The organism is Kaistella gelatinilytica (assembly GCF_015679325.1).
Lineage (GTDB): Bacteria > Bacteroidota > Bacteroidia > Flavobacteriales > Weeksellaceae > Kaistella > Kaistella gelatinilytica.
On the sequence record NZ_JADPVI010000001.1, the window covers coordinates 230687 to 346029 of the forward strand.

General features: G+C 35.8%; 102 protein-coding genes and 2 tRNA genes (2 of these 104 running past the window's edge). 69 read left to right on the forward strand and 35 right to left on the reverse strand.

Annotated features, from left to right (window positions below; genetic code table 11):
- From IV494_RS00930 to pnuC, 4 genes are all read right to left on the reverse strand, one after another.
- Positions 1 to 2489, reverse strand: the 5' portion of a protein-coding gene (locus IV494_RS00930; protein ID WP_196078297.1) for a TonB-dependent receptor. Its footprint begins 103 nt before the window's first position; only the first 2489 of its 2592 coding nucleotides appear in the window; its start codon is at positions 2487 to 2489; its stop codon lies beyond the left edge, outside the window.
- A 126-nt stretch (positions 2490 to 2615) separates the two neighbouring features.
- Positions 2616 to 3653, reverse strand: a complete 1038-nt coding sequence (gene mltG / locus IV494_RS00935) for an endolytic transglycosylase MltG (protein WP_196078298.1) — start codon at positions 3651 to 3653, stop codon at positions 2616 to 2618.
- Between the two features lie 19 nt (positions 3654 to 3672).
- A complete protein-coding gene (dapF, locus tag IV494_RS00940) occupies positions 3673 to 4449 on the reverse strand; it encodes a diaminopimelate epimerase (protein WP_196078299.1) in 777 nt (258 codons plus the stop codon).
- 87 nt (positions 4450 to 4536) lie between these two features.
- On the reverse strand, positions 4537 to 5208 hold the full coding sequence (gene pnuC, locus IV494_RS00945) for a nicotinamide riboside transporter PnuC (RefSeq protein WP_196078300.1): 672 nt from the start codon (positions 5206 to 5208) through the stop codon (positions 4537 to 4539).
- A 205-nt stretch (positions 5209 to 5413) separates the two neighbouring features.
- Here pnuC and IV494_RS00950 point away from each other — a divergent pair, with 205 nt between their 5' ends.
- Positions 5414 to 6007, forward strand: coding sequence for a hypothetical protein (locus tag IV494_RS00950; protein ID WP_196078301.1), 594 nt, complete (start codon positions 5414 to 5416; stop codon positions 6005 to 6007).
- A 261-nt stretch (positions 6008 to 6268) separates the two neighbouring features.
- Here IV494_RS00950 and IV494_RS00955 read toward each other — a convergent pair whose 3' ends face one another.
- The 7 genes from IV494_RS00955 to IV494_RS00985 form a co-directional block, all read right to left on the reverse strand.
- Positions 6269 to 6475, reverse strand: coding sequence for a YgaP family membrane protein (locus IV494_RS00955; protein ID WP_196078302.1), 207 nt, complete (start codon positions 6473 to 6475; stop codon positions 6269 to 6271).
- Between the two features lie 25 nt (positions 6476 to 6500).
- Positions 6501 to 6806, reverse strand: coding sequence for a hypothetical protein (locus tag IV494_RS00960; protein ID WP_196078303.1), 306 nt, complete (start codon positions 6804 to 6806; stop codon positions 6501 to 6503).
- A gap of 57 nt (positions 6807 to 6863) precedes the next feature.
- Positions 6864 to 10109 (reverse strand): efflux RND transporter permease subunit, encoded by a 3246-nt coding sequence (locus IV494_RS00965; protein WP_196078304.1) that lies wholly within the window; start codon positions 10107 to 10109, stop codon positions 6864 to 6866.
- Between the two features lie 94 nt (positions 10110 to 10203).
- Positions 10204 to 11283: an efflux RND transporter periplasmic adaptor subunit gene (locus IV494_RS00970; protein ID WP_196078305.1), complete on the reverse strand. Its 1080-nt coding sequence runs from the start codon at positions 11281 to 11283 to the stop codon at positions 10204 to 10206.
- A gap of 105 nt (positions 11284 to 11388) precedes the next feature.
- On the reverse strand, positions 11389 to 12684 hold the full coding sequence (locus IV494_RS00975) for a TolC family protein (protein WP_196078306.1): 1296 nt from the start codon (positions 12682 to 12684) through the stop codon (positions 11389 to 11391).
- Positions 12685 to 12960: 276 nt separating this feature from the next.
- The gene (locus IV494_RS00980; RefSeq protein ID WP_196078307.1) at positions 12961 to 13272 is read right to left on the reverse strand and encodes a rhodanese-like domain-containing protein; all 312 of its coding nucleotides are present in this window, start codon (positions 13270 to 13272) and stop codon (positions 12961 to 12963) included.
- Positions 13273 to 13342: 70 nt separating this feature from the next.
- Positions 13343 to 13951 (reverse strand): Crp/Fnr family transcriptional regulator, encoded by a 609-nt coding sequence (locus IV494_RS00985; protein ID WP_196078308.1) that lies wholly within the window; start codon positions 13949 to 13951, stop codon positions 13343 to 13345.
- Positions 13952 to 14181: 230 nt separating this feature from the next.
- On the opposite strand from IV494_RS00985, the gene IV494_RS00990 reads away from it, so the two are divergent.
- From IV494_RS00990 to IV494_RS01095, 22 genes are all read left to right on the forward strand, one after another.
- Positions 14182 to 15687, forward strand: a complete 1506-nt coding sequence (locus tag IV494_RS00990) for an amino acid permease (RefSeq protein WP_196078309.1) — start codon at positions 14182 to 14184, stop codon at positions 15685 to 15687.
- A 175-nt stretch (positions 15688 to 15862) separates the two neighbouring features.
- Positions 15863 to 16807 carry a WD40/YVTN/BNR-like repeat-containing protein gene (locus IV494_RS00995; protein ID WP_230379805.1) on the forward strand — a complete coding sequence of 315 codons (945 nt, stop codon included), beginning with the start codon at positions 15863 to 15865 and terminating at the stop codon, positions 16805 to 16807.
- Between the two features lie 169 nt (positions 16808 to 16976).
- The gene (hemN, locus tag IV494_RS01000; protein ID WP_196078311.1) at positions 16977 to 18335 is read left to right on the forward strand and encodes an oxygen-independent coproporphyrinogen III oxidase; all 1359 of its coding nucleotides are present in this window, start codon (positions 16977 to 16979) and stop codon (positions 18333 to 18335) included.
- A gap of 128 nt (positions 18336 to 18463) precedes the next feature.
- Positions 18464 to 18976 carry a GNAT family N-acetyltransferase gene (locus tag IV494_RS01005; protein WP_196078312.1) on the forward strand — a complete coding sequence of 171 codons (513 nt, stop codon included), beginning with the start codon at positions 18464 to 18466 and terminating at the stop codon, positions 18974 to 18976.
- Between the two features lie 107 nt (positions 18977 to 19083).
- Positions 19084 to 19650: a hypothetical protein gene (locus tag IV494_RS01010; RefSeq protein WP_196078313.1), complete on the forward strand. Its 567-nt coding sequence runs from the start codon at positions 19084 to 19086 to the stop codon at positions 19648 to 19650.
- 278 nt (positions 19651 to 19928) lie between these two features.
- A complete protein-coding gene (locus IV494_RS01015) occupies positions 19929 to 20267 on the forward strand; it encodes a hypothetical protein (RefSeq protein ID WP_196078314.1) in 339 nt (112 codons plus the stop codon).
- A 77-nt stretch (positions 20268 to 20344) separates the two neighbouring features.
- Positions 20345 to 21001, forward strand: a complete 657-nt coding sequence (locus tag IV494_RS01020; protein ID WP_196078315.1) for a hypothetical protein — start codon at positions 20345 to 20347, stop codon at positions 20999 to 21001.
- 45 nt (positions 21002 to 21046) lie between these two features.
- On the forward strand, positions 21047 to 22018 hold the full coding sequence (locus tag IV494_RS01025) for a metallophosphoesterase (RefSeq protein ID WP_196078316.1): 972 nt from the start codon (positions 21047 to 21049) through the stop codon (positions 22016 to 22018).
- Between the two features lie 15 nt (positions 22019 to 22033).
- The gene (locus tag IV494_RS01030) at positions 22034 to 22693 is read left to right on the forward strand and encodes an endonuclease/exonuclease/phosphatase family protein (RefSeq protein WP_196078317.1); all 660 of its coding nucleotides are present in this window, start codon (positions 22034 to 22036) and stop codon (positions 22691 to 22693) included.
- A 174-nt stretch (positions 22694 to 22867) separates the two neighbouring features.
- Positions 22868 to 23569, forward strand: a complete 702-nt coding sequence (locus IV494_RS01035) for a VIT1/CCC1 transporter family protein (protein WP_196078318.1) — start codon at positions 22868 to 22870, stop codon at positions 23567 to 23569.
- A 105-nt stretch (positions 23570 to 23674) separates the two neighbouring features.
- The gene (locus tag IV494_RS01040) at positions 23675 to 24169 is read left to right on the forward strand and encodes a hypothetical protein (RefSeq protein WP_196078319.1); all 495 of its coding nucleotides are present in this window, start codon (positions 23675 to 23677) and stop codon (positions 24167 to 24169) included.
- Between the two features lie 27 nt (positions 24170 to 24196).
- The gene (gene chrA / locus IV494_RS01045) at positions 24197 to 25327 is read left to right on the forward strand and encodes a chromate efflux transporter (RefSeq protein ID WP_196078320.1); all 1131 of its coding nucleotides are present in this window, start codon (positions 24197 to 24199) and stop codon (positions 25325 to 25327) included.
- Between the two features lie 265 nt (positions 25328 to 25592).
- Positions 25593 to 28517 (forward strand): protein translocase subunit SecD, encoded by a 2925-nt coding sequence (gene secD, locus IV494_RS01050; RefSeq protein WP_196078321.1) that lies wholly within the window; start codon positions 25593 to 25595, stop codon positions 28515 to 28517.
- A gap of 1120 nt (positions 28518 to 29637) precedes the next feature.
- Positions 29638 to 30891, forward strand: a complete 1254-nt coding sequence (locus IV494_RS01055) for a TCR/Tet family MFS transporter (RefSeq protein ID WP_317192992.1) — start codon at positions 29638 to 29640, stop codon at positions 30889 to 30891.
- A gap of 166 nt (positions 30892 to 31057) precedes the next feature.
- Positions 31058 to 31381 (forward strand): Sec-independent protein translocase subunit TatA/TatB, encoded by a 324-nt coding sequence (locus IV494_RS01060; protein WP_196078323.1) that lies wholly within the window; start codon positions 31058 to 31060, stop codon positions 31379 to 31381.
- A 1-nt stretch (position 31382) separates the two neighbouring features.
- Complete coding sequence (locus IV494_RS01065) at positions 31383 to 31961, forward strand: phosphatase PAP2 family protein (protein WP_196078324.1); 579 nt, start codon at positions 31383 to 31385, stop codon at positions 31959 to 31961.
- A 177-nt stretch (positions 31962 to 32138) separates the two neighbouring features.
- Positions 32139 to 34970, forward strand: a complete 2832-nt coding sequence (gene polA / locus IV494_RS01070; RefSeq protein WP_196078325.1) for a DNA polymerase I — start codon at positions 32139 to 32141, stop codon at positions 34968 to 34970.
- 204 nt (positions 34971 to 35174) lie between these two features.
- Positions 35175 to 35639, forward strand: coding sequence for a transposase (locus tag IV494_RS01075; RefSeq protein WP_196078326.1), 465 nt, complete (start codon positions 35175 to 35177; stop codon positions 35637 to 35639).
- Between the two features lie 96 nt (positions 35640 to 35735).
- The gene (locus IV494_RS01080) at positions 35736 to 36617 is read left to right on the forward strand and encodes a glycosyltransferase family 2 protein (RefSeq protein WP_196078327.1); all 882 of its coding nucleotides are present in this window, start codon (positions 35736 to 35738) and stop codon (positions 36615 to 36617) included.
- Positions 36618 to 36731: 114 nt separating this feature from the next.
- A complete protein-coding gene (locus IV494_RS01085) occupies positions 36732 to 37208 on the forward strand; it encodes a transposase (RefSeq protein ID WP_196078328.1) in 477 nt (158 codons plus the stop codon).
- Positions 37209 to 37326: 118 nt separating this feature from the next.
- The gene (locus tag IV494_RS01090; RefSeq protein ID WP_196078329.1) at positions 37327 to 38925 is read left to right on the forward strand and encodes an amidohydrolase; all 1599 of its coding nucleotides are present in this window, start codon (positions 37327 to 37329) and stop codon (positions 38923 to 38925) included.
- A gap of 19 nt (positions 38926 to 38944) precedes the next feature.
- Positions 38945 to 39997, forward strand: a complete 1053-nt coding sequence (locus IV494_RS01095) for a hypothetical protein (RefSeq protein WP_196078330.1) — start codon at positions 38945 to 38947, stop codon at positions 39995 to 39997.
- Positions 39998 to 40001: 4 nt separating this feature from the next.
- Here the strand turns inward: IV494_RS01095 and IV494_RS01100 are convergent, their stop codons facing one another.
- Together IV494_RS01100 and IV494_RS01105 are read right to left on the reverse strand one after the other, a co-directional pair.
- Positions 40002 to 41480: a lipopolysaccharide biosynthesis protein gene (locus IV494_RS01100; protein ID WP_196078331.1), complete on the reverse strand. Its 1479-nt coding sequence runs from the start codon at positions 41478 to 41480 to the stop codon at positions 40002 to 40004.
- Positions 41477 to 42289 (reverse strand): FkbM family methyltransferase, encoded by an 813-nt coding sequence (locus IV494_RS01105; protein WP_196078332.1) that lies wholly within the window; start codon positions 42287 to 42289, stop codon positions 41477 to 41479. Before IV494_RS01105 ends, IV494_RS01100 begins: the two co-directional genes overlap by 4 nt.
- A 122-nt stretch (positions 42290 to 42411) precedes the next feature.
- Between IV494_RS01105 and IV494_RS01110 the strand changes: the two genes are divergently transcribed.
- Positions 42412 to 44037, forward strand: coding sequence for an alpha-amylase family glycosyl hydrolase (locus IV494_RS01110; protein ID WP_196078333.1), 1626 nt, complete (start codon positions 42412 to 42414; stop codon positions 44035 to 44037).
- 10 nt (positions 44038 to 44047) lie between these two features.
- Entirely contained in the window at positions 44048 to 44572 is a 525-nt protein-coding gene (locus tag IV494_RS01115) for a TlpA family protein disulfide reductase (protein ID WP_196078334.1), read from the forward strand.
- Here IV494_RS01115 and IV494_RS01120 read toward each other — a convergent pair.
- The gene (locus IV494_RS01120) at positions 44569 to 45222 is read right to left on the reverse strand and encodes a DUF2461 domain-containing protein (RefSeq protein ID WP_196078335.1); all 654 of its coding nucleotides are present in this window, start codon (positions 45220 to 45222) and stop codon (positions 44569 to 44571) included. The two genes, IV494_RS01115 and IV494_RS01120, sit on opposite strands and share 4 nt — an antisense overlap.
- A 185-nt stretch (positions 45223 to 45407) precedes the next feature.
- Here IV494_RS01120 and IV494_RS01125 point away from each other — a divergent pair, with 185 nt between their 5' ends.
- The 8 genes from IV494_RS01125 to IV494_RS01160 all read left to right on the forward strand — a co-directional run bounded on the left by IV494_RS01125 (position 45408) and on the right by IV494_RS01160 (position 54512).
- Positions 45408 to 45995, forward strand: a complete 588-nt coding sequence (locus tag IV494_RS01125) for a helix-turn-helix domain-containing protein (RefSeq protein WP_196078336.1) — start codon at positions 45408 to 45410, stop codon at positions 45993 to 45995.
- A gap of 86 nt (positions 45996 to 46081) precedes the next feature.
- A complete protein-coding gene (locus IV494_RS01130) occupies positions 46082 to 47545 on the forward strand; it encodes a serine hydrolase (protein ID WP_196078337.1) in 1464 nt (487 codons plus the stop codon).
- Positions 47546 to 47749: 204 nt separating this feature from the next.
- On the forward strand, positions 47750 to 49531 hold the full coding sequence (locus tag IV494_RS01135; protein WP_196078338.1) for a DEAD/DEAH box helicase: 1782 nt from the start codon (positions 47750 to 47752) through the stop codon (positions 49529 to 49531).
- 162 nt (positions 49532 to 49693) lie between these two features.
- Positions 49694 to 50332, forward strand: coding sequence for a DUF47 domain-containing protein (locus tag IV494_RS01140; RefSeq protein ID WP_196078339.1), 639 nt, complete (start codon positions 49694 to 49696; stop codon positions 50330 to 50332).
- Between the two features lie 31 nt (positions 50333 to 50363).
- Positions 50364 to 51506, forward strand: a complete 1143-nt coding sequence (locus IV494_RS01145) for an inorganic phosphate transporter (protein WP_196078340.1) — start codon at positions 50364 to 50366, stop codon at positions 51504 to 51506.
- A gap of 109 nt (positions 51507 to 51615) precedes the next feature.
- On the forward strand, positions 51616 to 52587 hold the full coding sequence (locus IV494_RS01150; RefSeq protein ID WP_196078341.1) for a polyprenyl synthetase family protein: 972 nt from the start codon (positions 51616 to 51618) through the stop codon (positions 52585 to 52587).
- Between the two features lie 61 nt (positions 52588 to 52648).
- Entirely contained in the window at positions 52649 to 53599 is a 951-nt protein-coding gene (locus IV494_RS01155) for a GSCFA domain-containing protein (protein ID WP_196078342.1), read from the forward strand.
- A 148-nt stretch (positions 53600 to 53747) separates the two neighbouring features.
- Positions 53748 to 54512 (forward strand): TatD family hydrolase, encoded by a 765-nt coding sequence (locus IV494_RS01160; RefSeq protein ID WP_196078343.1) that lies wholly within the window; start codon positions 53748 to 53750, stop codon positions 54510 to 54512.
- Positions 54513 to 54673: 161 nt separating this feature from the next.
- Here the strand turns inward: IV494_RS01160 and IV494_RS01165 are convergent, their stop codons facing one another.
- From IV494_RS01165 to IV494_RS01215, 11 genes are all read right to left on the reverse strand, one after another.
- Positions 54674 to 55927: a DEAD/DEAH box helicase gene (locus IV494_RS01165; RefSeq protein ID WP_196078344.1), complete on the reverse strand. Its 1254-nt coding sequence runs from the start codon at positions 55925 to 55927 to the stop codon at positions 54674 to 54676.
- Between the two features lie 214 nt (positions 55928 to 56141).
- Positions 56142 to 57380 carry a cation:proton antiporter gene (locus IV494_RS01170; RefSeq protein ID WP_196078345.1) on the reverse strand — a complete coding sequence of 413 codons (1239 nt, stop codon included), beginning with the start codon at positions 57378 to 57380 and terminating at the stop codon, positions 56142 to 56144.
- Positions 57381 to 57383: 3 nt separating this feature from the next.
- The gene (locus IV494_RS01175; RefSeq protein ID WP_196078346.1) at positions 57384 to 58667 is read right to left on the reverse strand and encodes a DUF389 domain-containing protein; all 1284 of its coding nucleotides are present in this window, start codon (positions 58665 to 58667) and stop codon (positions 57384 to 57386) included.
- Positions 58668 to 58730: 63 nt separating this feature from the next.
- Positions 58731 to 59576 carry a mechanosensitive ion channel family protein gene (locus IV494_RS01180; RefSeq protein WP_196078347.1) on the reverse strand — a complete coding sequence of 282 codons (846 nt, stop codon included), beginning with the start codon at positions 59574 to 59576 and terminating at the stop codon, positions 58731 to 58733.
- 6 nt (positions 59577 to 59582) lie between these two features.
- A complete protein-coding gene (locus IV494_RS01185) occupies positions 59583 to 60407 on the reverse strand; it encodes a mechanosensitive ion channel family protein (RefSeq protein WP_196078348.1) in 825 nt (274 codons plus the stop codon).
- A 7-nt stretch (positions 60408 to 60414) separates the two neighbouring features.
- The gene (locus tag IV494_RS01190) at positions 60415 to 62172 is read right to left on the reverse strand and encodes an APC family permease (RefSeq protein WP_196078349.1); all 1758 of its coding nucleotides are present in this window, start codon (positions 62170 to 62172) and stop codon (positions 60415 to 60417) included.
- Between the two features lie 128 nt (positions 62173 to 62300).
- Entirely contained in the window at positions 62301 to 62786 is a 486-nt protein-coding gene (locus IV494_RS01195; protein WP_196078350.1) for a DUF6438 domain-containing protein, read from the reverse strand.
- A gap of 41 nt (positions 62787 to 62827) precedes the next feature.
- Entirely contained in the window at positions 62828 to 63460 is a 633-nt protein-coding gene (locus IV494_RS01200) for a porin family protein (protein ID WP_196078351.1), read from the reverse strand.
- A gap of 23 nt (positions 63461 to 63483) precedes the next feature.
- Positions 63484 to 64482: a GTPase ObgE gene (gene obgE / locus IV494_RS01205; protein WP_196078352.1), complete on the reverse strand. Its 999-nt coding sequence runs from the start codon at positions 64480 to 64482 to the stop codon at positions 63484 to 63486.
- A gap of 65 nt (positions 64483 to 64547) precedes the next feature.
- Positions 64548 to 65126, reverse strand: a complete 579-nt coding sequence (locus IV494_RS01210; RefSeq protein ID WP_196078353.1) for an adenylate kinase — start codon at positions 65124 to 65126, stop codon at positions 64548 to 64550.
- A gap of 58 nt (positions 65127 to 65184) precedes the next feature.
- Positions 65185 to 65739: a phosphoribosyltransferase gene (locus IV494_RS01215; protein ID WP_196078354.1), complete on the reverse strand. Its 555-nt coding sequence runs from the start codon at positions 65737 to 65739 to the stop codon at positions 65185 to 65187.
- Between the two features lie 173 nt (positions 65740 to 65912).
- On the opposite strand from IV494_RS01215, the gene IV494_RS01220 reads away from it, so the two are divergent.
- Positions 65913 to 67199 carry an adenylosuccinate synthase gene (locus tag IV494_RS01220; RefSeq protein ID WP_196078355.1) on the forward strand — a complete coding sequence of 429 codons (1287 nt, stop codon included), beginning with the start codon at positions 65913 to 65915 and terminating at the stop codon, positions 67197 to 67199.
- 51 nt (positions 67200 to 67250) lie between these two features.
- On the opposite strand, the gene IV494_RS01225 is transcribed toward IV494_RS01220, so the two are convergent.
- Positions 67251 to 68072, reverse strand: coding sequence for an N-acetylmuramidase family protein (locus IV494_RS01225; protein ID WP_196078356.1), 822 nt, complete (start codon positions 68070 to 68072; stop codon positions 67251 to 67253).
- A 517-nt stretch (positions 68073 to 68589) separates the two neighbouring features.
- Between IV494_RS01225 and IV494_RS01230 the strand changes: the two genes are divergently transcribed.
- The 26 genes from IV494_RS01230 to apaG all read left to right on the forward strand — a co-directional run bounded on the left by IV494_RS01230 (position 68590) and on the right by apaG (position 92571).
- Entirely contained in the window at positions 68590 to 69402 is an 813-nt protein-coding gene (locus IV494_RS01230) for an energy transducer TonB (RefSeq protein ID WP_196078357.1), read from the forward strand.
- Positions 69403 to 69573: 171 nt separating this feature from the next.
- Positions 69574 to 70347, forward strand: coding sequence for a ParA family protein (locus IV494_RS01235; RefSeq protein WP_196078358.1), 774 nt, complete (start codon positions 69574 to 69576; stop codon positions 70345 to 70347).
- 61 nt (positions 70348 to 70408) lie between these two features.
- A complete protein-coding gene (locus IV494_RS01240; RefSeq protein ID WP_196078359.1) occupies positions 70409 to 71296 on the forward strand; it encodes a ParB/RepB/Spo0J family partition protein in 888 nt (295 codons plus the stop codon).
- Entirely contained in the window at positions 71297 to 71926 is a 630-nt protein-coding gene (locus IV494_RS01245) for a DUF5683 domain-containing protein (RefSeq protein ID WP_196078360.1), read from the forward strand.
- Between the two features lie 30 nt (positions 71927 to 71956).
- Complete coding sequence (dapB, locus tag IV494_RS01250) at positions 71957 to 72661, forward strand: 4-hydroxy-tetrahydrodipicolinate reductase (RefSeq protein ID WP_196078361.1); 705 nt, start codon at positions 71957 to 71959, stop codon at positions 72659 to 72661.
- A 124-nt stretch (positions 72662 to 72785) separates the two neighbouring features.
- A complete protein-coding gene (gene lepB / locus IV494_RS01255) occupies positions 72786 to 74438 on the forward strand; it encodes a signal peptidase I (RefSeq protein ID WP_196078362.1) in 1653 nt (550 codons plus the stop codon).
- Positions 74439 to 74629: 191 nt separating this feature from the next.
- Entirely contained in the window at positions 74630 to 75241 is a 612-nt protein-coding gene (locus IV494_RS01260; protein ID WP_196078363.1) for a WbqC family protein, read from the forward strand.
- Between the two features lie 10 nt (positions 75242 to 75251).
- The gene (locus tag IV494_RS01265; RefSeq protein ID WP_196078364.1) at positions 75252 to 76964 is read left to right on the forward strand and encodes a S8 family serine peptidase; all 1713 of its coding nucleotides are present in this window, start codon (positions 75252 to 75254) and stop codon (positions 76962 to 76964) included.
- A gap of 110 nt (positions 76965 to 77074) precedes the next feature.
- Entirely contained in the window at positions 77075 to 77563 is a 489-nt protein-coding gene (locus tag IV494_RS01270) for a lipocalin family protein (RefSeq protein WP_196078365.1), read from the forward strand.
- A 19-nt stretch (positions 77564 to 77582) separates the two neighbouring features.
- Positions 77583 to 78275 (forward strand): OmpA family protein, encoded by a 693-nt coding sequence (locus tag IV494_RS01275; protein ID WP_196078366.1) that lies wholly within the window; start codon positions 77583 to 77585, stop codon positions 78273 to 78275.
- 87 nt (positions 78276 to 78362) lie between these two features.
- Positions 78363 to 79250 (forward strand): decaprenyl-phosphate phosphoribosyltransferase, encoded by an 888-nt coding sequence (locus IV494_RS01280; protein ID WP_196078367.1) that lies wholly within the window; start codon positions 78363 to 78365, stop codon positions 79248 to 79250.
- Positions 79247 to 80563 (forward strand): FAD-binding oxidoreductase, encoded by a 1317-nt coding sequence (locus tag IV494_RS01285; RefSeq protein WP_196078368.1) that lies wholly within the window; start codon positions 79247 to 79249, stop codon positions 80561 to 80563. Before IV494_RS01280 ends, IV494_RS01285 begins: the two co-directional genes overlap by 4 nt.
- Before the next feature lie 20 nt (positions 80564 to 80583).
- The gene (locus IV494_RS01290; RefSeq protein WP_196078369.1) at positions 80584 to 81309 is read left to right on the forward strand and encodes an SDR family NAD(P)-dependent oxidoreductase; all 726 of its coding nucleotides are present in this window, start codon (positions 80584 to 80586) and stop codon (positions 81307 to 81309) included.
- A gap of 40 nt (positions 81310 to 81349) precedes the next feature.
- Positions 81350 to 81937, forward strand: coding sequence for an HAD family hydrolase (locus IV494_RS01295; RefSeq protein ID WP_196078370.1), 588 nt, complete (start codon positions 81350 to 81352; stop codon positions 81935 to 81937).
- 38 nt (positions 81938 to 81975) lie between these two features.
- On the forward strand, positions 81976 to 83151 hold the full coding sequence (locus IV494_RS01300) for a cysteine desulfurase family protein (RefSeq protein ID WP_196078371.1): 1176 nt from the start codon (positions 81976 to 81978) through the stop codon (positions 83149 to 83151).
- Between the two features lie 68 nt (positions 83152 to 83219).
- A complete protein-coding gene (trxA, locus tag IV494_RS01305) occupies positions 83220 to 83537 on the forward strand; it encodes a thioredoxin (RefSeq protein WP_076387352.1) in 318 nt (105 codons plus the stop codon).
- A 127-nt stretch (positions 83538 to 83664) separates the two neighbouring features.
- Positions 83665 to 83738: transfer RNA gene (locus IV494_RS01310), tRNA-Asp, on the forward strand.
- A gap of 54 nt (positions 83739 to 83792) precedes the next feature.
- On the forward strand, positions 83793 to 83984 hold the full coding sequence (locus IV494_RS01315; RefSeq protein WP_196078372.1) for a hypothetical protein: 192 nt from the start codon (positions 83793 to 83795) through the stop codon (positions 83982 to 83984).
- Positions 83983 to 84056: transfer RNA gene (locus IV494_RS01320), tRNA-Asp, on the forward strand. The genes IV494_RS01315 and IV494_RS01320 overlap by 2 nt, the downstream gene beginning before the upstream one ends.
- 207 nt (positions 84057 to 84263) lie before the next feature.
- Positions 84264 to 84503, forward strand: coding sequence for a GIY-YIG nuclease family protein (locus IV494_RS14925; protein WP_196078373.1), 240 nt, complete (start codon positions 84264 to 84266; stop codon positions 84501 to 84503).
- Positions 84504 to 84962: 459 nt separating this feature from the next.
- Positions 84963 to 86231 carry a glucose-1-phosphate adenylyltransferase gene (locus IV494_RS01330; RefSeq protein ID WP_196078374.1) on the forward strand — a complete coding sequence of 423 codons (1269 nt, stop codon included), beginning with the start codon at positions 84963 to 84965 and terminating at the stop codon, positions 86229 to 86231.
- A 78-nt stretch (positions 86232 to 86309) separates the two neighbouring features.
- Positions 86310 to 87347, forward strand: a complete 1038-nt coding sequence (locus tag IV494_RS01335; protein WP_196078375.1) for an SRPBCC family protein — start codon at positions 86310 to 86312, stop codon at positions 87345 to 87347.
- A gap of 96 nt (positions 87348 to 87443) precedes the next feature.
- Positions 87444 to 90251, forward strand: coding sequence for a 2-oxoglutarate dehydrogenase E1 component (locus tag IV494_RS01340; protein WP_196078376.1), 2808 nt, complete (start codon positions 87444 to 87446; stop codon positions 90249 to 90251).
- A gap of 6 nt (positions 90252 to 90257) precedes the next feature.
- The gene (locus IV494_RS01345; RefSeq protein ID WP_196078377.1) at positions 90258 to 90824 is read left to right on the forward strand and encodes a hypothetical protein; all 567 of its coding nucleotides are present in this window, start codon (positions 90258 to 90260) and stop codon (positions 90822 to 90824) included.
- An 18-nt stretch (positions 90825 to 90842) separates the two neighbouring features.
- Positions 90843 to 92099, forward strand: a complete 1257-nt coding sequence (gene odhB / locus IV494_RS01350) for a 2-oxoglutarate dehydrogenase complex dihydrolipoyllysine-residue succinyltransferase (RefSeq protein WP_196078378.1) — start codon at positions 90843 to 90845, stop codon at positions 92097 to 92099.
- A gap of 85 nt (positions 92100 to 92184) precedes the next feature.
- Positions 92185 to 92571 (forward strand): Co2+/Mg2+ efflux protein ApaG, encoded by a 387-nt coding sequence (gene apaG, locus IV494_RS01355; RefSeq protein ID WP_196078379.1) that lies wholly within the window; start codon positions 92185 to 92187, stop codon positions 92569 to 92571.
- A gap of 9 nt (positions 92572 to 92580) precedes the next feature.
- Here the strand turns inward: apaG and IV494_RS01360 are convergent, their stop codons facing one another.
- The 5 genes from IV494_RS01360 to IV494_RS01380 all read right to left on the reverse strand — a co-directional run bounded on the left by IV494_RS01360 (position 92581) and on the right by IV494_RS01380 (position 96778).
- A complete protein-coding gene (locus IV494_RS01360) occupies positions 92581 to 93138 on the reverse strand; it encodes a 3'-5' exonuclease (protein ID WP_230379806.1) in 558 nt (185 codons plus the stop codon).
- 49 nt (positions 93139 to 93187) lie between these two features.
- Positions 93188 to 93955: an alpha/beta hydrolase gene (locus IV494_RS01365; RefSeq protein WP_196078380.1), complete on the reverse strand. Its 768-nt coding sequence runs from the start codon at positions 93953 to 93955 to the stop codon at positions 93188 to 93190.
- Between the two features lie 18 nt (positions 93956 to 93973).
- Complete coding sequence (locus IV494_RS01370) at positions 93974 to 94834, reverse strand: alpha/beta hydrolase (protein ID WP_196078381.1); 861 nt, start codon at positions 94832 to 94834, stop codon at positions 93974 to 93976.
- Positions 94835 to 94900: 66 nt separating this feature from the next.
- On the reverse strand, positions 94901 to 95863 hold the full coding sequence (locus tag IV494_RS01375) for a glycosyltransferase family 2 protein (protein WP_196078382.1): 963 nt from the start codon (positions 95861 to 95863) through the stop codon (positions 94901 to 94903).
- Between the two features lie 39 nt (positions 95864 to 95902).
- Entirely contained in the window at positions 95903 to 96778 is an 876-nt protein-coding gene (locus IV494_RS01380; RefSeq protein ID WP_196078383.1) for a lysophospholipid acyltransferase family protein, read from the reverse strand.
- An 84-nt stretch (positions 96779 to 96862) separates the two neighbouring features.
- On the opposite strand from IV494_RS01380, the gene IV494_RS01385 reads away from it, so the two are divergent.
- The gene (locus IV494_RS01385) at positions 96863 to 97453 is read left to right on the forward strand and encodes a thioredoxin family protein (protein ID WP_394368390.1); all 591 of its coding nucleotides are present in this window, start codon (positions 96863 to 96865) and stop codon (positions 97451 to 97453) included.
- A 40-nt stretch (positions 97454 to 97493) separates the two neighbouring features.
- Here IV494_RS01385 and IV494_RS01390 read toward each other — a convergent pair whose 3' ends face one another.
- Together IV494_RS01390 and IV494_RS01395 are read right to left on the reverse strand one after the other, a co-directional pair.
- Positions 97494 to 98855: an aldehyde dehydrogenase gene (locus IV494_RS01390; protein ID WP_196078385.1), complete on the reverse strand. Its 1362-nt coding sequence runs from the start codon at positions 98853 to 98855 to the stop codon at positions 97494 to 97496.
- Between the two features lie 59 nt (positions 98856 to 98914).
- Positions 98915 to 100516, reverse strand: coding sequence for a GMC family oxidoreductase (locus IV494_RS01395; protein ID WP_196078386.1), 1602 nt, complete (start codon positions 100514 to 100516; stop codon positions 98915 to 98917).
- Positions 100517 to 100686: 170 nt separating this feature from the next.
- Between IV494_RS01395 and purB the strand changes: the two genes are divergently transcribed.
- The 6 genes from purB (at position 100687) to purF (ending at position 109655) form a co-directional block, all read left to right on the forward strand.
- Positions 100687 to 102114, forward strand: coding sequence for an adenylosuccinate lyase (gene purB, locus IV494_RS01400; protein ID WP_196078387.1), 1428 nt, complete (start codon positions 100687 to 100689; stop codon positions 102112 to 102114).
- Positions 102115 to 102238: 124 nt separating this feature from the next.
- Positions 102239 to 105928, forward strand: coding sequence for a phosphoribosylformylglycinamidine synthase (locus IV494_RS01405; RefSeq protein ID WP_196078388.1), 3690 nt, complete (start codon positions 102239 to 102241; stop codon positions 105926 to 105928).
- A gap of 157 nt (positions 105929 to 106085) precedes the next feature.
- The gene (locus IV494_RS01410; RefSeq protein ID WP_196078389.1) at positions 106086 to 106691 is read left to right on the forward strand and encodes a SatD family protein; all 606 of its coding nucleotides are present in this window, start codon (positions 106086 to 106088) and stop codon (positions 106689 to 106691) included.
- Positions 106692 to 107393: a DUF3307 domain-containing protein gene (locus IV494_RS01415; RefSeq protein WP_196078390.1), complete on the forward strand. Its 702-nt coding sequence runs from the start codon at positions 106692 to 106694 to the stop codon at positions 107391 to 107393.
- A 28-nt stretch (positions 107394 to 107421) separates the two neighbouring features.
- A complete protein-coding gene (gene purC / locus IV494_RS01420) occupies positions 107422 to 108141 on the forward strand; it encodes a phosphoribosylaminoimidazolesuccinocarboxamide synthase (protein ID WP_196078391.1) in 720 nt (239 codons plus the stop codon).
- Between the two features lie 23 nt (positions 108142 to 108164).
- Positions 108165 to 109655 (forward strand): amidophosphoribosyltransferase, encoded by a 1491-nt coding sequence (gene purF / locus IV494_RS01425; RefSeq protein WP_196078392.1) that lies wholly within the window; start codon positions 108165 to 108167, stop codon positions 109653 to 109655.
- A 63-nt stretch (positions 109656 to 109718) separates the two neighbouring features.
- On the opposite strand, the gene IV494_RS01430 is transcribed toward purF, so the two are convergent.
- A complete protein-coding gene (locus IV494_RS01430) occupies positions 109719 to 110348 on the reverse strand; it encodes a porin family protein (RefSeq protein WP_196078393.1) in 630 nt (209 codons plus the stop codon).
- A gap of 296 nt (positions 110349 to 110644) precedes the next feature.
- The gene (aroB, locus tag IV494_RS01435) at positions 110645 to 111685 is read right to left on the reverse strand and encodes a 3-dehydroquinate synthase (RefSeq protein ID WP_196078394.1); all 1041 of its coding nucleotides are present in this window, start codon (positions 111683 to 111685) and stop codon (positions 110645 to 110647) included.
- 89 nt (positions 111686 to 111774) lie between these two features.
- On the opposite strand from aroB, the gene IV494_RS01440 reads away from it, so the two are divergent.
- Entirely contained in the window at positions 111775 to 112944 is a 1170-nt protein-coding gene (locus IV494_RS01440; RefSeq protein WP_196078395.1) for a proline dehydrogenase family protein, read from the forward strand.
- Positions 112945 to 113103: 159 nt separating this feature from the next.
- Positions 113104 to 115343, forward strand: partial view of a replication restart helicase PriA gene (gene priA / locus IV494_RS01445; RefSeq protein ID WP_196079469.1) — the 5' portion only. It continues 214 nt past the right edge of the window; only the first 2240 of its 2454 coding nucleotides appear in the window; the start codon lies at positions 113104 to 113106; its stop codon lies beyond the right edge, outside the window.

Consider the following 115343-nt stretch of genomic DNA (forward strand, 5'->3'; position numbering starts at 1 on the left):
AAAGAAATACTCATTTGTCGCGGTTGCCATTGCTGATAACTGTACTGAGAATAACTTGAATTGGTTACTGTATTTTCTCTTGCCCGAGTATTGAAAATATCCTGAATATTAAAAGCGATCGTTCCGTTTCCTTTCCAAATTGTCTGGCTTGCTCCTAAATTTACAGCATACATTGGTTTTCTTTGGTTAGAAACTGTATTTTCTGCACCTCGGTAAAATCCTTGTATCTGAAAACTTGTAGTTTTAGTAGGTTTAAACGTATTGGTCAAACGTAATCTTGTAGAAAATCCATTTCCAGAAAAATCTCTATCAGTTAAAGGATTGTTTGGGAAAAGATTGAAACTACCTTCGTTTTTGTAACCGTATAAATCTGCACTTCCCATGATTTTCCACCATTTGAAAGGGTCGTAAGTTGCATTAATATCTAAACCATATTGTGTTTCACTTCCTGCATTTACAGGCATGGTGTAGATCACCGTGTTTCCGTCTCCATTTAAACCAGAATATTGGTAAAAATTAACTTCGTCTTCCGATTTTTTATAATACAAAGTTGGGTTAAAAGTAACTTTGCTCTTCGTTAAATTATATCCTAATTCAAAAGAGTTTTCATAGGTTGGGTTCAAATCAGGGTTTCCGCTGAAGAGGTTTCTGTTGTTGTTATAGGACATGAACGGGATAAGGAAAAATGAACGGGGTCTGTTAATTCTTCTGGAATAATTCAGCAATAACTGATTGTTTTTATTCAGATCATAACTTAAAAATACACTTGGGAAAAATTTCAAATAATTTTTATCAACGCTGGTCTGAGTCGCATCATTCATTTTTTTAAAATTGACACTGATGTCTGTATTTTCAGCTCTTAAACCCAATTGATAACCAAAACTTTTGATCTTGCTTTTGAATTGTGCGTAACCTGCAAGAACATTTTCTTTGTAAGAAGTGTCGCTCGTGAAATCAGGTAAAATACTTGCTGGACCATTATTTTTACTTTCATCGACATAGTAATTGTACCTGTTTTCATTTCCGTCAAACCTTACACCTGCTTCAAATTTAGAAGCTTCACCAATTGGCAATTCGTAATCTCCTTTTCCTAAAATTTTGGTGTTATCAGATTGCGTCAGGATATTATTTAGAGTCAAGGTCGGAACATCTAAAAGATTGTCGAATCCGTTTTCTGTCGTTACTGAATTTCCGTCGCTTTTACTATTCTGATAACTTGTAGCCAAAGAAAGCAACTGTCCTTTGTCGCCAATTTTTTGGTCAAAACCTAAATCTGCCTGAAAAGAATTATTTTTATTCGTGCCTTCATTCAATCGGTTTGTGAACTGATCTTTTAAAGTAAACGGAACATTAGGATAACCAGCTGCTGTTCTGTCTTTCACAATAACATTATCGAAATAGTTGGTTTCTCCCGTCGATTGATTATTGAAATTTCTGAACATTACAGAAGCGTTCAAAGTCGACTTATCAGTAACATCTAAAAGAATTCCGGTCGTCACATTGTAGTTTTGGTTTTCACTTTTATTGGTTCCATCCTGAATAGATTTCATGGAAAAACCGTCTGTTAGATTTTGTGGATTTAAAAATGAATTAAATTCAGAGTTATTGGTAGAATTACTTCTGTTGTAACCACCACCACCATTGATGTAATAAGTTAAAGAACCTTTTTTCCAGCTTAAATTGGTGTTTAATCTGGTAGTTGGTAAATAGCCCAAAGTTCCTTCAACACTTCCGTTGAAACCTACTTTCTTAGATTTCTTGAGGATAATATTTAGAATTCCTGCTGTTCCACTTGCTTCATATTTAGAAGATGGATTGGTAATTACCTCAATTCTTTCAATTTGATCAGCCGGAATAGATTGCAGCGCATTTGCACCATCATCAATTCCAAGCATAGAGGAAGGTTTTCCGTTGATCAAAAATTTTACATTGGTATTTCCACGCATAGAAACAGTTCCATCTGTATCTACATCTACGGAAGGAACATTCGCTAAAACATCCTGCAGATTTCCGCCTTTTGCTACAATATCCAAAGACGGATCGTACACTTTTTTGTCAATTTCTACGCGATAAGCTTTCACCGCTTGACCTGTAATTACAACACCTTGAATATCTGAAGTTTTCGTGCCGGTAACTGAACTTTCAGCTTCTATGGTAAAATTACCGAGGTTTGCAGCTTCGGAAATTTGTTTGTTTAAAGTTGTCTTTTTAAAGTCGATCGCTTCAACGGTTATATCATAATTTCCCGGAGTTAAAGGCAGTTGATAAGCGCCTTTGTCGTCTGTTAAAGTCGCATCACTAAAAAGTTTGTTGGCTTTATTGCTAAAGGTTACAGAAGCATAAGGAACTGCGTTATTTTGCTTGTTTACAATTTTTCCCGTAACATTTACTTTCTGTTGAGCAAAGGCTAAACTTGCCGCTCCCAAAACGAAAGTTAGTGCCAAAGTTCTTTTCCTGATAATTGATGAGATCTCAATTCTGTTCGTCATATTCTTAGTTTAAACTATACTGATTGTTATTTTTAACAAAAGTTAAATTAAATGTTTGTTTGATAATTACGTAATTCCAAAAAAAGTCCTCAGAATTTTCTGATATTCGCTTTTTAAATTTTACAATTATCTGATATTTTTAGAGTTCAGCCATTGCTGATATTCTTTTGCGTTAACTTCATGTTCGGCTGCATTCGCTGTGAATTTGTGAAAACCAAATCTTTTCGGATCAGCGCACATATAAATAAAGTCACTTTTCTGCGCGTTTAAAACGGCATCAACCGAGTTTTTATCAACCATACAAATTGGTCCGGGCGGAATTCCTGCCGTGTAATAAGTATTGTAGGGAGACGGTTCGCGCAAATGTTTGAAGAAAACTCTTTTCAATGTTTCTCCCTGAAAATTATTGGCTTTACTCACTGCGTAAATTACAGTTGGATCGCTTTGCAATTTCATGCCTTTTCTATATCGGTTCAGATACAAACCTGCAACGGTCTTCATTTCGTCAGGTTTTCCACCGGTTTCTTTGTAAACTAAAGATGCCAAAGCATAGATCTGATCACGGCTTAAACCGGAATTTTGCTCCTTCGCTTTTCTTTCGGCAGTCCAGAAATTGTTATATTCTCCTTCAAATTTTTTAAAGAAATCTTTTGGAGTTACCGTCCAGAAGAAGTTGTAGGAATCGATGAAGAAATATTTTTTCAGATCTTCGGCGTTGGTAAGACCTTTATCGGCTGCAATTTTATTTAGATCGGTGGCAAATTTCAAAGAGTCTAACTCTGTTTTTTTAGCAACTTTTCCTATCATCTGATAAACAGAGAAAAAATCACCAATTCGGAACGTATTTCCGGTTTGGTTACCAGCTTTGATCATGTTGACCAGATCGGTGTTATTGGTTCCAGATTTTATGTGGTATCGACCGGCATTAAAAAATTGAGTAAGGTTTTTGCTTTTTGCGACCTCTGCAAATGTTTCCTTATTTTTGATATACGGCGCAATCGAATCCAGGATCGAATTGAAATTGGCGGAATGAGGAATTAAGACATAGCCTTCTTTTTCCACATTATTGCCATAATACTTTTTGTAATATCGGTATCCAAAAAAACTTCCGACTGCAAAAAGTAGAAAGACAATGACCAAAACTATACCCGAAGATTTTTTCATTAATATGATCTGAAATATGCTATAAATTAATTTTACCTTTAAAAACCTGTTTTGCGGGACCTTCTAACCAAATGTTTCTGAAGCTTTCTCCGTCCTGTTCTGCGTAAACTTTCAGATTTCCACCCAAAACTTTTACATTGACAGAAGTTTGATTTTTATCTTTTAGAAAAACCAGGGCCGAAGCGGTTGCTCCGGTTCCACAACTGAAAGTTTCATCTTCAACTCCTCTTTCGTAAGTTCTGATGAAAATTTCGTTTTCCGAGAGTTCTTCCACAAAATTCACATTGATTCCTTCTTCGCAATAAGACGAAGAATTTCTAATATTGTTACCGTTTTCGAAAACTTTATAATTCTTTAACATTTCCACAAAAGTCACATAATGCGGGGAACCGGTATTGAGTTCAAAACCGTTTTCAACGTTTTTAATAACGCCAACATCGATCATTTTTAATTTAATGATGCCGTTGTGGATTTCCGCTTCGTGTAAACCGTCGATTGCGGTAAAGGTTGTTTGATCTTCAAAAACATCAAGAAAATGGGCAAAAGCAACAAGACATCTTCCACCATTTCCGCACATTGTACTCTCGTTCCCATCGGAATTGTAGTAAACCATTTTGAAATCAGAGGTCGAATCATTTTCCAGTAGAATCAGGCCGTCACCACCAATTCCGAATCGGCGGTCGCAGAGTTTTTCTATGATCTCTTTCTCTTTTGGGAATTGCAGATCACGGTTATCGATCATTACGAAATCGTTTCCCGTTCCTTGATACTTAAAAAATTCTATGGTATTTTGCATAAAACTTGGCGGTTTTTACCCGGATATTTTTGGGAGTGCAAAGATACTGAAAACTTTATCACCGCATAATGAACCTTATCGTTTAAATCACTTGCTGTGATAGGTTTGATGGTCTTTTCGCCATTCGATGTATCCAATAATTGCCATAATCGTGAAGATAAAATATTGAATCGATGTGATGCCTAAACCTTTGTAAATCATCATTGGTACGCAAATTAAATCACCCACGATCCAAAAGATCCAGTTTTCAATTTTACGTTTCGCCATTAACCACATTCCGACAAGGAAAATCGCAGTGGTAAAAACATCCAACCAGTTTGCCCAATCCAGATGATATAATCCAAGCTTTACGTTGGTCATTGAAAATTGATTGTCGATAAAAGGTTTGTAATAATAAACGATGGTGACTAAAATTAGACTTATAAAAAATAATATTCCGGAGAAAAGCCATTCTTTTTTGGTCGCCCAGGAAACTTCTACGTGAATATGATCTTTCGAACTTTTTGACCATAAGATCCAGCCATAAACACTCATCACGCTGTAGTAAAAATTGATCATCATGTCGCCAAGAAGTCCGAATTTATAAAGGATATAAACGTAAAGTACAGTAGAAATAATTCCTGTGGGATAAACCCAGATGTTCTTTTTGATCGAAAAGAAAACGCTTAGCAAACCGAAAATGGTGGCAATTGCTTCCAGAAAAATTTGATAAGTTTGGTAAGATTCGTAAGGCTTCAGAAAAAGATCGTGGAAATTCATGAGCTCAAAGATAGTAATTCTGTGAAATAAAAGAGGTCGTTCTTTAGTAGAGAAATTGTATAAAGCAATCGATTTTTCATCTCTAAGTCGACCAATTCGTGGTAGTGTTTACAACTTAGACATTTCAATTTTTATGCTTAATGAGGAAACGAGGTTTTAATTTTTCTCTTAAATTTTAATATATATTTGTTAAAAATAAATAGATATGACTAAAAATTTCTTAATGATGATCGCATTCTTAACATTTGCAAACGTTTATTCGCAGGAAGAAGGTAAATTCAGAGTCGGTTTAGATTTCGGGGTCGCCATTCCTACCGCGGGAGGAGTCGGAGCCTTGAGCGCAATAGAGCCCAAATATAATCTGAAAGATAATATGAATATAGGTTTGCGAATGGGAATCGCAGGAATGGTTCGAGACATTCAGGGTTCGACGAATTACGAAAGCGCTAAAGTTTCTGCAAATACCTCTTATCTGGCGACTTACGATTATTATTTCAATAATTCCGGCGGCTCATTCGTTCCATTTGTCGGGGCCGGAGCCGGATATTATTCCTTCGCGAGCGTTGTGATTGATAATAATTCCAATTCAAACGGAGTGTCGTTAGACATTGCAGGAAAATTTGCGGGAATGGCAAGAGCGGGATTTGAATGGCATAAATTCAGAATGGGCGCAGAATATAATTTTGTTCCAGAATCAGATCTACAGAACACGGCAGGTGAAAAGGTAGGAACTACGGCAAATTCTTATTTTGGAGTTTCCTTAGGATTTTTCGTAGGTGGTGGAAAGTGGGGTCAATAAACTCCCTTTGGTTTAAAGCCGAATTCTAACAGAAAGAAAACATTTTAGGACTTTTCCTGCTCCGATGAGGTTCCGAACCCATAATTATACGTTGGTCGACGTGTAATATGTGGTTACGAACGTATAATTTGGTGTTTGCGACGTATAATTATACGTTGGTTGACGTATAATTACTCGTTGTCAACGTATTGGATGAGGCCGGGAACGTATAATTATGGGCAAACAACCGCAAATGGTAAATGATCATTGTATACATAAAGCTTAAACTCCACAAGATTCTCCCTCATTACTCACTCCAGTTTTCGTTAAAATTTTATCTAGCAAACACCAATTCGTCATCGATGATTGCAGTAAATTAATACCTACAAATCCAGTTAACCACAACCAATTTTGGCTCACGTAAATTGATAAAAGGATACTTGTCAAAATCATGGTTCCGGCGAAAGCGTGTATTATTCTAGTTTTCATTTTATTTATTTTAATATTTATATTTTCAAAATTGCTGTTCCAAAGCGATCAAAGCAATGTGAACTTTGGATAATGTTTCTTGTCCTAAATTGAACTCTTCAATTTTTTTAAGAATTAAAGGCGTATTTTCCTCAGGTACAAAAACCGTAAATAATAGAGAGTCTGTTTCTGCATATGAAGAAGCAAACCAATTATCGACGACGTTGCTTTGAGCGTCATTTTTAAAACCTTTTACAGTACTGTAAGTAAAAGATTTTACTCCTGATTTTACCAAAATATTTTTGATTTCACTTTCAAATTCCTTGATCGCGGTGATGAGTAATAATTTCATAATTTGATGTTTTGAAAATTCTCTGTCGAAATATTATCCGACAGAGAAATAGGTTAATTAATCCTGAAGATCTCCTTCAATGGAAACGGATTCTGCTTCGATAACTGCAGGTTCGTTGTGAAGCCATTTTTTCTTTTCAGACATATAATAAATCAATGGAATAACAATCAAAGTCAAAAGCGTAGAAACGATCGCTCCAAATACCAATGAGATTGCCAATCCCTGGAAAATCGGGTCGAATAAAATCACGATTGCGCCAATTACCACTGCTCCGGTTGTTAATAAAATCGGTGTCGTTCTCACTGCTCCTGCTTCAATGATTGCGCGTTTTATTGGCGCTCCTTCTTTCAAACGAATTTCAATAAAGTCAATCAAAAGAATCGAATTTCTCACCATAATTCCTGCTAAAGCAATCATTCCGATAAAGGAAGTTGCCGTAAAGAAAGCGCCTAATAACCAGTGTCCGAGTACAATCCCAACCAGCGAAAGTGGAATAGGGATCATCATCATAATTGGGGTTTTAAAGTTTTGGAACCAACCTACGATCAACATATAAATAATGAGAATTACCACTAAAAATGCAACACCCAAATCCCGGAAAACTTCCAAAGTAATTTGCCATTCTCCATCCCATTTCACAGTATAATCAGATTCGTCTTTTGGCGCATTCATGTACAATTCGTTCAAGGAATATCCCGCTGGAAGTTTGATGTTTTTCAATTTTTCATCCATTCCGAGAATTGCATACGCCGGACTTTCTAATCCTCCTGCCATATCTGCAAGAATATAAACCACGCGTTTTTGGTCTTTTCTGTAAATTGATTTTTCCAAAGTTTCGCGCTGAACTTTTACAATATCACTTACCGGAACCATTCCTGCCTGACCTTTCACTTTTAAGTCCGTTATGTCGGAAATGCTGGTTTTGTCGCCATCATTTAATTTCATTACAATATCAATCGCGTCATTTGATTTAGGGTCAAATAAATTTCCGACAGAATGTTCGCTAATTAGATAAGTAAGATTTCCAACAATTTGTTGAGGTGCGACACCGTTCAACATTGCTTTTTCTTTATCGGCTACGATTTTAAATTCAGTTTGTGGCGATTCTACCATCCAATCTACATCAACAACATCATCGGTATTGATGAGGATTTTCTGAACTTCATCTGCAATTCGAACTTGCTCGTCATAATCTGGTCCGTAAACTTCGGCAACAATGGTTGATAAAACTGGCGGTCCAGGTGGAACTTCTACGATTTTTACATTCGCTCCATATTTTTTCGCAATCTTGTGAATCTCTGGACGAATCACTTTTGCCACATCATGACTTTGTAAATCGCGATCTTCTTTATGTAAAAGATTCACCTGAATATCTGCAGTATTGCTACTTCCGCGCATATCGTAATGACGAACCAATCCATTAAACGTAATTGGCGACGCCGACCCAATATAAGATTGATAATTCACCACTTCTGGAACGGTTTTCAAATATTGAGCAATGTCTTGCGTAACTGCAGCAGTTCTTTCTAAAGTCGTCCCTTCTGGTAAATCGATGACTACTTGAACTTCATTTTTATTATCAAAAGGAAGCATTTTCACCGCCACCCATTTTGCCGCAAAAGCAAACATGGAAATCATCAACAAAACACCCGTAATTCCGAGCATGGTCCATCTTTTCTTTTTGTTATCAAGCAAAGGTTGCTCAATCTTTTTGTATATTTTATAGATGAATCCGGTTTCTAAACCTTGCTCTTCTTTATGTTCCTCACTGTCTTTTACTTTTAATAAATGGAAACCTAAATAAGGCGTAATCGTTAAAGCCACAAAAAGGGAAAGTAACATCGCAATCGAAGCGCCAATCGGCATCGGCGACATATAAGGTCCCATCATTCCAGATACAAATGCCATGGGTAAAATCGCTGCAATCACTGTAAATGTTGCTAAAATCGTTGGATTTCCAACTTCATTAATGGCGAAAATTGCGGCTTGCTTAAACGGTAATTTCTTCATGTGGAAATGCCGGTGCATATTTTCCGCGATAATAATACTGTCATCAACGACGATTCCCACAACGAAAACTAGGGCGAAAAGCGTAATCCTGTTCAGCGTATAACCCAACATATAATACGCGAAAAGCGTTAATGCAAAGGTTAAGGGAACTGAGAAGAACACGACTAAACCGCCTCTCCAACCCATTGCGAGCATCACCAAAAGCGTCACTGCGACAATCGCAATTCCCAAGTGGCTCATTAATTCAGATACTTTGTGAGAAGCCGTTTCCCCGTAATTTCGGGTTACTTCAACATGGACATCATCGGGAATTAAAGTTTTCTTTAAAGTTTCCACCTGATCCAAAATCTCTGCAGAAATATGCATCGCATCGGCACCTTTTACTTTAGAAATAGAAAGGGTTACCGCAGGATATTCTGATAAAAAACTCTTGCCTTTTTCAGTCGCGTTTCCGTAACCGAAATTCACATAATTCTTTGTGGAGGAAGGTCCATCTTCAATTTTTGCAACTTGTTTTAGATAAACCGGCATATTTTGAGAAGTTCCAATGACCAGGTTTCCAACATCTTCAGCAGAATTTAAAAACTCACCAGTTGTTACCAAATATTCCTGATCGTTGCTCGCAAAACTTCCAGATTGTGAACTGCCATTATTGGCCTGAATCATTTGCATAATTCCCAACGCATCAACATTGGATTCTGCCATTTTATCTTTGTCAACTACCACTTGCAACTGTCGGCTTCTTCCGCCAATCACGTTCGTTAGGGAAACATCTTTAATTTTTTTGACTTCTGAAGCAAGTTCTTCGGTCATTTGTCTTAACTGAAAATCGCTGTATTTTTCACTCCAAAGCGTCAATCCCAGCATCGGAACATCATCGATGGAACGGGTTTTAATTAAGGGTTCGTAAACTCCTTTTGGAAAGATGTTTTTGTTTTTCATCATCTCATCGTAGAGTTTCACGTAAGAACGTTCGGTATCTTCACCCACGTAAAACTGCACGATAATCATGGCTTTGCCGTTCATCGCCATACTGTGAACGTGCTCTACACCTTTGATGTTGGAGATTATTTTTTCCAAAGGTTTCACCACGCGATTTTCTACTTCCGTAGGATTTGCGCCGGGATAACCAACCATTACGTCGGCCATTGGTACAATAATCTGTGGTTCCTCTTCTCTCGGTATTAATGTCGAACTGTACATCCCAATCGCCATCAACGCGACCATCAACAGAATTGATAGTTTTGAATTGATGAAGACTTCGGCAATACGTCCTGCTATTCCTTGTTGCATAATTATTAGTTTAATTTAACAATGAATCAATTTACCAGTGTAACAAATTTTATTTGAATTGATTGGTAGACTGTTACATTATTTTATTGTTACATTATTTAGTTACTTTTGCTCCGTTATAAAGTTTTCCTTGCGCCGAAACGATGTAAGGTTCTTTTGCTGTAAGTCCAGATAAAACTTCGACTTGATCGCCAAAATCTTTTCCTACTTTCACCCAACGAAGCACTGCCGTATTATTTGAACTGATGGTATAAACTCCCGTCAACTGGCCTTTTTCGACCAAAGCAGATTTCGGAATCATCACGCCTTCCTGAAAATCCTGATTCACTTTCCCAGAATTTTTAAAAGGAAACTGGATGTTCACAAACATCCCCGGCAATAAATTTTGACTTCCCGAAACATTAACTTTCACCATATATTGTCCACCAGTATTTGTCGATGATTTGCTTATTTCTGCTACGGTTCCGCCAACTTCTTGGTTTGTTGATTTCAAAGTAATTTTCACCGGCATTCCTTGAGTGATTTGGGTAATGTTTTGCTCCGAAACCAAAACTTGCGCTTGCAAAGCAGATGGAGATTCGATGGTTAACAGAGGCATTCCCGGACTTGCCATATCTCCTTGTTCTGCAAATTTAGCCGTGATTACTCCGGAAATTGGTGCGGTAATATTCGTGTAGCGATATTGAGAATTCACTTCACTTTTCATGGCTTGTGCGGCTTGTAAACCGGCTTGAGCCATTTCGTAGCGCGCTCTCATATCATCAAGTTCTTTTTGAGAAGCACTTTGATTTTTATATAAATTCGAGAAACGCTCGTAATCTTTTTTAGCTATATGATAACTTGCCTGTGCTTGAGAAATTTGCGCATTGGCTTGTCCACCTTTTGCCTGAATATCTGTGGAATTGATGCTTACCAATAATTGTCCCGCACTCACGTTTTGTCCAACTTCGGCTTTCATTCCCGTGATGTAACCCATCATTCTGGTACTTACATTCACGGTGTTTTTCGCGACTAATTTTCCACTTGCGCTTGCATAAGCCCCTTCAGAATTATTTCCGGACTGATTTACGGTTACTTGAATTGGCGTCTGCTTTAGTGCTGCATCCTTCCCGTCTGCCGAGCAACTGCTCATGGTTAATCCTAAAAGTAGGACGGAGTAAACTAATATTTTCATGTTGATTTATTTTGAGATTTGAGATTTGAGATTTGAAGATTTAAGATTTGAGATTTGAGATTTGAAAGATGTCTCTTGTCTCATATCTAATAATCTCTTGTCTAATTATTTTAAAAATTTAAAGTATTCCAGCGCCGAATTATATTCGAAAATCGCCTGTTGATATTCCAGTTCTTTTTGGGACATTTGAGTTTCTGCGGAAAGCAAATCAGAAGATTTATCTAAACCTTTATCGTATCTGTTTTTTCGGATTCTGTAGGCTTCTGCACTTTGATCCCAGGATAATTTGGTTAAAGAAACTTTGTTGTCCGCATCTAAAACCTGACGATACGATTTGTTGAGTTCTAACTGATTTTGTTTTTGATATTGCTGAATTTCAGTTTGTGCTTTTGAGAGATCTGCTTTGTAAACTTCTTTTTCGCTTTTGGCTTTGTAACCATCGAAGACATTCCAGGATAATTGCAATCCGAGTAAATAACCATTGCCATTGAATTTATAAACTTTATTGTCATTTAATTCAAAACTTCCAAAGGCATTTAATTTTGGTAAAAACTTCGCATCGGCTGATTTCATCATAAAATCGTAGGCTTCCAAAGATTTTTCATACGCCTGCAAATCTTTTCTGTTTTCATTGAGTTTTGGATTTTGCTCCAAAATATTTTCCTGATAAGAAAACTCATCCATCGGCTTGAAAACTTTATTTTCCGAATCTTCATTCAATAAAAAATAAACATAATCCGAAGCATTTCTCACATTAGATTTCGCATATTGAATCTGACTTTCAATTTCAGAAACTCTAACATTCATATACAACACTTCAGATTTCTGAATCATTCCGTTTTTGTAATAATTATCGATGACTTTTTTGTTGGCCAATGTTGTGTTTTTTGCTTCTTCTAAAACTTTCACCACTTTATACGCCATTTGCAATTGGAGATAGGCTTTATTCAAATCAAACTGAAGATATTCTTTGGTACGTTCTGCTTTTATTTTCAAAACGTCCACTTTTACTTCTCCCGCTTTTTTCTGATAAACCGCATCTTTATTAAAAATGGGTTGCTGCACTTCTAATTTCGTAGCGAAATTGAAAATATTATCGGGATTATTTAATTGAGTTGGATCGAAATCCATCATCGTAATTCTGGATTGGTTGAGTTTTGTTCCGAAAGCCATCAACGGACTGTTAGTCGCAGTTCCTGTGTAAGAAGCGGTTACGTTGGGCAAATACATTGCGCGAGTTTGCAACAAACCGGCTTGTGCAGAATTTACTTCATCATTCGCCAATTTCAAGGAAAGGTTTTGACCTTCAATTCTGGATTCTAAATCTTTTTTAGAAATTTGAATGGTATCCTGCGCGAAAATTTGTGTTGATATAAATAGTAGGAATAATACTTTCTTCATGTCTTAATAATTTGATGACAAAAGTATTGCAGTAAAAAATCCTGCACAGTGACAAATGTTACAGAGTCTATTAACATTGAAAGTTAGCAGTGTTTTTTTCGCACGGATTTCACAGATTTAAACGGATGAATGTATTAGTTTGAAATTATTAATTGATGTCAAAAAAAAATCTGTGAAAATCCGTGTGATCTGTGCGCTGAAAATAATTAAGATGTGGTGCAAAATGAAAAACCCCGAAATTAATCGAGGTTTTATCTGCAGAATATAGTGATGTATTTAAATTTTACCATTCAAACTTCCCCAACCGCCACCGTTGTGAACGTCGGTATAGCCATTATTCAAAAGAATTGTTTTCGCAGAACCACTTCTCATTCCAGAAGCGCAACATGTAATAATCGTTTTGTTTTTGTCCTTTAATTTGCCAAGATTATTTTGAAGTTGGTCCACCGGAATATTGATGGAACCTTTAATATGTCCACTTGAATATTCTCCTTTGCTGCGAACATCAAGGATAATTGCGCCTTTTTTTACAAGGTCTGCGTAATCTGTTTTTGTGAAGCCGAATAATTGATTAATAGTATCTAACATAATTTTGAGTATTTGATTGATTTAATACTGCAAATTTAGGTCAGCCAAATTGGGACTACAGTAATCTATATCACAGAAGTTCAATTTTATTTCGGGAAAGAATTAAAAGATGATCTTTTTCCATTTGTTTGAGAACTCTGCTCGTTGCTTCCCGTGTAATTCCAAGTTCATCCGCCAATTGCTGATGTGTTACTGAAATTTCTTTAGAATTATACAGTTGAGTTTTCTGTTTGATGAGGTGTAAAAGTCTCGTATCAATTTTTTGGAAAGCCACCGAATTCACAACATCCAGTAATTCCTCAAATCGTTTTTGATAGAGATCAAAAATAAATTCCGTCCAGTCTGGATATTTCTTCACCCATTCTTTGGCTTTATCTGCCGGGATCAGCATGATATCTGCATCTTCTTCTACAATGGCTTTGATTTTCGATGTTTCATTTTTCATTCCGGCCAGAATTGAAACGATGCAGCTTTCACCCGGCGTTAAATAGTAGAGTAGGATTTCGCGACCATCTTCTTCAGTCCGGATAACTTTAATACTTCCGGAAATAACCACGGGAATATGTTTGATATAAGAATCCATGTTCACGATAGTTTCACCTGCTTTAAAATGTTTCAGGTTACCGGAATCTTCAATTTCTTTCACTAAATCGGACTGGAAAATATCTTTTAAAATCATAGTTCAAAGTTAATCATTAATATTATTCTACAATTTCCGTCCAGATAACAGAGGAACATTAAACAATGCACAATTCCAGGCACAATGTTGATGTATTTTTCGGTTTTACATTTTTAGTATGAATGTCAGGTTTTTACCGCTTGCAAAAGTGTTTAAGAAAAATATTTTATCGAATTATAGTTAATAATTATTAAATTTTTATATTTTTGGGAATCTTAAACAAAAATCAAATGTCAAATCTTTGGAAAACAAAATCCCTCAGTTCACTTCTTGCAAGCGCAGAAGATTCGGAAAAGGGACTAAAAAGAACTCTTAGTGCAGCTTCACTGGTCGCCCTGGGAATTGGAGCTATTATTGGCGCAGGATTATTTTCTTTAACCGGAATTGCTGCTGCAGATAATGCAGGTCCAGCCGTGGTTTACTCCTTTATATTAGCTGCTTTAGGATGTGCATTTGCCGGACTTTGTTATGCTGAATTTGCCTCCATGATCCCAGTTGCAGGGAGTGCCTATACTTATTCTTATGCAACAATGGGTGAATTTATGGCCTGGATCATCGGCTGGGATTTAGTTCTTGAATACGCACTTGGAGCTGCCACGGTTGCCGCTTCATGGTCACAATATGTCGCAAAATTTATGCTGAGTTTCGGCATTACTTTACCCGTTTCCCTTTTGCATGGTCCATGGGACGTTATCGTAGATGCGAACGGCGTTTCTTCGACACCCGGAATTTTAAATCTACCTGCGATCCTGATCATTTGTTTGCTGTCTTTACTATTAATTAAAGGAACGAAGGAATCAGCGTTGATCAACAATATATTAGTAATTCTAAAAGTAACCGTAGTTTTAGTATTCATCGCACTTGGTTGGGGTTTCATCAATCCAGCGAATCATACTCCTTTTATTCCTATCAATCAAGGTGAAGTCTTGATGGATCAGGGGAAAATGGGTTTCTTTGAATTTTTCCAGAGTGATTATTTCGGACATTATGGTTGGAGCGGAATTTTACGTGGAGCCGGAGTTGTTTTCTTCGCATTCATCGGTTTTGACGCCGTAAGTACTGCAGCACAGGAAGCAAAAAATCCTCAAAAAGGAATGCCGATCGGAATTATCGGATCATTGATCATCTGTACCATATTATATGTGCTATTTTCTTACGTTTTGACAGGTTTAGAAAATTATGTCAACTTCAAAGGAGATGCAAGTCCGGTGACAACAGCTTTTGCGAAAACTGGATATACCTTTTTAAATTCAGCCTTGACCATTGCAATTATTGCAGGTTACACTTCCGTAATGTTGGTGATGTTGATGGGTCAGAGTCGTGTATTTTACAGCATGAGTGTTGATGGTTTGTTGCCTAAATTCTTCAGTGATCTTCACAAAACAAGTCAAACTCCCTGGAAAACCAACGTAGCGTTCATGATCTTCGTGAGTTTATTTGCAGGATTTGTACCCGTTTCAGATTTAGGACACATGGTAAGTATCGGAACTTTATTTGCCTTCTCTCTCGTTTGTATCGGCGTGATCGTAATGAGAAAAACAAATCCAGATGCAGTTCGTGGTTTCCGCGTTCCATTTGTACCGGTTTTACCAATTTTAGGAGTGATCATTTGTGTGGCGTTAATGGCCGGTTTACCGAAAGAAAGTTGGGAACGACTTGCGATTTGGTTGGCGCTCGGTTTAGTCGTTTACTTTGTTTACAGTAAGAAACATTCTAAGCTTAATAATGATAATTAAGCGATATTAATTATACTGATCCCGCCAATTTTTGGCGGGATTTTTTTTTACACTTCTATTTTTAAATTTTCTATTTTTGGGTAAATTATTTTTTATGAAAAATGCTTTTAGGATTCTAATTTTTCTTTTTTGTCTGAATTTTTCTTTTGCGCAAAAAGTTGAATTTGAAACCCTATTGAAAGATCAAATTTCGATTCGTGCCTTACAGATCTACGATGGGAAAGTTTGGTATTCCGGAACTGATTCTAAATTTGGCTATGTCAGTTTAAAAGATTCTGCGGACAAAATGCAGATGAGACTTTCTGAGGAAAAACTCGAGTTTCGGACTTTGGCGCAGGATTCTAAACAATTTTATGCTATTAATATTTTGAGTCCAGCGTACCTATTTGCTATAAATAAGAAATCGTTAAAATATAAGATAACCAAAGTTGACACTGCTAAAACTGCTTTTTTTGATGCTTTTATTTTTGATAAATTCGACAGAGGAATAGCAATCAGCGATCCGATGGAAAGTGGAAATGCTAATCCGCTCCTATTTTTTAAATCTGTGTTAAATCCAAAAGAAACAGTTAGACCGACTTTCCCAAAATATTTTCCGGGTGAAGCCCATTTCGCTGCAAGCAATACCAATATTGCGATGAATGGCGATAAAGTCTGGATCGCAACAGGTGGAACACACTCAAGAATATTTAAATTTTCCTGGAGTGATCCAATGAAGTGGGAAGCGTTTGAAACACCATTCGTCCAGGGAACTTCTTCCACAGGAATTTATTCCATCGATTTTTACGATAAAAATTTCGGTATCGCAGTTGGTGGTGATTATACAAAACAAGCCGAAAATATCGACAATATTGCAACCACGAACGATGGTGGAAAAACCTGGCAAATTCAAGCTTCCGGGAAAAATACTGGTTATAAAACCTGCGTAAAGTTTCGTCCTAAATCTAAAGGAAAAGACATTATCGCAGTCGGTGATCAAAACATAGAATTCTCTTCTGATTACGGCAAAACATGGAAAACCATTTCTGAAGAAAAGGGATTGTATGTTTGTCAATGGATCGATCAGAATACGGTAGTTTTCGCCGGGAAAAACAGAATTGTGAAAATGAAAATTGAGTGATGCTTTTAAACATTGCTACGTTTTTTATTTGCATTAGAAACTGTCAAAACTCATTTTGACTGGTAAGAACTTTTAAGTCATAATTCGACAACTCCTAACAAATTTCGTATTTTTGCACAACGAAATTTCAAACTGAATTTCAGAATTACAACTTAAACCAGAGTTAAAAATGAATTCTTTAATCGATAAATATAATATTCCCGGACCTCGATATACGTCTTATCCGACCGTTCCTTTTTGGGATGATGCTAGTTTCAGCAGCGATTTATGGCAACAATCTGTCCTTAAAACATTTAATGAAACCAATGATTCCGAAGGGATCTCCGTTTATATACACCTTCCTTTTTGTGAGCAGTTATGCACTTTTTGTGCGTGTCATAAGAGAATTACAAAGCAACATTCTGTAGAAACTCCTTATCTGGAATCTGTTTTGAAAGAGTGGGATCTGTATGTGAAACTTTTTGGCAGAACTCCAAAAATTAAAGAACTTCATTTAGGCGGCGGAACACCAACTTTTTTCTCGCCAGATAACTTGAGAATATTACTGGAAGGTATTTTTTCAAAAGCAGAAATCGCGGACAAACCACAATTTTCTTTTGAAGGACATCCCAATAATACGACAAGAGAACATTTACAGACTTTATATGATTTAGGGTTCCGACGCGCCAGTTTTGGTGTTCAGGATTATGATCCTAAAGTTCAGAAAGCCATTAACCGAATTCAGCCTTTTGAAAACGTGAAAAACGTTACGGAAATGGCGCGTGAAATTGGTTACGAAGGTGTTTCTCACGATTTAGTGTTCGGACTACCTTTCCATACGTGGGAAAAAATGGAATTTACAATTCGCAAAACGTTGGAATTAAAACCAGACCGTTTGGCTTTTTATTCTTACGCACACGTTCCCTGGATCAAAGGCGTCGGACAAAGAGGTTTCGATGAAAATGATTTGCCAAGTGGGGAAGAAAAAAGAAAGCTTTACACCAACGGAAAAAAATTACTGGAAGAGTTAGGATATATCGAAGTAGGAATGGATCACTTTGCTTTGCCACACGATGATCTTTATCAATCGATGGTTTCCGGAGATATTCACCGGAATTTTATGGGATACTCTTCCAGCAAAACCAAATTAATGGTTGGTTTGGGAATGTCTGCAATTTCAGATTCCTGGTATTCTTTTGCCCAAAGCAACAAAAGCGTTGAAGAGTATCAAAAGCTTGTAGAACAAGGGATAATTCCTGTTGTTAAAGGTCATGTTTTGAATGAGGAAGACCTCATTATCAGACAGCATATTCTGAATTTGATGTGTCGTTTGGAAACTTCCTGGGATCTGCAAACCAGTTTCCCGGAAATCGAAAATGCTTTAGAATCTTTAAAGGAAATGGAAGCCGATGGTTTGGTAGAAATTTCTGACAACTCCATAAAGATCACCGATAAAGGTCGAGCCTTCACCAGAAATGTGGCGATGACTTTTGATTTAAGAATGATGCGAAACAAACCCGAAACCCGGATTTTTTCGATGACGATATAAAAAGAAAGCGGCTTGAGAAAGTCGCTTTTTTTTTTGGATGTTTTTGAAGTTCAGTAAAAGTTTGATTCAAAACTGTCGGCAGATTTGATTATCTTAGGGAAATAAAATATTGAAAAAAATTCCTTTCTATGACCATTTCAAATAGTTCAATTAAAGATATTCCCGAGATATTCAGACTTTACAAACTCGCGACTGACTATCAAAAAATAAAATTTCCCGGAAATGTCTGGCCCGATTTCGATCTCGAATTTATCACCACAGAAGTTCTTGAAAATAGACAGTTCAAAATTACCATCGATGACAAAATTGCCTGCATTTGGGCAATGACTTATAATGATTTAGCTATTTGGGAAGAGAAAGAAAACAATGATGCCATCTACATTCATCGCATTGCGACAAACCCAGATTTTAGAGGGAATAATTTTGTCCAAATGATTGCGGATTGGTCCAAAGATTTTGCGAAAAAAGAAGATAAGAAGTTTGTCCGAATGGATACTTGTGGCCAGAACGATCGTCTAATTAATCATTATAAAAACTGTGGCTTTGAATTTTTAGGAATGAAAAGACTTCAAGCTTCTTCCGAATTACAGGCACATTATCAAGATGCAGATGTTTGTTATTTTGAGATTGAAGTGAATTAAATTTTCTTTAAAACGTGATGACTAAATACTTTAGCCTAATATTACTATTCATTTTTGCGTTTTTTTTCAGTCAGAAAAAGCAGTGTTACTGCGCAGAAGATTCGGAGATGAATAACGCCACAACTTCCTGTGAAACCAAAGTTCTGCAAAATGGCGGAAAATTGTACTGGCAATATAACTGTAATAAAATTTGGCTCACTTTAGAAAATAAAAAGAAGAAAATAGAAATTGATCAAATAGATGTTTCTGATTTCGGGCTCACTTATCGTTTAGGATTTCACTTCATCAAAGAATATAAGAATAGTCTCTTGTTCCGAACTGGTTGTGGTGCGAACGGACCTTGTTCTTATATTTTGATCGATAAAAATTCGGGTAAAAAATTGAAAGAATTTAACCAGTTGATTTGCATTGATACCGATATTAAAACGGAGAATGCACATCCATACTCATTTCCGTTTGTTGTTTATTTATCGCCAGAAACTGATCATCTTATCATCTATTTCATCGACATTCAAAAAATAATTAAAGTTCCTTTCAGAGAAAAGTTGGTTTATGCCATACCGGAAAATCAATTCACAAAAATGGAAGTTAGAAATAACACATTAATCATTACTTACGATACGAGTACCGATATTTTGAAATCATTAAAAATTGACTTGAAAGACCAGTATTAATAATATTTTCAGCCGCTGATGAAAACAGGTATTTTTTAAATGCATATATTAGTTACCTTAAATCAGATGGTGTAAAAGCAATATTAACTCAAAATTAAAAACGAATATGACCTTAAAACAAGCCACTTTACTGGCAATCTTCGCAATTGTAATACAAGTACTTATTTCGATTAGCTATATCTTACAACTTCAGTATTACATGGTTCTCAGCGCGTTGGGAATATTATCAAATCTCGGCTTACTGCCTTTTTTTGTATTAATTTATCAGAAACAAAAAGATGGAAATTAACGAACTTTTCAATTTAATAGACTCGAATGATCCTGTTAATAAACTGGTGGAAGAGGAGAATGTTTTCAAACATCTTACGAAGCGGTTAGGAATTTTTTTTGGTATCCTCGCTGTTCTTTTCATTGGTGCTGCGATTATTGATGACGATTATGTCATGTTAGGAGCCGCGATAGTTAGCGCAGGTTTAACAGTAATTTTGTTGCTTTTTTTACTCATCGAAAGTTTTACTTTATTTTCTAAAAAGAAAAAGCAATTAGGTAAAGGGAATTTAATTGTTATTGCCATCGCTGTTTTTATATTCGGAGTCTTTGTTTTAAGTAATTTGTAGATGTATCTGTAATGCAGTGCGGGGAAATAGGTGAAAAATGATTTCCAGATAAAAGGATATTAAAACAAAAATTATTGATGAAGAATATTTCTCTTTTTCTATTGCTGGTTTGTTCAGCACTTTTAAATGCGCAAAGATTTCAACTTCCAAAAAACTGCACCATTGTTAAAACAATCAAAGGTGATCTGGACAAAGATGGAATTGATGAAACGGTTTTGGTTTGCAATATTAATCAAACCAGCGATTTGAAAGAAAGCTTTGGGAGGAAACTTTTTATCTTAAAGCAGAACGGTAAAGATTTGATTTTATGGAAAGAAAATTCGACAATTTTACGCGATACAAAGGATTGTGGATTTTGTTTTAATGATGGTGAAACGCCTTTAACAAATATAGAGATCAAAAATAATTCTTTGACTATTGTTCAGGAAACGTACAATAACAGTCGCAGAACAGAACGTAATAAACTCATCTTTCGATATCAGAATAACGACTGGTTTTTGATCGGGTCCACCTACAGATATTGGGATACCTGCGATTTTGATCACCGTTGTGATATTAATTTTTCTACTAATCAGGTGATCATTACAGATATTGAGGGAGATTGTGACGATGTAGAATATAAAAAGAAAGGAACCTCATTCAAAAAATTTGATCATAGCTTTAAGAAAATCACCCTAGATTCCTACAAACCGACCGAAATTAAATTGAATAAAGATGTTTACTTTATCTATTGAAAGTGAACTTTCTCAAATCTAACCTTAGCAAAATTCTTAAAATAAATGATCGATTTTATTGGAGATATTCACGGACATGCAGATAAACTGAAAGAATTACTTTTGAAGCTGGGTTATTCTAAGCCAGATAATTTCTACGTTCATTCAAATCCAAACCGGAAAGTTTTATTTGTTGGTGATTATATTGATCGAGGTCCAAAAATCAGAAAGACTTTGGAAATTGTAAAATCAATGGTTGATAATGGAAGTGCGATTGCATTAATGGGAAATCACGAATACAACGCGCTTTGCTTTCATTTTCAGGAAACTGCTGGTGGACATTTAAGAAAGCATTTGATTAAAAATATTATTCAGCATTACGAAACATTGAAGCAATTTCAAAACAGGCAGGAAGAATACGAAGGTTATTTGGAGTGGTTTAAAACCTTACCGCTAGTTTATGAGACAGAACAATTCAGAGCTGTTCACGCTTGTTGGGACGATAAAATAATTAATTTTTTAAAGACAAAACTTATCAATAACCGGCTTACTGATGAATTAATATATGAATCTGTAAAAAAAGAAACTCAACTTCATGAAGCCATTGAAGAAACTTTAAAAGGAAAAGAAATTAAAATGCCTGAATGCTTGAATTTCAAAGACAAAGACGGCACGGTAAGAACTGAAATCAGAATTAAATGGTGGGAAAATCCTGCCCAAATTACTTATAAAGACATCAGCGTTGAACCTTTGGATAATTTACCTGCAACTAAAATTGATTTGACCCTTTTAAAAAGTACAGACTTTTACAAAGAAGATGAAAAGCCCGTTTTCTTTGGACATTACTGGTTGAAAGGGAAACCGTTATTAAATAAAGAAAATGTTTGCTGTTTGGATTACAGTGTTGCAAAATGTGGATATTTAGTTGCTTACACTTTTGATGGAGAAAGTACACTCGATCCTCAGATGTTGACTTTTGTCGAAAATTTTTGTGACGACAAGGAAACTTTAGAGGAGAAATCTTCGGTTTCAATGTAATTTTACACATTAACCATGAAGATTCTCACCTGGAATTTAGAGAGACCGAAAGATGGAAATCCATTAATTCTTAACAAGCTTAAGGAAGTGAATGCAGATGTTTTAATTCTGACGGAAACGAATATTGCCATTCATCCCGGAAGTGAATATTCATGTGTTTCTACCGAAATTTTACCTCCAGATTTTGACGGAATAAAATATGCTTCAGGCGAAAATAGAACAACGGTTTGGTCGAAATATAATATTAAAGAAAAATATGAAACGTATGATGACTTTACTTCAGTAAGCGCAGCGATTAAGGTTGAAGAAACTATTTTAAATGTCTACGGAACAATCATTGGCGTTTTCGGTGGAAAAGGGGAGCGTTTTAAAACTGATTTGGAAAGTCAATTATTAGATTTTGACAAATTTTCTTCTGGAAATTTTACTTGTATTGCCGGTGATTTCAATGTTATGTTTTCAGGTTTTGCTTATCCAAGCCACGATGCAAGAAATAAATTGAATTCGATATTTCAAAAACTTAATTTAATTAATTTGACGTCACAGATTGAAAACAATGTAGATCATATTGTGATCAGTAAAGATTTTATTGCTGGAAAAGAAATTAAAATTGAAACTTGGAATGAGGATAAAACTTTGAGCGATCACATTGGAATTTGTATAGAAATTCGATAAAATTCTTCCTATAAATATCAGTTATTTAATAAATTATTCTTTCCAAATTTATTCTACCTTAGCTAAAGAAAAGCTTGCTTAAATAATGAGTGGTGAACTTTCTAAATTGCATATCGCTTCAATGTGCTCGCTCAATCTACTTTCCGTAAAATTTAAAATTCAAAAATAAAAATAATGGCAAACCTCGATACCTACCTCGATTCCCACTACATTCACCGAAGCAACTGGTTAAGAGCCGCAGTTTTGGGTGCCAATGACGGCATCATTTCAGTTTCCAGTTTAGCAATTGGTGTAACTGCTGCAAGTTCAACCACCGAACCTATTATTTTAGCGACGGTTGCTGCGTTGGTTGCGGGAGCTTTGTCAATGGCTGCAGGAGAATATGTTTCTGTAAGTTCACAAACAGATATTGAAAAATCGGATATCGAAAGAGAGAAATTAGAACTGGCAGAAATGCCGGAAGAAGAATTGAAAATGCTGGCGCAGATCTATGAAAAAAGAGGTCTCAAAAAAGAAACTGCGATGACCGTTGCGCTCGAATTAACGGAACATGATGTTCTGGGAGCGCATGTTCGCGATGAATTGGGCATCAATGAGATTAGTCAGGCAAATCCGATTCAGGCTGCATTGGCTTCCGGAAGTTCTTTTATTGCAGGTGGAGTTTTACCGCTTTTGGTTGTTCTTTTTGCACCACTTTCTGGAATGGAGTATTGGCTTTATGGTTTTACGATTATTTCTCTGATGATATTGGGTGCTCTAGCCGCAAAAACAGGTGGGTCAAGTGTTACGAAAGCGATTTTACGAGTAACGATCTGGGGAACAATTGCGATGGGATTATCCGCATTTGTCGGTCATTTGTTCGGCGTGAATGTTTAATGTTTTGAATGGTTAAGGTAAAACCCGGTGGATTTTTTAGTCTTTAAAAAATTAGGTATTTACTAAAAGTTTCGGTACGATTTTCTTTCATTAAAAACTCAGATCATGAAACAGATTTTTCCAGTTCTACTTGCTTTCGGACTCATTTCCTGCAACCAGAAAGCAGATGAAACTCAGGCTTTACAAAAGCGTGTTGACATTTTGGAACATAAAGTTGCAGATACTTACAAACCCGGTTTCGGTGAATTTATGAGCAGCATTCAGGTTCATCATAATAAATTGTGGTTTGCAGGTCAAAATCAAAACTGGAAACTGGCTGATTTTGAAATTCACGAAATCATGGAAGCGATTGATAATATTAAAAAATATCAAAAAGAAAGAAAGGAAAGCGAAGTGATCGATATGATTGATTCCGCCATTGACAGCATGAATATTGCCATTAAACTCAAAAATCCAGCGCTTTTTAAACACAGTTATATTTCATTGACGAATACGTGCAATCAATGTCATCGTGATGTTAATTTTGAATTTAATGTCGTGAAAATTCCCGATCAACCGCCATTTAGCAATCAGGATTTTAAACATCAACTGGAAAAATAATTAGGACAAAAACTGAATTTTTATCAAATGAAAGTTGAGGGAAACTTAAAAGAAATTGCAAAACTTTTTTTGAAACTCGGGATTATCGGTTTCGGTGGTCCGGCTGCGCATATTGCCATGATGCAGGACGAAGTCGTTGTGAAAAGAAAGTGGTTAACCGAACAGCATTTCCTCGATTTAATCGGGGCTACTAATTTAATTCCCGGTCCGAATAGTACCGAAATGGCCATTCATATCGGTCACGAAAAAGGCGGCTGGAAAGGTTTGATCATCGCCGGACTGTGTTTTATTTTGCCTGCCGTTTTCATCACTGGAATTTTTGCCTGGCTTTACAAAAAGTTCGGACAACTTCCGGAAGTTCAACCTTTTATTTATGGAATAAAACCTGCTATTATCGCGATAATTTTAAGTGCGGTTTATCCCTTAGCAAAAAGATCTTTAAAATCAGTTGAATTAGGAATAATAGGACTCGTAGTTTTAATCGGTTCCCTATTTAATTTTTATGAAATTTATCTCATGTTCGGCGCCGGATTTCTGGCTTTGATTTTAGCCTACTTTAGAAATAATAAGTTAAAAAGCACGCACAGTTTTCTTCCAATTACCTTTTTAGAAATTGTCAACACTGGTTTTCTGTCGGCTACCAATTCAAAACTCTTCTGGATTTTTCTGAAGATTGGCGCCATTCTTTACGGCAGCGGTTATGTGCTTTTTGCGTTCATCGATACCGAAATGGTTTCAACCGGAATTATTACAAGGCAACAACTCATCGATGCCATCGCAGTAGGACAGTTTACTCCGGGTCCGGTTTTTTCTTCCGTAACATTTATCGGTTATCAGATCAACGGAATATCTGGAGCCGTAATTTCTACGATCGCAATTTTTCTGCCTTCCTTTATTTTTGTGGCTTTCCTGAATCCATTAGTTAAAAAAATGCGAAGCTCAATATTGTTTTCAGCTTTTCTTGATGCCGTAAATATTGCTTCAGTTGCCATTATTATTTCAGTCTGTTTTTCAATGGGCAAAGATTCTGTGACCGACTGGCGCACGATTTTGATTGCAGTTTTAAGTATTGCGATTACCTTTAAGTATAGAAAAATAAACAGTGCTTTCATTGTTTTAGGTGGTTCAGTCATTGGTTATTTACTGACTTTAATATAAAAAATTAAAGCTTAAATTGTTTAGAAAAAACCGAAGTTGCAAGAAAAATCATGCTTCAAATTCTAGGAAAGATGACTTGTAAAATTTCGATTTCTTCATGAAATTTAGAGATAATGCATCGATTTATCTCAGTTTTTGATAAAACATAAATGCTTTCCGCAACACGACTGAATTAAATTTTAAAATCAATTGTTAAATAATTCTTAATTGTAGTGAAAATCATTATATTTGCCGACTATAATTTTAATGTTGTAAACTATTAACAATGCAAGGAAAAGGACTTATTACGCTGGTTGCGGTTATTCTGGGACTTATTTGTCTTAACGAATTGTTACCAACTTGGTACGCTAGTAAAATTGAAAAACAAGCCACCGAGTTTGCTGGGAACAATCCCGAAAAGTATAAAAAAGAATTGGCAAGACTTTCTAAAGACACTCTGAATCTAGGTTTTACAAAATTGTATTATTCCAGAGCGAAAGAGAGAGAAATGAAGTTGGGTCTGGATTTGAAAGGCGGTATCAACGTTCTTTTGGAAATCAACCACAGAGATTTGGTTAATGATTTGACCAACTATTCTACCAATCCAATACTGCTCGAAACGCTGGACAGAACTGATAAAGATCAGAAAAATTCAACCAAAGCTTACATCGAGAATTTCTTCACAGAATTCGAGGCCGTAAATGCGGAAAAGAAAACTAACCTTAAACTGGCAGATCCGGAAATTTTCGGAAACACCAACCTTAGCGAAATAAAATATAATACGACTGATGCAGAGGTAAAAAATATCATCCGTAGAAAAATTGATGCTTCTGAAGGCGCTGCATATGAAGTGATCAGAACCCGTATCGATAAAATGGGGGTTACTCAACCAAACGTGCAAAAAGTACCGGGAACAGGAAGAATTTCTGTAGAAATGCCGGGAAGTAAAGATATTGACCGCGTAAAGAAAATGCTTCAGACTTCTGCTAAATTACAATTCTGGGAAGTTCAGCAACCACAGGAAATTTTGCCTTATTTCGAGCAGTTAAATGCTCTGATCTCTGCGAAAGGAGATTCTATAGGTGTTCCAAAAACTACCAATTTGGTAAGTTTGATGCAGTTGAATACTTTAAGAGCAAATGGAGTAGGAAACATTAAACTTTCTGATACGGCTATTGTAAATAAAGTTTTAAACTCCGATCTGGCTAAAAAACTTCGTCCGACCAACATTAAATATTCACAATTTGTTTGGGGTTACAAACCTGAAGCGAATGACGAAAATAATTTAGTTCTATACGCACTTCGTGGAAATATCAATCAGAAAGCTCCGGTTGACGGTGCTGTAGAATCTGCGAGAGTGAATTACGACGAAATGGGAAGAGTAGTTGTTGACATGCAGATGGATTCTAAAGGTTCCAAAGACTGGAAAACCATGACGGCGAAAAATGTGAACAAACCTGTTGCTGTAACTTTAGATAATATCGTTTACACCGCACCAAATGTTGTTAATGAAATTCCAAACGGAAGAACGCAGATCTCCGGAAATTTCTCTCAGCAGGAAGCACAGGATCTTGTAGATGTTTTAGGAGCTGGTAAACTTCCGGCGAGTGCTAAAATTGTTCAGGCAGATGTTGTAGGACCTTCATTGGGAGCCGAATCAATTAATGCAGGGATGCTTTCATTTATGATCGCATTCTTAGTAATTGTTGCATATATTATTTTCTACTACGGTGGAGCTGGTGTTTTTGCAGTAATTGCAATGGTCATCAACTTGTTCTACATTTTCGGAATTATGGATTCCGTTGATGCGACTTTAACTTTACCTGGAATCGCAGGTATCGTACTCTCGATGGCGATGGCGGTCGATACGAACGTTATCATCTATGAAAGAACCAAAGAAGAACTCTTCGCCGGTAAAAATATTCTCGAAGCCTACAAAGACGGTTTCAAACACGCACTTTCGGCGATTATCGATGGTCACTCGACTACGATTCTAACCGCATTGGTATTGTACATTTTCGGAACAGGACCAATTAAAGGATTTGCCGTAACCTTGATCATCGGTATCTTAATGACATTCTTTACTTCTGTATTATTATCCAGAGTAATGATTTTTGCAAGATTAAATAAAGGAAAAGGACTTTCAGTTTGGACGCCTTTAACCAAAAATCTTTTCAGAAATGTTTGGATCGATTTTATTGGAAAAAGAAAATATGCATACATCATTTCAGCAGTTCTTACGATTGCGAGTTTGATCTCAATGAAAGTAAACGGTTTCAAATACGGGATCGATTTTACTGGAGGTCGTAATTACGTAGTGAGATTTGATAAGCCTGTAGATGCAGATAATATTGAAAAATCCTTGATCAAACAATTCCAGACCGCAGATGGTAAAAACTCTGCTGTAGAAGCAAAAACTTTTGGAAGTGGAAATCAGTTAAAAATTTCTACCGATTATTTAATTGATGATGAATCGTTGAAAGCCGATCAAACCATTGAACAGAAATTATTTGATGGACTGAAACAAAATCTTCCAGGAAACTTAACCTTAGCAGAATTCAAATCTGCAGATGTTAATCATGCGGGAATCGTTTCTTCTACGAAAGTAGGACCAACCGTTGCCGATGATATCAAAACCGGTGGAATGTATGCTGTAATTGCAGCTTTAGCAGGGATTTTCCTTTATATTTTGATAAGATTTAGAAAATGGCAGTTCTCTTTAGGAGCCGTTGCAGGTCTTGCTCACGATGCGATCATCATTTTGGGAGCTTATTCATTGCTTCATAAGTACATGCCGTTCAACATGGAGATTAATCAGGATTTCATTGCGGCAATTCTAACCGTTTTGGGTTATTCAATTAATGATACTGTAATCGTATTCGATAGGATCCGGGAGTATTTGAGAGAGAAAAAATCCCTTACATTGGCAGGATTGTTCGATGATTCAATTTCCAGTACATTGGGTAGAACGTTCAATACTTCATTTACCACGATTTTGGTTATTTTGGCCATCTTCATTTTCGGTGGAGATAACTTGAGAGGATTTATGTTCGCCTTACTTTTGGGTATTGCGTTTGGAACCTACTCTTCGATCTTCGTCTCTTCAGCGATCGCTTATGATTTCTTGAAAGGAAAAGGAGGAAAAGAAGAAAAATTGCATGGCAGAACAACAGAAGATGTTGAGATCATTGACAAAAGAACGAAGAAATAATTTTCTTTAATAAATACAAATAGTCCTTCGAAAGAGGGACTATTTTTTTGTGCAATATTTTTTATTTGGGTCTCGTCATTCAATGACGAGATCTTCCGTTCCCGCTTTTTTCCTTCACTTCGTTCCGCAAAAAGAGCTCCACTCAAGCCGGGTCGCAGATTTCGCTTCTTAAATAAAAACCTATCAACTCATAAAATTCTGAATTTAAAACCGGCATCGGAAGCGTAGGCGTTAAGAAAAATTGATAGAAAACCGTTAAAAAATTTCTTTGTCCGACGCGCGCAATAATTTTAATACTCATGAAAAAATCTTCTGTCGCGCTAGTTCAGAAATTTTAGGTTTTCTATCAATTTTTTAGCCGCAGTTTCCAAGCCTTGAATTTTTGGTTATTTTGTTTCAAGACAAAAGAATACGAAAAAAAATAATTATAACATTCTTCCTTCTGCAAAATTAAAAAAATGAAAAGGCTAGATATGAAATCATTAAAATCCGAATCTAAAACCGGCATCGGAAGCGTAGGCGTTAAGAAAAATTGATAGAAAACCGTTAAAAAATTCCTTTGTCCGACGCGCGCAATAATTTTAATACTCATGAAAAAATCTTCTATCGCGCTAGTTCAGAAATTTTAGGTTTTGTATCAATTTTTTGGCCGCAGGTTCCAAGCCTTGAATTTTTGGTTATTTTGTTTCAAGACAAAAGAACATAGAAAAAACGCGAATAAATAATTAAAAGACTATTCCCTCCACAAAATTACACAACTGAAAAAGGATAGATTTGAAATCATTTAAATCGGAATTTAAAACCAGCATCGGAAGCGAAGGCGTTAAGAAAAATTGATAGAAAACCGTTAAAAAATTTCTTTGTCCGACGCGCGCAATAATTTTAATACTCATGAAATAATTTTCTATCGCGCTAGTTCAGAAATTTTAGGTTTTCTATCAATTTTTTAGCCGCAGTTTCCAAGCCTTGAATTTTTGGTTATTTTGTTTCAAGCCAAAAGAACAAAAAAAAAAGGAAATAAATAACTGAAAAATTCTTCGGTCGTCAGAATTACAAAAGAATATTTTTAAAACTCTTCCAAATACGACTCATAAAAAACAAATATAAATTTTCAAAAAAAATCCAAAAAAAACTATCTTTACACCCGCAAATGAAAAAAAATCCAAAATCCGCCGCTGTAGGTTTTATCTTCATCACTTTACTCATCGATATTACCGGTTGGGGAATTGTAATACCCGTCGTTCCGAAATTAATTCAGGAACTTACGCACAACGCAGATTTAAGCATTGCCTCGCAATACGGAGGATGGCTCAGTTTCGCTTATGCCGGAATGCAATTTATTTTCGCTTCCGTTTTAGGTGGATTAAGCGATAAATTCGGCAGAAGACCGATCATTCTTTTTTCTTTGTTAGGATTCTCAGTCAACTTTTTTATTCAGGCAATTGCACCTTCTATATTTTGGCTTTTTGTCGGTAGAATACTCTCCGGAGTTACAGGCGCTAGTATTACCACCGCAAGTGCCTATATCGCAGATGTTTCTACAGAAGAAAATCGGGCAAAGAATTTCGGAATGATCGGTGCCGCTTTTGGGGTCGGTTTTATTATTGGACCGGTAATTGGTGGTTTGCTCGGACAATACGGAGCCCGAGTTCCCTTCTACGCCGCTGCGGGTTTATGTCTGGTTAATTTTCTATACGGATTATTTGTTCTGCCGGAAAGTTTAGACAAAGAACACCGCCGAGATTTCAACTGGAGGCGTGCAAATCCCGTTGGTTCATTGTTGCAGCTTCGAAAATATCCTCAAATTCTCGGCCTAATTGCCGCTTTAATATTTGTCTATATTGCAGGTCATGCTGTGCAAACCAACTGGACATTCTTCACCATGTACAAATTCAGCTGGTCCGAAAAAATGGTCGGACTTTCTCTCGGAGTTGCTGGTTTAATGGCAGCTTTGGTGCAAGGATATTTGATCCGTTTTATTCAGCCCAGATTAGGCAATGAAAGAAGTATTTTCTATGGCTTACTTTTATATGCATTGGGAATGATTTTATTCGCTTTTGCCACCGAAAGCTGGATGATGTTTGCATTTCTGATTCCGTATGGTTTGGGTGGAATTGCAGGTCCGGCTTTGCAATCCGTGATTTCTGCTCAGGTTCCAAAGAATCAACAGGGTGAATTGCAAGGAGCTTTGGCGAGTTTAGTAAGCTTAACTGCGATTGTTGGTCCGCCTTTAATGACCAATACATTCTTTTATTTTACCCATGATAACGCACCGTTTAAATTTGCAGGAGCACCATTTTTTCTCGGATTTATATTAATGATGATCAGTGCGGTTATTGTATTTTTTGTTTATAAAAAGAAACCAATTTCTTAGATTTATCGTATAGTTTAGAATCAAATTTATTTTTTAAATAATCGGTGTTGATATTGTCTAATTTGCCTTAAATGAAAGAAAATATAGTAATTTCGCATTGTATTTTGTGATTAATTTAACTCGAATCAATGAAAATCGATACCATAAACTTTTGTAATTTTACCCCATGGAATTAAGCATAGGAGAAATGATGTTAATCGCCGTCGCAATCGTAGTGTTGTTCGGTCCCGATAAGTTACCCAAAATCGCACGCGACTTAGGTCAGGGAGTGCGAAAAATGCGCAGTGCAATGGAAGATGTAAAATCTGAAATTTTAAAGGAAACCGATAATCCGGTTTCTGAAATTAAAAAAGAAATTGAAAAAGTAAAGCAAGCTGCGCAAGATTACAATCCCATGAGTAATTTAGAAAAAGAAGCAATTGCAGAAAGAGAGATTCCCAAAGTAAATCTTGCGGAAAACGACCAGCACGAAGGACCTGTAAGCCGTTAATATGTACGAAATTATTCAGGAAGACCGGCATCTTTTTCTTTTCCTAAATAATTTAGGGAGTCAGCCTTTCGACCAGTTTTGGATTCTTATTTCCGAAACCTGGATCTGGGTCCCGCTCTACGGCATTTTTCTTTATTTACTCTACAAAACTTTCAAACTTAAAAGTTTGGTTTTCATTTTAATATTTATCGCTTTAGGCGTTACCGTTTCCGATCAGCTTGCCGGCATTTTTAAAACTGGGATTGCACGATTAAGACCTTGTCACGATCCAACTTTAAATAATTTGATGCGAAGTGTAAAATGTGGCGGTCGTCTCGGATTTTATTCCAGTCACGCTTCCAATACTTTTTTTATTGTTACATATTTGAGTATGCTTCTTTACAGGAAGTATAAATTCTTACCTTATTTTATGTTCGTTTGGGCGATCGTCGTTTCTTACAGCCGAATTTATTTGGGCGTTCATTTTCCTATGGATGTTTTAATGGGTTCAGCAATGGGATTTTTACTGGGCGGACTTTTTGCCACCATTTCATTGAATGTAATTCAAAAACAAAAGAGGAACGCGGTTTCAAACCATTAATTTGCTCCATCAAATTTTAAATTTGATCATAAAAAATTTAAAATAAATTCCTGAATTTGAAGGGAAAAAAAATATTTACTTTGATTATTGCGTGAAAATTTTAGTTCTTCAGATCCTTTTTCCAAAACTTCCTTCAACCATCTTTTTTCTACGGTCAAAAATATTATCTTTGCTTCTATGTCAGAAAACAACGATAAACGCCTTTTCCTCATCGATGCTTATGCGATGATTTTCCGTGGATATTATGCACTCATCAGAAGTCCCAGAATTACAAGTACCGGAATCGATACTTCGGCAATTTTTGGTTTTACGAATTCCTTAATTGAACTCATTCGCAGAGAAAGACCAACGCATTTAGCCGTCGTTTTTGATGTGGGTCAGGCAAGTGTAAGAACTGCAGATTATGCAGAGTACAAAGCCAACAGAAGCGAAACACCGGAAGCAATAAAACTCGCCATACCTTATATTCACCGGATTTTGAAAGCCATGCATGTTCCTATTTTAGGACTGGAAGGTTACGAAGCGGATGATCTTATCGGAACCATCGCCTGCAAAGCCGAAAAAGAAGGTTATACCGTTTTTATGGTGACGCCCGATAAAGATTTTGCACAACTAGTCACTCCAAATATTAAAATGTATAAACCCGGCTTGAAAGGAGCTGAGTTTGAGATTTTAGGCGTTGAAGAAGTCAAAGCGAAATACGAAATTGAAGATCCAAAACAGGTAATCGATTTCCTCGCAATGATGGGCGACGCGGTTGATAATATTCCAGGTTTGGAAGGAGTTGGAGAGAAAACGGCGAAGAAATTTCTGAAAGAATATGGCAGCATCGAAAAGTTGTTAGAAAATACTGCCGATCTTAAAGGAAAACTCAAAGAAAAAGTAGAGAATTCTGCGGAACGTGGAATTTTATCGAAGAAGTTAGCAACAATTATTTGTGATGCTCCGATTGAATTTCATCAGGAACAATACGATTTAGATGATCCCGACTTCGAAAAGGTAAAAGAAGTTTTCGACGAAATCGAATTCAGACGATTGTATGAAAATTTGTATCGTGCTTTTGCTCCTTCTGCCACAGTTGCTACAATTCCTAATAAAAATGCTGCGGAAGAAAAAGTTCAAAAACCAGTTATTGTCAATCAAACGATGCAGCTTGATCTGTTCGCCAATTTTGAAGATTTAGATCAGGCAACGACAACGAAAGAAACTGTTTCAGACAGCGATCATTTATACCAATTTATCGATTCTCCAAAAGCACAGAAAGTTTTAGTTCATAACCTTCTGCAGCAAAAGGCAGTGAGTTTCGATACCGAAATTACGTCATTAGATGAAATGGAAGCTGATCTGATCGGAATGAGTTTCAGCTATAAAAAAGGTTTGGCGTACTATATTCCTTTTTCTGAAAAGAAAGAAGAAGTTTTGGAAACACTGGAAATTTTCCGTCCGTTTTTTGAGAAAAAAGAGATTATAAAAATTGCTCATAATCTAAAAGCAGATTATAAAATTTTAAAACAATACGGAATCGAAGTTGAAGGTGCGATTTTCGATACCATGATCGCGCATTACCTTTTGAATCCAGATGGTCGTCATGCGATGGAATATCTTTCTGAAATGTATCTGGGTTACAAACCTGTCGCTATCGAATCGTTAATTGGAAAAGGAAAAAATCAGATCAGTTTCAAGGAATTGTCTGTGGAAGAACAAACGAAATTTGCCGCTGAAGATGCTGATATTTCCTGGAGATTGTACGAAGTTTTTGCACCACAATTGAAAATAGAAAACCTTGAAGACCTGTTTTATAATGTAGAAATGCCTTTAATGAAAGTTCTGGCAAAAATGGAACTCGAAGGAATTTCCCTTGATAAAAAATGGCTCGAACAGGAAAGTAAAGATCTTGAAAACGATCTGCGTCAACTGGAGAAAACGATTTTTGAATTGTCAGGCGAAGAATTTAATATGAATTCTCCGAAACAATTGGGCGAAGTTTTATTTGAAAAAATGCAGCTTGATCCGAAAGCTAAAAAGACAAAATCCGGTCAGTACGCAACTTCTGAGGATATTTTGCAGAAATTATCTTCCAAGCATGAAATCATTAAACATATTTTAGAATACAGAACCTATCAGAAATTAAAATCAACGTACGTCGATGCTTTGCCTTTGCAAATTGATAAAGATGACAATCGCGTCCATACCAATTTCTCTCAAACTACTGCTGCGACTGGACGATTAGCAAGTGTAAATCCGAATTTACAGAATATCCCGATCCGTACTTTGCGCGGTCAACAAATCCGTGGTGCTTTTGTGGCAAATGCCGGAAATAAATTGATTGCAGCGGATTATTCTCAAATTGAATTGCGCTTAATTGCAGCCATTTCTGAGGAAGATAATATGATCAAAGCTTTTCAGGATGGCGAAGATATTCACGCTTCTACGGCTTCAAAATTATTTAATATTCCTTTGGAAGAAGTTACGAAAACGCAGCGTTCACAGGCAAAAACCGTCAACTTTGGAATCCTTTACGGACAAGGTGCTTTTGGTTTGGCGGAACAAACCGGGCTTTCCAGAAAAGAAGCGAAGGAAATGATCGAGTCTTACTTCGAAACTTATCCAAAGTTGAAAAAATATATGGCAGATCAGGTTATCAAAGCGCAGGAAATGGGATATGTGGAAACTATTTTGAAAAGAAAAAGACATTTAAAAGATATCAATTCAGCCAACTTCGTAGTTAAAGCTCACGCGGAAAGAAATGCGGTGAATGCACCAATTCAGGGAAGTGCAGCCGATGTCATTAAATTGGCAATGATCAAAATTGATGAACAATTCACCGAACAAAATTTAAAAACAAAAATGCTTTTGCAGGTTCATGATGAACTTGTTTTTGAGGCGCCGGAAGAAGAACTGGAAACCGTAACAGCTTTAATTAAAAAAGAAATGGAATCTGCATATAAAACAACCGTTCCTTTGCTGGTCGAAGTTGGAGTAGGAGATAACTGGTTGGAGGCGCATTAAATTTAATGAAGAGGAAATCAAAAGAATGTCTTGATATTATAAAGTTGCTATTTTGTTTTAAATAAACTCCAGAGGAGTTTAATCTCTGTAGAAAATATGAAATGAAAATATCCAGCGTTCCGTAGGAACGCCATCTAAAAAACTAGAATAAATGTAAAATCTTGTTTATTAAATCCATATCGTAAAATCAAATTTTTTAGAAAAATGGCGAATACCTACACACAAATTTATATTCAACTTATTTTTGCAGTAAAATTTAGGGAAAATAAAATTTCAGAAGAAATTAGAGATGACGTAGAAAAATATATTTGTGGAATTTTCAATCATAAAAAACAGCGTGTTTTAGCCATTTATGCAAATCCGGACCATATTCATATTTTCTTTTGTTATAGAAATCTTCAAATTTCAATACCAGATTTAGTAAAAGTGGTTAAGGTTGAATCAACTAATTTTGTAAATGAAAAGAAATATTTATCCAATCATTTTTCTTGGCAAGAAGGATATGGTGCTTTTTCTTATTCGAAAAGCCAGAAAGAAAACGTCATTAATTATGTTTTAAATCAAAAAGAGCATCATGAAAAACAGAGTTTTAAAAATGAATATATCGATTTTTTGAAGAAGTTTGAAATAGAATTTAAAAATGAATATTTATTTGATTTTTTTGAATAATCACGAGATAGCGTTCCTGCGGAACGCACCTTTAAACTTGTAAATTATTAACTACAGAGATAAGATTCCTCTGGAATCTGTCGTAACAAATATTTAATGAAATTCCTACTCATCATTCCGACGCACAACGAAGAGAAAAATATTCTTTTTACGCTTAAATCTCTGTATGAACAGACGTTTAAAGATTTTTTCTGTGTTATTGTTAATGATGGTTCTAAGGACAACACGCAAAAAGTAGTAGAAGAATTTATTGGAGATCATAAAAAATTTAAAATGTTAAATTTAGAAGCTTCAACGCATGAACCCGGCGCAAAAGTCGTGCGCACTTTTAATAAAGGTTTAGAATCTGTAGATTTAAAAGATTTTGATATCATTTGTAAATTCGATGCAGATATTATTTTCCCGCCGAATTACCTGGCGAAAATCAATCAAGTTTATGAATCTAATTCAAAAGCAGGAATGGTTTCAGGGATTGTTAAAATACAAAAATCTATTTTTGAGAAATCATTGGCGCTTGATTTTAAAGATGAAAAACACCAGTGGCAATTTGAAAATTTGTCCTCAAAAAATCATGTTCGTGGACCGATAAAATCCTATCGTAGAGAATGTTTTTTAGATATGAATGGTTTACGAGCGGTTTTAGGCTGGGATAATATTGATGTGATGTTGGCGAAGAAAAATGACTGGGAAGTTATAACCATTAAAGATTTGTGGGTGAAACATTTACGTCCAACTGCGTTTCAATATAAAAATCAAAAAGCTGAGAAACTGGGAGAATATTTTTATAATATTGGTCTCAATCTACCATTGACAATCATTTCGTCGGGAAAATCTGCCTTCAAGAATAAATCATTTGCAGAATTTTATACAACAATGAAATCTTTTTTAAAACAAAAAGGAGAGAAGTCATTGTCAAAAGAGGAGATCAAGTTCATCAGAAAATTAAGGTGGTCAGAGATGCGAAAAAATTGGATGTAGGGACAGGTCGCGACCTGTCCAAAATCCGAAGGATTTTAAATTGCCGCCCATCAATTTTTATTTTTATTAATTCGTTAATTACCCTAAATTTAAAGTTTTTCAAAACGTAAAAAGATGGAAGGAAGAAAAAGAAATAGAAAGCAAGACTTTGATTATTCAAATGATGCGGTCTATTTCATAACCATCTGCACGAAAGATAAACTACATCATTTTGGGAAAATTCAAAATGGAAAAATAAATTTAAGCGAAATGGGAAAAATTGCTGAGAATCAAATCTTCTGGTTGAAAAAGCAATATCCTTATTTTGAATTGCATAATTTTGTGGTGATGCCGAATCATGTTCACTTTTTGTTTGGAATTAATCGGGATTTTTCTACTAAGGATTTTGTTGAAATTCCTGTGGGATTTCGGACAAGTCACGACTTGTCCCTACGGAATGATGAACAGATTAAAATAAAATCTGTCTCTTCTCTAATGGGTGCTTATAAAACTACTGTTTCGAAACAAATTCATCAAACAGGTCATTCAGATTTCCTTTGGCAGCGGTCATTTCATGATCACATTGTGAGAAATAAAGAACGTTACGATTAAATAAATAATTATATTACAACAAATCCTGAAAATTGGAATAAAGATAAATTTTATGAATAATTACGCTATTATAAATCTTCGATTTTTGGACAAGTCGCGACTTGTCCCTACGATTATAATGATACTTTTTTTCGGGATGTTTAGTGCGCAAAAAAACGCCGATCTCATCATCACTAATGCGAAAATCTATACCGTCAATCAAAGTTTTGATACCGCCGAATCAATGGCAGTTTTGAACGGAAAAATTATTGGTGTGGGAAAAACTGCGGATATTCTCAAAAACTTTAAATCTAAAAATATCCAGAATTTGGAGGGAAAAACAGTTTTTCCAGGTTTGATCGATGCCCATTGTCACTTCACCGGTTTTGCAACAGATAAATGGAAATGTCAACTTTGGGGAACAAAATCCTGGGACGAAATCATTGCAAGAATTTCAGATTATGCGAAAACAGCTCCGAAAGAATGGATTTACGGCCGTGGTTGGGATCAAAACGATTGGGCAATTAAAGAATTTCCAAACAAAGAAAAACTGGATCAATTATTTCCAAACCGTCCTGTTTACTTAAAAAGAATTGATGGTCACGCCGCAGTTGCCAATCAGAAAGCTTTAGACATCGCCGGAATTACAAAAGATTCTAAAATTTTAGGAGGTGAAATTGAATTGAAGGATGGAAAATTAACTGGAATGTTAGTCGACAACGCCATGACTTTGGTGGAAAAATATATTCCGGATATTGAAGATAAAATGGCGATCCAATATTTTTCGGAATTGCAGAAAGAATGTTTTTCATACGGCTTGACTTCCCTTCATGATTGCGGTATTACGGAAAAAACTTTAGGACTTTTAGAAAAAGCACAGGCCCAGAATTCTTTACAGATGAAGATCTTTGCTTTGATGGAAGACAATCCGGCTTATTATGACCGTTGGATCAAAAAAGGAAGATACACCAATAAAAACATTACAGTCGGAGGATTCAAGGTGTATTCAGATGGAGCTTTAGGTTCGAGAGGTGCTTGTTTAAATCACGATTATTCCGACAAAAAAGGTTGGAGAGGTTTTCTTTTGAGCGATAGAAAACATTTCGAAAATTTAGCAAAAAGATTAAAAAACAGCGATTTGCAAATGGCGACGCACGCCATCGGAGATTCTGCAAACCGAACGATTCTTCAGATTTATGACGAAGTTTTATGCGGAAAAAATGACAGAAGATGGAGAATCGAACACGCTCAGATTATTGATAAAAATGATTTTGATCTGTTTGGAAAATATTCGATTATTCCTTCTGTACAACCGACTCATGCGACTTCAGATATGTATTGGGCGGAAGATCGATTAGGAAAAGATCGCTTGAAATATGCGTACGCGTACGAAGATTTATTGAAACAAAACGGTTGGCTTCCGTTGGGAACAGATTTTCCAGTGGAAGAAATAAGTCCTTTGAAAACTTTTTATTCGGCAGTTGCGAGAAAAGATTCCAAACATTTTCCTGCGAATGGATTTCAAAAAGAAAATGCTTTAACCAGAGAACAGGCAATTCGCGGAATGACGATTTGGGCAGCGAAAGCAGCGTTTCAGGAAAAAGAAATTGGCAGTTTGGAGCCTGGGAAATCAGCAGATTTTATTATTGTTGATCAGGATTTAATGACGGTTTCAGAAGATCAAATTTTAGACACCAAAGTTTTGGAAACATTCAGCAATGGAAAAAAAGTTTTTTAATTAAATTTTAACTGATCCCTTGAAACAGATTGCTTACATAGAACTCGATACCCACGCAGAAATTGCGCGTAATTTTATGGAATTAATGAAAGATTCCAAAGAGTTTGTGATCGATTACTATTTTTCTGACAAAATATTCAAACAGATCAAGAAAAATGAATCCAATGTTTTTTTAAGTGAAAATACGGAGATTTTAAATCAATTGAGTCAAAAGAAATATGATGTAGTGATCATTGGAACAGTGCATCGTTATTTTAATTTATTCAAGGAAATCACTCAGGAATATAATACTGCGGTGATTGTTCACAATCTTAATTTTACGAATATTTCCCGGTTTCAATTGTTTAAAAATATTTTTAAAAAGGACTTCGTTTACCGTTTAAAATTGTGGTTAAAAGAAGATCTACTCGCTGCCCCCGATGTTTTTAAAGGAGCGAGAAATATTTTGGTGTTAGACAAAAGCTTAGTTGCTGGGAAACTCAAGTATTTACCGGTTTTCTTTAATGAGTTTCAGGAAAAGATTGATTCTAAAGTTTTTACGATTGTAATTCCAGGTGCAGTTTCGCAAGCAAGAAGAGATTACAAAAAGGTGATCGGTCAGTTGAGTGATTTGAAAATTAAAACTTTTGAGAAACCACTTGAAATCGTTTTTCTTGGTAAAGCTCATGGAAAAGAACTAGATTGGATCCGGGATTTTGACAAAAAGAAACCGGAGAACATTTCGATTAAATATTTTGACAAAAAAGTTCCACAAACTACTTTTAATGAGTGGATGAACAAAGCCGATTTCCTTTGGTGTCCGATTCAAAGTGAAACAGAATTCTTTAGTAACAAAGAAATTTATGGAGAAACAAAAATGAGCGGTAATATTGGAGATGCAATTAAATTCGGAAAAATTGCTATTTTTCCGACAGATTACCAATCAAATTTTGATTTTATTATTAACGAAAAAATAGACTCAACTGAGGAGATTTTTAATTTTAAATCTGAGAATTCTTACGATTTCCAAAAGGAATTCAGCAAGAAGAAAATATCTTCTGAACTTGAAAAAACGTTACAGTCAATACTTTAAATCATTAAAATTTAAAAATACTTTTAAAGAATTTTTTGTTCACATAATCTTCAATCGGGAAGATTTTCATAAAATGATTTGCTCCGAAAATTACGATCAAAACAAAAGCTGGTTTATAAAAAAGGTTTAGAAGATTGCTTTTGGTTTCGGGAAACATAATTGCTAAAGTAATTGCCAACGTACAGATAATCGCCACGTACATCATTTCGATGGTCAATGGGAACACCTTGAATTTCACATAATTAAAATAAATTTTGATGATGTTGAACAAAGTAAGTGAGATCGCGGTTGCCATTGCAATTCCAATAATTCCCAGCTCAGTTTTCGTAAGAAAAAGATAGTTGAGGACAACGGTTGTAACGGCTAAAAATAGCATGATCACTATATTAAACCGATAGTGTTTGGAGAGGGAAATAATGTGTCCGTTAAATCCGGTCGCTAAGTCAAACAGCATCGCAAATCCTAAAATCCACACGACAGGTTCCGCTTGTCGAAGCTGGTCGCCATTTTTAATAAAGTTGGTCAGGTAAGGAAATCCCACCAGAATTGACGAAAATAATACCGCACCTAAAAAGAATAAAGTAAGCGAGGTTTTTTTGTGAAACCGGTCAAGTTCTTCGAATTCATTTTCTGCAATCGTTTTGTTAATGATAGGTGCAGAAATATTAAACAATCCCATTTGCGGAATCAGGATGAAGGAAAGTATGGATAAAATAATACTGTAAACTCCATTTTCCTCAAAATTTAAAAACTCTCCGATCATGAAATTATCTACTCTGAATGCAATGTAATTACCGATATTTCCTAAGAAACCGTAAAAACTATAATTGAGGATTTCTTTCCAGAGACCATCTTTCCGAACATAGTCGGTACTGAAATCAGGGGTGATCTTTTCAAGTTTATTGGCGTAAAAATAGTAGCCTAAAAAAGAAAGAACAAACATTCCTAAGAAAAATCCGTATGAACCTTTTTCAGAAACTCCAAGGAAGAAGAAAAGACAAAAAGCACCGATGTTCGCAATCTTTGGAAAGATATTTTCGAAAATATTCGGAACAACGATCCGCTTAAAATTGGAGATGTATTTTGTGAAAACAGCTGATAGAGCGAGAATAAGAATCAGCGGCAGGATCAGCCGCTTCATTTTCCAAAGTTCTAAACTTTTATATTGTGGAAATAATTGAAAGAACGCAAAAAATAGGATGCAAAAAATCAGAAAATTGACGAGAATCCCTACCAAAGAAAGCGATAATATATTTTGATTTTTACCGTCTTTTTGCGTTTGATGGAAAAACTTAACATTAGAAAAGGAAAGTCCGAAAACTACGATAGGCAAAAGCATTTCTGCAGTCGGCATGATGTAACGCAATTTTCCATAAAATTCCATATCGTACGGAAATATAAAAATTGCAGAAAAAGTTCCGAGTAAAAAACCGAAATAACCAATTAAGGAATATTTAAAACCCTGTCTTGCAATTACACTCATTTCTGCGAAGTTTTCAGGTGATTTGGAACGAAAATTATATTATTGATATATTCTTTTTTATTGATTAACGTATTATTTTCCTGATCACTAATTAAATCTGAAGTTAATTTGTCCAGCTGAAAATTTTGTCGGTTCAGATAGTAGGAAGTGAAGTTCCAGTTTTCGATCTCTTTAATTAAATCCCAGATCGGCTCAGAATGATGGCGTTGTTCCATTTCGATCATTAATATTGGCATATATTTTCTAATGATCTTTTCGGCGCCTTTCAGTGTTCGCATTTCATTTCCTTCTACGTCAATTTTAATGAAGTCAATTCTGGTGAGCTTTTCCGTCTCTTTCCAGTCATCAAGTTTAATGATTTTTACGTTTTGCAGAACGTGCTTTTCTTCATCTTCTTCTCTGTAATTGACTTTCAATGTTCCGCGGGAATCAAATGTTTTTCCTTTAATAACAGGTATTTTGAATGATGCACTTCCATTTTCATCAGAGAGCGCAAACGGGAAAATCTGAACATCTGGAAATATTCTTTTTAAGCGTTCAAACAATTTATGATTAGGTTCAAAAGCGTAGATGTTTTTTGGTAAAAGTTTCTTTTCAAGCAGATAAATAAAACTTCCGTTATTGGCGCCAATGTCGATCATCACCGACTCTGCGCTTAACAAATCTTTAAGCCAAATTAATTCAGGTTCAATGTTTTTTTGACTGTAATTTTCTTTGGTAAGATGTTTTAAATTTCTGAAAAACCGCTCTTTATAAAATCGTGGAGTTACGAACTGGAGTTGATTGGCGATGATATGGTAAAGAGACATACTTTTATGTTGAAAAAACAAAGATAGAAAAATATGTTAAATAATGTTAAAATATGATTTATCAATTGATTCTTTTTCTTTCAATCTTGCTTTTAGATTACCTTTAACACTCAAAATTGACTATGAAAAAAATATTATTTTTCCTCGGATCCTTATTGATCACTTCCTGTGTTTCGCAGCAAACTTCAAAAAAGCAAGCATTTAACTGGGAAGGTGCAAATATGTACTTATTATTAACGGATCGTTTTCAGAATGGCGATAAATCCAATGATGTTAATTTTGGCAGAACAGAAAAAACCGGAGTTTTACGCGGTTTTGAAGGGGGAGATCTAAGAGGAATCATCCAGAAACTGGATGATAATTATTTTTCAGATTTGGGGATCAATGCGATCTGGATGACGCCGTTGGTAGAACAAATTCATGGGGCAACCAATGAAGGAACCGGAAATACGTACGCTTTTCATGGTTACTGGGCAAAAGACTGGACGGCGCTTGATCCTAATTTCGGTACGAAGGCAGAATTAAAAGAACTCGTTGAAAAAGCCCACGCGAAAGGGATTCGCATAGTTTTAGATGCCGTTATCAATCATACTGGTCCGGTTACGCCGATCGATCCCGTTTATCCGAACACCTGGGTGCGAACTTCGCCACAATGCAAATACAATAATTACGAAAACACCACTGCTTGTACTCTGGTCGCAAATCTCCCGGATATTTTAACAGAATCAAATGAACCGGCTGAACTTCCAAAAATGCTCGTTGAAAAGTGGAAAAAAGAAGGAAGATATGAATCAGAAGTAAAATCGCTCGATGAATTTTTCGCCAGAACAGGTTATCCACGAGCGCCGAAATATTATATTATGAAATGGCTCGCTGACTACGTTCAGGATCTGGGAGTCGATGGTTATCGAATTGATACGGTGAAACACACTAATGAAGATGTTTGGAAAGATTTTCAAAAAGTTTGTCAGCAAGCATTTGCTATTTATAAAACAAATAATCCTCAAAAAGTTCTTGACAATCAATTGTTTTTCACGGTTGGCGAAGTTTACGGTTACGGAATTTCACAGAAACAACTCTATGATTTCGGTGACAAAAAAGTAAATTATTACCAGAACGGCTTTAAATCGCTCATTAATTTTGACTTTAAAGGCGACGCCAATAAACCTTATGAAGAATTATTTTCGAATTATTCAAAATTATTGCACTCCGATTTAAATGGTAAAACGGTCATGAATTATCTTACCTCGCATGACGACGGTTCGCCTTTCGATAAAGACCGAAAAAGAACGTTTGAAGCTGGAACAAAACTGCTGTTAGCTCCCGGAATTTCGCAGGTTTATTATGGAGATGAAACCGCCAGAACTTTAACCGTTCCCGGCGCAGAAGGTGATGCGAATTTACGTTCGGATATGAACTGGAGCGATGTGAAATATAATTCAGGAACGCAAAAGTTATTAGCGCATTACCAAAAATTAGGGAAATTCAGAGCGAATCATCCTGCCGTTGGAGCCGGCGTTCATCAGATGGTTTCTTCTTTCCCTTATTGGTTTACAAGAACTTTGAATAATGATAAAGTTTTAATTGGTCTTGATTTAGCGTCAGGGTTGAAAGAAGTTTCTGTTCAGGGGATTTTTGAAAATGGCACGAAATTGCATGATGCATATTCTGGTAAAATTGTAAAAGTAGAAAACGGAAAAGTTTCCATCAACTCTGAATTTTATATCGTTTTGCTGGAAGAAATTTAAAAATAAATTAATGAAAAGTATTGTCAGTCTTGGTTTAGTATTAATTTCTTTCGGCGTTTTCGCTCAGAAAGTTCCCGCAATTAGCAAGACAGAATTTTCAAAAGAAGCAGTTGCTCAGAAAATCACTTCGTTGCAGGGTAAAAAAATGGTCATTTCAGAAATTATAAATAACCATAAAGGCCGGATTTTAATTATCGATTTCTGGGCAAGCTGGTGTCCGGATTGTATCAAAGCACTTCCTTCAACTAAAATTTTAAAGGAGCAAAATCCCCAACTTGATTTTGTTTATTTCTCTTTGGATCGCTCTTATGACCAATGGAAACGAGGTCTGGATAAATACGATCTAACATCGCAGGAAAATTTCTGGTTCGATGAAGGCTGGAAAAACAACTTCAATAATTACATCGATCTTAACTGGGTTCCAAGATTTTTAGTTGTAGATCAAAGCGGAAAAATTGCAAAATATTATTCAATTTCACCGACCGATCCAGATATTCAGAAAACAATTGATGAATTGAAAGCGAAAATGTTTTAGAGAAAAGGCCTTTCAATAAAATCATTTAAAGGTTTGATGCTTTTAAAAATTTGAGCAAATTCCTGAGCAGCATTTTCTTTCAGTAATGACTCATCTGAAATCGGATAATTGACGATGAAGTTTTTTAGTTTCAGAAATTCAGCCATTGGATCATCTTTTTCAAAACCATTCGGAACTCTTTGTAATTTGCTTTCTACACTCAATCCACGGAAATTATTTCTAAAATCATCTTCCTTCAGGATTTGCATAAATTCTTGAGGATATATTGAAATTTCTTTTCTGATCTCTTTCAAAATCGGTGATTCAGGTTGAAAAACACCACCTGCTAAAAATGATTTTCCAGGTTCGATGTGCAAATAATAACCGGACGTTTTACCATTTTTCCCAAAACCCAAACCTGCGCCAAAATGGGTTTTGTAGGGGATTTTTAATTTTGAAAAACGAATGTCCTTATAAATTCTGAAGAGCGCTTTTTTCGGATCGATCTTTAAAATCTCCTCATCAAATTTCGCCATTTCCTCAATAAGATTCTCCAGAAACGAAAGAACATCCTGTTGAGCCTCTAAATAAAGATTTTTGTGTTCGTTGAACCATTCGCGATTATTGTTTTTTTCTAAAGTTTTCAGGAATTTTAAAGTGGATGATTTCATAGATTAATTTTAGATAGACAAATTTAGGATTTATAATAAAGGGAAAGCAGGAGTTTTTTCTAATTTTACTTTTTCCAAGGTTTTTCCATACCTTTTTATCAGAGAAATTTCAGCAAAATAAGTTTAATAATGATTTTTAAAATTTTCATTAGAATAGCTAAATTTGTACTCACTTAATTCAATGAATGTCGGAATTAAAAAAAATTAGAGAACACCAAAATCTAACTCAGGAAGAGTTGGCGCAAAAGTCTGGACTTTCTGTCAGAACCATTCAAAGAATTGAATCGGGAATGAAGCCGAAAGGATTTACTTTAAAAGCATTGGCTGCAAGTCTCGAGGTTCCGGAAAATGATTTACTCGTTTCAGCTGTTTCTGAAAAAATAAATGAGTTAGATGAAGTTTCAATTGTAGAGACTGCTTCACCGGTTGAGAAAGGGGAAATTTTAAATGTGAAATTGATAAAAATTATTAATCTCTCCTCGCTTCCTTTTTCCTGGTTTCCTATTGCGAATTTCCTGCCTCCAATACTTTTGATGTTGATTATGAAACAAACATCTGAAATCATTAAGCAGATCATTTCCCTGCAGATTTTTCTGGCAATTATTTTTCCCATCCTTTTTATGATCCTTATTTTTTTAAAGTTAGGAAAAGAATCAGTGATCATCGGAATTATTGTGCTCACGCTCGCCAATATTTATATCATTTTGAGAAATGCGTATGAAATTGATAAAAGACAAAAACTTTTTTATAAATTGAATTTCAGTCTGTTATGAAGTTGTCGCAAGATTGTCGGGTTTTTGTCGGGTAGATTTTCTCCTTCAAATTCGGTTTATTCTCAATCTTTGTCAAAATTATTTTTATGACAAAGCACTTTGGAATTATTATCACTTTCTTCTTTTTATTCGGAAATTTTAAGGCACAAATTGCTAAAAATTCTCCTCTCTTTCTTGAACTTAAAAAAGAAGACAGTCTTTTCTTTGAGCGCGGATTTAATCAGTGTGATCTAACTTACATGGAAAAATCGGTAGATGAAAATTTAAAATTTTATCATGATAAAGGTGGTTTTCAGGATAAAAAATTATTCATCCAAAGAACCAGAGATAACATCTGTTCCAACCCAGATCAAAAACCTATTCGTAAATTGATAGAAGGCAGTCTGGAAGTTTATCCTTTGTATAATAATGGAAATCTATATGGAGCAATTCAATCCGGGAATCATCAATTTTTTATCAGAGAGAAAAATAAAGCAGATGTTTTGGGTGGTGAAGCGAAATTTACGACCGTTTGGCTGAAAAAAAATGAAAAATGGGTCATGAGTGATATTCTTAGTTATGATCATCAGGGAAAAGAATCTGAACAATTTACTGATGATTTACAACAATTACTGAAAGATAAACATATTCCAACTTTAGGTTTAGGCATCATTAAAGATGGAAAATTAACGCAGATAAATGTTTATGGAGATCTTAATGATAAAATAACCGCACCTTATAATAGTCTCTTCAATGTGGCGTCTTTAACGAAACCTGTTACTGCAATGTTGGTTTTAAGGTTGGTCAGTCTTGGGAAATGGAATCTTGATGAACCGCTAGACAAATATTTTATAGATCCAGATATCGCAAAAGATGATAGACATAAAAAGTTGACTACAAGACTGGTTTTAAGTCATCAAACCGGATTTAAAAACTGGAGATTCTTAAATAAAGATCATAAACTTAGTTTTGATTTTGATCCCGGTACTAAATATCAGTATTCCGGGGAAGGATTTGAATATCTGAGAAAAGCAATTGAGAAAAAATTCAAAAAAAATCTGGAAGAATTAGCACAGGAGTATGTATTCAAACCACTTGCGATGAATGATACCAGTTACATTTGGGACGAAAAAAAAGATGCAGGAAGAATAGCAATTGGATATAATAAGGAAGGAAAGCCGTATGAAATCATTAAAAATAAAACGGCAAACGCCGCAGATGATCTGACAACCAGCGTGGAGGATTACGGGAAATTTTTAGTTGGAATATTAGATAATAAATTGCTGTCACCCGCTGTTTTTGAATCTTTGAAAAGCAAACAGGTCGAAACCAAAAAGAATAAATATTTTGGACTTGGCTTTGAAATTTATGATTTGGGAAATGATGAAATTGCGCTTTCACACGGCGGTAGTGACGAAGGTGTAAATACGATTTTCTTTATTTTACCAAAAACAAAAGAAGGTCTGATCATTTTTACCAATGTAGATGATGGTCAGAAGATCTATGAAACGCTCATTGAGAAATATCTGGGAGAAAGAGGCAAAAAAATTGTTAAAATTGAGATGCAGTAAAAGTGGTTTACAGCGATTTGCCAGATAATTAAAAATTTAAAAGTAGAGGATTTAATAAGTTTTTGAAATAATATATGAGAATTTCAGTGACGAAACAAGCTGGAAACTGCTCTTCGGACAATTAACATAAATTTAATAAATGCCCCCTTTTATTATCGAAAACAAAATTGTATCTTTGCACCCAATTTATAGACGATCTTTTACATGAATTTATTTACGGAGACCAATCTAAGTCCGGCAATCTTGCAGGCAATTGGCGAAATGGGCTTTGAAAGCCCAACAGAAATCCAAAAACAGACTATTCCTTTTATCTCTACAGATATACGCGATCTAATCGCACTTGCGCAGACAGGAACAGGCAAAACAGCGGCGTTTTCGCTACCGATTTTGGATATGATTGACGACGGGAGTCGCAAAATCCAATTTTTGGTGCTTTGTCCAACCAGAGAACTTTGTTTGCAGATTACCAAAGACATTAAAAATTATTCGAAATACATGCCCAACATCAAGACTACAGCAGTTTATGGTGGAAGCAGTATTACCGACCAAATCCGCTCTCTACGAGACAAACCACAGATTATTGTGGGAACTCCGGGACGTGTGATCGACCTTATTAACAGAAAAGCACTTGATTTTTCTGAAATTCAGTGGCTCGTTCTTGACGAAGCTGATGAAATGTTATCGATGGGTTTCAAAGATGATTTGGAAACAATTCTACGTGAAACTCCTGATACGAAACACAATTATTTATTCTCGGCGACGATGAATAAAGAGGTGGAGCGTATTTCTAAAAGTTATTTAACGAGTCCACACCGTATTGTTGTTGGCTCATTAAATGAAGTGAAGAAAAACATCAAACACGAATTTTATGTGGTTGGTTACCGTTTCAAAAAAGAAGCTTTGAAGAGATTGATCGATGCAAATCCAAATCAATATTCAATTCTATTCTGCAGAACGCGTATGGAAACTCAGGAAGTTGCAGATTTCTTGATGCAGAATGGTTACGCAGCAGATGCGCTTCACGGTGATTTGTCTCAAGCGCAACGTGATACAGTAATGAAGAAATTCAGACTGAAAAATATCGATATCTTAGTGGCGACCGATGTTGCGGCGAGAGGTTTAGATGTTGATTCATTGACGCACGTTATTCATTATTCTTTACCGGATGATCCTGAAGTTTTCGTTCACAGAAGTGGAAGAACAGGTCGTGCAGGAAAAGATGGAATTTCAATGTCATTGATCAAGCCTGAAGAATCAAGAAAATTAAAGCAGATCAAACAATCAACTAAGATTGATATCGTTGAGAAGAAAATTCCTACCGGAAAACAAGTGATCGAAGCTCAGGTTGGCGGTGTTTTCACCAAATTATTGACAGAACACGAAAACTTATTTGAATTCGATGCATCTTTAATTCCAGACTTATCTGCGTTTACCAAAGAAGAATTGGTTCACCAGATGTTGCAGTTGCAGTTGAGAGATATGGCGCTTTATTATTTAGATAAAAATGATTTAGCTGACCAGAAATTCAATGCTGATGACGGAAGAGGCGACAGAGGTGGAAGAGACAGAGGAAGGGGCGATCGAAGAGACGGCGGCAGAGACCGTGACAGAGGTGGCGATAGAAGAGACGGCGGATCTAGAAATTCCAGAGATGGAGGAAGCAGAGACGGCGGAAGCAGAGATTTCGGAAATCGTGAAGGCGGTGACAGAGAATTCAGAGAAAGAAAGCCAAGAAAAAATAATGGCGATATGGTGCGATTTTTCTTTAACTTAGGAAAACGTGACAATCTGAAAAAAATTGATATGTTGGAGATCATCAACAAATCAACTGAGAAATCCAGAAAAAGACCAGATATTGGTGAAATCGAAATTTTAGAGAAATTCTCTTTCTTTGAAGTAGAGAAATCATTCAAAGACGAAGTTTTGAAAGGATTACAAACTCAGAAATTTAAAGGCAAAGACATGAGAGCTGAAGAATCAAAATAATTTTTCAATCTTATTACAATATTTTCAGTCTCATTATTCGTAATGGGACTGATTTTTTTGGTGGAGAACTAATTTCGCAATGTTAATAAAACTTAATATAAAATCGGCTAAGTTGGTTGAGTTTTTCGGAAATTTGCAGCACTAATTAATAAATGAATAATTATGGGAATTGGTAATATTTTTAAAATGTTCCAGCCGAAAGACAAAGTGTTTTTTGTACTGTTTGAGAAAGTTGCAGAAGAACTTGTAGCGATGTCAAAAGAGTTTCACGAGAGTCTGCTTGATTTCGATATCAATGATGATACGATGTTACAGCACATGAGTGATTACGAACACAGAATGGATGATTTAACCCACGAAATTTTTGTTCAGTTAGGAGAAAACTTTATTACCCCGTTTGATCGCGAAGATATTAGTCATTTAGCCAGTCGGTTAGATGATATTGCTGATTTCATGTATGCTTCGGCGAAATATATTTATTTGTACAAAGCACCGCTGGATCCTGCTTACACTGAATTTACACTTTTGATTTACAAATCTTGTATTGAAATTGAGATCGCCATCAAAAATCTGAATGATTTCAAAGATCCAAAAGCAGTGAAAGAATCTTGTATTAAGATCAATTCCTTTGAAAATATTGCAGATGATGTTTTGAGTCAGGCAATTGTAAAGTTGTTTGAAACGAATGATGCCATTAAAATTATGAAAGTGAAATCGGTTCTGGAATATCTGGAAACAGTGACTGACAAAGCAGAAGACGTAGCCAACACGATCGACAGTATTTTGATTAAATACGCTTAATCTATTCCTTAATTTATTATATAAAAATAGAATGGATTTACCAATTCTTCTTATTATAATCATTGTTTTAGCCTTAATATTTGACTACATCAATGGTTTTCACGATGCCGCTAACTCCATTGCGACCATTGTTTCAACTAAAGTTTTAACCCCTTTTCAAGCCGTTCTTTGGGCTGCAATGTGGAATTTTGCCGCATTTTTTCTCGCTGCTTATGTCATCGGAGAATTCAAAATTGGAAATACGATTGCAAAGTCGGTGAATGAAAATTTCATCAATCTCGAAGTAATATTTTCTGGATTGATAGCCGCGATCGCCTGGAATTTACTGACTTGGTGGTTTGGGATTCCATCCTCCTCTTCGCACACTTTAATTGGTGGTTTTTTAGGAGCTGCTTTAATGTTTGCCTTGGTTTCGGATTATCATGTAATTGCAGTCGCACAGCCAAACTTAGGAATTTCTGATAAACTGATACTCGCCTTTAAGCAACTATTTACCCAAGATGTGGTGCGTTATGATAAAGTGATTCCGATCTTTTTATTCATTTTCCTGGCACCTGTAATTGGTGGAGTGATTTCAGTGATTATCACTTTATTTATTGTTAATGTTTCCAAGAGAACGAGCCCGAGAAAAGCCGATAATGTTTTCAAAAAATTACAGTTGGTTTCTTCCGCACTTTTCAGTTTAGGTCACGGTACGAATGATGCACAGAAAGTAATGGGAATTATTGGAGCAGCCGTTATTTATCATCACACCCAAACTTTGCACGATCCCGTTTATCTCGCTTTAGACAGCACACACCAATTCAACTATTTTGTAGAACATTATTTCTGGGTACCTTTTACCTCATTCTTAATGATTGCTTTAGGAACCATGAGTGGTGGCTGGAAAATTGTAAAAACAATGGGTACAAGAATCACAAAAGTAACACCACTGGAAGGAGTTGCAGCTGAAACGGCAGGAGCAATCACGCTTTTCATTTCAGAACATTTTGGAATTCCAGTTTCTACGACGCATACCATTACTGGTGCGATCATCGGAGTCGGAGTAACAAAAAGAGTTTCCGCAGTTCGTTGGGGAATCACGGTAAGTTTATTGTGGGCCTGGATTTTAACCATACCGATTTCTGCGATGGTGGCGGGGATAACTTATTTATTGGTCGTATTTTTTAGATAAAGGTTACTTCATATATATAAAACCATTTCGAAAGAAATGGTTTTTTTTGTGTCATTTTAAATCGGTAAAAACTTTTATAAATCGTATTTTTGCACAAATAAGAAATTTTATGCAGTTTTTAGACGAATATCAGGAGACCGTTGCAAGTGCAATTACCAAATACATCTTTAAAGATAAGCCCGAGGAACTTTATGGTCCGATGAATTATATTATTTCACATGGTGGCAAAAGACTTCGTCCTATGATGGTTTTAATGGCTTGTGAAATGTTTGACGGTGATTTGAAAAAAGCCCTTAAACCCGCGTTAGCCATTGAGTTTTTCCATAATTTTACTTTGATCCATGATGATATTATGGATGAAGCGCCTCTTCGCAGAAACATGCCGACTATTCATACCATACACGGTATTAATACAGGAATTCTTTCCGGAGATGCCTTAATGTTTAAAGCCCTTAAGTTTTTTGAAAATCTTGAACCTGAATTGTACAAAGCTTGTATGAGAGTCTTTATCCACACGGGATTATTGCTGTGTGAAGGTCAGCAATACGATATCAATTTTGAAACGCAGGAAGAGGTGACTTTCAATGATTATATTAGAATGATCTCCTATAAAACCGGCATTTTAAGTGCTTCTTCTTTTGAAATCGGTGCATTGATCGCAGGTGCAGATTTCAAAGATGCAAAAGCCATATTTAACTTCGGTAAACACGTAGGAATTGCTTTCCAGATCATGGATGATTATTTAGATGTATTCGGAAATCAGGAACAGATCGGTAAAAAACATGCCGGAGATATTTACGAAAATAAAAAAACGGTGCTTTATCTTTTAGCCAAAGAACATGCAACCGACGAAGAGAGGAAAGAACTGGAGTTTTGGTACTCTAAAAAAACCGATAATGTGGATAAAGTGTATAGCGTAGAAAAGATCTTCCGCCGTACCAAAGTTGATGAAAAATCGTTACTGTTAATTCAGGAACACAACGAACTTGCGCAGAAATATTTAAATAAGATCAGCGTGTCTGATGCAAAGAAAAAACCATTCATCGAACTTGCTAATTATCTGTTACGTCGCGAATCTTAACATTAATAAATTTACAAAGTGCTAATTCCCCTTAATTAAAATTGGAGTAGTTTAAAATAATATGAAATTTAGAACAGAAGTAGAAATTCCAAATTCTAAGATCAAAATAGGAGTTGAAGACCGTGTTTTTTCAATCGGTTCCTGCTTTTCTACGGAGATGACCAACCTTTTAAAAGCAGGTCAGATCCAAACTTTAAATAATCCTTTTGGGACACTTTTTAATCCGTTCTCTATCAATAACGCCGTAAATAGAATACACGGTGCTGGATTTTATGCGGAAGAAGACCTTGTTAGTTTTAATGAAGAAGTTATTTCGTTGGACCACCATTCCTCCTTCAATTCGCAATTTGCACACCAGACTTTAGAAAAAATTAATACTCAAATTGAGAACGGAAATCAGTTTTTACAAAAGACTAACTGGATTATAATTACGTACGGGACTTCTTTTATTTATGAATTTCTACCGAAGAAAAAACTCGTTGCAAACTGCCATAAAATTCCAGCGAAATATTTCGAAAAAAGACTGTTGACCCATTTAGAGTTAACAGATTCTATTTATGAAACGGTGGAGAATCTGAAAGATATTGCGAAAGAAAATGTTCAGATCTTGTTTACCGTTTCGCCCGTTCGTCACACTAAAGACGGCATGGTTGAAAACAATTTAAGCAAATCAAAGCTTATCACCGCTATTCACGAAATTTTACCACAATTTGAAAATTGCCATTATCTGCCGGTTTACGAGATTTTGATGGATGATTTGCGGGACTACCGATTTTACAAAGAAGATTTAATTCATCCCAACAATCAGGCGATTAATTATATCTGGGAGAAATTTGGAAATGCTTTTTTTTCTAATGATACCATGGATTTCATTGAAGAAAATTTGAAAATAGGGAAATCATTGAGTCACAAATCTTTCGATGAAAAGAATCAAAAACATCAGGAATTTTTAGAAAAGTTAAAGCAAAGAATTTCTTCACAACAGGCAAAAGTGAAGCATAAAATATTTTAAAATTATTTGGGCAGCTTTTTCCATCTTCCGTTCCCGCTATTTTTTGCCAAGGCTTTCCCCAACGTAAAAAAATGAGCTCCACTCAAGCAGGGCTGCAATAAGGTGTACTAAAATAGATTTTTAATTTCACTATCAACAATCAACTAAAATGATCGATACGCACACTCATTTATATTCCGAAGAATTCGATAATGACCGAAAAGAAATGATCGAAAGAGCCATTAATAAAGGTGTTTCTAAATTTTATCTTCCCGCAATCAATTCGGAAACGCACGAAAAAATGCTCAGTTTGGAAAGCGAATATCCTGAACAAATTTTTTCGATGATGGGACTTCATCCATGTTATGTAAAACCGGAAACTTGGGAAGAAGAATTAAAATTGGTCGAAAATTATTTGAATGAAAAGTCATTTCCCGCAATTGGTGAGATCGGAATTGATTTATATTGGGATAAAACCACTTTAGATATTCAGATCAAAGCTTTCGAACAACAGATTGATTGGGCGATAGAAAAAGATTTGCCGATCGTGATTCATACGAGAAGTAGTTTTGATGAGGTTTTTGAAGTTTTAGATCGAAAAAAACATCCAAAATTACGTGGCATTTTTCATTGTTTTTCCGGAGATTTAGACCAGGCAAAAAGAGCCATCGATTTAAATTTCATCTTAGGAATCGGTGGAGTAGTTACATTCAAAAATGGTAAGATCGATCAGTTTTTACACGAAATTCCTTTCGATAAGATCGTTCTAGAAACCGATTCACCTTATCTCGCGCCAGTTCCGCATCGAGGAAAACGAAATGAAAGTTCTTATCTGGATTTGGTTGTCGGAAAACTCGTCGATATTTACGGGAAAGATTTTGCAGAAATAGATCGTATCACCACCGAAAATGCGGAGCGAATGTTTGGTAAATAATTTTCATTCCGTTTTTGAGACGAGGAAAATATTTTCCATGAATTTTATTGCTATTTCTACTTAATTTGAAATTATTTAAAAAATAAAAAAACCGCAATAAATAAATATTGCGGTCCTCCATTTCCTTCGCTTCTTTGCGTGACCAATTTGGCGTCGTAAATTTATCTGTTTCTCGTGAAATTACTTTTGTTGTTAGGCTTTTTACTGCCCGTTGTTTCTCTCGACTGTACTCTTGGTCTTGGCGTAAAAGATTTATTATTCGAATCTCTTTTCTGCGCAACTAAATTGTCCGTGTGAAAAGGATGATCTTTTTCTACCGGTATTTTTTTACCGATCAACTTCTCCGTGCTTTTTAAATTTGCCAGGTCTAAACCATCAACAAAAGAGATGGAACTTCCTTCTGCGCCTGCTCTTCCTGTTCTTCCAATACGGTGAACGTACGTTTCAGAAACGTCAGATAATTCGAAATTCAGAACGTATTTTAATTCGTCGATATCAATTCCTCTCGCTGCAATATCAGTCGCCACCAAAATTCTGGTTTTCCCTGATTTAAAGTTGCTCAAAGCATTTTGTCTTTGATTCTGAGATTTATTTCCGTGAATCGCTTCGGCAGAAATTTTATGACTTTGTAATTTTCTTGCGATTTTATCGGCACCATGTTTCGTTCTGGAAAATACCAAAACCGATTCTTTGATGTCGTTTTGTAGAATATGCGTCAACAATTCAAGTTTATCATCTTTGTCAACGAAATATACTTTCTGATTGATGGTGTCTGCAGTTGCAGAAACTGGCGCTACTTCAACTTTAACAGGATTAGAAAGCATGGAGTTTGCCAGCTTGCTGATCTCATCGGGGAATGTTGCAGAGAAGAAAAGTGTCTGTCTTTTCGGAGGTAATAATTTGATGATCCGTTTTACGTCGTGAACAAAACCCATATCGAGCATTCTGTCGGCTTCGTCTAAAACGAAAACTTCTAAGTTTTGAAGAGAAACAATTCGCTGCGAAATGAAATCTAATAATCTTCCTGGAGTTGCCACCAAGATGTCAACGCCTCTTCTTAAAGCTTTTTCCTGTGCAGCTTGTTTTACTCCACCAAAAACTACGAGGTTTCTAAGGTTTAAATTTCTTCCGTATGCATTGAAGCTTTCTTCAATCTGAATCGCTAATTCACGGGTTGGTGTTAAAACCAAAACTTTGATATTATTGTTGCGGCTGTTTTTTTCTGCCAGATTTTGTAAAATCGGGATCGCAAAAGCAGCTGTTTTACCGGTTCCGGTTTGTGCTGTTCCGAGTAGATCTCTACCTTGTAAAATGCTTGGGATCGCCTTTTCCTGAATAGGAGTTGGTTGCGTGTAACCTTCTGTTATAAGCGCATCGAGGATGGGCTTAATTAATTTTAAGTCTGTAAATAACAATATTTTCTGTATTAAAAAATGATTGCGGATGAAGTGTTTTACTTCTACATTTTTGGCTTGAAAACGCAAAACTTGTAGAAGTGATGATTTTCTATTTGAGTAAAAATGAATTACTGAAATGGCTTAAGAATGCCGCTGAATATTTTGCAAAGATAGTTTATTTCTCCGTAAAAATGAAAAACTGACTTAAAACTGGTCTGATGAAAACTAAAATTTACTTTTTCAGAATTTTCTTCGAAATTGCTCCGATCGTTGTACCCTGAATTAAAATACTGAATGCCACACAAATATAAGTCACGATCATCAAAATATCTTTGAATTCTGAAGCTGGAAGCGACATCACCAAAGCTAAAGATAATCCGCCCCGAAGTCCGCCCAAAATAATAATTTGAGAAGTAGGTTTGTCAACTTTTAAGATGCTTATCGAAGTTTTTCGGGGAATATTAACGGTGAAAAACCTTGAAACCAATAAAATTAAAATACTCAAAACACCCAGAACGATATATTTCAAATTGAATTCGAGAACGACCAAAACCAATGCGATCATCATGAAGAGTAAAGCATTTAAAATGATCTCCAGTAACTCCCAAAATTTCGCGACATACTCTTCCGTTTCTGTACTCATGGCTTCCTCTTTCCTGAAGTTGCCCACCATTAAACCCATAATAACCATTGCTAAAGCGCCTGAAATGTGTATTTGTGCGGAAACAAAATAACCCAGCATGACGTAAGCTAAAGTCAGTAAAACTTCGGTTTCATAATGATCAATTGTTTTGAGAAGGTAATGTAAAATATAACCGAGAACGAGGCCGAAAATTATTCCGCCACCTGCTTCCTGTAAGAAAAGCCATCCAAAATGGGGAAAATCGAATTCTGTAGCACCAGACGTCAACATCTGCGTTAATGCGATAAAAATAACAACGCCAACGCCGTCATTAAACAAAGATTCACCAACAAGCGTGACTTCTATTTTCTCCGGAACCTTCGCTTCTTTTAAAATACTCAAAACTGCAATGGGATCGGTGGGGGAAATCAGTGCTCCAAATATTAAACAGTATAAAAAAGGAATTTCCAAACCTAACCAATGCGAAACGTAGAAGAAAGAACCTGCAACAAAAATGGTTGAAAAAATGACACCTCCTAAAGACAAAACCGTAATGTCTTTCAAGTAATTTCTCATGCTGAACCAATTGGTATGCATGGAACCTGCAAAAAGAAGAAAACCGAGGAAAATATTGAGTACAGAAGTACTGATGTCTGTATTAATAACAAGTTCTCTGATTTGATCAAATGGCAAACTGTAGTAAGATTTGATGACCAGTGCAAATAGCGAAAGCAGGCTGGAAAGAAAAAATAAACCAATAACAAAAGGCAATTTGATGAACCGCTGATTGATGTAAGCAAAAGATGCCGCCAACGAAATAAGAATGATGATGTAGTAATAAGATGACATTTTTTAGTTTCTCTTGTAAATTTCGATGGTATCGATCTTCAGTTTGACTTTGAGCCAGTTTCTGAGGGTTGTTTGCTGAGCCGTGGAAAGATTTTTTTCCGCTTGATAGAAAGCCACAGGAATAATTTTAGTCGAATCGCTTTTATTAAAAATTTCCTGTTTTGCGATGGAAATACTTGTGATTTCGGGAATGATCGAATTCGCTTCCGGGAAAATATTATCTGGTTTAAAAGTGTATTTATTAACCTGATTTTTTAAGTCAGAGATAATAGCATTAGACTGATCTGTGATTTCATTCGTTTCTGCATTTTTAGTGGTCGCGTTGGCCAAAAAAGCACTGTCTTGGCGGATAATTACCTGCGTGTTGGTAATCTTGTACTTTTTCAGACTTTCGTTGACTTCTTTTATTTGAGCGGCTGAAAATTTACGGGAGAGAAAAGCGAGCTCTATTTTTTTCGGAATAGAGGAGTAGGTGGTTTTTTTGTAAACAATGGTGTTTCCTTTTTCTTCAAATTCTTTTGTTAGAAAGTTCTTAACTTTAACCTCATAGTTCTGCTGATCGATAAATCGATAGGCGAAAAAAACGCTGGGAATAATCATTAATGCAGTAATTATAGAAATCCACAACCTGATTTTATCCGATTTTTTCTTATCTACAAATTCTACTGCCGGATAATTTAGAAATTTTACGATAATGTAGGTTGCAATACAAATGAATACACAATTGATCGTGTAAAGAAAAAGCGCTCCGCCAAAATAAGCGAGATTTCCAGTCGCTAAACCATAACCGGCCGTACAAAGTGGCGGCATCAAAGCCGTCGCGATCGCAACTCCCGGGATCGGATTTCCTTTTTCAACGCGCGTTACTGCAATAACTCCAACCAAACCACCGAAAAATGCGATCAACACATCATAAATATTAGGTGCAGTTCGGGCAATAATTTCTGAATGTGCTTCTTTGTAAGGACTTAAATAAAAGTAGAGAAAAGAAACAACCAGACCAACGATGGTCGAAAGGAGAAGATTTTTTAATGATTTTCTTAAGAGATGAAAGTCAAACATTCCCAAGGCGAAACCTGCGCCAACAATTGGTCCCATCAAAGGGGATATTAACATCGCACCAATGACAACCGCAGTTGAATTCACATTTAAACCAACCGACGCAACCATAATTGCACAAGCCAAAATCCAAAGGTTAGAACCGCTGAAAGAAATATTGCTTTTTACGTTGGCTAAAACTTTCTGCTTGTCTTCTTCGCCATTGTGAAGATTGAAAATATTATTCATCAAAAAAAATTAGAGAAACCAAATCTACTAAAAAGACCGCCGAAATCTAGGGGAATTTTTACTTTATTCCTTGTACCATTTAATTTCCTGAATATTTGCTGGCAAGGATATTTTATTGTCCAGTAGTTTGCTTTTTACTTTTTGAATGACTTCACTTTTGATCTTTAGGGCATCTTTGCGATAATCATCTGAACTGATCCAAAAATAAACGCGAATATTTACGGAGTTTACGCCCAAATCTTCCACAGCAGTAAATGCTTCCTTATCGGGATCTTTCAATATATTTTGGTTTTGAAGAACTGTTTCCAAAATCATCGCTTCTGCTTCAGAGATATCATTTTCGTAAGCAATTCCGACCAGGAAATCCATGCGGAAAAATCCATCTTCAGTGAAATTGAAAACTGGTTTTTTCATTACATCACTGTTTGGAATGTAGACATCTTTCCCATCAAAGGTTTTAATTTTCGTGTAGCGAAACTCCATGGTTTTTACTTTACCAAAAATATCTCCAATACTCACGGTGTCATTGACGTTGAAAGGTCTGTTGAAGGACAGAATAATCCCGGAAATAAAATTTTCCCCAATGTCTTTGAAGGCGAAACCTAATATCAGTGCGGATGCTCCAGCTGCAGTGAATAATGCAGAAGCAATCCCTTGTAAACCGGCTGCTTTTAATCCTAACATCAAAACAACTGCGCCGATAATTAACTGAATAGTTTTTCCTAAGAAATTACTCATCAAAGGATCGGAAGTTCTTCTCTTAATTACTTTCTTGGATAGATCTGAAATCTTGGACGCTAAAAATAAACCAATGGCTATGATGAGAATTGCTAAAACAATACCTGGAATTTTGGTCAGTAATACGTCCCAATCTTCTTGAAGTGCTAAAATTATTTTATTTAAATCCATTTTGTTTTATTCCTGATTAAAATGCAAAACCCTTTGTGGAAAAGGAATATCGATGTTGTTTTTTTTGAATTCCTCGAAAATTTTGATGCGAAGATCACTTTTAAGATTTTCTACGCGAAAAACATCTTCTGCCCAAAAGTAGAGATTAAAAATCAGCGAAGAATCTGCATAATCATTAAGTCGAACAAACGCAGGCGGCGCGAGGGAAATCTTTTCATTCTGCTTTGCGGTATCAATTAAGATTTTCATGACCTGGTGAATATCTGCGGAATAAGAAACGCCAACCTGAATGTCGAAACGTGAATTGGGATTCGTGTGAGTCCAGTTGAGGACGCTGTTTTTTGTAAGTATCGTATTGGGAAGAATGATGTATTTGTCGTCCCGTGTTAAAACGGTCGTCGTTCTTAGATTAATTTCTTTGACCTGACAAACGAGTTTATCGGTCTCAATAATATCGCCAACTTTGATACTGGAATCAAGCAGAAGAACGATACCAGAAACAAAATCACTGAAAATATTTTGTAATCCTAAACCAACACCGACCAAAAGAGCTGCGGAAGCTCCTAAAAGTACAGAAACATTAATGCCGATCATGTTCATCCCCATGATAAATCCTACCACGTAAAAAACATATTTGATCAAACTGAAAATGGTGAACTTTTTCGAATCGTCCAGCTTTGATGTGCTGTAAATTATTTTACGTAAAATTCGAAGCGTAAAGGAGATCGCGACGATAAAAAGAATCAGGAAAAGGACCGAAGAAAGTTCTATACTATCTTTTCCGACGCTGAATAGTTTATATTCTAAAATTTTTTTGAGGTCAAAATCCATGGTGTGGTTACATTATTAAGCGAACTCCGCCCAGATCTGCAACACGATAACTGAATCGGTCGCTTGGTGAAGCGATGAACATAAAGTTTTTTGGAATATTCCATTTTTTTGAAAGTTCCTCGATCAAATCTGGAGTAAATTCCCCAATGATTTCTATAAATTCAATATCGATATCGGGATAAGCGCGATCTAAAACCCGAAGATCTACCTTTAGTTCTTCATTATTTTCGCCTTCCCGCATGACGTTCACGATCTTTAATTTTCGCGTGGTTTCATTATCCTCAACATATTGCATGACTTTATTCAAGATGGCAACGTTATCTTTCTTAGTAAAAAATACGAATTCCTGTGCATTAATTCTCCGGTGAAGTCGGTGAAGTTTTTTATTGCTGCTGATGACAAAGCCGCGAAAAGGATTATAGATATTTTCCAGCATTTGAATGATCGCTTTGATGATCTTAATTCTGTTTAACATGATCATCACGACTAATAAGGCGGGAAAGAGATATTTTAGAAAAGTAAAGAATGCATCACTATTGAGAACAATATTTCCGTAAAAAGCAATCGCGATAAAAGAAACTGCGACTAATACAGAAGGTATTGAGGCGCGAATTGGTCGTGGAAGTTTTTTTCTTTTAAATTTCAAAAGTAAATTTCCAATCCCGAAAAGTGCCATTACTGATAAGAAAGAAAAGGTATAAACCCCGGCTAAAGACGTCAAATTTCCCATCGTTACGAATAACACAGAAATACACAGAATAAAAAATCCGACTGCAATTCTATAATGCGATCCTTTTTTGTTTTGCTGTAAAAAATAATTGGGTAAAATTCTATCTAAAGTCATTCTGTTAACCAATCCCGAAACTCCAACAAAGGATGTCAAGACGGCTCCACAAAGAACCAGCACCGCATCGATCGCAATAATATAAGCGAGCCATTTTCCACCTGCGATTTCGCCGACATACGCTAACAAAGCAGTTTGATGTTCACCGACTGTTGCAAGTGGCAAAACGAAAATAATGATCAGAGCCAGGAGCGGATTAAAGAAACTCACGATTGCCCACATATTGCGAAGCGTTTTGCTAAAAACGCCGGCTTCCTGCTCTTCTACAAAGTTTGCGGAACTTTCAAAACCGGAGATTCCAAGCATCGCGGCAGAAAATCCCAGAAAAAGGGCTGTAATTATTCCACCGGACTTTAATGGAGTATTCCAGTTAAGATGAAATGTATCAAAACTGTGGGTTGATATAAACCAAATTCCCGCGATAACAAGCAATGAAAGCGAAACCAGATGGATCAAGAAAATAACGACTGCGACATTTGCAGATTCGCCAATTCCCGAAATCGTAAGCATCGTGAAAATAAACAGAACCAAAACCGTCGCAATAATGACGTTGATCCAGGGCAAAAGATTGTGAAGATAATGCATCGCTTCACTTGCAGAAATTACTGCGGTTGCCATGTAAGACAAAACAGTTAAGGTTGCAGCCACCGAAGCAGTGCGTTTCGAGGCGGTATTTAATAAAACATTATAAGCACCTCCATTAAGAGGTAACGCTCCAACAACTTCTACGTAAATTTTCCGAAAAATAAAAAGAACTGCCGCAACAATTAGCAAAGAAAGCCAGGCGTATTGTCCGGCATACATAATGGTAAGCGCAGAAACGTATAAACAGGAAGAACTGATATCATTGCCCGAAATCGCCGTAGATTGTAGTTCATTGAGCTTTTTATGAACTGTTTTTTCCAAATTTAAAGGTTTCATTTAATTTTTTTTTCGTTGACGTTTCAGCGATTTCTCTTACATAAAAAAAATTCAGGGAATCAATTAGAATGTAAATGTAAAAGAAAATTTTTTGGGATAGAATAAAATGTTATGGCTGAATTTGATTCTTAATCAATTTTTTTCCAGGTTTGATCAAGACGTAAGTTTTCCATAATCTCATAAATTTCCTTCAATTTCGGTGTGCCATTTTTCCCGTAATCTTCAATGTTTTTCGAAGTTCCATCTGTAAAATTAATTCTGAGATAAGAAGTTGGCAGATCGGAAACATTTCTGTTTTTGTAATGATCTTTTAGGGATCGTAGATCAGCGCTGTTCAAAAGGTTGATCATTTTATTGTAATCAGCTTGTTTGATGGTTGCTGTAAAAGTTCCTTCCTTTTGCTCCGAAAATTCGCCCTTCGAATGGTTTTTAGTAAAGGTAAAATGCTCCGCTTCAATCACCGCAGTTCTGTCGGGATTGATCGTCATTTTAAAAATAGGACAAAATCCAAAACAGGCGCCGGCTTCATATTGTATTTTAGAATATTTTGTGGGATTCTGGGTCGTGCAAGAGAGCAAAAAAACCGATAAGAATAATGTTAAATAGTATTTCATTAAATTAATTCAAAAAAATACTTCAACTATTACGCCAAAAATTATTTAAATCGATAACCGAAACCTGCTTGTAAGAAACCTATTTTTGTAATTGGTGCGTCTTGAACAGCAGCATTAAAAAAGTTAAAATGATACCTTGCATCTGCGAAAAAATGCTCGTTGAATTTATATTCAGTCCCGAGGAAAGGGAAAATATTTAAGGTCTTAAACAAATCGGTTTTCCCACTCGGTGTTTGATCAGAATTAAAGGTGTTCTCGACTTTAGATGAAATGTTGAAACCAAAATTCATTCCTGCTGATAAAGAAAAATTTGGAACGACATAATACTTTGCAGCGATCGGAACCTGAATTTGTGAAGTCGTAAAAGTGGTTGCGTTCGTACCAATTACGAGCACTTCATTTCCAACAACAGTTGTAAGCTCTTCTGCAGGACTTTGTCCACCTAATTCGGTGTAAAGTAATTCTGCCTGGATTGAAAATTTATCGGTTAAATGATGTTCAGCTAGCCCACCAACATAGAAATATGATTTGGAACTGAATTTGAAATCATCGAAACCGGAAACCTCCCATTTCATATTTGAAAGGTTGTAACCTGCTTTGACCCCAAATTCAGTTTGAGCATTTATATTTCCAGAAAGAACGAAAGTAATGAGTAGTAGATAGATTTTTTTCATGCCTCTAAACTACTGAAAATTATTTAGAGATTTTCCCCTTCACCGTGCAATCTTTTCCAGATCGCATCTTTCAGTTCCATAATTCCTTCCTGCGTTACGCCTGAAAAGAAAATTGGTTTTCGATTTTCAGGAAACTCTTTTAATATTTCTTCTTTCAACTCATCATCCAAAAGATCAGATTTTGAGATTGAAATTAAAAAATCTTTGTCCATCAATTCAGGATTATATTCTTTCAGCTCATTTTCCAAAATTTTAAATTCCTGAAAATGACTTTCAGAATCAGCCGGAATCATGAATAAAAGAATTGAATTTCTTTCAATATGTCGTAAGAATCGGTGACCAAGACCTTTTCCTTCTGCTGCACCTTCGATAATTCCCGGAATATCTGCCATTACAAAAGATTTGTAATTTCGGTAATCTACAATTCCAAGATTCGGAGTTAAAGTGGTAAAAGCGTAGTTTGCAATCTTTGGTTTAGCAGCAGAAACAGCTGCCAAAAGCGTAGATTTTCCTGCATTCGGAAAACCAACAAGACCAACATCTGCCAAAAGTTTCAGCTCAAAAATGACAAAACCTTCTTCACCATCCATTCCAGGTTGTGCAAAACGTGGAGTTTGGTTGGTAGAAGTTTTAAAGTGTTCGTTTCCCTTTCCACCTTTTCCTCCATGTTTGATGATGATTTCCTGGCCGTCTTCTAAAATTTCAGCAATGATCTCACCTTCTTCATTTCTGGCAATTGTTCCCAATGGAACTTCAATATACACGTCTTCACCATAAGCACCGGTCAACTGATTTTTCATCCCGTTGTGACCTTTTTCCGCTTTGATGTGTCGCGTGTAACGAAGTGGTAAAAGCGTCCATTCATGGGCGTTTCCTTTCATAATTACATGACCGCCTCGTCCGCCGTCGCCACCATCAGGACCACCTTTTGGAATATATTTTTCACGACGAAGGTGCGAAGAACCTGCACCACCGTGACCTGATTTACAATGAATTTTAACGTAATCTACGAAATTGGACATAATTTTTAATTTTTAGGACTGGAGTAAAAGGTGGTTCTGCTAGAACAAAAACCTTTTATTTCGACCTATTTTATTTTTTCTACTTCTGCAAAAAGTTTTTCAGATATTTCATCAATTGCTCCGACTCCGTTTACCTCGACATATTTGCCTTGTTTTTTGTAGAGTTCAGCAACTTCTGCAGTTTTTGCGTAATATTCTTTAATTCTATTTCTAATAATCTCTTCGTTGGAATCATCTATTCTTCCACTCGTTTTACCTCTGTTCAAGAGTCTTTGCACTAATATTTCATCATCAACAACCAAAGAAATACAGATTGAAATTTTATCATTCAAAACTTCTTTTACAATTTTCTCAAGTTCCTCAGTTTGGTTGGTCGTTCTCGGATAACCATCGAAGATGAAACCTTTTGTAGCAGATGGTTTTTTAACTTCATCGGTCAACATATCGGTCGTAACTTGATCAGGAACCAGTTCGCCTTTATCGATAAAAGATTTCGCAAGTTTGCCAAGTTCAGTATCATTTTTCATGTTGTAACGGAACAGATCACCGGTAGAAATTTGTTTCAGATTAAATTTTTCAATTAAATTCTGAGCCTGTGTACCTTTTCCGCTTCCTGGAGGACCAAATAGAACGATGTTAATCATTTTTTACTGTTTGAATATTTTGAAATTTACTTCTTACTATTTCTTTCAAAAAGTCGCCTTATTCATTGATACGACCTTCTTCTAACTGATATAAATCTTTTAGATTTCTTCCCAACTCATCATAATCTAAACCGTATCCCAAAACAAATTTGTTCGGAATTTCTTTGCCAACATAATCTAATTTGAAATCTTTCTTGTAAACATCGGGCTTTAAAAGGAAAGTCGCTAATTTAACTGATTTTGGTCTTTGGGTTTCTTTAAAATATTGAAAAAGACTTTCTACGGTGTTTCCCGTGTCGACAATATCTTCGACCAGAATAATATGACGGTCTTTAATATCTTTCGTCAGTTCCATTTTTTGATAAACAATTCCTGTTGATTGCGTTCCTGCATAAGAACTCATTTGCAAAAATGCAATTTCGCATTTCCCCGGATAATGTTTCAAAAGGTCAGAGAAAAAAAGAATTACACCGTTTAAAACTCCAATAAAAACAGGTGTTTCATCCTTGTAATCTTCGTAAATTTTGAGTGCAGTAGCTTTTACAATTTCCTGAATTTCCGCATCTTTCAGATAAGGAACGAATGTTTTGTCGTGAATTTGTACAGTTTCCATAGATTATTTTCAAAGTGCAAATTTAAGGTTTTTTAAGGGATTTTTTTGTATTTAAATTTTTGTCCTTCTTAAATGAAAGTTTACCGGTAAAAAAGATGATTATTTATTCCGAAATTTTTGCCCAAAACTTTTAATAAATCTATTTTTGTAGAAATCTATAAAAAAAGTAAAATATGGCGACTTATGTGGTTGTTGGTCTTCAATATGGGGATGAAGGAAAAGGCAAGATAACAGACGTTTTATCGGCAAAATCTGATTACGTTGTACGTTTTCAGGGAGGCGATAATGCGGGACATACTGTTTACGCAGGTGAAGAAAAATTTGTTTTACACTTGCTTCCATCCGGAGTTTTGCAGTGCAAGGGAAAATGTATCATCGCGAATGGAGTCGTGGTAAATCCTAAAGCTTTCTTAAAAGAAATTGGCCAGCTTGAAGCGAAAGGAATGCGTACTGATCACGTTTTTATCAGCAGAAGAGCGCACGTAATTATGCCGTATCATATTTTACTCGACACTTATCGCGAGGAAGAAGAAGAAGGAACTCACATTGGAACGACCAAAAAAGGAATCGGTCCTTGTTATGAAGATAAGATCGCAAGAGTTGGGATCAGAATGGTTGATCTTTTAAATCCTGAAGTTCTTGCAGAAAAAGTAAGAAAGAATCTAAAAATAAAAAATTCTCTTTTTGAAAAATATTTTGAAAAACCAACTTTAGAATATGACGAAATTTATAATGAATTTTTAGAATTAGGGCAAAAATTAAAGGATCGCATTGTTGATACCGAAGTTGAATTGAACCAGGCGATTCACGATGGAAAAAATATTCTGTTTGAAGGTGCGCAAGCTGCAATGTTAGATATTGATTTTGGAACGTATCCTTATGTAACATCATCTTCACCAACAACGGGTGGAGTTTGTTCCGGAGCTGGAGTACCGCCAACAAGTCTTCAAAATTTAATTGGGGTTGCAAAAGCGTACACCACAAGAGTTGGAGAAGGACCATTCCCAACAGAATTGGACAATGAATTGGGCGAAAAAATCAGACAGATCGGTTTCGAATTCGGGGCTACTACAGGAAGACCGCGAAGAACAGGTTGGCTCGATCTGGTTTCATTGAAACACGCAACAATGATCAACGGAATCAATAATTTAGTGATCACAAAACTGGATGTATTATCAGGAATCTCTCCAATCAAAATAGCGACAAAGTACAAAACTGAGGACGGAAAGATCATCGATTACTTCACATCATCAACTACCAAATTATACAAGTACGAACCGATGTACGAAGAACTGGAAGGTTGGGATGAAGATCTTACCAAAGTAAGAAGTTACGATGAACTCCCGGAAAATGCGAAGAAATATATCGAGTTTATCGAAAAGTATTTGGGAATTAATGTTTACCTCGTTTCGGTAGGTCCGGAAAGAAGTCAGAATATCATCCGAAAGGAATTATTTTAAAAATAGAAAAGCTGAGAAAAACGTTTTCTCAGCTTTTTTTATAAATTATATTTAGGAGTATTTCTCGTAAGCCTTTTCCAGTTTCTGGTCGTATTTATTCAACTTATAACTTTCGCCATTATATTTCTGTGCCACTTTTTCCCAGTTTCTATTTCGGAGATCGGTCATAATATTATTGACTTCCAGAAATTTACCGAACGCTTTTAAATGTTCTCTTTCATGAAGGTACATTTTATCTACAAAATCCTGTACCGAAGCATAACCCAAACTCACTGCATGATAACCCATGATCTGAAAACTTCCCCAGGATGCTGAAGCTAAAGCGGCTTCCTTTACTCTGGAGTCTGAACTGATCGCGATGGCTTCGTTGAGTCGATCATATTCTTTAACGCCTCCCTGGTAAAATGCTTTTGTCCATTTTGGATAAAGCACATTTTTATTTTCAGATGTTAAAATATGTTCCGGATTGATGCCTCTGTGTAATAGTTGCTGCCAAAAAACATGACCTTCAAACAATATTTTAGGTTTGCCATTGATCAGAAAACCTTTTCCGGAGCTTTCTACCTCATTGATTGCTTTTACAGCAGCCAACTCGAGATTGTGCGCCTGCGAAAAATCGATAAGATCTGCTTCTGACAGAAAGAGACCGTTACTTGAGAAGATCTTTGAGCTTTTATCGAATAAGACCTGCCATGTTTTTATGCCAACATTTCCATCGCTTACAAGCGAGTTTTTTTCCTGAAAATCTTTAACTGCTTCATCTACTTCAAGAGTAAACGAATCAGAAATTTTTATTTCATATCCTAATTTGTGCAGCATTTCGCAGAGGGTATAAACTTCCAGTGCTTTTGCGCGGTATTTTAAAGCGATCATAATTGGTAGTTTTTTGGTTTAAGTTATGCTCAAATATTATCAGGACTATTAGAACAAAAAGCGCAGAGGTAAGATCAATACTTTTTAGAAACGATATTTTTTACTTCTTCTGCACTAGTAAAAAATAATTTTCCTAAACGTTTTTTTTATTGATTTTCTTTTAACACTATGTTTTTCATTTGCAAATTTACGTGAATTGCATGCTGAATCTCACGGTGTATTCCCCGTAAATGAAGCGTGTTTTATCTGTTTTTTTAAGGGGTAAAACACCTGTTAAATTAAATCTGATAAAATCGAGCGCTTCTCTTCTTATGTTTGTCCTAAAAATGTAAAATATTGCCTGAATAAAGATAAGATTCAAAATTGTTTATCTAAATTCTCATTTTGTTATGAATTGAATAATATCTATTGATATTTGTCAAAGATTTGGTTTATTATTTGATATGTTTTTAATGTTATTGAAATTAACATATCAAAATAACAATTACCTGTTTTTTAACTCTTTAATATTTACAAAATGAAAAATTTTTTAAACTCAGGAAAAGAATATCGCTTCAATGAAATTCTTTTCGAAAACCGCAACAAGAATTACGGTGCTTATGTAATGCGCAATGATGAAGCTTATAACCTTACCAAAGCATTGTTTATTGGCGTAGCATTTTTTGCTACATTGGCAATTGCGCCTTTAATCATCAATTCTTTCCAAACTCCGGATGTGATTGATTCTGATTCTGGCGGATTTATAATTACGCCGGTACAATTGCCTCCTGATGAAATTCCTGTTGTCGTAACACCAGTCGTTCCTCCAAGAGTTATTGAAAGTACAGTGAAACTGGAAATTCCGACACCGGCAAGAAATCCAGTAATAGAAACTCCTGCAACACCATTAAGTGCAACTAATGATGCGAGAATTGGTACAGACAATGTGATCGGAACTCCACCAGTTACTATTTCTGCACCGGTTATTGTGGAACATGTCATTATACCTTCACCCGCGGTTCCTAAACCCGTTAATAATGATATAATTGATAAAGTGGATACTGAAGCAATTTTCAATGGTGGAATTAATGCATTCAGAAGTAAAGTGATACAAAATTTTAATGCAGGGAGTTTTGACGGAACTGGCGATCTGCTAAAAACTACAGTCACGTTTATTGTTGAAAAAGACGGATCGATTTCAAGTATTACGGCTAAAGGACCCGATTCAAAATTTAATAAAGAAGCAGAAAATACCGTTAAAAATATAAAAGGAAAATGGATGCCTGCAAAATTAAATGGGCAGAATGTAAGAAGTTATTTTAATTTTCCAATTTCTATGCAATTTGAGTAAAGTCATTGATCTCTATTTCATATTCTTACTTATCCACAAAAGATTCGCTTTTGTGGATAATTTTTTTATTGATTAAACTCTTAATTAACAATACTTTAACGTAAAGTGAAGGTTTATGAATCCTCTGAAAATCAGAAAAAAGTGTATTTTTGGTGATTAAAATCGTACAGAATGGCTAAAATTATAGGTGTTGCAAATCAAAAAGGTGGTGTTGGTAAAACGACAACTGCCATTAATTTAGCCGCCGCATTGGGAGTTTTGGAAAAGAAAATATTGCTGATCGACGCTGATCCACAAGCGAATGCGACTTCAGGTTTAGGAATTGAGCAGTCTAATTTTTCCACCTACAATCTATTGGAACACAGCGAAAACGCTAAGAAATGCATCCAAAAAACAACTTCTCCAAACCTTGATATTATTCCGTCTCACATCGATCTGGTCGCAGCTGAGATTGAACTGGTAGATCGGGAAAATCGAGAATACATGCTAAAGGAAGCGCTCAAAACAATCAGAGATGATTACGATTATATTATTATCGACTGCGCGCCAAGTTTAGGTTTGATCACCATCAATGCGTTAACTGCGGCTGACTCTGTAATTATTCCTATTCAATGTGAATATTTTGCATTGGAAGGTTTGGGTAAACTTTTGAATACCATCAAAAATGTGCAGAAAATTCATAACAAGGATTTAGATATTGAAGGTTTGCTTTTAACGATGTATGATTCCCGTCTGAGACTTTCAAATCAAGTTGTTGAAGAGGTGAATTCACATTTTCCTGAAATGGTTTTCGAAACAATTATCAGTAGAAATGTCCGTTTAAGTGAAGCGCCGAGTTTTGGGGAAAGCATATTAAATTACGATGCAGAAAGCAAAGGTGCAATTCAGTATCTTCAGTTAGCAGAAGAAGTTTTGCTAAAAAACGAAAATTTAGTTCAAAATTAAAATAAATATTTTTTGATTTAAATACTTTTAATCATCAGATATTAATCATCATTTATATAGAATGAAAGACAAAAAAAGAGCAATGGGACGTGGTTTGGGCGCAATTTTAAGTGCAGAATCCAAAGCATCTGTCAATTCTGCAACGGACGAAGGTGCAGATAAATTTGTAGGAAATATTGTAGAAGTAGCGCTGGAAGATATTTATCCAAATGCTTCTCAACCGCGAACTTATTTTGATGAAAAAGCGCTTGCTGATTTAGCGCAATCCATCAAAAATCTGGGCGTCATTCAGCCCATTACTTTAAGAAAAGACGGCGACAAATTCGAGATCATTTCGGGAGAAAGACGTTTCCGTGCGAGTAAGATCGCTGGTTTAGAAACACTTCCTGCTTATATTCGTTTGGTTAATGATCAGGAATTGCTGGAAATGGCTTTGGTTGAAAACATCCAGAGAGAAGATCTGGACGCTATTGAAATCGCTCTGACTTATCAAAGATTGCTGGAAGAGATCGGCATGACCCAGGAAAATTTGAGTCAGCGAATTGGCAAGGAAAGAAGTACAATTACCAATTCTATCCGATTGTTGAGGTTAAATCCTGATATGCAAAATGCCATCAGAAGTGGGGAGATTTCGGCAGGTCATGGTAGAGCAATCCTAAGCTTAGAGGAAAAAGAAACTCAAGATGAGCTTTTCCAAAAAATTGTAAAAAATAACTGGAGCGTAAGACAGGCGGAAGAAGAATCGAACCTTCTGAAAAATCCTAAAGAAACGGCAAAGAAAACAAAAGCAGCGATTCCAAACCATTTTAAAAAAGCAGAAAAAAATCTTGCTGATCTGTTAGAAGTGAAGGTTGAGATCAAAACTGCCGCAAATGGCAAAAAAGGTAAAATAGTCCTCGATTTCAAAAATGAAGAAGAACTTGAAAATATTCTTTCACACTTTAAATAGATGAAGAAACTTACGCTGATTTTCCTTCTTTTATTTTCCCTGAATTCTTTCGCTCAGGTCAACCGGAACGATACAATTCGGGTTGAAAATTATCCTACAGATTCAATTTCTACGAAGAAGCCAAAAGCAGAAATGGAAGTTTTGACTGATATTAAAGAAGCGAACGCTCCAGTAAAAGCAATGAAATTTAATCCTACGAAAGCTGGATTATATTCCGCAGTTTTACCAGGACTTGGACAATATTACAATAAGAAATACTGGAAAATTCCCATCGTTTGGGGTGGGATTGGAACAGGGATCGGTATCACGCTTTATAATCAAAAACAATATACGAGGTACCGAAATGCATTTATTGCACAGCTCAACGGGCAACCGCATGAGTTTTCAGAGATTCCCGGAATTACCGCGGAAGCTTTGGGCAGAACTCAGGACCGTGCACAAAGACAGCGCGATTATGCGATCGCAGTTACGGCACTGGTTTATGTTTTAAATATTGTTGATGCGGTCGTAGATGCACACTTGTATGAAGGAAGAAAAGATCCTGATTTGGCATTGAAACCAACGGTGATCTTCGATGAGTTTTCCCAGCAAAATTCAAAAGCCGGTTTAAGTTTAAGTTATAATTTTTAATTAAAAGCAAACGTTTTTACGTTCAAAATGATGAAAATAGCATTAGTTGGTTACGGAAAAATGGGCAAGATAATTGGAGAGATTGCCACCAAAAGAGGCCACGAAATTGTTGCGCAGTTGAACGAAACTCCAACTTTGGAAAACTTAAATAATCCAGATGTTGCCATCGAATTTTCGAATCCGGAAGTAGCTTTTGATAATATCAAATTCTGTCTGGAAAATCAAATTCCTGTCATTTGCGGGACAACAGGCTGGCTCGATCAAAAACCGGAAATTGAGAAAATTGCAATCGAAAATAATACCGCTTTTTTATACGGTTCTAATTTCAGTTTGGGGGTGAATTTATTTTTCGCCTTAAATGAAAAGCTGGCAGATCTGATGAAGAATTTCAGCGAATACCAGGTTCAGTTAGAAGAAATTCATCACACCCAGAAAAAAGATGCGCCAAGCGGAACAGCCATTACTTTAGCGGAAGGAATAATCAATAATGATACAAGATTTGATGCCTGGAAACAGGACGAAACAAAAGACAGTCAGTTAGGAATATTTTCGGTGCGGGAAGATGAAGTTCCAGGAACGCACAGCGTTTTCTACAAAAGTGAAGTCGATGAAATTGAAATTAAACACACCGCATTCAACAGAAACGGTTTTGCAGTCGGAGCAGTGATCGCTGCCGAATGGATTCAGGATAAAAAAGGAAATTTCTCCATGAAAGACGTCCTCTTTCATAAGTAATAAACAATGAATAATAAGTAATAAACATAACGCAATTACTCATTACCAATTACTTATTGCTCCTGTATTTGTAACAAAAGCGCTTTAAAACAAACTAATAATTTAAATATTACCAAATAGAAATATGAACTACTTTCTAACTTACGCGGTTTACGTGATCATTCTTTCAGTATTGATGGGAATTTCTACGTGGAAACTCTTTAAAAAAATGGGTTACAATCCGCTTTTTGCTTTTGTGCCTTTTTATAATTATTATATTATTCAGAAAGAAACAGATCACTCCAAGTGGTGGGTCATTTTAGCCTACGTTCCAATTGTTGGACCGATCATGATGACGGTTTTCCATTTGTTTTTAATGAAACATTTCGGTAAAACGAGTTTCGTTCAAAAATTATTGACGGTAATTCTTCCTTTTATTTACATGGCATTCGTCAATTATTCGAAAGATTCTGAATTGCATGTCGAAGATGATTTATATTTAACTGAAGAAGAAAAAGCAGAAGGTAAAAAAGAATCATTTGTTGGATCAATTACTTTTGCCGTTGTTTTCGCTACAATTGTCCACGTTTTCTTTACGCAACCTTTCGGAATTCCGACTGGATCAATGGAAAGAACGCTTTTGGTAGGAGATTTTCTTTTTGTAAATAAATGGAGCTACGGTTTCAGAATGCCGATGCGACCGCTTGCAATTCCGTTTTTGCAGGGAACAATCATGGATACTGGCGAGAAAAATAACCCAAAAGATGATCCGAAATCTTATGTTGATGCCGTAAAATTACCTTACGCAAGGATTTTGCAATTCAACAAACCACAGAAAAATGACATCGTGGTTTTCAATTATCCACAGGATTCCGTTCATACCGCGACCGACAGAAAAGATCCTTACGTAAAACGCTGCGTCGCTGTTGCAGGTGATATCATGGAATTCCGGGCAGGAAGACTTTTCATCAACGGTAAACCCGAAAGTATTTTAGGCGATCAGAAAAAACAGCATAAATATATTGCAACGACCGGAAGTCAACTCGATGTTCCTTCGTTATACAAAAAATACGGATTTCTTCCCGTGCAGGAAGTTCAAACCCAAACCGGTTATCTGTACGATTTCCAAGGTTTGACTGATGAAACAGCAAAAGAAATCAAGATGTTGCCACAAGTGATCGATTTGAAGGAACATATTTGGCCCAAAGATTCCGGTGCAGTTTCTTTCAAACTAAATGCAATGCACGATGCCTACACGAAACATGTTGATACAACCCAATCAATTTTCCCCATCAATAAAAAATGGAATCAGGATTGGTACGGCCCTTTAAAAATTCCAAAAAAAGGTGATGTTGTCACTTTAAATCATGAAACTTTACCCGAATATCGCTGGATTATTTCAGAATACGAACACAACAAACTCGAAAATAAAGACGGTAAGATCTTTGTCAACGGCCAAGAGGCTACGCAATACACCATCAAGCAGGATTATTACATGATGATCGGTGACAACCGCGATGCTTCCTTAGATGCGAGATTTTTCGGTTTCGTTCCGGAAGAAAATATTGTCGGTTCGCCAATGTTTACGTGGTTAAGTGTCGAAGGTCTTTTCCCGGACAAAAGTTCCTCTTATCAACCCGATGGTAAAAAAATCCGTTGGGACCGTATGTTCAAAGCAACAAACACCGGTGAAGCCAACAAAACCTCTTATTGGTGGGTTGCAGCGATTATTTTACTCTTGTTTTTTGGGTGGGATTATATTGCAAGATTATTCAAGAAAAAAGAATCAGAAGAGTAGGATTAGAAGCTGTTGGACGATGTGGAATCGTAATTTATTATTTTTTATTAGGAGCTATTTCCCGCTCTCCACTATATCTTTTATTCCGCTGAAGCTTCATAAAAGGATGCCGTTTCGATCGGGGCTAAAAAAGATTATTTTTAGTATCGACGATTCGTTTTTTATTAATTTTATCGACAGGTTTTTTAAGTATGAAAATTTTATTACCACTCTTTTATTTACCGCCCATTTCGTGGTTTTCGGTTTTTCTGAAAGAAGATTCTGAAATTGTTTTCGAACAGTTCGAGAGTTTTCCCAAACAGACTTACAGAAACAGAACCGCAGTTTATGGCGCAAATGGAAGGTTGCTGTTAATCATTCCTGTAAAACACGACGGTACAAGAACCATCAATGAAATTGAAGTTTCTCACCGCGATCCCTGGGAAAAAATCCACTGGAAATCGATTAAAACTGCTTATCAAAGATCGCCGTATTTTGAATATTACGAAGATCAGCTCGAACAGATTTTTAATTTCAAAACGAATTCTCTCTTTGCCTTCAATTTGAATACTTTAAAAATTATTCAGAAACTTTTGAAAACAAATAAAGCCTATTCTTTAAGCGAAGAGTATTTCAGAAATCCAACTGAAGAAAATTACAGAGAAAAATTCTCTCCCAAAAAAGAACAGGAATTTGTTCTCGCAGAATACTATCAAACCTTTACTGAGAAATTTGGTTTTCAGGAAGACCTTTCAATTATTGATCTGCTTTGTAACAAAGGACCGGAATCTTTGACTTATATTAGAAATATTCAAAACAAATAAATAGTTCCTTATGAAAAAAATATTCATTGCAGCTTGTTTTATGACAGGTTTTGCTTCTTTTGCACAAACTGCAGTTGCACCTTTGGATCCGATGCAGGACAAGGATTTGATGACTTGGTATCACAAAGATTTCGCTTCAACCAATGTATATGGTGTAAATACGCAGAATGCTTATAAATATTTAGAATCCAAAGGTTTGAAACCAACTCCAGTAATTGTGGGCGTTTTAGACAGCGGAGTTCAAGTAGATCACCCAGGTTTGATCAAAAATATGTGGACGAACGTAAATGAAATTCCAAATAACGGAATCGATGACGACGGAAACGGTTACATCGATGATATCCACGGCTGGAATTTTCTAGGTGGTAAAAATGGAGATGTTTACGATGATAATTTAGAAGTTACCCGAGTTGTAAAAAAATACCAACCAATTTTTGAAGGTCCAGATTCAACTGCAAACAAAGCAAATCAGGCGAAAATGCCAGAAGATTTCGCAATGTACATGAAGTCGAAAGAAATTTATACGAAGAAAGGCGTTGAAGCAAAGCAAGGCTACGAAACGTATAAGAAAATCCAGGACATGATTCCGACAATGATTTCAATGTTAAATGGACAGAATTTGACTCCTGAAGTGATTGCAGCAATCAAACCAGCGAATCAAGATCAGGCAATGGCAGCTTCTGTTTTAGGCCAGGTTGCACAAGATCCTGCAGTGAAAGGAAAATCTCCAGCAGAAGTTCAAAAATTCTTGAATGATCAAATGAAACAGGCAGTTGATTATTATGAAGTTCAGGCGACAAAACAATATAATTTAGATTTTGATCCTCGTGCGGAAATCGTCGGTGATAATTATGATGATTATTCTCAAAAAAGTTATGGTAACAATCATTACGCAGATCCAAAAGGAGAACATGGAACTCACGTTGCTGGAATTATTGCCGGTCTTCCACAAGGAAAAGAAGTACAATACGGTGTTGGTTATAAAATTGCCAAAATAATGGCAGTGAGAGCTGTTCCAAATGGTGATGAAAGAGATAAAGATGTTGCTAATGCGGTAAGATATGCAGTTGACAACGGCGCGAAAATTTTAAATATGAGCTTTGGTAAACCGGTTTCTCCAGGGAAAAATGTTGTTTGGGATGCCTTCAAATATGCACAGGATAAAGGAGTTCTTTTGGTAAAAGCTGCTGGAAATGACAATGAAAATGTCGCTGAAAACGTGTATTATCCAACTAACTTTAAAAATGTTGACGACGCGAAACCGTTCATTAATAATATGATTGTTGTAGGAGCTTCTACGAATAACAATGAATTTTTGAGAGCCGACTTCTCTAATTATAACCAGAAGATGGTAAATGTTTTTGCTCCAGGTGAGAAAATTTATTCTACTGTTCCAGGGGGGAAATATGAGTATCTTCAAGGAACTTCTATGGCTTCACCAGTTGTTGCAGGAGCTGCAGCAGTACTTTTAGCCTATATGCCAAATCTAACTCCAGCTCAAATAATAGAATCTTTGGTTAAAACCGCAAATAAATCAACGGTAAATGCGATGATCAGTTCAAACACGAACAACAGATTTGATCTCATTTCTGAGGCAGGTGGCGTTATCAATTTGAAAAAAGCCGCAGAATATGCTTATACTAATTTTTACAAAGCCGGTGCTTCTGCTCCCACCGTAAAAGTAAAAGCGGTAAATAAAAGAAAAGGTAAGAAAGTAAAATAGATAGTTTTCTCTTAAATTACTCATAAAGTCCGTTTTTAACGGACTTTTTTTTATGCAATTATAATATTGGCACGGTTTTTTGTAACTTGTACTTAAATAATTAAATCACTATGAAAAATTTATTACTAGTAGGAATTTTAGGAGTTGCAATGAGCGTTTCTTGTTCCACCGTGAAAACCGCAAAGACGGCACAAACCGACCGCGTAGAGTTTCTTAAATTAAAAGGAGATTGGGAAGTTACAAGCATTGATTATGACAAAAATTTCAAAGTAAAACCTTTTGATGAAGGAGCTGATGCAAAATGTTTCGTTGGAAGTCACTGGAGATTGATCCCGAATAATTACAGCGGATCTTATACTTTAAGTGGTGGCGGAGCTTGTCCAAGTGTTATTCAGCCTATTAAATTTGAAGTAGTAAATGGTACTGAATTTAAATTTAAGAAATTGCTGGAAGGATCCAAAGCGAAAGCGGTGACTGAGGGATATTCTTTAAATCTGATCAGTCAAACAACAGATTCTTTTTCTTTAGAACAAAATGTTCCTTCAGGGAGCGATAATGTAAAAATAGTTTACAATTTCGCCAGAACAGGAATGAAATAATAATATTAAAATTTAAATTATGAAAATTTTTAACAAAACAAACATCGCAGCACTTTTCATTTCTTCTTCACTAATAATGACAAGTTGTGAAGCAGTGAAAAATTCAAATAATCAACAAAGAGGTACTGTTATTGGTGCAACAGGAGGAGCCGTTCTTGGTGGAATCCTGGGGAATAACATCGGAAAAGGTGGTAATTCAGCATTAGGAGCAGTTCTTGGTGGTATCGTAGGTGGAGTTGCCGGGAACGTGATCGGTAATAAAATGGATAAACAAGCGAAGGAGATCAAAGATACTTTGCCTGGAGCTGAAGTAGAAAGAGTTGGTGAAGGAATTAAGATTACTTTGAAAGAGAACATGGTTAATTTCGCGTTTGATTCTTCTAACTTAACAACACTTGGCAAAACGAATCTAGATAAGTTAGCGACTGTTTTATCTAATAATCCAGATACCAACATTAATATTTACGGTTATACTGACAGCAAAGGTGCAGATGCTTACAATCTTTCCCTTTCTGACAGAAGAGCGGCAGCTGTAAAAAGTTACCTGTCTTCCAAAGGAGTTTCTTCAATGAGAATGAATACAATGGGAATGGGTAAAGCAGATCCAGTTGCAAGTAATGATACCGATGCAGGTAGAGCTCAGAATAGAAGAGTAGAATTTGCGATCACAGCAAACGAAAATATGATCAAAGACGCGAAAACAGCGCAATAATCATTTGATCATCTTATAATTATAAATCCGCTTCGGCGGATTTTTTTATTTTAAAATCACTAATTTCGCATTTGATTTTTTACACGGATGATTAAATATTTAAAACTGCTTCGCGTAGAACAATGGATAAAAAACCTTTTCGTGTTTGTTCCTTTGTTTTTCTCCGGCAATATTACCAATTTCGATTTACTGGCCAAAAGCATTTTTGCTTTCATCATTTTTTCTCTGGCTGCAAGTTCTATTTATATTATTAATGATTATTCTGATATCGAGTCAGATCGGAAACATCCGGAAAAAAGAAGACGTCCTCTTGCAAGTGGTGTAATTTCAAAAGAAACGGCGCTCCTTATTCTGGCCGCTCTCATCATTTTGTGTATCATCCTGGTATTCTGCGGTGCCCAATATTTCCATCATAACTTCTGGAAATTCGCCACGATCATTGGCTTTTATTTTGTCATGAATTTGGCTTATACTTTCAAACTTAAACATGTTGCGATCATCGACGTTAGTATCATTTCACTTGGTTTTGTCTTAAGAGTTTTGGCAGGTGGTTATGCGACGGGAATTTTTATTTCTCAATGGGCGATCCTGCTCACTTTTATTCTGGCACTCGTTCTTGCGATCGGAAAGAGAAGAGGGGAATTGATCAATGCGCAGATTTCCGGCAAAACCAGAAAGTCATTAGACGGTTACAATGTTCAGTTCGCAGACATCGCACTTTCTATAAGTTGTACTTTAGCAATTGTATGTTATTTAATGTTTACACTATCTCCTGAAGTTCAGCACCGTTTCCATCCAAGAGTTTTTTACACTGTGATCTTTGTTGTCTTCGCTATTTTAAGATATTTACAGCAAACTTTGGTTTACAACAAAACCGAATCTCCAACCAAAATTATTTATAGAGACCGCTACATTCAGATTACTTTGGTGCTTTGGGTTGCTGCATTTTTACTTCAAATTTATTACAAAAAATGAAGAAGAATTTCACACAGAAAGTTGCGAACTGGGGTAATTACCCCGTCGTAGAAAAAGAAATAAAGTCCGAAGACACGCTTCAGAAAATTAAAGACTACGTAAAAAACAATAACGAAATTATTGCACGCGGAAATGGCAGATGTTACGGCGATGCAGCTCTTTCAGAACATATTTTCTCAACGAAAAGATTAAATAAACTCATCAGTTTTGACCGCCTTAATGGAATTCTCGAATGTGAATCAGGACTTTTGCTTTCGGAAATTTTAGAAGTCATCGTTCCTCAAGGTTATTTTCTTTACGTAACGCCCGGAACCAAATTTATTACGGTTGGCGGTGCGATCGCATCCGATGTTCATGGTAAAAATCATCATGCTGAAGGGTGTTTCTCTGAGTATGTCTTGTCTTTTTCTCTATTGAATGAAAATGGAGAGGTTTTAAATTGTTCTAAAACCGAAAACGCTGAAAAATTTTGGTCAACCATAGGTGGAATGGGATTAACAGGAATTATACTTTCTGCAAAATTCAAATTAAAAAATATCGAAACTGGTTACATTCGTCAGGAAAGCATCAAAGCAGAAAATCTAGACGAGATATTCAAACTATTTGATGAAAGCGAAAACTGGACTTACAATGTCGCCTGGATCGACTGTTTACAAACCGGTAATAATATCGGTCGTAGTATTTTGATGAGAGGTGAACATGCTTTTAAACATCAGTTGCCGAAAAATTTAGAGGAAAATCCATTACGATTAAAGAAAAAGTTTAATCCAACAGTTCCTTTTTATTTTCCGAATTTTTTGCTGAGTAATTTCACCGTTAAGCTGTTCAATCTTCTTTACTTTAATAAGCAGCGCAATAAAGAAGTCAAAAGCTATATCGATTATGAAACCTTTTTCTACCCTTTGGATGTCGTAAACGATTGGAATAAAATTTACGGTAAAAGTGGTTTTATACAGTATCAAATGGTGATTCCGAAAGAGAAAGGCAAGGAAGGAATGCGAAAAATCCTCGAAACTATCGCCAAGAGTGGAAACGGATCTTTCCTCGCAGTTTTGAAACTTTTTGGAAAAAATAATCCGGAAGCTTACAATTCATTTCCTCTGGAAGGATATACTTTGGCTTTAGATTTTAAGGTTAATTCAAAATTGAAAAATTTAGTTGAAAAATTAGATAAAATTGTTGAAGAGTATGGCGGCAGAATTTATCTGACGAAAGACAGCATGAGCAAGTCTTCTTTGACCAATTATCTTCAAAATGTGCAGAATCCCAAGTTTGTTTCGATGCAGCACAAAAGGATCATCAATAATAATTAATTTTCCATCACCTATCAAATATGATCATTCTCGGCAGCAATTCGGAAATTTCTCAGGCTTTTGTTGAAAAAGCGCTGGAAGCTCATGAAAAATATTCAACCATTTATCTTTTTACCTCTAATAAAGAAACTACGGAGAAATTCGCAAAACATATCGATGTGAAATTTTTGCAGCAAACAGAAGTGATCGAACTGGATTTGAGAAAGGAAATTGATTATACCAAATTCGATCATATCAACTCTGATCTGCTTTTCTGTGCAACAGGTTATTTAGGAGAAGGAACAGAAGAAAGTCTTTATGATCAGAAGAACACCGAATTAATCATTGACATCAATTACGCAAAATTAGTTCCAGTTCTCAATTTTTTTGCTTCAAAGATGGAAAGACAACGTGCTGGAACGATGATCGTACTTTCCTCCGTTGCAGGCGAACGCGGAAGACAGAGTAATTTTATTTATGGAAGCGCAAAAGCCGGTTTGACAGCTTATCTAAGTGGTCTAAGAAATTATTTGTTCGAAAAAAAAGTACATGTTCTCACCGTGAAACCGGGTTTTATGGATACCAAAATGACGGAAGGTTTACCATTGAATCCCAAATTAACTGCGACACCGAAAGAGGCTGCAGAAGGAATTTACAAAGCGTATAAAAGTGGGAAAAATGTCGCTTATGTTCTACCAGTTTGGAGTGTAATCATGTTGATCATCAGAAATATTCCGGAGTTTATTTTTAAAAAATTAAAACTTTAATTACGCCTCAAGTGCATTATCAATAATCTTTTAACAAAGTATGAAGAAGCTGTATTTATTTGATTTCGACGGAACTTTAACCTACAAAGACACCATGTTTATGTATCTTAAATTCTACAATCCATCTAAATTCAATATTCAGTTCATTAAACATATTCCGCTTTTTGTCCTTTTAAAATTAAAGCTTGCCGATGCTGAAAAGGTGAAGAAAAGTTTTATTTCATCCATATTGAAGGGAGAACGAAAAGCGAAGATTGAGAGGAAATCGCAGGCGTTTTTTGAAAAATATGAACTTGAAATTTTTCGAGAAAATGCCTTAGAATTCATTAGAAATATAGACCGGAAAAATACTGACAGTTATATTGTTTCTGCTTCGTTAGACATTTGGGTAAAACCGTTCGCGGAGAAACTCAATATAAAACTTATAGCGACCAGAGCTGAATTTGAAAATGATATTTTCACTGGAAATTTAATAGGGAGAAACTGCAATGGCGCTGAAAAATTAAATCGAATTAAAGAGGAAATTGGGGATAAAAAGTATGATAAAACAATTGCTTTCGGCGACACTTCCGGCGATAAAGAAATGTTAGCGTGGGCAAATGAAGGTCAGTTTGAATTTTTTCACTAATTTTATCGCCAGAAAAATCTAAAAAAAAGAAGGGAAAAATGGAAAGAATTTACTTGGATAATGCGGCTACAACGCCACTTTCTGAAGAAGTAATCGATGCGATGGTTGAGGTTATGAAAACAAATTACGGTAATCCGTCTTCGACGCACAGTTTGGGGCAGGATGCTAAAGTTTTGATTGAAAATGTAAGAAGACAAGTTGCGGATTATCTTCATGTATCTCCTGCAGAAATTATTTTCACTTCTTGCGGAACTGAATCGAACAACATGATCATCAAATCTTGTGTAGATCACTTGGGAGTTGAAAGAATCATCACTTCTCCGATGGAGCACAAATGCGTTGCTGAAACAGTTTTGGATATGAAGAAGCGCCGAGGAGTGGAAGTAGTCTATCTTCGTCCTGATAAAAAAGGAGATTTTGATTTAGTGAAATTAGAAGAATTGATCAAGAGCTCCGACAAGAAGACTTTAGTTACTTTAATTCATGCAAATAACGAGATCGGAAACCTTTTAGATATTAAGAAAGTTGCAGAAATGTGCAAATTAAATAATGTATTGTTTCATTCAGATACGGTACAGTCGATGGCGCACATGGAGATGGATTTCTCTCAAATTCCTGTAGACTTCGCCTCTTGCAGTGCCCACAAATTCCACGGACCAAAAGGAAGTGGTTTTGCATTCATTAGAAAAGCTTCAGGTTTAAAGGGAATTATTACCGGTGGACCGCAAGAAAGATCTTTACGAGCAGGAACGGAAAATGTGTGTGGCATCGTAGGTTTGGGTAAGGCGTTAGAACTTTCCCTGGATCATATGGAGCAATATGCTTCTCACATGAAAGAGATTAAAAATTATACGAGAGATCGCCTTTTAGCTGAAATTGAAGGCGTGAAATTCAACGGTCGAAGTGCCGAAGAAGATACAAGTTTATATACAGTATTGAGCGTTTTATTGCCTTTCAAAGATCCAATGATCGGTCTTAAACTTGATATGAAAGGGATTGCAATTTCTCAGGGAAGTGCCTGTTCATCGGGTGCTGCAAAACCATCTATGGTGATGATGATGATTTTAGAAGAGGAGGAAATGGAAGATTGTACGCCTTTGCGTGTTTCTTTCAGTCATTTAACCACGAAAGAGGAAATTGATGCTTTAATTGACGCGTTGAAAGAAATTTCAGCCTCCTTTAATATAGAAAAAACAAATGTTCAGCATAGATAATTTACTTTTTGCCTTGGCGGGAAAATTGTAAATTTGTACTTTAAACTTAATTTAAAAATATTAAAAAAATGGCATTAGAAATTACAGATCAATCATTTCAGGAAATGGTTTTGAATTCAGATAAACCGGTATTGGTAGATTTTTGGGCAGTTTGGTGTGGACCTTGTAGAATGTTGGGACCAATTGTTGAAGAAATCGCTGCTGATTTTGAAGGAAAAGCAGTAGTTGGAAAAGTAGACGTTGATAACAATCAGCAAGTTTCTGTGGACTATGGAATCAGAAATATACCTACAGTTTTGATCTTCAAAGGTGGACAAGTAGTTGATAAAATCGTTGGAGTTGCATCGAAAGAGGTAATTGCAGAAAAATTATCGGCACATTTATAAAAAATAAGCACGTGATACTTAATGCTTTCGATAATCGGAGGCATTTTTTTTGTGAAAATGTTTTGTAGATAGGGATAAAGTTGTATTTTTGCACTCACCAAAAAGAAGCATAGTTTCTTATTCTAATGATCCGGTAGTTCAGCTGGTTAGAATGCCGCCCTGTCACGGCGGAGGTCGCGGGTTCGAATCCCGTCCGGATCGCAAAAAGTTCATCAATACTTTTCAAAAATTGATCCGGTAGTTCAGCTGGTTAGAATGCCGCCCTGTCATCTCGTTGATGACGAGACGGATTCAAAAGTTGAGACGGGAAAAAGTTCATCAATACTTTTCAAAAAAATTGATCCGGTAGTTCAGCTGGTTAGAATGCCGCCCTGTCATCTCGTTGATGACGAGACGGGTTCAAAAGTTGAGTCGGTAAAAAGTTCATCAATACTTTTCAAAAATTGATCCGGTAGTTCAGCTGGTTAGAATGCCGCCCTGTCACGGCGGAGGTCGCGGGTTCGAATCCCGTCCGGATCGCAAGTCTCTCAAATTTTATTTGAGAGACTTTTTTTGTGAAGTATTTACTTTCATCTTAAATCCCTAAAAGTTTACTTTTTAGAATATCGTCCTGTCATTTGGACGAGACGGATTCGAATTTTCTCACCTAGAAACCACACAATTCTCGAGAGTTTCATGGAATATCTTTTTCTAAAATTGTATTTATTTTTTATGTATTTTTCTTTTATGAAATTTTACGTCTACATACTTTATTCACCTTCTTTAAATATTTATTATAAAGGATTTTCTACGGATGTTGAAAAACGATTGAAGTATCATTTCAATTCTGAGCACAAATTTACATCGAAAACTCGTGATTGGGTAATTGTTTATAAGCAAGAATTCTTAGAAAAGTCAGATGCGTTAAAAGAAGAAAAACGTTTAAAAAAACTAAATCGTAAATCGATAGAAAAATTAATTTCTTAGAATATCGTACTGTCATCTCGTCATTGGACGAGACGGGTTCGAATCCCGTCCGGATCGCAAGTCTCTCAAATTTTATTTGAGAGACTTTTTTTTGTGAAATATTTAATTTCATCTTAAATCTCAAAATACTTATTTCTTAGAATGCCGCCCTGTCATCTCGTCATTAAACGAGACGGGTTCGAATCCCGTCCGGATCGCAAGTCTCTCAAATTTATTTGGGAGACTTTTTTTTGTGAAGTACTAAACTAAATTGTAAAGCTATAGAAGAATTGATAAGTTGGAATAGAATACGATCAGCGCTGTTTATTTTTTATTCTTTCAATTCTTAATCACTCTTCAAAATCATTATTAAATCCTGTTAAATGGATAATTCTCCCTCTATAAAATTTTGTTTAGTGCGTAAAAAACACTAATATTGTTATAGATCAAATAACTTGTAATTAACAAAATTTATTAAGTATGAAACCCAATGTCATCTCAATCGTACTCGGTGGTGGAAGAGGAAGTCGGCTGTTTCCGTTAACCTATTCCCGCTCAAAACCTGCTGTTCCTATTGCAGGAAAATACAGATTAGTTGATATTCCTATTTCTAACTGTTTAAATTCGGGCTACAACAAGATTTTAGTCTTAACCCAGTTTAATTCGGCCTCTTTGAATTCGCACATTAAGAATTCTTATCATTTTGATATATTCAGCAGAGGTTTCGTTGATATTTTAGCCGCAGAACAAAATGTAGAAAACGATCAGTGGTATCAAGGGACTGCAGATGCCGTGCGCCAGTCGATGAAGCATTTGGATAAATATGATTATGAATATATCTTAATCTTATCCGGTGATCAGCTTTATCAAATGGATTTCAGGGAGCTTATCGATTACCATTGCAAAAACGAAGGCGATATTACTATTGCTACCATTCCTGTAAATGCGAAAGATGCTCCAGGTTTTGGAATTTTAAAATCAGATGATGACGGAAATATCACTTCATTCATCGAAAAACCGAGTTCTGATTTGTTGAATGACTGGAAATCAGAAGTGTCTGAGAAAAGCAGGAATGAAGGCAAAGAATATTTGGCTTCTATGGGAATTTATGTTTTCAGCAAAGCAGTATTGAAAAAGATGTTTTCAGAAGATCCCGGCGATGATTTTGGAGGTGAATTAATTCCGAACGGAATAGGAACTTATAAAACGTTAAGCTTTCAATATGATGGTTATTGGACAGATATTGGAACCATAGAATCTTTCTTTGATGCTAACATCGATTTAACCAGAGATTTTCCGAAATTCAATCTATTCAGTAATGCACCGATTTACACAAGAGCGAGAATGCTTCCGCCTTCAAAGATTTTAGGATCGTATGTAAGCAAAGCTATTTTTGGCGATGGTTGTATCGTGATGGCAGATAAGATTGAAAACTCTCTCGTGGGAAACCGAAGTAGAATTGATAAAGGGAGCACCTTAATGTGTACCTATATGATGGGAGCAGATCTGTATCAAAATACGGAAGACATCATTTCTAATGATCAAAATGGTGTTCCAAATTTGGGTGTAGGAAAATATTGTTACATCGAAAATGCAATTCTCGATAAAAACTGCAGCATTGGTGATAATGTTCGCATTATCGGGGGGAAACATCTTCCTGATGGCGATTATGAGAACCATTCAATCAAGGACGGAATTGTAGTAGTGAAGAAAAATGCAGTAATTAGTGCAGGAACTATAATTCCCTAAATGAAATTATTCGATCAAGAAACACGGCAATATTTTTATCGCCGTGTTTTTTTGTACTAGTTTTTGTATTTTTGCGCCATGCGTTGGTTAAAATACGGAACTCTTATCATCATTATTTTCTTTGCGGTATATGCCGTTTCTATGTCTTTCGTAGAGGAAAATAAAAATTTCACTATTGAAAAAGAAATTAATTATCCTGTAGAAAAAGTATTTCCTCAATTTAATAATCTCCAGAATTTCAGCAGTTGGAATTCCTTCTTCAGTAAAAATGATCAATTGTCTTTTGAGTATTTCACGCCTTACGAAGGGCAGGGAAGTGCCATGACTTTTCACGATAAAAAAAACGAAAATATTTCGGGAGATCTCTTTATAAGATATGCAAATCCCAACAAAACATTACGTTACCGTTTATTCGAAGGCAAGCAAAGCAATCCTTATCTGATTGATGTAAAATTCGTAGCCGATCACGAGAAAACTAAAATTGTTTGGTACATTCAAACTCCGAAACAACCATTTTTAAAACGTTCTCTAAATTTACTGACCGAGGATTATATTGCAGATCAGATCAATGCAAGCATGAAAAATTTATACAGTATGCTGGGTAATAAAGTGGATAAAGATAAACAACGTGAAAGGTTAAAATTCGACAGTTTGATGGTGGAGAATCAGGAAGGCCAGTTGCTTTTGGGAATTAGTGTAAATTCTAAAAATGATAAAAATGCGCTCTTTAAAAATATTATCATCACTCATAACAAAGTGCTGAATTATGTGAAAATGGATTTGGCGAAGAAAAGCGATGAATACGGAGAACCAATACTGATCACCGACGCCGATAATTTCAAAGACAAAGAAGTTTCTTATTTTTACGGGATTCCGCTTTCAAAAAGAATTTCAATTTCAGATAATAATTTCAGTTTCAGAACCCTTAATGCTTCAAAAAACTACGTCATCTATTACCGTGGAAACTACGCCGGAAGAATAAAATCGATCCAGGAATTACTTCTCAAAGCAAAAAGAGATACGCTTCGCAGTGGAGAATTGCAACAGACTTTTTTGGAGGAACCACGAGACGAGGGTAATACGGTAATTAAATTGTCACTGCCCGTTTTCAGATAATTTTTTTAAGTTTTTTAAAGGTCCTTCAGCTTTATTACCTCACTTTTTTTTGCTAAATTTGTCTTTTAAATAAAATAAAGAGTTAATCTGTAAAAAATGGACAAATTTTCATTCCTGAATGCTGCACATTCGCAGTTAATAGAAGACTTATATCAGCAATATTTAAAATATCCCGATTCTGTAGAGCCTTCCTGGAAAGCATTTTTTCAGGGATTTGATTTTGCGCTCGAAAATTACAGCGAAGACGATTCGGAAAATATTTCCGCACCATCAATGCAAAATTCGGCTCCGGTTGCGAATCAAATTGTTTCTAAAGCACAAATTCCTGATGACATTCAAAAAGAATTCAAAGTTCTTAATTTAATTGAAGCTTACAGACAAAGAGGGCATTTGTTTACCAATACCAATCCTGTAAGAGAAAGACGACACTACGAACCAACTTTGGATATCGAAAATTTTGGACTTTCATCAAGCGATTTAAATACTAAATTTAATTCTGCAACTGAAACAGGAATGGGTGCTGCTGCGACGCTGCAGGAATTGATCATCCATCTTGAAAAGATTTATTGCGAATCGATCGGTACAGAGTATATGCACATTAACAATGTCGCAGAAAAAAAATTCATCAGAGAATGGATCACCGTTAATGAAAATCATCCTAAACTTTCGGTTCCGGAAAAAACGGAGATTTTAGAAAAATTGAATCAGGCAGTTGCTTTTGAGAATTATCTTCATACCAAATTTGTTGGTCAAAAAAGATTTTCTTTAGAAGGTGGCGAATCTCTTATTCCAGCTTTAGATCAGTTGATCACGCGTTCTTCTCAATTAGGAGTTGATGAGGTTGTGTTAGGAATGGCTCACCGCGGGAGATTAAGCGTTTTGACAAATATTTTCGGGAAATCTTACAAACAGATATTTTCGGAGTTTGAAGGTAAAGAATTCGAAGAAGATGTATTTTCCGGTGACGTGAAATACCATTTAGGTTCATCTAAAATTATTAAAGCAGAATCTGGTGAAGAAGTTATCATTAATTTAACTCCAAATCCATCACACTTAGAAACTGTAGCAGCTTTGGTAGAAGGTATTTGCCGCGCTAAAGTTGATCATAAATACAAAGATTACAAAAAAGTTTTACCGATCGTTATTCATGGTGACGGTGCTCTTGCAGGACAGGGAATTGTCTATGAGATCGCACAGATGATGACTTTGGAAGGATACAAAACAGGTGGAACGATTCATATTGTCGTGAATAATCAGGTTTCATTTACCACCAATTATATAGATGCCCGTTCGTCAGTTTATTGTACAGATATCGCAAAAGTGACCGAATCTCCAGTGATGCATGTAAATGCGGATGATGTTGAAGCTGTTGTTCACGCGATTAGATTTGCTGCAGATTTCCGTTCGGAATTTGGTAAAGATGTTTATATCGACTTGTTAGGTTATAGAAAATATGGTCATAATGAAGGTGATGAACCTCGTTTCACGCAACCGAATTTATATAAAACGATTTCAAAACACCCAAATCCAAGAGAGATTTATAAAGCTGAATTGATCAAAGAAGGCGTAGTTTCTGATGAGCTTCTAAAAGAAATGGAATCTAAATTCAAAAAGCTTTTAGATGAAGATTATGATGCTTCAAAGGAAATTGAAAAAAATACAATGGATATTTTTATGTCCAAGGACTGGACAGATTTCCCTTTAAGTCCAAAAGATGCGATGCAGATTCCTGTCAATACAGGATTTAATTTAGAGGAATTAAAAAAACTCGCCATTAAAATGACGACGTTGCCTGCAGACAAAAAATTCATTTCTAAGATCACAAGACTATTTGAGAACCGTTTAAAAATGATCGAAGCCAATTCTTTGGATTGGGCACTTGGTGAATGGTTAGCTTATGCGACTTTGCTCACAGAAGGGAATGATATAAGAATTTCCGGTGAAGATGTGGAGAGAGGAACTTTCTCTCACCGTCACGCCGTTGTGAAAACAGAAGATACAGAAGAAGAATATATTCCGTTGAGACATATTTCCGAGAGCCGTTTCGATATTTACAATTCCCACCTTTCCGAATATGGAGTGCTTGGTTTTGATTATGGTTATGCCATGGCTTCACCGCAAACTTTAACGGTTTGGGAAGCTCAATTTGGAGATTTCGTGAATGGAGCACAAATTATTATCGACCAGTATTTGGTAGCCGCAGAAGAGAAATGGAAAATCCAAAATGGATTGGTAATGCTGCTTCCACATGGTTTTGAAGGTCAAGGTGCAGAACATTCTTCCGCCAGACTGGAAAGATTTTTAACGCTTGCTGCAAACGAAAATATGACGGTTGCCAATGCGACAACGCCTGCAAACTATTTCCACTTGTTGAGAAGACAGTTAAAATGGAATTTCAGAAAGCCATTGATAGTAATGACTCCGAAATCTTTGCTTCGTCACCCGAAAGTTGTTTCGCCTTTAGAAGATTTTGCAAACGGACAATTCCAACCGATCATCGACGATTCTACTGCGAATGCCGATAAAATTGAAAAACTAGTTTTATGTTCAGGTAAAATTTACTACGAACTTTTAGCTAAAAAAGAAGAATTGAATTGTGAGAATATTGCTTTGGTAAGATTTGAGCAGCTTTATCCACTTCAGAATGACAAAATTGAAGAAATCTTCGCGAAATATAAAAATAGAAAAGAACTTCTTTGGGTTCAGGAAGAGCCAGAAAATATGGGAGCCTGGACTTTTATTTTAAGAAATTTCAGAGACACAGGAATTCAGGTTATTGCAGCAGTTGCGAGTGGAACGCCAGCTCCTGGTAGTCATAAAATGTTTGAGAAAAATCAGAACAATGTGATCAACAGAGTTTTTGACCGAGACGATGCACCTGTAAAAAGACCAGTAACTGCTTAATTTTAAATGAAAAAAATCTTTTTATTTTTAAGTTTAATTTTTTGTGTTCCGTTTTTTGCGCAGAACATGAAAGCTGATATTGAAAGTCAGTTTCGGGATTATAATAATTTAATTATAGAAAAGCATTTTGAAAAAGCACTTCAGCTTTATGGTAATGAAGATTTCTTGAAACTCTTTTCGAAAGAGCAGTTGGTTGAAAAAATGAACGCCATGTTCAATTCACCGGAAATTGATTTTCATTTCGTAACTCCAGAAAATATAGTGGTAAGTGATAAAATTATTGATCAGAAAGAAAAGAAATTTGTGAAGATCGATTTTCAACAAAAACTGGAAATGAAATTTAATGAAGCTGATCTAAACAAAGATGATTTGCTGGCTGCTTTGCAAAAATCTTTTGGTGATGAACATGTGAAATATAACGATAAAACGGGATATTTCTTAATAGATACGGACAAAACAGCGGTCGCAAATTCCACTGACTTAAAAAACTGGAAATTTACCGTTCTGGAAAAAAAACAAATTCCAGTATTAATAGGATTTATTCCGGAGCAATTTTTAAAAGATTTAAAATAATAAACAAAAATATTAACGATGTCAATATTAGAAATGAAAGTCCCGTCGCCGGGAGAATCCATCACAGAAGTTGAAATCGCATCTTGGTTGGTAAAAGACGGCGATTTTGTAGAAAAAGATCAACCGATCGCTGAAGTTGATTCCGATAAAGCAACGCTGGAACTTCCTGCAGAACAAAGTGGTGTTATCACTTTAAAAGCGGAAGAAGGTGAAGTGGTACAGGTGGGACAAGTTGTTTGTTTGATCGATACTGCGGCTGCGAAACCGGATAGTTCAGCTGCTCCAAAAACGGAAAATGCCGAGGCTCCACAAGCAGAAAAAAAGGTTGTTGAAAAACCAGCGATCGTTCAGGAAGCTAAAAAAGAAGAAAAGCCAGTTGCTACAAGTTATGCATCGGGAACTCCTTCTCCCGCAGCTAAGAAAATTTTGGACGAAAAAGGAATTGACACTGCGCAAGTTTCAGGTTCCGGAAGAGATGGTAGAATTACAAAAGATGATGCCGAAACTGCCTCTGTTGCAGCAATGGGATCTGCTTCTTCTACAACAGGATCAAGAGGTTCAAGCACTACAAAACTTTCAGTTTTAAGAAGGAAAATCGCAGCAAGATTGGTTTCTGTGAAAAACGAAACTGCAATGTTGACTACCTTTAATGAAGTCGACATGTCTGAAATTTTCAGAATTAGAAAACAATATAAAGAAGAATTTTCGCAAAAACACGGTATCGGTTTAGGATTTATGTCTTTCTTCACAAAAGCAGTTACTAGAGCGTTGCAAATGTATCCTGACGTAAATGCTTCTATCGATGGAGATTACAAAATTAATTACGATTTCTGCGATATTTCAATTGCGGTTTCAGGACCAAAAGGTTTGATGGTTCCGGTTCTTAGAAATGCTGAGAATATGACTTTCAGAGCTGTTGAAGCAAACATCAAATCCCTTGCTGAAAAAGTAAGAGATGGTAAAATTACGATTGATGAAATGACAGGGGGTACTTTTACATTAACGAATGGTGGTACTTTCGGATCGATGATGTCTACGCCAATTATTAACCCGCCGCAGTCTGCAATTTTGGGAATGCACAATATTCTTCAAAGACCGATGGCGATTGACGGACAGGTTGTAATTCGCCCAATGATGTATCTGGCGGTATCTTATGATCACAGAATCATTGATGGTAAAGAATCTGTAGGATTTTTAGTAGCCGTGAAAGAAGCGATCGATAACCCGGTACAATTCTTAATGGATGGCGACGAAAGAAAAGCGCTTGAATTGTAAAATTTATTTAAAATATTTCTAAAATATTCACAATCCCGCTAATTAAAGGCGGGATTTTTGTATTCAATAAAAAAAAATAACCAATATGTTTTCTGCAACTACATTCGATATTAAGGTTTCCGTTGTTCCAGAATATGACGTTAAAAACAGTTTTCCCTCAGAAAACCGTTTTATTTTTCGTTATCACATTACGATCGAAAACTTAAGCGACTTTCCCATTAAGTTTCTGCGAAGAAAATGGTTGATCTATGACGTTGGTTTTGGATTTACTGAAGTGATGGGAGATGGGGTGATCGGTTTAACTCCCGAAATTCACCCGGGAGAATCTTTTAAATATTTTTCAAATGTCAATCTCAGATCCGGTGTTGGAAATATGTCGGGAACTTATTTTTGCAGCCATCTACTGACCAATGATACTTTAGAAATAGAAATTCCAAAATTTAATTTAGTTGCCCAGGTTCTGAGTAATTAAGTTTCCTGATTATAGAATTTTTAGATTTTTTTTCATAACCTCATTTACCTCTTCATTTCTCGTCAGCATTAATCTCTCAAAGGCAAGCAGCGATATTTTTGCACAAACTTCCGCGTCAGCTCCCGCTCTGTGGTGGTTGAATTGGATATTATGCTGTTCAGCCAAAGATTTAAGTCCGTATTTTGGTAGATCTTTCCAGGATTTTTTCGCTAAAGAGATACTGCATAAGTAATTAATTTTCGGTTTAAAAAAACCATAATAATCCAGACAGCTTCGCAAAACTCCCGCATCGAAACCAGCGTTGTGAGCGATCATCAGATTTCCGTACATCAGGTTTTCGGCTTCGTGCCAGATCTCTTCAAAAGTGGGTGCGTTTTGAACTTCTTTAGGAGTGATCCCATGAACATCAATGTTTCTCGGGTGAAAATAAGGGAAACTTGGAGGTTTAATAAGCCAGGTTTGTGTTTTAACTATCACGCCATTTTCAACGACGCAAATTCCCATCTCGCACGCAGAATTTCTTTCGTGAGTTGCAGTTTCAAAATCAATGGCGCAGAAATCAATCAATTTTTTATCATTTTTTTAGATATTATTTAAATTCGGAAAGTTGTTTTTTTCAGGAGAGAATGTTTTTTATTTCATTTATGAATTCTTCAAATGAAGCTAAGTCATCATGATTTGCACCAGAAATTTCGATGAATTTTTTTTCTATTTTTGGTTGTGACTTTTCAAAAACTTCAAATAATTTTTTGCCGGATTTTAGCGGAACGACCTTATCTTTTGTTCCGTGGAAATGATACAGAGGAACTTTTACTCGTGGTATAATTTCGTTGGACATAAAATGATAAGTCATCGTTGGAGAAACGCGATCGGTCACCTTTTTTGGTAACCAACGGTTTACTATATCCTGCAAATTAAAAAATGTAGCTTCCAAAATCAAAGCTTTTGGCAGATTATCAGCAGCAACTTTTAAGGCAAAAACACCACCTAAACTTCTCCCGTAAACGACCATCTTTTCTTCTCCATAAATCTTCTTTGCAAAGTTATAGAAAAACTGAGCGTCGGAATAGAGCAGATCTTCATTTCTGGGACCGGAACTTTTCCCGTAACCACGATAATCCATTACCAAAACATCATACCCAAATTCTGTAAATTCACCGGCAATTTTCCCCCATCGATGAAGGTTGGCCGAGTTTCCGTGAAAATAGAGAAGAACACCTTTTGGATTTTTAATTTTGAAATGAAGCACATTGATCGTTCCATCAAACGGTGTTTCCCAGAAATATTCCTCGAAATCTTTTTCAAAGTCGAATTGGTGTTGATTCGGTAAAATGACTGGTAAAAAAACTACTTTTTCCTGAAAGTATTTTAGGATTTCCGACATGATGCAAATTTATGAAAACTAATTTTTCCTGTGGCTTTCATTCATACTTGTTTTATCCATATCGATAAAAACTTTTCGCTCCTCAAAAATTTCTTCCATCACGCGATGGTATTCTTCAAACTGATGAATATTAATATGACCTGCTCCTAAAATTACGTAAAGTCTCGTCAGTTTTGGATTAATTTCAGACAGGTCGATTGCAGTTTTTATGGGAACTAAATTATCGTCGCTACCGTGAATAATTTTAATAGGGCAACGAACATTTTTTAGATAATGAAAAGTCGGAATATTATAACGAAGAAAAGGTTTTGCAGGCATAAAAGGAAGATAACGGTGAATAGTCCGCAAAAGCGAGTAGAGCGGAGAAGTGAGGATCAACATTCGAGGATTATTTTTTGCAGCCAGTCTTGCCGCAAATCCAGAACCGAGCGATCGACCATAAACTATAATTTTATCCTCGGAATATTCTTTTTTAGCGATATCATAAATGAACTGGGAATCACGTTTCATCGCTTCGACCGTTCTTTTTCCCGTACTTTTCCCGAATCCACGATAATCCATCATAATTACTTCGTAGCCGAGTCTTGTAAAATCAATTGCGAATTTTCCCCAACCTTTGATGCTTTTGGTATTACCTTTCAAATAAATCACAACTCCTTTCGGATGATCTACGAGGAAATGGAGATAATTAATTTGTGCGCCGGGTTCAGTTTCTACGGTTCTTTCCTCGGCTTTCAAATTGTCATAAGCAAATTTAAAATCTGGCGCCAATTTCTCCGGTTGAAAGAAAAATCTATGCTGAAAAAAGTAAATGAGTAAACCCAAAATTAGGGTTACAGTTACAGCAATGGTCAGGATAAAGTAAATATCTATTTTCATATCGGTGATATAAATTTAGATAAATTTATCAGAAGAATTGGATATAAGTTGAATTTTTACGAATGATTAAAGGAAATGTTTAAATATTAACCATTTTGAATGATAATAGTCTTTATTCTGATTTTTACCACGAAGCTTTAACGTTCCTGCAAATTGTCCGTACCAACTTCCGTGTGCTCTGATAACTGCCCAGAAATGAGCGAAACTATTCGTCAAACCCAAATAAATTCCTGCGAATCCGTCTAAAACCATACGAAATGGGATCAACCAAAATAAAGTTGCAAGTGGAAGATTTTTCAAAAGCATTGAAAGGTTATTCTTGAAGTTTAAAAAAGTTTTCTGTGGGTTTTGTTTATTTAAAGTTCCGCCTCCAACATGATAAATTGTAGATTTTCCTGTGTAAAATATTTTCTTTCCCGAATTTTTCAAACGCCAGCAAAGATCGATTTCCTCCTGATGCGCAAAAAATCTTTCATCAAAACCATTTTGAGCCCAAAAATCTTCCGATCGGATAAAGAAACAACAACCTGAAGCCCAGAAAATTTCGGTTTCATCGTCGTATTGTCCTTTGTCTGTTTCAATGTTTTCAAAAATTCTTCCACGGCAATAGGGAAATCCCAAATTATCAATGAAACCACCTGCAGCTCCTGCGAATTCGAAATAATTTCTTCGATTATAATCTAAAATTTTAGGTTGAATGGCCGCAATTGTGGAATCACTTTGAAATAAATTTATAACCGGAGAGATCCAGTTATCAGTGACTTCAACATCAGAATTTAAAAGACAATAAATTTCGCTGTCAATTTCTTTTAAACCTTCATTGTAACCGCCTGCAAATCCGTAATTCTTTTCGTTTTGAACAATTTTTACGCTCGGAAAATTCTCTTTTAAAAAAGAAACAGAATCATCTGTTGATGCATTGTCAATAACAAAAATATTAGTGTTTACAGAGTTTGAAATAACATTGGGAAGAAACTTTTCTAACCAACTTTTTCCATTCCAGTTTAATATGACGATTGCTAAATTCAAGATTTAAAAATTAATGATTGATCAAAATAAATTTGCAAATTAAGAACCCATGATTTTAATCGCGTTTTGATATTTCCATCTTCTGTGCGACCAAAGATAATTGTCGGGTCTTTTGTTAATGGTGTTTTCCAGCAGACGGTGAAATTTTTGCACCACTTCATGTTCCACAAACTTTTCTCCGTCAGGATATATTCTGTAATAATTGATTTGATAATATCCCCTTTTTACTTTCTTCATCTCACAAAAAACAAACGCCAGATCGATCCTCGTCGAAAGTTTATCGTATCCAACAAAAGCTGGGGTTTTTTGATTCAGAAAATTTAAACCATAAGTAACCTCCGAGTAATGTGGAGTTTGATCTGCGACAAACATATAAACAGAATTTCCATCATTAGGATTGCGGAAGATATGACGGATCACTTCTTTTGCTTCTAAAGCTTGATTCCCAAATCTGTTTCTAAGCGATTTTATCTTTTCTTCCCAAAAACTGTTTTGAACTTTTCTATAGACAGGAAAACTGTTTTCTTGCGGGATAATGGTAGCTAAAGCGTTGTACCATTCCCAGTTAAAGATATGACCTGCAAGCAAAATCACATTTTTGTTTTCTGCTTTTGCCTCCTGAAATATATCCTGATTCAAGTGCTGCACCCGAACTCGCAATTCCGTAGAAGAAATGGTAAAGGATTTGAAAGTTTCTACAATATAATCGCAAAAATTGACGTAAAATTTTTTCTCAATTTTTTTTAATTCTAAAGGCGACTTTTCCGGAAAAGAATGCTGTAAATTTTCAAGTACCACTTTTCTTCTGTAACCAATAAGATGATAGATCACAAAAAACATAAAGTCCGAAATCAGGTACAAGATCCGCAATGGAATTTGTGATAACAGCAGGATTATTTTAAATAAAAATTTCATAGATAATTTACAAATTTAACGATAATAAAGTTTATCGTTGGCTCTATTTTTGTTAATTTGCGACGAATAAATAATATAAAAAGAATGATTGATATGAATTTCAAGGTTCTCGCTTTTTCGTCATTGCTGATCACTAGTTTGGCATGTTCGCAAAAAACTGATCAACTAAAAACTCAAAACAATGTTAAAGATAAATCGCTGATTGTAAAAGTTGACAGCACTGCTATTTTAGAAGCAAAGAAAAAAGCTGCTGCAGCCGAGATCGCAAAGCTCCCGAAACCTTACAACGACAAGGAAAATGCTGAAGCTAAAATCGCAGAATTGGTTAAACAGGCAAAGAAAGAAAATAAGAACGTCATGATTCAAGCCGGTGGAAACTGGTGTATTTGGTGTTTGCGATTCAATAATTACGTCCAAACTACGCCGGAATTAAAGGAAGTAGTTGATCAAAATTACGTGTACTATCATTTGAATTATTCGCCGGAAAATAAAAATGTGAAAGTTTTCGCAAAATATGATAATCCCGGAGCAAAATTTGGCTATCCTGTTTTCCTGGTTTTAGATCAAAATGGAAAACTCATTCATACGCAGGACAGCTCGGTTTTAGAAGATGGAAAAGGATACAGTTTAGAAAAGACCAAAGCATTCTTTAAGGAATGGTCTCCGAAATCATAATTATAAAAAAGTCTCGTCAAATAAATGACGAGACTTTTTTTTATAATAGTTTTTTGATCCAGTTTAATTTTTTGTCTGTGTAAGGTGGATATTTAAAATCCGGTTCTGCCCAGGTTGCACGATCCAAAATTGATTTCTGATGAGAAAATGCGTCGAAGCCAAATTTTCCGTGATAATTTCCAATTCCGGAATTTCCAACGCCGCCAAATGGCAGATAATCATTGCTTAAATGCATCACGACATCGTTAATACAACCACCACCAAAAGAAATTTTAGAAATAAAATTTTCTTTTTCTTCAGAACTGGCAGTAAATAAATAGGCAGAAAGGGGTTTTTCCTGTGCAGCGATCTGAATTAAAGCTTCATTGAAATTTTTAAAAGTCAAAACCGGTAAAATGGGTCCAAAGATTTCTTCCTGCATCACTGCATCATTCCAGGTAACATTTTGAAGGATCGTCGGTTCGATAAATCTTTTTGCGGCATCCGTTTTTCCACCAAAGAACACTTTATCCTGATCGATTAATTTGGTAAGTCTTTCAAAATTCCGATCGTTAATAATTTGCGTATACTCCTTAGAATCTGCTTGATAATTGAATTTCTGAATGTAAGATTTTAAGGAATCCAAAAAACTGTCCTTTACTTTTTCATCAACCAAAATATAATCCGGTGCGACACAGGTTTGACCCGCATTCAGAAATTTCCCCCATACAATTCTCTTTGCAGCAACCTCAAAGTTAGCAGAAGAAGTTACAATTGCCGGACTTTTTCCGCCCAGTTCTAAGACGACGGGTGTTAAATGTTTTGCTGCAGCTTCATAAATGATCTTTCCGACTTTGGGACTTCCTGTAAAAAATATTTTGTCGAATTTTAATTTTAGAATTTCAGTGGTTTCTTCTACGCCGCCTTCTGCAACGAACAAATATTCTTTCGGAAAATTTTCATTGATGATTTTTGCCATTGCCTTCATGCAATTTTCTGCAATCTCACTTGGCTTCACGATACACGTATTACCAGCTGCGAGAGCTGCAACCATTGGTGAAAGTGAGAGTTGTAAAGGATAATTCCACGCCCCGATCACCAAAGTACAACCAAGTGGTTCTGAATAAATCTTACTGGAGCCAAATTGATTGGCTAAATTAGTTCGGACACTTTTAGGTTTCGCTAAAGATTTTAAATTATTCAAAAAATAGTCGATATCCTTGATAACAAAGGAAATTTCTGTCGTGTACGTGTCAAATTTAGATTTTCCGAAATCTTTATAGATCGAATCACACAATAATTCCTCATTTTTTAGAAGCACTTCTTTCAGTTTTTCTAAGTACATTTTTCTGAATTTCAGACTTTTAGTTTTCTGAGTGTTAAAGAAATCCCGCTGATTTGCTAAAATATTTTGAAAATCCATTATTTTTTATTTATAATTTGAAGTAAATTTAGTCTAATATTATTTTAAATTTCTGAGAATCAATTTGTTTTTAATATAAAATCTGCGGCCTTTTCACCGATCATGATACATGCAGCATTCGTATTTCCCGAAATAATATCTGGCATAATTGAAGCATCTGCAATTCTCAAATTTTCAATGCCGTGAACCTTTAATTGGTCATTTACGACAGAATTTTCACCGTTTCCCATTCTGCAGGTTCCAACAGGATGGTAAAGTGTTTCTAATGTTTTTTTAAGGTGCTCGATCAAGACTTCATCAGATGAATTTCTTGCGGGCCAATTCATTTTGCTTAGTCTTACATTATCAAAACTCGGCGAATCCAAAACTGCCATTGCTTTTTTTAAGCCGATCAACAATCGTTTAACGTCGTTTTCTTCAGATAAGAAATTAGGTTGAATAATCGGTGGAACTCTGCTGTCACTGGATTGTAACCCTACAAAACCTGAACTCTCTGGATGCAATAAAATTGCCAAAATAGTATAACCATTCGTTAGCGGAAGTGAAAAAGGATTGTAGAGATCCGCTTTGTAATCATTTCCCATATGTAAAGGCGAAAAATGAAATTGCAGATCTGGAATTTCTTTGTCTTCTGAAGACTTAAAAAAGGACGTCGTTTCAATGATAGAGTGGTTCAGCAAAGATTCCTTTTTTCGAAAATACTGAAATAAGTTATTGACGAAACCCGTTTTTTTAATGATAGTATTTAACCCATTTACATTACTGAAATCACTGGTTCCAGTCCAGACGTGGTCTTTCAAATTTTCGCCAACAGCGGGTAAATCTTTAATTAAATCGATATTAAATTTTTTCAGTTCCTCTTTTGGACCAATTCCAGAAACTTTTAAAAGCTGTGGCGATTGAATAGCACCCGCACAAAGAATGACTTCTTTATTGCAAAATATTTTTTCAGAGGTGTTTTTGCCGGTGTAAATTTCTACTCCAATCGCTTTTCCATTTTCAATTAAAATTCTTTTTACGAAAGTTTTTGTTTTGATGGTTAAATTTGTCCGATCAGATATGGGTTTTAAAAATGCTTCATACGTGCTTTGACGAATATTTTTGTCAATGGTGAATTGTAAAAATGAAGAGCCTTCCTGTTTTTCACCGTTATAATCTTCATTAAATTTTAAGCCGTTTTCTTTACAGGCTTCAATAAATTGGTAAGTCGATTTGTTGTATTCTTTTCTCAAAGAAACATTCAGTTCTCCATCCTTGCCATGAAATTCATTATTAAAGGAGTGATTATTTTCAGATTTTTTGAAGTAAGGTAGAACCGATTCGTAATTCCAGCCTCTATTTCCTTGTGCTTGCCAATCATCATAATCTTTCGAGTTTCCGCGGACGTAAGCCATTGCATTAGTGGCAGTCGAACCGCCTAAAGATTTTCCTCGTGGAATATAAATTTTTCGATCATTGACAAATTTTTGGGGTTCGGTTGAAAAAGCCCAGTCCATTTTACTGCGGTTTAATAAACTGTACCAACCCGGAATTTTAGATAAAAAACTCGGTTTTCCACCGGCTTCTATCAACAACACAGAATTTTTTGGATTCTCACTCAACCGATTCGCCAAGACACATCCGGAGGAACCTGCGCCAATAATTATAAAATCTATATTCATTTCTTTAGAGTCTAATTTTTAAATTTAATCATTTAATTGACCATTTTTCAAAAAATCAACAATTTTTAATGATGCTTTAAATAAGATATTAACAAATAAATTTTATTTAAGATTGATTAACTTTTATTTCTCCTCTTAAAATATTACTTTTGTGTCCTTAAAGATTTAAAATGAATTCCTACAAAAATCCTCTTGAAGAACGCTATTCGAGTGAAGAAATGCTCTATAATTTCTCCCCCAATAATAAGTTCCGAAACTGGCGAAAACTATGGATATCACTCGCTGAAATCGAGAAAGATTTAGGACTTGACATTTCCGAGGAGCAAATCGCTCAACTTAAAGAAAATGCTGAAGACATTGATTATGTCAAAGCTGCGGAATATGAAAAGAGATTTCGTCATGACGTAATGGCGCATGTTCACACCTATGGCGACGCTGCTCCTTTAGCAAAAGGAATTATACATCTCGGTGCAACTTCGGCTTTTGTTGGAGATAATACAGATCTCATTCAAATGCGCGATGGTCTTTTGTTGATCAGAAAACAATTGGTCAACGTGATGAAAAATCTGGCTGATTTCGCTCTTCAATATAAAGATTTACCAACCTTAGGATTTACCCATTATCAACCGGCACAGTTAACAACTGTTGGAAAACGTGCCACTTTATGGTTACAATCCTTAGTCTTAGATTTTGAAGAATTAGAGTTTTTCATCGAAACTTTAAGATTTAGAGGCGTAAAAGGAACAACCGGAACAGCTGCAAGTTTTTTAGAATTGTTTGATGGCGATTATACCAAAGTAAAACATTTAGATAAAGAACTTTCTAAACGTTTTGGTTTTGATAAAGTGTTTGGAGTTTCAGGACAAACTTACGATAGAAAAATTGATGCAAAAGTAGTGGCATTGCTTTCTAATATTGCGCAATCTGCACATAAATTCACCAATGATTTAAGGCTTTTACAGAATTTAAAAGAAATTGAAGAACCTTTCGAGAAAAATCAAATTGGATCTTCTGCGATGGCTTACAAACGAAATCCAATGCGTTCGGAAAGAATAGGCGCTTTGGCAAAATTCGTGATGTCACTATCAACAAGTTCAGCAATGGTCGCGTCTACACAATGGTTTGAAAGAACTTTGGATGATTCTGCCAATAAGAGATTAACTATTCCCCAAGCGTTTCTTTCAATTGATGCTATTCTGATGATTTGGAATAATATCATGAACGGAATCGTGGTTTATGAAAATAGAATTCAGAAACATATTATGGAAGAACTTCCGTTTATGGCGACCGAATATATCATTATGGAAGAAGTGAAAGCCGGCGGTGACCGTCAGGAAATTCATGAAACCATCCGCGTGCATTCCATGGAAGCCTCAAAAAAGGTGAAAGAAGAAGGAAAAGAAAACGACTTGCTCGAAAGAATTTTAAATGATCATTCCTTAAAACTGGATAAATCGAAATTGATGGAAGTGCTAGACCCGAAAAACTTCATCGGATTTGCGCCGATTCAGACGCAGGAGTTTATTGAAAATGAGGTAAATCCAATTTTGCAAAAGTATGCCGACCTAATCGGGTTGAAAGCCGACCTTAAAGTATAAATAAATAATGCAGTCTTTTTGGCTGCATTTTTTTTATAGTTTTTGTCAAGTAAATGAATCTTATAAAGTCCTGAAAGGACGCTTTAATAAAGAATAGGCTGAAAACCTATTATAAAAATTAAAAATGAAAAAAAGAATCTTCGTAGAAAAAAAAGGAATTTTCGATGTTGAAAGTCCTCAGGTTTTTAATGAAATAAAAAATATTGTTCCGACTATTAAAGATGTTAAAGTCTATAATGTTTATGATGTTTTTGGTGTTAATGACAATGAGTTTTCAAAAGTCATCAACAGTACTTTTGTAGATCCGGTGACCGATATTTTACATGAAGAAAATCCGGCGAGAAGCATTCATTTCGCAACCGAATTTTTACCCGGACAATATGATCAGCGTGCAGATTCAGCACAACAATGTATTGCCTTATTGACTGAAAATGAAAACGGTAAAGTAAGAAGTGGAAAACTCATCGAATTATTCGGAGTTTCTGAATCTGAAGTTGAAACCATTAAAAATCATTTGATTAATAAGGTTGAATCTCAAGTTAAAGATTTATCAAAATTAGAAATTCCGGCGGAAGAAACTCCTGATCCGGTTATTGTTCATGAAGGTTTCAATGATTTTTCTGCAGAGGAATTAAAAGCGTTTTATGACCATCACGGTTTTGCCTTAGATATTGATGATTTAGAATTTATTCAAAATTACTTTAAAACCGAAAATAGAAATCCAACCGAAACAGAATTGAAAGTTCTCGACACGTATTGGAGCGACCATTGCCGACATACGACTTTCGAAACTGAACTGACTGATATTCAGTTTAATGATTCTTTTAAATCTACTTTAGAAACGATTTTTAATGATTATTTAGAGAAGAGAAAGTTCTTGGGCCGTGAAGCAAAACCGGTTTCGTTAATGGATTTAGCGACTGTTTGTGCAAGATATTTTCATAAAACAGGTAAATTGGAAAACCTTGTCGTTTCAGATGAAATAAATGCCTGTACGATTGAAATTGAAGCTGAATTCGATGGAAAGAAAGAACCATGGTATTTGTTGTTTAAAAATGAAACTCATAATCATCCAACTGAAATTGAACCTTTTGGTGGTGCGTCAACTTGTTTAGGAGGTGCAATCCGTGATCCGTTGTCTGGTCGTGCTTTCGTGTATCAAGCGATGCGTTTGTCCGGAGCAGCCAATGTTTTAGAACCGATTTCTGAAACTTTAGCCGGAAAACTTCCGCAACGAACGATTACGAAACAAGCCGCAAACGGTTATTCTTCTTATGGAAATCAAATCGGTTTAGCCACGACTTCTGTGAATGAAATTTACCACGATGGTTATAAAGCAAAACGAATGGAAGTCGGTTTTGTGGTTGGAGCCGTTAAAAAAGATTGGGTTAAAAGAGAGCAACCACAAAATGGCGACCTCGTTATTTTATTAGGTGGCGCAACCGGAAGAGACGGAGTAGGTGGTGCAAGTGGAAGTTCTAAAGTTCAGGATGAAACCTCGATTCATACTTTGTCAACTGAAGTTCAGAAAGGAAATGCAGTTGAAGAACGTAAAATCCAAAGACTCTTCAGAAAGCGTGAAGTCACAACTTTAATTAAAAAATCAAACGATTTTGGTGCAGGCGGAGTTTCAGTTGCAATTGGCGAAATTGCTGATTCACTTGAAATTAACCTTGACATCTTGCCTTTAAAATATGAAGGTTTAAATGGAACTGAATTGGCGATTTCTGAATCCCAGGAAAGAATGGCAGTCGTTATTGAAGCGAAAGACAAAGAAAAATTCATCAGGTTCTGTGAAAAAGAAAATATAAAAGCCGTAGAAGTTGCTAAAGTAACCGATTCTGGTAGAATGCAAATGTTCTGGCAGGGAAATAAAATCGTTGATTTAAGCCGAGCCTTTTTAGATACCAATGGTTGTGCAAAAACGCAGCATGCTGAAGTTTCACACTTGCAACCAATTGAAAATGAGATTATAAAGTTCAATGAAGATAATTTCTTCAACATACTTTCCAGTAAAAATGTCGCCTCCCAAAAAGGTTTGGCAGAAATGTTCGATGCTTCTGTAGGCGGAACTTCTGTCGCAATGCCATTTGGCGGAAAACATCAGTTGACCGAAATGGAAGGAAGTGTACAAACGCTGCCTATTTTAAATGCTAAAAATATCGAAACAGTGTCTTTGGCCTCTTGGGGATTTGATGCTGATATATCGTCTCAAAACTCGTTGGTTGGCGCTGCCAATGCGGTTGTTGAAAGTGTGGCTAAGATTGTTGCGATGGGTGGAGATTATAAAAACATCCGTTTGAGTTTCCAGGAGTATTTTGAGAAGTTAGGAAATCAGCCGGAGAAGTGGGGAAAACCCTTAGCTTCTCTACTTGGTGCTTATGATGCGCAAATGAATTTTGAATTGGCTGCGATTGGAGGTAAAGATTCAATGAGTGGAAGTTTCCAGGACATTCACGTTCCACCGACCGTGATTTCGTTTGCTTGTGCGAACGGAGAAAAGAAAAATATCATTTCACCTGAGTTCAAAAAGGCCGGAAATAAATTATACTTATTCAACCATATTTCGCAAGAAAATGGATTGCCGAATTACGGAGATTTGAAACAGATCTTTGATTTTATATTTGAGAATATTAAGTCGAAAAAGATTGTTTCGGTTAAGACGATTAAAGAGGGTGGAGTTTCAGTTGCCTTAGCGAAAATGAGTTTTGGTAATCACCTTGGAGCAGAGATTAAAGTAGATGAAGATTTACTTTTAACAAAGAATATTGGAAGTTTAATAATCGAAAGTTCAGAGGTTTTAGAAAATAATTTACTTCAAGTTATTGGTGAAGTTAAAAATTCAAATATATTGAAAATCAGTGGTTTTGAATTTAATATCGAAAAACTACTTGAAGTGTGGAGAGGAACTTTTGAAGAACTTTTTCCAACTAAAGAAAAATTAAAAATGGTTGTTGAAATTGATTCAAAATTGAATTCAATTCGTCCGCGAACGATTCATATCTTAAAACACAATTTAGCGAAACCGAAAGTTTTTGCTCCGATTTTCCCAGGAACAAATTGTGAATATGAAACTCAAAACGCCTTTCGAAAAGAAGGTGCTGAAGTTTCAGGATTGCCCTTAATAAATCTCAATCATCAACTTTTAAATGAAAGTTTAGATGCCTGGATTTCGGAAATTAATCAGTCTCAAATTTTAGTTTTATCGGGTGGTTTTTCTGCCGGAGATGAACCCGACGGTTCGGCAAAATTCATCGTTAATGTTTTGAAAAATGAGAAGATGAAAAATGCAGTTCATCAATTATTGGAACGCGACGGTATGATTCTCGGAATCTGTAACGGTTTTCAGGCCTTGGTAAAATCTGGTTTGTTGCCTTATGGTGAGATTCGGGATTTAGATGCAGATTCGCCGACTTTAGCACATAACGCAATCGGACGTCATATTTCTCAAATGGTTGATGTGAGAGTCATCAATGACGATTCTCCTTGGTTAAAAGGAATGAAAGACCAAGTGTTCACGATTCCGATTTCGCACGGTGAAGGACGATTTATGGCTTCGGAGAAGGTGATTCAGGAATTGTACGAAAACGGACAGATTGCAACGCAATATATTGATCACGACGGAAAGATTGCACACGGAATGCCGTTCAATCCAAATAACTCACTGTTCGGAATTGAAGGTCTTACTTCTAAATCTGGAAAAATATTTGGTAGAATGGGTCATCCGGAAAGATATGCAGAAGGTTTAATGAAAAATATTCCAACTGCGAATTATCATAATATCTTTAAAAACGGAGTCGAATATTTTAAATAATATTCACTCTAAATATAAATTATAATATAAGTTAATTTGCTTATAATCGGGCATTATTAGTAGATTTGATTATATTTTATACTTATTGAAAGCGGAAATTTATTAGGTGTTTACCTTATATTTTGAATTTATAAGGATTATTGCTTATATTTGTAACATGATCGCGATTATTACCGGAGATATTATCAATTCTCAAAATTCCCAAAGCGAATTATGGCTCCCCAAGCTAAAGGATTTATTGGGGTCATGGTCTGCTACACCACAAAATTGGGAAGTATATCGCGGTGACGAATTTCAGTTAAAATGCAGTGTTGATGAAGTATTTCACAAAGCATTGTTATTAAAATCGCTCATTCGAAGTTTTGAGAATTTAGATGTTCGTCTTGCCATCGGAATCGGAAATGAAGTTTTTCAATCGGAGAAAATTACTGAATCCAATGGGTCCGCTTATGTAAATTCCGGGCGGTTGTTGACTGAAATTAAATCTCAGGGAAGAACATTAGCGATACAAACAGAAAATGAAAAGGTGAAGCGCGATTTGAACATTCTTTTCAGATGGGCTTCAATCGATTTTGATAACTGGACCGCCGCAACTGCGGAGATTATTCACCAGTTATTGCGAAATCCAGCTTTAACCCAGGAAGAACTCGCAAAAGAACTCAATATCACACAATCTTCAGTTAGTCAAAGAATTAAAAGAGCTAATTTTGAATTGTTGCAGGAAACCGACCAATTTTTTAGAAAGAAAATAGCAGAATTATAAATGATTTTCATCCCTCTCATATTGGCACATTTATTAGGAGATTTTATTCTTCAGCCTAATTCTTGGGTCGCTGATAAGGAGCAAAAAAAAGGCGGAAGTATCTATTTATACATCCATATTCTACTGCATACCGCACTTGCCTTCTTATTTTTATGGAATTTTAACTTATGGTGGATCGCTTTAATTATCGGGGTAACTCACTTTTTAATCGATTGGGCAAAATTGAAATTTCAAACGCCGAAAACGAAAAGAACCTGGTTTTTTATTGATCAGATCGCACATATAGTAGTAATTGGAGCCGTTTCGATTTTCTATTTTCCCTATTTTAAATGGCAAGATTTCTTTAATCCGGAAAATTTAAAATTGTTCACCGCGTTCGTCTTTTTATCAGTTCCGTCTTCGATATTGATCAAGACCATTATCTCAATTTGGACGCCCATCACCATAGAACACAGTAAATTACAAACCGAATCTCTCGTAAATGCGGGTAAATATATCGGTATCTTAGAACGACTTTTGGTTTTTGTATTTATTTTGGTGAATCATTGGGAAGGAGTTGGATTTATGATCGCCGCAAAATCGGTTTTCCGATTCAGTGATCTTGCCGAAGCGAAACAGAGAAAACTCACAGAGTACGTCCTGATAGGAACTTTGCTAAGTTTTGGTATTGCAGTTCTTACAGGGATTTTAGTAAAAATTTAATAGAAATAAAATTTAATAAAAAGTAAAAATGACAAAAGGAGCAATGCTTTATGAAGGAAAGGCAAAGCAAGTTTTCGAAACTGATAATCCCAATGAAGTGATTGTCCGTTTCAAAGATGATGCAACCGCTTTCAACGCACAAAAAAGAGGAAGTGTAGATCTCAAAGGAGAAATGAACAACGCGATTACCACACTGATTTTCGAATATTTGAACACGAAAGGAATCGCAACCCATTTCATCAAAAAATTAGATGAAAGAGAACAACTCGTTAAAAAAGTAAATATCATTCCTCTGGAAATGGTGGTTCGCAATTATTCGGCTGGAAGTATGGCGCAAAGATTAGGTGTGGAGGAAGGAATAAAATCTCCCGTAACCATTTTCGATCTTTGTTATAAAAGAGATGATCTTGGAGATCCTCTTATTAATGATCATCACGCCGTTTTCCTGGGTGCCGCAACTTATGACGAACTCGATGAAATGTACGAATTATCATCAGACATAAATGATATTTTAATTGACCTTTTTGATCAGATGAATATCATCCTCATCGATTTCAAAATAGAATTGGGTAAAGATTCAAACGGCAAAATTATTTTAGCTGATGAAATCTCCCCAGATACTTGCCGACTTTGGGATAAAGATACCATGAAGAAACTCGACAAAGACCGATTTAGACGCGATTTGGGCGAAGTCACCGAAGCTTATGTTGAGATCTACGAAAGATTAAAAAAAGTATTACACAAATAAATTTTTGTTAGGAAAAGTAAAAAATGAAAGATTTACGCCAACACAGAGAAGATTATTTAAACCAGTTCAAAGAACGACCGTACGGCAGAAATCTGCTTAAAACAGAAGATCCTTTTGATGCTCCTTCTGAGGAATGCGGGATTTTTGGTCTGTATTCTGATAATGATCTAGATACATTTTCCCTTTCGCAATTTGGTCTTTTTGCCCTTCAACACAGGGGTCAGGAAGCATGCGGAATTTCTGTTATGAAAAACGGAAAAATTTTTAATATTAAAGATGAAGGTTTGGTTCTCGATGTTTTTAAAGAAATTCGAAATCCAGAAACCTTCATGGGGAATTCTGCCATCGGTCATACAAGATATACGACTGCAGGCGATAAGAAAAAATATAATTTTCAGCCCTTCTTTGCTAAAAATGAATATGATCAGATCATCCTTTCCATCGCGCATAACGGGAATTTAACCAACGCAGACGAACTTAAAAAAGAACTGGAAGCAGAAGGTGTTGTCTTTAAAGCAACTTCAGATTCAGAAGTCATTTTGCGTTTGATCCAGAAAAATCTTGATCTGGGTTTAAGAGGCGCCATCAAAGCGACTATGGAAAAAATAAAAGGTGCTTATTCCGTAGTGGGAATGACGCGCAATAAATTTTTTGCCTTTCGCGATTTTCACGGGATCCGTCCTTTGGTTTTAGGAGCAATTGATGAGAAAACATTCGTTGCTGCCTCCGAATCTGTTGCTTTAGACGCAGTTGGAGCGCAATATGTTCGCGATATTTTACCTGGAGAAATTGTTTACACGAGTGAAAATGAAACAGGTTTAAAAAGTTTTCTTGTGAGAGAAGACTGTGAAAAAAGGATTTGTGCCTTCGAATATATCTATTTTGCTCGTCCGGATTCTATCTTAGAAAATATTAATGTTCACGAAATTCGGGAGAAATCCGGGATGAAAATTTGGGAACAGGCTCCAGTGGAAGCAGATATCGTCATCGGAGTTCCAGATTCCGGCGTTCCTGCTGCAATTGGTTTTTCGATTGCTTCTGGTATCCCTTTTCGTCCGGTTTTAATCAAGAACAGATATATCGGCAGAAGTTTCATTGTTCCTTCTCAGGAAATGCGCGAAAGAATTGTCAATTTGAAACTGAATCCTATTGTTTCCGAGATCAAAGGCAAAAGAGTCGTCATCATCGATGATTCAATTGTTCGTGGTACAACTTCAAAACGTTTGGTAAAAATTTTAAAAGATGCTGGAGTGAAAGAAATTCACTTTAGAAGTGTTTCGCCGCCCATTATTGCGCCATGTTATTTGGGAATTGATACGCCATCAAAAGATGCTCTGATTTCTGCCAATATGAATGTTGAAGAGCTTCGACAGTATTTGGGAGTTGACTCTTTGGAATTCTTAAGTATGGATAATCTTAAAATTATTTTGGGAAGCTCCAATCATTGTTTTGGCTGCTTTACCGAAGAATATCCAGTTCCGGCAGGACCAAGTCCTGATTATACAGATGAATAAAAACTAAAAAGGTTGGGAATAAATTCCCAACCTTTCTTAATAATATATATGAAGTGTTTTTGCTTAGAATTTGTAAGCTAATCCTACTTGGAAAGTATTGTTTCTAACAGCATCAGATCCACTTGGTCTGTTTTTCGCAACATCAGTTAAACCTGCAACATATCTTGCTGTTAAGCCTACTTTTGGTGTGAAATAATAACCTGCACCAATACCTAAACCTAAATTAAATCCGTTGATATTGTCTTTGTAGTTATCTGATTCTGCAACGGTTTCCCCTGTAGTTTCATTTTTCACTTTGTCTTTAGCACTTACAGATAAACCGAATTCCGGACCTGCCTCTAAATAAAATGCTGGAGTAGCATTATATTGAAACATTACTGGCAATGCGATATAATCGAAATGCGTTGAAGACGAAAATTCTTGGTTTACGATTCCACCACTAGTTATAACTGGAGCAGTGAAATTTCCTTTCGCACCATATTGAGTATAAAGTAACTCAGGCTGGATGCTAAAGTTAGATCCCAATGGAGCGTTCATAAAAACACCTGCGTTGAAACCAATTTTAGATTTTTGATCGCTTAATGAAGCGTCTTTAGACAAAGAGGATACATTCATTCCTGCTTTGATACCGAATTGTTGTGCAAATGTCAATGAACTCATTGCTACTGCTGCACCTAAAAATAACTTTTTCATAATCTTAAATTTTTCTTGTTAATTTTACGTTTCTAATAATTTGATTTTTTCTTAACTACTAATTGAAATTATTTAATTTCTAAATTGTAAAAATCCTCGTTACTATTGCGTTTGATTTTTGTTTTACGAGTGGAGTACTTTCAAATGCTGTGCCAAAACTATACATAATATAAAAAAATTAAACAATGGTTTAAATAATAATTATTTTAATTACTTTAAAATCAGATAGTTAAAACAAAATAAAAATTCCCACACAATATTTGTAGGGGAATCAAGTTTAGCAGTATAATTACTTTTTAAGATATATTTTGATAATAAAGCAATGAATTTATTATGTTTTCAGCAGGAACGGAACAATTAAAAATAGAATTTCCTATTCCGGTTAATAAAGAAAAATTAATATTCCCGTGAGAGTTCTTTTTATCGTTTTTCATTAGGTTTAAAATTTCTTCTTCTGAAAAGGCACTTATATCAATGTGAGGAAAAAATTTTCTCAGGTTAGAAATTATAGTATTTGATGTTTCTTCTGAAATTAAATCCTGCAACAGCGAAATCCTCGTTTCACAGATCATTCCTAAAGCTACCGCTTCACCATGCATGATCGGTTTACCTTTCAATAAGAATAAACTTTCTAAGGCGTGCCCAATCGTGTGACCGAAATTTAAAGTTTTACGGATATTCTCTTCTTTAAAATCTTCATCGACCACATTTTGTTTAATGTTCATCGAAGTTTCAATGTAAGGAAAGATGTTTTCTGGCGTTAAATCTTTAATGGAAATTAAATCATTCCAATGCTTTTCATCTGCAATTAAACCATGTTTCAGCATTTCAGCAAAACCACTCCGAAGTTCCTCAAATGGGAGCGTATTCAAAAATTCCGGGAAAACAAAAATTGCCTCCGGATGTGCAAATGTTCCAATAATATTTTTTAAAAATTGATGATCAATTCCTGTCTTCCCGCCAATAGAAGCATCGCACATTCCCAGAAGAGTAGTAGGAATATTGATAAAAGGAATTCCTCTTTTGTACGTTGAAGCGATAAATCCACCCATATCAGTGATAACGCCGCCGCCTAAATTAATGATTAAAGCTTTCCGGTCCGTCTCAAATTCAGTCAAAATTTCCCAAAGTTGAGTCGCCGTTTCCAAGGTTTTCAGTTCTTCGCCGGCTTCAATTTCGATAATTTCAAATGGAATTTCGGTTTCTAAATTTCCCAGAAGTGTTGGAAGGCAATATTCATACGTATTTTCATCAACCAGAATTAAAAGTTGAGTCGGTTTTTGCTGCGTAAGAAAATCGTTGAGTTGGGAGAAATCCTGATCTAAAATTGATATCATTAAACTGAAATTTATCACAAAATTAAACTTTAATTTAGTTTTATCAATTCATAGACTTACATTAAATTTGTTGCACTTTAATAATTATCATGAGTATTTTCAATAACACGCAAATTGCCTTTGCAGACAAAACTGATTCTCAACTCAAAAAAGCATTTTGGATGTTCAAAGCCATTGAGCAACCGCTTATTACGAATGTTGGAATTTCTGCACTCAATTTTACAGTGAAAAATAATTTCCCTTTCGTTACCGATATTGTGAAGAAAACTTTGTTCGAGCAGTTTTGCGGGGGCGAAACCCATGAAGAAAGCATGAAAGTGGTGAAACAAATGTTTAAGCATCATGTCGGAAGTATTTTCGATTACGCCATAGAAGGAAAAGCAGAAGAAAAGGTTTTCGATGATACTTGTACAGAAATTAAGCAAAACATCAAATTTGCAGAAGGAAATCCGGCGATTCCTTTCGTAGTGTTTAAACCAACAGGTTTCGGAAGAATTGAAATTTACGAAGAAATTGGTAAAAATGTAGAATTAACCACTTCTCAAAAAGAAGAATGGGCGAGAGTTGTACGAAGATTCGAACAAGTTTGTCAAATGGCTTTCGATAGAAATGTCGTATTGATGATCGATGCCGAAGAAACCTGGATGCAGGATTCCACCGATAATTTGGTAAACGAAATGATGGAGAAATTCAACAAGCAGAAAGCCATCGTTTGGAATACCGTTCAAATGTACAGAACAGGAAGATTAGAATATCTGGCGAAAGATCTGGAAAGAGCCAAAGAGAAAAATTATTTCCTTGGTTACAAATTCGTTCGTGGCGCCTATATGGAAAAGGAAAGAGCGCGTGCTGCTGCGATGAAATATCCTGATCCGATTCAGCCAACCAAGCAAGCTTCCGACGATAATTATAATTCGGCCATTGATTTTGTGTTAAAGAATTTAGATAGAGTTTCCGGCTTTTTCGGAACACACAACGAAAAATCTACCGAATTGGTGATGGATAAAATGAAAGCGATGGGATTGCCACACGATCATCCGCAAGTTCATTTCGGTCAATTGTACGGAATGAGCGATAATATTACCTACTATTTAGGAGCAGAAAAATACAACGTTTGCAAATACCTTCCGTACGGTCCGGTAAAAGATGTCGTTCCTTATTTGACAAGAAGAGCGCAGGAAAATACTTCTGTTGCAGGACAAACAGGACGAGAATTAGGTTTAATTCAAAAAGAATTAGACAGAAGAAAAGGCAAATAATTTTAAATTAAATTCTACATTTTGAATTTTTTAAATTGTAGATATCAATAGGAACGGGCTTTAGCCCGTTTTTTAATGGAAAAAATGCCATTGGCTTTAGCCGAAATTTATTTCTAAATTTGTAAATCAAACTTTCGAACATTACCAAATCATCTTATCATCAAATCAACTTTTGCCCAAATCATTCTTCCGCTTAATTTAAAAGGAACTTTTACCTACAAAGTTCCAGCTGAACTTGCAGAAAAAATAGAAATCGGAATGAGGGTTTTGGTGCCTTTTGGTGGAAAAAAGATTTATACCGGAATTGTTTTCGATCTTCATGATCAAGAACCAGACACTTTTGCGCCGAAAGAGATCATCAATCTTTTAGATGATTTTCCTATTTTACCGAAAGAGCAGATCTCTTTCTGGGACTGGCTTTCGAAATATTACCTCTGCAATATTGGCGAGATTTATCGCTTTGCTTTTCCTTCTTCTTTAAAGCTGGAAAGTGAAACTTATTTAAAATTAAAACCTGGCGTAACAATCGATTTCCAAAATTTAGATGTGAATGAAATGTATCTTATTCAAGCTTTGGAAGTTCGGCAACTCATTAATTTAACCGAGATTGAAGCTTTTATTCCTAAAAAGGAAATTGTGAAAACGATAAAATCTTTAATTGATTTACAATATATTGAAGTTGACGAAAAAATTGCTGAAAAGTACAAAGCCAAAGAAATTGCTTTCTTAAAAATTAATGAAGAGGAGGTTTCTAGTAAAAGTCTGGCTCAAATACTTTTGTTATTAAAGAAAGCACCAAAACAACAGGAATTATTTCTTTTATTGTTAGAACAACATACTGAAGATCCTGAAAAAACGATCAAAAAATCAGACATTTTCGAAGACGGAAATTTTGCACATTCCCAGTTGAAATCTTTAATGGAGAAAAATTTGGTACTGGAATATTATCTTCAAAAAGACCGTTTGCAAACCTATGAAGGCGAAATTGAAGATTTAGATTCTTTGACAGATGCACAACTTGAAGCCAAAACAGAAATTGATAAAGCTTTCGAAGAAGGAAAAAATGTTCTGCTTCACGGCGTTACTTCTTCCGGGAAAACGCATCTTTATTTAGATAAAATTGAAGAAACAATTGAAGCCGGGAAAAATGTTCTTTTTTTGCTTCCCGAAATTGCCATAACGAAACAAATTGTACAGCGTTTAGAAAAAAAATATGGCAAACAACTCGGTTTTTATCACCAAAAATTGACCGATTTTGAAAGAGTTGAAGTTTGGCGAAGAGTCAGAAATAACGACTTAAAAATTTTGATCGGAACGCGAAATGCACTGTTTCTTCCTTATCAGAATTTAGGTTTGATAGTCGTCGATGAAGAACACGATTCTGCTTATAAGCCACGGGAGGTTTCGCCTTTTTTCAATGCGAAAGATGCGTCGCAGGTTTTAGCAAAAATGTATGGGGCGAATGTAATTTTAGGTTCTGCAACGCCTTCTGTAGAATCATATTATTTGGCTAAAAAAGAAAAACTGGCTTACGTTTTTTTAGGAGAAAGGTTTGGAAAGGTGAAGTTGCCTGAATTTGAGCTGATCAACTTTAAAGAAGAACAGGATTCAAAAAAAATCATAGGAAATTTCTCTTTAAAATTAATTGAAGAAATAAAAAAAGAAGTTGATCGGAAAAAGCAAACCATGATCCTACACAACCGCCGTGGTTACGCCAATGTCGTAGAATGTGAAAGCTGTGGTTATGTCAATTACTGTTCAAACTGTGATGTTGTGATGACTTATCATAAATTTTCGAATGAAATGAAATGCCATTACTGCGGTCAGAAAGCTTCTAAACCGAACGCCTGTCCGAAATGCAATTCAGAAAATTTGAATGTTAGAGGAGTCGGGGTAGAGCAGATTCACGAGGAAATGGTGAAGATTTTCCCGGAAGCTGAAGTCGATCGAATGGACGTAGATTCAATGCGCAAAAAATTCGCATATGAAAAATTGTACGAGAAATTGGAAGATGGCGAAACCGATATTTTGGTCGGAACGCAAATGATATCAAAAGGTCTGGATTTCGAAAATATAGAGTTGGTCGCCATTCCACGAGCTGATTCGATGTTGTATGTTCAGGATTTTCGTGCGGAGGAGAGAGCTTTTCAGTTGATCACCCAGGTTTCTGGTAGAGCAGGAAGAATTTCGGGCGAAGGAAAAGTTTTAATTCAAACTTACAATCCGGAACATTCTGTTTTCCAGTTGATCAAAGAAAACGACCCTTCAAAAATCTATAAGCATTTTCTGGAAGAGCGAAAGAAATTTTTGTATCCGCCTTTCGTTAAATTAATAATGATTGAACTGAAACACCGAAAAGAAGACAAGGTCAATCGTGCTTCTCAATTTTTGGGTTCGAT

Bases quoted from the DNA above. Each gene is read 5' to 3' on its own strand.
- mltG (WP_196078298.1), bottom strand. From the start codon at position 3,653: ATGAAAAAATCTTCGGGTATAGTTTTGGTCATTGTCTTTCTACTTTTT.
- dapF (WP_196078299.1), bottom strand. From the start codon at position 4,449: ATGCAAAATACCATAGAATTTTTTAAGTATCAAGGAACGGGAAACGAT.
- pnuC (WP_196078300.1), bottom strand. From the start codon at position 5,208: ATGAATTTCCACGATCTTTTTCTGAAGCCTTACGAATCTTACCAAACT.
- IV494_RS00950 (WP_196078301.1), top strand. From the start codon at position 5,414: ATGACTAAAAATTTCTTAATGATGATCGCATTCTTAACATTTGCAAAC.
- IV494_RS00955 (WP_196078302.1), bottom strand. From the start codon at position 6,475: ATGAAAACTAGAATAATACACGCTTTCGCCGGAACCATGATTTTGACA.
- IV494_RS00960 (WP_196078303.1), bottom strand. From the start codon at position 6,806: ATGAAATTATTACTCATCACCGCGATCAAGGAATTTGAAAGTGAAATC.
- IV494_RS00965 (WP_196078304.1), bottom strand. From the start codon at position 10,109: ATGCAACAAGGAATAGCAGGACGTATTGCCGAAGTCTTCATCAATTCA.
- IV494_RS00970 (WP_196078305.1), bottom strand. From the start codon at position 11,283: ATGAAAATATTAGTTTACTCCGTCCTACTTTTAGGATTAACCATGAGC.
- IV494_RS00975 (WP_196078306.1), bottom strand. From the start codon at position 12,684: ATGAAGAAAGTATTATTCCTACTATTTATATCAACACAAATTTTCGCG.
- IV494_RS00980 (WP_196078307.1), bottom strand. From the start codon at position 13,272: ATGTTAGATACTATTAATCAATTATTCGGCTTCACAAAAACAGATTAC.
- IV494_RS00985 (WP_196078308.1), bottom strand. From the start codon at position 13,951: ATGATTTTAAAAGATATTTTCCAGTCCGATTTAGTGAAAGAAATTGAA.
- IV494_RS00990 (WP_196078309.1), top strand. From the start codon at position 14,182: ATGTCAAATCTTTGGAAAACAAAATCCCTCAGTTCACTTCTTGCAAGC.
- hemN (WP_196078311.1), top strand. From the start codon at position 16,977: ATGAATTCTTTAATCGATAAATATAATATTCCCGGACCTCGATATACG.
- IV494_RS01005 (WP_196078312.1), top strand. From the start codon at position 18,464: ATGACCATTTCAAATAGTTCAATTAAAGATATTCCCGAGATATTCAGA.
- IV494_RS01010 (WP_196078313.1), top strand. From the start codon at position 19,084: ATGAATAACGCCACAACTTCCTGTGAAACCAAAGTTCTGCAAAATGGC.
- IV494_RS01015 (WP_196078314.1), top strand. From the start codon at position 19,929: ATGGAAATTAACGAACTTTTCAATTTAATAGACTCGAATGATCCTGTT.
- IV494_RS01020 (WP_196078315.1), top strand. From the start codon at position 20,345: ATGAAGAATATTTCTCTTTTTCTATTGCTGGTTTGTTCAGCACTTTTA.
- IV494_RS01025 (WP_196078316.1), top strand. From the start codon at position 21,047: ATGATCGATTTTATTGGAGATATTCACGGACATGCAGATAAACTGAAA.
- IV494_RS01030 (WP_196078317.1), top strand. From the start codon at position 22,034: ATGAAGATTCTCACCTGGAATTTAGAGAGACCGAAAGATGGAAATCCA.
- IV494_RS01035 (WP_196078318.1), top strand. From the start codon at position 22,868: ATGGCAAACCTCGATACCTACCTCGATTCCCACTACATTCACCGAAGC.
- IV494_RS01040 (WP_196078319.1), top strand. From the start codon at position 23,675: ATGAAACAGATTTTTCCAGTTCTACTTGCTTTCGGACTCATTTCCTGC.
- chrA (WP_196078320.1), top strand. From the start codon at position 24,197: ATGAAAGTTGAGGGAAACTTAAAAGAAATTGCAAAACTTTTTTTGAAA.
- secD (WP_196078321.1), top strand. From the start codon at position 25,593: ATGCAAGGAAAAGGACTTATTACGCTGGTTGCGGTTATTCTGGGACTT.
- IV494_RS01060 (WP_196078323.1), top strand. From the start codon at position 31,058: ATGGAATTAAGCATAGGAGAAATGATGTTAATCGCCGTCGCAATCGTA.
- IV494_RS01065 (WP_196078324.1), top strand. From the start codon at position 31,383: ATGTACGAAATTATTCAGGAAGACCGGCATCTTTTTCTTTTCCTAAAT.
- polA (WP_196078325.1), top strand. From the start codon at position 32,139: ATGTCAGAAAACAACGATAAACGCCTTTTCCTCATCGATGCTTATGCG.
- IV494_RS01075 (WP_196078326.1), top strand. From the start codon at position 35,175: ATGGCGAATACCTACACACAAATTTATATTCAACTTATTTTTGCAGTA.
- IV494_RS01080 (WP_196078327.1), top strand. From the start codon at position 35,736: ATGAAATTCCTACTCATCATTCCGACGCACAACGAAGAGAAAAATATT.
- IV494_RS01085 (WP_196078328.1), top strand. From the start codon at position 36,732: ATGGAAGGAAGAAAAAGAAATAGAAAGCAAGACTTTGATTATTCAAAT.
- IV494_RS01090 (WP_196078329.1), top strand. From the start codon at position 37,327: ATGATACTTTTTTTCGGGATGTTTAGTGCGCAAAAAAACGCCGATCTC.
- IV494_RS01100 (WP_196078331.1), bottom strand. From the start codon at position 41,480: ATGAGTGTAATTGCAAGACAGGGTTTTAAATATTCCTTAATTGGTTAT.
- IV494_RS01105 (WP_196078332.1), bottom strand. From the start codon at position 42,289: ATGTCTCTTTACCATATCATCGCCAATCAACTCCAGTTCGTAACTCCA.
- IV494_RS01110 (WP_196078333.1), top strand. From the start codon at position 42,412: ATGAAAAAAATATTATTTTTCCTCGGATCCTTATTGATCACTTCCTGT.
- IV494_RS01115 (WP_196078334.1), top strand. From the start codon at position 44,048: ATGAAAAGTATTGTCAGTCTTGGTTTAGTATTAATTTCTTTCGGCGTT.
- IV494_RS01120 (WP_196078335.1), bottom strand. From the start codon at position 45,222: ATGAAATCATCCACTTTAAAATTCCTGAAAACTTTAGAAAAAAACAAT.
- IV494_RS01125 (WP_196078336.1), top strand. From the start codon at position 45,408: ATGTCGGAATTAAAAAAAATTAGAGAACACCAAAATCTAACTCAGGAA.
- IV494_RS01130 (WP_196078337.1), top strand. From the start codon at position 46,082: ATGACAAAGCACTTTGGAATTATTATCACTTTCTTCTTTTTATTCGGA.
- IV494_RS01135 (WP_196078338.1), top strand. From the start codon at position 47,750: ATGAATTTATTTACGGAGACCAATCTAAGTCCGGCAATCTTGCAGGCA.
- IV494_RS01140 (WP_196078339.1), top strand. From the start codon at position 49,694: ATGGGAATTGGTAATATTTTTAAAATGTTCCAGCCGAAAGACAAAGTG.
- IV494_RS01145 (WP_196078340.1), top strand. From the start codon at position 50,364: ATGGATTTACCAATTCTTCTTATTATAATCATTGTTTTAGCCTTAATA.
- IV494_RS01150 (WP_196078341.1), top strand. From the start codon at position 51,616: ATGCAGTTTTTAGACGAATATCAGGAGACCGTTGCAAGTGCAATTACC.
- IV494_RS01155 (WP_196078342.1), top strand. From the start codon at position 52,649: ATGAAATTTAGAACAGAAGTAGAAATTCCAAATTCTAAGATCAAAATA.
- IV494_RS01160 (WP_196078343.1), top strand. From the start codon at position 53,748: ATGATCGATACGCACACTCATTTATATTCCGAAGAATTCGATAATGAC.
- IV494_RS01170 (WP_196078345.1), bottom strand. From the start codon at position 57,380: ATGTCATCTTATTACTACATCATCATTCTTATTTCGTTGGCGGCATCT.
- IV494_RS01175 (WP_196078346.1), bottom strand. From the start codon at position 58,667: ATGAATAATATTTTCAATCTTCACAATGGCGAAGAAGACAAGCAGAAA.
- IV494_RS01180 (WP_196078347.1), bottom strand. From the start codon at position 59,576: ATGGATTTAAATAAAATAATTTTAGCACTTCAAGAAGATTGGGACGTA.
- IV494_RS01185 (WP_196078348.1), bottom strand. From the start codon at position 60,407: ATGGATTTTGACCTCAAAAAAATTTTAGAATATAAACTATTCAGCGTC.
- IV494_RS01190 (WP_196078349.1), bottom strand. From the start codon at position 62,172: ATGAAACCTTTAAATTTGGAAAAAACAGTTCATAAAAAGCTCAATGAA.
- IV494_RS01195 (WP_196078350.1), bottom strand. From the start codon at position 62,786: ATGAAATACTATTTAACATTATTCTTATCGGTTTTTTTGCTCTCTTGC.
- IV494_RS01200 (WP_196078351.1), bottom strand. From the start codon at position 63,460: ATGAAAAAAATCTATCTACTACTCATTACTTTCGTTCTTTCTGGAAAT.
- obgE (WP_196078352.1), bottom strand. From the start codon at position 64,482: ATGTCCAATTTCGTAGATTACGTTAAAATTCATTGTAAATCAGGTCAC.
- IV494_RS01210 (WP_196078353.1), bottom strand. From the start codon at position 65,126: ATGATTAACATCGTTCTATTTGGTCCTCCAGGAAGCGGAAAAGGTACA.
- IV494_RS01215 (WP_196078354.1), bottom strand. From the start codon at position 65,739: ATGGAAACTGTACAAATTCACGACAAAACATTCGTTCCTTATCTGAAA.
- IV494_RS01220 (WP_196078355.1), top strand. From the start codon at position 65,913: ATGGCGACTTATGTGGTTGTTGGTCTTCAATATGGGGATGAAGGAAAA.
- IV494_RS01225 (WP_196078356.1), bottom strand. From the start codon at position 68,072: ATGATCGCTTTAAAATACCGCGCAAAAGCACTGGAAGTTTATACCCTC.
- IV494_RS01230 (WP_196078357.1), top strand. From the start codon at position 68,590: ATGAAAAATTTTTTAAACTCAGGAAAAGAATATCGCTTCAATGAAATT.
- IV494_RS01235 (WP_196078358.1), top strand. From the start codon at position 69,574: ATGGCTAAAATTATAGGTGTTGCAAATCAAAAAGGTGGTGTTGGTAAA.
- IV494_RS01240 (WP_196078359.1), top strand. From the start codon at position 70,409: ATGAAAGACAAAAAAAGAGCAATGGGACGTGGTTTGGGCGCAATTTTA.
- IV494_RS01245 (WP_196078360.1), top strand. From the start codon at position 71,297: ATGAAGAAACTTACGCTGATTTTCCTTCTTTTATTTTCCCTGAATTCT.
- dapB (WP_196078361.1), top strand. From the start codon at position 71,957: ATGAAAATAGCATTAGTTGGTTACGGAAAAATGGGCAAGATAATTGGA.
- lepB (WP_196078362.1), top strand. From the start codon at position 72,786: ATGAACTACTTTCTAACTTACGCGGTTTACGTGATCATTCTTTCAGTA.
- IV494_RS01260 (WP_196078363.1), top strand. From the start codon at position 74,630: ATGAAAATTTTATTACCACTCTTTTATTTACCGCCCATTTCGTGGTTT.
- IV494_RS01265 (WP_196078364.1), top strand. From the start codon at position 75,252: ATGAAAAAAATATTCATTGCAGCTTGTTTTATGACAGGTTTTGCTTCT.
- IV494_RS01270 (WP_196078365.1), top strand. From the start codon at position 77,075: ATGAAAAATTTATTACTAGTAGGAATTTTAGGAGTTGCAATGAGCGTT.
- IV494_RS01275 (WP_196078366.1), top strand. From the start codon at position 77,583: ATGAAAATTTTTAACAAAACAAACATCGCAGCACTTTTCATTTCTTCT.
- IV494_RS01280 (WP_196078367.1), top strand. From the start codon at position 78,363: ATGATTAAATATTTAAAACTGCTTCGCGTAGAACAATGGATAAAAAAC.
- IV494_RS01285 (WP_196078368.1), top strand. From the start codon at position 79,247: ATGAAGAAGAATTTCACACAGAAAGTTGCGAACTGGGGTAATTACCCC.
- IV494_RS01290 (WP_196078369.1), top strand. From the start codon at position 80,584: ATGATCATTCTCGGCAGCAATTCGGAAATTTCTCAGGCTTTTGTTGAA.
- IV494_RS01295 (WP_196078370.1), top strand. From the start codon at position 81,350: ATGAAGAAGCTGTATTTATTTGATTTCGACGGAACTTTAACCTACAAA.
- IV494_RS01300 (WP_196078371.1), top strand. From the start codon at position 81,976: ATGGAAAGAATTTACTTGGATAATGCGGCTACAACGCCACTTTCTGAA.
- trxA (WP_076387352.1), top strand. From the start codon at position 83,220: ATGGCATTAGAAATTACAGATCAATCATTTCAGGAAATGGTTTTGAAT.
- IV494_RS01315 (WP_196078372.1), top strand. From the start codon at position 83,793: ATGCCGCCCTGTCATCTCGTTGATGACGAGACGGATTCAAAAGTTGAG.
- IV494_RS14925 (WP_196078373.1), top strand. From the start codon at position 84,264: ATGAAATTTTACGTCTACATACTTTATTCACCTTCTTTAAATATTTAT.
- IV494_RS01330 (WP_196078374.1), top strand. From the start codon at position 84,963: ATGAAACCCAATGTCATCTCAATCGTACTCGGTGGTGGAAGAGGAAGT.
- IV494_RS01335 (WP_196078375.1), top strand. From the start codon at position 86,310: ATGCGTTGGTTAAAATACGGAACTCTTATCATCATTATTTTCTTTGCG.
- IV494_RS01340 (WP_196078376.1), top strand. From the start codon at position 87,444: ATGGACAAATTTTCATTCCTGAATGCTGCACATTCGCAGTTAATAGAA.
- IV494_RS01345 (WP_196078377.1), top strand. From the start codon at position 90,258: ATGAAAAAAATCTTTTTATTTTTAAGTTTAATTTTTTGTGTTCCGTTT.
- odhB (WP_196078378.1), top strand. From the start codon at position 90,843: ATGTCAATATTAGAAATGAAAGTCCCGTCGCCGGGAGAATCCATCACA.
- apaG (WP_196078379.1), top strand. From the start codon at position 92,185: ATGTTTTCTGCAACTACATTCGATATTAAGGTTTCCGTTGTTCCAGAA.
- IV494_RS01365 (WP_196078380.1), bottom strand. From the start codon at position 93,955: ATGTCGGAAATCCTAAAATACTTTCAGGAAAAAGTAGTTTTTTTACCA.
- IV494_RS01370 (WP_196078381.1), bottom strand. From the start codon at position 94,834: ATGAAAATAGATATTTACTTTATCCTGACCATTGCTGTAACTGTAACC.
- IV494_RS01380 (WP_196078383.1), bottom strand. From the start codon at position 96,778: ATGAAATTTTTATTTAAAATAATCCTGCTGTTATCACAAATTCCATTG.
- IV494_RS01385 (WP_394368390.1), top strand. From the start codon at position 96,863: ATGATTGATATGAATTTCAAGGTTCTCGCTTTTTCGTCATTGCTGATC.
- IV494_RS01390 (WP_196078385.1), bottom strand. From the start codon at position 98,855: ATGGATTTTCAAAATATTTTAGCAAATCAGCGGGATTTCTTTAACACT.
- IV494_RS01395 (WP_196078386.1), bottom strand. From the start codon at position 100,516: ATGAATATAGATTTTATAATTATTGGCGCAGGTTCCTCCGGATGTGTC.
- purB (WP_196078387.1), top strand. From the start codon at position 100,687: ATGAATTCCTACAAAAATCCTCTTGAAGAACGCTATTCGAGTGAAGAA.
- IV494_RS01405 (WP_196078388.1), top strand. From the start codon at position 102,239: ATGAAAAAAAGAATCTTCGTAGAAAAAAAAGGAATTTTCGATGTTGAA.
- IV494_RS01410 (WP_196078389.1), top strand. From the start codon at position 106,086: ATGATCGCGATTATTACCGGAGATATTATCAATTCTCAAAATTCCCAA.
- IV494_RS01415 (WP_196078390.1), top strand. From the start codon at position 106,692: ATGATTTTCATCCCTCTCATATTGGCACATTTATTAGGAGATTTTATT.
- purC (WP_196078391.1), top strand. From the start codon at position 107,422: ATGACAAAAGGAGCAATGCTTTATGAAGGAAAGGCAAAGCAAGTTTTC.
- purF (WP_196078392.1), top strand. From the start codon at position 108,165: ATGAAAGATTTACGCCAACACAGAGAAGATTATTTAAACCAGTTCAAA.
- IV494_RS01430 (WP_196078393.1), bottom strand. From the start codon at position 110,348: ATGAAAAAGTTATTTTTAGGTGCAGCAGTAGCAATGAGTTCATTGACA.
- aroB (WP_196078394.1), bottom strand. From the start codon at position 111,685: ATGATATCAATTTTAGATCAGGATTTCTCCCAACTCAACGATTTTCTT.
- IV494_RS01440 (WP_196078395.1), top strand. From the start codon at position 111,775: ATGAGTATTTTCAATAACACGCAAATTGCCTTTGCAGACAAAACTGAT.